We start from the raw sequence: 115,343 nt of genomic DNA on the forward strand, positions 1-115,343 counted from the left end.
TTTGATCATAATAAAAGCCGCTGCCAGAATCCGTTTGGCATTGGACAATTCTTCGCGCAGCGTCACCGTATTCATGCCCGTGACTAGTTCCCTGACCTGCTTGAGCGCCGCGCGCGAAGTGAGCTGGACATCCCGGATTTCCTGCTTGGCCCGTTCGGGATGATGAACGATCAGCTTTTCGGCGAGCTCGCTCTTGAGCGTAATCATGGTGAGGGTATGGCCCAGCGTATCGTGAAGCTCGCGGGATATCCGCTGGCGCTCTTCCTGCTTGGATAACCTCGAGATCTCATCATTGGCTAACTCCAGCTGAGTTCGAAGCACCTTCGACCGGCGTCCGATAAACATGACGAATGGCACCAATAATAACGCCACCATAACCGGCAACAAATCAAGCAAGCTACCTAGACGGTCCGTCGTTTCGGAATGCCAAAGCTCAAATCCGAACATCAGCAGTACGCCTGACACCGCAATGCCAATCTGCCGCAGATTGGGCAACATCCCGATCAGCGAAGCCGTAAAAAAGCCCATATAAATAAAATCTTGATCATAACGCCAGCTGAAATAAGCAATGATGAACAAATGGACGAGAACCGCCCAAATGCGCCATTTCTTGCTCATATGACCCGCGATATAGCTAACAATAAACAAGGCGATCAGCGGAAAGCCAACCCATTGTTCATCAGGCGGACGTTCTGCGAGCGCGGTAATCGGAAACAAGATATAGATCAGCCATAACAGCATAAAGAAAATGGGCGGCCCCCCCTCCGGAGGCCGCTTCATAATTAATCGACGCCATTCATGCAAGTTAGTTTGCATTACACCGCTTCCTGTTTTTTCATAATGTAAGACGAAATGGCGATGAACACCACCACATAACCGAGCAGTATGGCTACGCCGCCCCAATCCATCGACACGCCGGCAACCGCATCCCAAGCCCCTTGGCCAAGACGGTAGGTCGGCGTCAGATGGGCAATGGTCTTCATTGTGCTCGACATCGTATCGGTCGGGAACCACAAACCGCCCAATATGGACAGCCCCATATAGCATATCATGGAAAGAACTTGCACGAAGTCCGCGTTCTTAATCGATCCGATCAATGTGCCAAGGCCCATAAACGAGAAGCCGCCAATAAAGATAAACAACCCGCAGGTAATCCATGTCGAAGCGCTTAGGCTTACGTCCTTGAATACTCCGCCTACAACGAACATCACAATGATAATGGCAAGATTAATCACGGCTTGCGACAACACTTTGGACAAGACATACGACCAGGATGGCAATGGGGTTATTTTTAATAAAGACAACCAGCCTTGGCTCCGCTCTCTCGACAACCTCTGTGCGTAAGAAGTAAGACTCGCTCCCACAACACCGTATACGGTCATGGACATCAAATAATAGGCTTTCCAATCGACATTGCCAACTTGCACATTATCACCCACGGAATTGGTGAAGATAAAGTAGAACACAACCGGCATAATAAACGAGAAAATAACGAATCGGCGGTTGCGTACGGTACGCAGCAGCTCCGCTTTGCATTGGGCAAGCGTTGCTCTCATGCTTGTAGATTGATTCATGGTCAAATATCCCCCTTTAGTTGGTTGACTGGACAATGGCCTGGAACGCATCTTCAAGCCCGCCGCTCTGAATTTCAATATCTTTCATCTCGATACGCTGCTCAATAAGCGTTACGATCAGCCGGTCCGTGTCGCGGCTATGCAGCTTAACTCGCCGTCCGTTCCATTCCGCGTCGATCACGCCCGGCAGCGCCAGGAGCTGATCCGATGTTACTCCCGCGCCTGCCGTGAACGTAATTACCCGGCCCGTTGTCTCGGCTTTGATCTGGCTTGGCGAACCGTCTGCAACCACTTTGCCTTGATTAATAACAACGATGCGGTCTGCGAGGCTATCGGCCTCTTCCAAGTAGTGCGTCGTCAGAACGACGGTACGGCCTTTATCGGCCATCGAACGAATAGTATCCCAGAACATTTGACGGGATGTAACGTCCATGCCAACCGTTGGTTCGTCTAGGAAAATAATTTCCGGATCGCCAGCCGCGGCAAGCGCGAAGCCAAGGCGGCGTTGTTGTCCGCCGGACAAGGAGGCTGCCATTTTGTCCTTTTCCTTCTCGAGGCCGGAGATGCGGAGCAGCTCCTGCAAGGAAAGCGAATGGCTGTAATAGCTGCGGAACAAATCAATGGTTTCCGCTACCTTCAAATTATCGATGACGCTCACATCTTGCAGCATCGCGCCAATCCGGTCCCGAACCTTAATATCTTTCGGATCTCCGCCGAGCAGCTTGATCGTCCCCGACGTTGGAAGCTTCAGTCCCAGGATCATGGAGATGGTTGTTGTCTTGCCCGCTCCGTTAGGCCCGAGCAGCGCAATAACCGTGCCTTTCTCCACCTTCAGCGATAAGTTGTCTACCGCCTTTTTGCCCTGATAAACTTTCGAGACCTTATCCAGTTCAATGGCATAACTCATTGTCAACTTCACTCCCATTATCTATGATTGGATGATGTCTTACTCATCTGCCGCCCTGCCTCTTGCTTACCTACTTATCTTACCTTTTGCAAAACCGCGTTCCCACGCATGAACGTAATGTCTTTCAGATGACAAATGTCATATGTTCAACCTGATAAGTTACAATAGACAAACATACCTTGATTAAGGAGCTTACCGCCATGATAGATTTCATCTTTGAAACCCATCTTCAAGTAACGGATCTGGACCGTTCCATTGCCTTTTACAAGAAGCTGGGACTGACTTTAGCTTTACATAAACCCGAGCGAAGATCGGCTTTTTTCTATGTAGGAGAGCGTAGAGATCTGCTAGCGCTGAAGGAGTTGCCAAATGGCCACAAGCTGCAGCCTCGCCACTTTGCGTTTGGCGTGCAGCTTGACCAGTTGCTCGAAGCTTCGGATTGGCTGATCGAACGGGGAATCTACCCGCTTCCGGGCTTTGGCAGACAAGAGGCTCCTTCGGAGCCGTACGTCCATGCATGGATGCCGGCAGCAAGCGTCTATTTCAATGACCATGACGGCAATGAACTTGAGTTCATGGCCTGGCTGGACGATGCGCCGCAAATCCTCGACCACGTCCCAACCTTAAGCGAGTGGAATAAAATCAAAGGGCAGCAATAAATATCCTGCACTCTGTGCAACGTAGCGGTCAGCGAGGAGTGGCGAGGTTCCAGGGTACTGAGTTTTCCCTACCGGTTTCCTTCCCACTCTTCGTAAAACCGCTCTACGTATTGCTCCATATAAAGGTGGCGATCTTCGGCGATCCGTTTAGCCGCTTCCGTGTTGACCAAATCTTTAAGCTTCAGCAGCTTCTCGTGAAAATGGTTAATGGCCGTGCTTTTCCCGTTCCGGTATTCCTCGGCCGTCATCTCGCCACGCGGTGGGATAGCCGGGTCGTGGATCGGCGTGCCTTTCCAGCCCGCGTATACGAATGCCCTTGCTATTGAGATCGCGCCAATCGCATCAAGCCGGTCGGCATCCTGCACAACCTTCCCTTCCAGCGTGCGCATCGGCGGATTTGTCCCCGCGTTATAAGACATATTCGAGATAATATCCATCACATGGGCACGCGCGTCGTCATCTGCCAGATGCGTATCCAGCCAGGATTGGACCTTGTGCAATCCCGCTTCCTTGGACGGATTCAGCTTCTCGTCCGCCACGTCATGCAGCAATGCGGCAATCGTGCAAATAAACGCGTCTGCGCCTTCCTCCCGCGCTATTCTTCTCGCCATTTGGACTACCCTATGGATATGCCACCAATCATGGCCGCTGGCATCCTTCTCCATCTCGGATCGGCTGAACTGCTCAGCCGCATGGATGATGTTCTCTTTTTCAGCATCTGCTATTCTCATCATTACACCTCATAGTTAGTTAGATCGACTTTGTCTCTGCTTTCTCTGTTTCCGCCGCGTACTTGCGCAGCTTCACCATGCATACACCGATAACGGAAAAAAGCACCGTGACCCAAAAAGTAAACGCGCTTGGATGCTCGGTAGCCAATACCCACACCGGCCTCGAATTCGGATTCCACTCATTGCTTGCAAATTGCTCAAACCCGCCCGTTATGAAGAGCATCGCCCAAATCAAATAGACTTTTGCAATAACATAACCGGTGATGCAGCCAATAATTCCGCCGAAATAATAATAAGGCTTCACTTTGTCCGCCGCGTTGCCAATGAGACCGCCGTTATCCATCCTTTATTGTTCCTCCCCAAACGATGACGTTTTGCGCCCTGTCATTTTCTACCTATAATGTTATGCCACGTCCAACTCTAATCGCAAGACAAAAAAACTCCGCCCATTAAGACGGAGTTTCCCGCTTCCTTCTCTTCCAAACATGCATCATGCGAAGATCCCTATTTCTATAACACCTTTTCATAACAAAGGCTAGATTCGCTATCCGCGTATTCCCCAAAACGTTCAATCTCGTAATACCCTTTACTTGCGTAAAAATGCAGCGCCTCCGGCTGCGGAGCTCCCGCTTCAAGGCGCATAACCCGGCGGTTCATGGCGATTGCCTTATTTTCCAATGAGGCTAGCACCATGCCCGCAATACCCTGCCTCCGGTAATCCGGGTCTACATAAAACCGTTTCAATTCAACGGTTGTCTCATCCAGCGGGCGAATAGCGCCGCAACCGACAGCTACACCATCTATATAGGCAACCATAAATACCATTTCCCGTACTTTCGGATCTGTAAAATCAACCGTAAACACATCGTCCGGATTGGGATAACGCTCTGCCAAATCCTCATCCAGCTTCCGAATTAATCGATGTAAATCTTCATTGTCGTGGTCAATTTGAACAATCGTCCGTTCCATAAAAGTCTCCTCTTTTCCAGTCATTCCGTTATGCATCCTATTCTACCAAAAAAACAGGAGCCCATTCGGCCCCTGTTCCCTCTTATTTGCCGTTCAAATTCAGCGTTGGCGTCTGATCGAAGAAGTTCCACGGCTTAAGCATCGTGTATACCCACTCCGTTGGCATGATCGGCCATTCCTCGGCGCGCGCCACATGCGTTGTCCCCGTTGTCATCCAGACGACGTTGTCCGTGTTAACGATTGGTTCATTGTCCGAAGTGAATAATCCAAGCCCAGTGTCCGTCATCGCGCGGTTCGGATATTTGCCTTCCGGATAACGCTCGTTCTCGTAGTAACGGGTCACCCACAGCTGCTTGTCCATAAAGCTAACGCGGTTGAACAGCCACTCGTCTTCGCTGAAGTTCGCCCCTTTGGCGATTGGATGGGTTCCGCCTGCATAAGGGATGATCTGATAGGAGACCGGATTGCCCACTTTGTTTTCTTTATTGGTATTGGTAACGAGACGGATCGTGGAAGCATCGAACTTCTGAGCCGCTTCCTGCTCGGTTGGAACAATACGCGTCTCGGTCTGCATCGTGCTCTCGCGCGGGCCGCCTGCCGTGTTGTCCGCAACAACCGGATCAATCTCCATCAGGGAGTTTTGCTCGCCGTCCACGTCCATATCAAGACGGAAGTTATAAATATGCTGATGGGTTGTTCCGACGATGTTATGGTCAATCAGCGTACCGTATTTCGTATCGTCGGCAGCCGTATCATCATGCATCGTGCTGGACTCTACCCCTTTAACGGCTTCGATGCCGGTTGCGCCGGCGTTAATGCCGATGGTACCGTTTTGCGCAAATACCCAGTCGAAAATATAGTCATAGTTGCCAACCGTGCTGATCCAGCGTACAACAAGTTCGCGTCTTTCCGCGCTGACATTGTCCTGTCCCATTTCTTGATGTTTATATTCCGGACCTGCGTAACGCTCGAAGATCGCCATCGCATTCGGAATGTGATACGCCGCGCCCGTATAATCCGCAATTGTCGCATCCAGTAGCACCGAATTGTCCGGCACATCCTTGCCGCGGGCAAGAGAAGAGGTTAACGTTCCCATGCCGTATTCGCCCGAATCCAAATAAGCTTTGAAATACCAGCCTACATCGGGATCGCCATAAGGCACAATCATGCCGCCAAGCGAGCCTTCGTACATAATTTTGCGTTTCTTGCCTTGATCGTTATAGGTAACCGTCGACAGTATTGGACCTACGCGGGAGTCGAGACGCAGATGGAAGTCCCAGTTCTGCCAATGAATCGTGTTGCCGGTAATCGTATAGTTCTTGCCTTCCGGCTCCGTAATCTCAAGCGGCTTCGAAGGCGTAGCGGCCGTCATATTGCTGCCGTCATACGGCGTTGGCTTCATCGGCACCGGCACTACGCCGGCGTCCTCGATCTTGATAACCTTCTTCTGCTCCAGATCAACGACCGCAACCAGATTCTCGATCGGATGCGCCCAATAGTTGCCGTCTCCCGTGTTCAGGTAGGATACGACTTTCAGCAGACGTTTGTCCTGTTGCAACCCGTCTTTGCCATCGAAATAACCGACGGTCAGCGGAGTAGACACGACTTGCTTCACATCGTTAATGCCGCGTTTCTTCAAGACAGCCGCGTATTCCGGGCTTTCTTCAATCGCCTTCTGTACCGTGCCGAAATCATCGATCAGCAACATGCCATGCGCGCCTTCAATCGGCTGCCATGCGGTTACTTTTTTGGTTACAAGATCAACCGTTCCTTCAATGACCTGTTTGCCGTCGAGGATAACGACTGCCGCCGAGCGGTTCGCGGTTACCGATGTCCCGTCAAGCGCAAACTTCCATACTTGGTCCTTCGGCGGTGCCTTTAACGTAATTTCCGTAAAGCGGTAGTTATCTCCGAATTTCCCTGCCGCCTTCAGAATCGTAACCGTCTCCGCGATCTCCTCGGAAGTGAGCGGATTAAGCGGGTTTGGCTTTTTCTCCACTTGGAACGTCTGGTCGAGTCCAGATTGGAACACTTCGCTCACGAAATGATGAGATACATAAGCGAGGTTTTTCTTCATAATAACCGGCGCTTCCATCTCCAGACGTTTGCCGTTGATTAAGGCAATATTAGAATTCTGCTTTACTTTCACTATCGTACTATTCTTCGTAATCGTGATCGTTCCCGAGAAGTTGTCCCATTTGACGGTTGCTCCAAATTCCTCGAGTGTCGTGCGCAGCGGCACAAAATCCTCCGAGCCGCCATGCGCTTCAGCTGTAGGAGCTGATAACGGCGCTACACCCCCGCTTCCGAAAGCGACCGTTAATGCCGTGCCGATTGCTGCCGTTTTTTTGACAAGCGATGTTTTTTGTCTCTTCATCTGTTCGTCCTCCCCATTCTCTTGCGTCTTTCCTTAATGTTAGTTTAACTGACATAAATGACGGGGGTATTGTAAAAAACGGAACACACTCATATATGATGTTAGAAAATATAACTTAAGTGGATTGACGGAAGCGTAATCCCTTTGCTATTGTTGTACGCATATCAGGCTTCACAAGAGGAGCGGACTACGATTATGGAAGAGTTCATCAGCGGCATCCAATACGGCTTCGAATGGGAAACCTCCCGCTACACGGAACGGAAAGTGCATTATGGCGGACAACCTGTCGTCTACTATCAGTTCACTACGGATGCTGCCGAGCGGCTTGTACGCGTCGTGCCGGATGGCTGCGTTGACCTTCTGTTCTGCTGCGACCCCGTTTATCCCTCCGCTAGTGTGTGCGGCACCGTGTTGCAGGGCAAAGAACACTACTTCCTCCCTCACACCACTTACTTCGGAGTACGTCTGTCCGCGAGACTCAGCCTGCTGCTGCCTAATCTTCCTCTAAAAGAAGTGATAGACGTTCAAATTCCGTTTGAGGATTCTCTGGCCAATTACAAAGATATGGGCGCGATCATTGCGGAACGCCCCGGTTTTATCGAGCGAATAACCTGCTTCGAGAAATATGCGATGCCGATTCTGGCTGGCGATGCTAGATCCATCCCCATGATCGATTATTGCGTAACAGCGATGCAGCGTTCGAACGGAGGCGTGACCATCCGCGATCTGGCGCAGGACACCGGTTATTCCGATCGTTATATCCGCACGAAATTCGAACAATCTCTAGGCATATCCCCCAAGCTATACAATCGCATCATCCGGTTTCAGCGCGCGCTGGGCGGCATTACGCGGGGCGAATCTTCGCTGTCCGATGTCGCCATGGAAGGCGGTTATTTCGACCAGTCCCATTTCATGAAGGAATTCAAATCTTTCAGCCAACTTACGCCTATTCAGCTCCGCAACCATCGGAAGTCCTCCTCTTAACCTACCGGCTTGTTCACCGCGCTTCAACTCGTCCTGCCCCCTTCTACTCAACTATCTGCCGCATGATTTCCGCTTTACATCAATACGATTAGAGGTAAGATGGTTAAGACAACACATTACATCTTGAAAGGACCTCTGTTCCATGTCATCTACGCATACCCTTCATACACCGGCAACTCCGGCAGCCCAAAATTCGCTATCCAAAGGGTTGCTGCTTCTGATGGCGTTCACCGCGGGAATGACGGTTGCCAATCTTTATTACAACCAGCCTTTGCTTGCGGATATCGGCCGCACTTTCGGCGTTGCTCCCGATAAAGTCGGGATTGTCTCTACCTGTACGCAGGTCGGCTACGCGCTTGGCATGTTCCTGTTCGTGCCGCTGGGCGACATTAAGGAGCGCAAAGGACTTATCACCGTCCTCTTGTCCCTTGTTTGTCTTTCTCTTATCGGGACGGCTGCCGCTCAGAATCTCGCATGGATGTATATCGCAAGCTTTGCGGTTGGCATCACAACGGTGGTGCCTCAAATTCTGATCCCGCTTGCCGCTACGCTAGCCTCCCCAAGCGAACAAGGGAAAGCGGTAGGCACCGTCACAAGCGGCCTGCTGCTTGGCATCCTTCTTACGCGCACCGTCTCCGGCTTAATCGGCGGGACCTGGGGTTGGCGGTTCATGTACGCTCTTGCCGCTGCCGCGATGCTTGCGCTGCTCATCCTGCTGCGCGCCAAACTTCCCGTAACCCGTCCCTCCGCGGAGCTGCGTTACGGCGAGCTGCTCGCTTCCATGGGCAAGCTAGTCAACAAATACGCCACGCTTCGCGAGTCTGCTTTAATTGGCGCGGCCAATTTTGCGGCCTTCAGCATTTTCTGGACGGCATTATCGTTCTATGTGGAAGGTAAGCCGTATCATTACAGCAGCCAAATTGCAGGCTTGTTCGGACTCATCGGGGCCGCAGGCGCATTAGGCGCTCCGTTCGTTGGCAGGCTAGCCGACCGAATCCCCACCAAATGGATGATTGGCGCCATGGTGTCCTTGAACATCATCGCTTATCTGCTGTTTGGACTGCTTGGCAGCATGTTATGGGCGCTGATCCTTGGCGTCATCCTTCTGGACCTCGGCGTACAAGGCACGCAAGTGGCCAATCAGACGCGCATCTACGCGCTTGAACCTCCTGCCCGAAGCAGGCTTAACACCGTCCAAATGGTGACGACTTTTCTCGGCGGGGCAATCGGTTCCTCCGTCGGAAGTTACGCTTGGCATGAATGGGGCTGGACGGGCGTTTGCTTCGCAGGCGGCATCGTTGGCTTGTTCAGCTTCTCCGTGTGGCTTGTTCATCGTCTGAAAGCCTAAAAAAAAGCGCTGTAAAACCGTCATCAACGGCTTTACAGCGCTTGTTTATTTCATAACTTAGGAACGCATCCGTTCCACCGCATTTTTCCTGGCTCGCTTATACCTGACAGCCGGCCTTGCGCAAATGCGCCCCGCATACTGATCAAACACGCCAGCAAGCACATCGTGCTGGAACTGTTGCTTGGCTCGCTTGTAACCTTCGCGCACCAGTCGTTCGCGCAGCGGCGTATCGCTCGCGAGACGCACCACGGCATCCGTAATCTCCATAAGCGATTCTGGCTCTACAAGCAGTCCCGTCACTCCGTCAAGCACCGCTTCCGAGGCTCCTCCCGAACGTCCCGCAATGACCGGCACCCGGGCAGAAGCGGCTTCGAGGTATACGATCCCGAACCCTTCCGCATCGCCTTTCTCCAATTGCCGGCTTACCATAATGAACTGATTCGCCACGTTGTAATAATCATTCAGCTTCTCCGAGCCGCTAACACCGCCAACGAAGCGCACTCTCCCCGCAACGCCAACCGTCTCCGCCAACTTCTCCAGCCTGCCGCGGTCCGGTCCATCCCCAACAATCACATATACCGCATTCGGGATATGGCGGATAATAGCCGGCATAGCTTCAATGACGCGGTCATGCCCTTTGCGCGTAACGAGCCGTCCGACGGACATCAGCACATATTTCCCTTCCAGATCATGTTGCCTCAATAATGCTTCATCAGCCGGCTTTGATCGGAACAAGCTTTCGACTCCCGGATGAACAATGCCGATCCTGCTTGCTTGCACGCCATATTCTTCGACCAACCGACGCGTGAATTCACTGTTCGCGAGCACCCCGTCCGCCTGGCGCAAAATCAGCTTTACGATCTGGTTCAGACCGATAAAACGCCGAAACATCAGCATATCCATGCCATGGACCGAAATGATATAACGACGGCCACCGAATAATTTAAACAATAGTCCTATAAAGCCAATCAACACATAGCCGTAAACCGTCACTTCAGGCTCCTCCTTGCGAAGCGTCCGTCTTACCTGCCTGAACAAACGGCCCCAGCTCGTGACATCCGCGCGCTCTCCGCGCATGAATGATCCTCTTATCGTCCGATAAGACTGTTCTTTATCAAATGCCGCGTAATCCGAATCAGGATATACCGGTGCGATGACCGTCATCTCGTGTTTCGTATGTTTGGACAAATTGTAATAATAATTTTGCATGCCCCCGACACCCGGTGGAAAAACCCCTGCAACCAGCACGATCTTCCTACGTTTCATAAACCTTCTCCCCTCGCGTCAGATAATAGACGGCCCGAATAATCATCCAGAACAGCACCTCCGCCATGATGTTCCACAACCGGGCAATAACGGATATTTGGAGCGCCGTTTCCGTTCCCAGTTTCATAGCGAGGAAATAGACGAGGAAACCTTCCCTGACGCCAAGTCCGCCGGGCAAGGGGCTAACTAGACCAAGAAGCCACGATGTCGCAAACGTCCCCGCGGCATAAAACAAGCCGATATGTCCTTTGTCGAAGCTGTTCGTCAACAACCAGAAGGCGATTCCCATAATAAAATGGCTGCCGATAAAACAAGCGAGACAAATAAAAAACTGATTTCGCGTCAAGCTGACCTCAGAGCCGCCCATCTCTACGCCGCCAAACGACTTGGTCATCTTGCCGATCATCCGCTGCAGAAATTTCCACCGCGAAGCCCGCACAAACAGACCCTTAACCAGAGCAGTCAACGGAGTATAGAAGAAATAAATGAGCACAAATATGGCCACGAGAAGTAGTCCAATCCAGGCCGGAACAATATGCAGGCTAATAATCAGCATCAAAGCGTACACAAGCGCCGCCGCAACAAGCAAAATGTTCTCGTACACGATAGCCGCGAATTGGGCATCCAGCGGAACTCCCGCCTTTGTCGCCATGACAATCCGTCCGGCAACGTTCCAAATCCCTCCTGGAATATATTTACCAAATTGCGTTTCAATAAAGATTCGAAGTCCATTCAGCATCGGCAATCTCGTTCTGCTGCTGAATCGTTCGTCATCGGACATGGAGGCATTTACAATCAGCACCCAGATTCCCGCTTGAAGCATTAGAAAGATCGCAAATAAGAGCAAAGACAAATAAAACCGGCCGTTCGCGTGCACCAGAAAGGACGTAATATCCTCCAGCTTCAGCGGAATGTTGCGCACGATAAAGATCACAACAACGGCTAATACGGCAATCTTCAGTACCGTAGGCACCCACTTGCGGTACTCAGGCAACCATCAACACCTCCTGGGGGCAGTTAGCCATCTCCTTATTATAGGAAAGTTCTGTTAAGCGCACTTCATCTAGAATGCCGAGTTTGGTAAAATTTAATACCCCAATTCAGGCAAAAAGAAAAGGACCGGCTGCTCATGCATCCGGCCCTTCCATTCGATTTCAATAATTAACCCAAGTCCCGCAGCTGTTTCTTGAAGCCTTGATTATCGCTCGAGTAACCAAGCGAGCGGTAGAACTGATGCGCCTTCTCCCGATAACCGCTGGATACGAAAATAATGTAACTGCAGCCGCGTTCCTCCGCGAATTGCTCCAGACGTTGCATCAGCAATTTGCCAATACCTTGTCCCCGGTAATTCGGACTCACGACCACATTCTCCACGAGCAGAAACGGATGACACTGACCAACAAGATCATAACATTCGATTCCCATCGCCGTGCCGATGACCTGATCCCCGTCACAAGCTGCCGCCAGAAAATAATGAGGATCCGCCGTTATTTTTGCCAATGTCCTTTCCATCGCCTCTATATTGGAAGGAACCTCCATAAGTTCCTCAAACAACTTCGATAGATCTTGAAGATCCTGCGTATTTGCTTCTCTCAGCTTGATTGTTGTCAACGCATCCACTCTCCTGTTTGGTACTGCATTCCATTGTACCATTTTGAACGCGACAAAATCCGGCTAGCCGTTTTCGAAAAATTCGAGATTTTTTTCGCAATAAAATTTCACTCTCAGGATATGTAAACTACCATAAATACCCGTTATACAACCTTTAAGTTTATATGCGATGCATAGAAATGATTCTATTACGATCATTCCAATTCCCTATTAATCCCACCTTAGATTGAGATATTCCTGTTTAACATTTCAATCAGCCCCATAATCCAAATTAAGGCATTGCAGACCTTGTCGAAAAACTGGATATAATTAGCATTTTTACTGTTGACGCTATCATCCCATGTCATTTATAGTTATTTAGTACTAGTTTGGTGTCGAAATATAAGGGACTATTCTCCCAATCTTTCGACACAACGAGACAACTATATTATAGAAAGGAAGTGGGTCTATGTTGACCCGAACATCCGTCATTACAAGGATTGCTCTGCTGCTTCTTATATTAGGAATTATGTTTGCCGTTACTCATCCAACGGCCACCAAAGCAGCCGTAAATGTCGTGGACATTAAGAGCAATGCGATGAATCTGGGTACACCTACCTTAGTTTCCGGAGAAGCCGGAAAAGTAGGTACTATCTACAAGTACACCAACGTGATTACCAGTGACGGAATCACGGTTGATGCATTGGTGACTATTCAAGAAGCAACAAATGGGGCATCATTGTCAGGCAATAAGCTGGACAATGCCGTTACCGGTCTAAATGATCGCTTTAATCCATGGGTAACAACTAATAATGGCGATGGTTCCATGACATTGCACTTTGAATTCATTGACCAATCAACTGAGAAATCTGTTTCCATTAAAAACTTCTTCGTGACAGTTATTGATATTGATGGCGACAGTGAATCCAAGAGAGAGTTTGTTGAACTATCAGGTTTTGCTAGTTACTCTATCAACAAAAACTCAGGTCTCTCGATAAGCACTAATTCTAATGGAAAAACTCAGTTTGCTGGTGTATATCCTTCACTACCAAATACAACTTTTGAGTACACAGCCTCTATGATCGCCAACTATACAGCTCCAATAAACTCTATGGATTTAGTAATTGGGAATAAGGGCAAATTAACTGACAGACAGTTCTCCATCAACTTTGGAGCACCGGGCGGTACCTTCTCTAACCCAGTCCAGGTGGACAACCCATCCTCCCCTACCATCAACGTCGCCATTGACGACGGCGGTGACGGCAAACTAACCGCAGGCGTAGATAACATTGGCACGGTTAAAGTGTCAGGCACAACGACCGCAGGCGCTGGACAGCCTGTCACCCTTACGGTGAAGGACTCTTCCGGCACAGAGCGGAATTATGCAACAACCGTTGCGCAAGGCGGATCTTATTCAATCAATCTTGATTTCTCCGCCCTGAAGTACGGAACCATTACCGTGTCAGCGGATACGGTTAATGCGCAGGGCAATCCGGCTAAGACCGCAACGGATACAACGGACAAAGTAAATACGGCGCCTACGGCGGCGAATGCAGATTTTACGGGCAATGAAGATCAAAGTATTAACCAATCCTTGAATGGTTACGGCAGCGACATTAATGGTGACCCTCTCATCTATGTTTTGCAAACGGGACCAACGCACGGAACTTTGACTTTGAATGCAAACGGATCATTCTACTATTCGCCAAGCGCGAATTACAATGGATCAGACAGCTTTACATACCAAGTAAACGATGGTTCTCTTAATTCTGCTACAGCTACGGTAACGCTTCATGTAACCCCGGTTAATGATGCTCCTGTAGCTTACGACTCGAAAAAGAGCACTGTAGAAAACACGCCGGTAACGGGAATAGTCACCGGTCAAGACTACGATAGTCCGTCTTTGACGTTCGAGAAAGCGCAAGGTCCCGCCAACGGTCAATTGGACCTTCAAGCAAACGGTTCGTACACCTATACGCCAAATACCGGTTATGTGGGCACGGACAGCTTTACTTTCACGGCAAATGATGGCGATTTGAGTTCCAATACGGCTACCGTCACGATCACCGTAACGGCGGCGCCAAACGCGGCGCCTGTCGCACAAGACGGCAATAACAGCACAAATGAAGATACGCCGGTCGACGGCTTGGTATCGGCAACGGACAGCGACGGCAATGCTCTGATTTACTCCGTAGTTGCTCAACCAACTAACGGTTCGGTCACGCTCAAACAAGACGGCACTTATACCTATACGCCAAACGCCGATTATAACGGATTAGACAGCTTCACTTATAAAGTGAATGACGGCAAAGCCGATTCGAATACAGCAACGGTCGAGCTGACCATTCATGCTGTTAACGACAAACCGGTTGCGAATAATTCCACTAATAGTACCAACGAGAATACTCCGGTGGGCGGAACGGTAACCGGGTCGGATGTTGAGCCAGGTACACTGACTTATGCCATCGACCAACCGCCTTCCCACGGAACTCTCGTATTAAATAACAACGGAACCTACACGTATACGCCTAATCCGAACTACTTCGGTTCCGATAGCTTTACGTTTACATCGAGCGACGGAGAGCTTGATTCCGATCCGGCTACCGTAACCATCACGATTAATGAAGTTAATGAAGCGCCTGTCGCCCAGAACGGCACGGAGCAAACCGAAGAAGATGAACCTCTCACGGGTATAGTTACCGCAACGGACAGTGATGGCGATTCCCTGCAATATTCGATCGTTGGGCAACCTTCCCACGGCAGCGTAACCTTAAATCCAAACGGTACTTACACGTACACGCCCGCTTCGAATTACAGCGGAACGGACAGCTTCACCTTTAAAGCAAACGACGGCTCCGTGGACTCCAATAACGCAATGATCACGATTACGGTCACGCCCGTGAATGATGCGCCAACGGCTGATGCTTCCAGCAATACAACTACCGAGGATACATCGGTTAACGGCAGCGTAACAGGCGATGACGTGGAACAAAGCGAGCTCACCTATACGGTCGCGACACCGCCGGCACACGGCACGTTGACATTGGACCCTGACGGCCATTATACGTATACGCCTGAGCCAAACTTTAACGGCACCGACAGCTTTACGTTTAAAGCTAACGACGGTTCCGCGGATTCTACTCCTGCTGTCGTGACCATTACCGTTACTCCGGTCAATGACGCGCCAAGCTCGGAGAACAGTACGATTAGCACGCCGGAAGACCAACCGGTTAACGGCAAAGCAAAAGCAAGCGATATTGACGGCGATACTCTGACTTATACGCTTGTACATGAACCTGAGCACGGCACGGTTCTTCTCAACCCGGACGGTACGTTTACGTATACGCCAAACCCGGATTACAACGGTCCGGACAGCTTCGACTTTAAAGTAAGCGACGGCAAGCTAGATTCTTCCGAAGCTACCGTCGGCATTACGGTTACGCCTGTGAACGACGCCCCAACGGCAAGCAGCGGAAGCAATACAACCGCTGAGGACCAGCCTGTGACGGGAACCGTTACCGGCAGCGATGTGGATGGCACAACGCCAACTTATGTTATCGTAGATGAACCGGCGCATGGCACCGTTATTTTGAACCCGGACGGCACTTACACCTATACGCCGGATCCAAATTATAACGGCTCGGACAGTTTCACTTTCAAGGCAACTGACGGCTCTGCAGACTCTGCACCGGCCAAAGTGGACATTACCGTTAACCCTGTGAACGATGCGCCTACGGCATCGGGCGATTCCATCGTTGTGGAATCCGGCTCCAGCAAGACAGATTCTTTCAAGATCAAAGACGTAGACGGCGATGCCCTCACGATCTCGGTTGAGACTCAACCGGCGCATGGGACCGTTGTGATCCATAACGACGGCACTTATACGTACACGCCAAATGCGGGTTATGGCGGCCCGGACAGCTTTACTTTCAAAGCTAAGGATGCAACTACGGAGTCCGACCTTGCTGAAATCTCCATTACCGTTCGTTTGCTCGACGGATGGGTTGGCAACCGCGTCATCACGGATACAACCGAATGGACCGTAGCTCCCAACAAGCCGCTCAAACTCTCTGCTGTAACAGAAGTGACGGCCACAGCCGTTACAGCAACCTTTGACTTTGACGGTCCGGACAATGGAACCGAGAATGACACGGCAACTCTTACGCTGGCGAATAGCACGACATACCAGACAGATGGTTATAAAAAGTGGGAGAACCTGCAATATCGTCTTCCTGCGGATGCAGCTAGCGGTGCTCATACGGTAACCTTCGCGTCCTTCAAGAATGAAGATGCCTTGCCGGCAGAGCCAGCCTCCAAGCTGCTCAACAATACCTATACCGTCATCCGCAACGTATCCATTGACGGAACGGTTACAGACCGCAATACCCGCGCCCCTATTGAAGGAGCAACGGTTACGCTATACGATCCTACGGGAACGAATAAAGTCGCGGACGTTACTACAGACGCTTCGGGCTTCTACAACTTCCCGAATGTCCGCACCGAGCATTATTTGATCGTCGTGGAGAAACAAGGATATGCAACTCGCAACCATGTCATTAATGCCTTGCCGGGACAAGCAGCCGAGACAACGATTCATCAGGACTTTGAACTGGTGAAATACGTCTTGAAGCTAAGCGCGAATCCTAGCTCCATCGTTGGTGACGGGCAGACGATTTCGAAGCTGACAGCTGTTCTGACCGACATCGACGGCAAACCGCTTAATGACGTAAATATTAATTTCTCAGCCTCGCTCGGAACCTTTATCGGTTCTCCGAATGTAGTAACGGATGCAGCAGGCAAAGCGACGATTGACTATCGATCGTCCAAAATCGAAGGCATTTTATCGCAAAGCGTTCCCGTAACCGCTACGGCCAATGACGTTGAACGCAGCATTTACGCCGAGGAGCAGATCATTATTACGTTTGAACCTGCTTCTGTAACGGGTGTCGTAGCGACAACAGACAACGGCAAGCGCACCATCCTTGCAGGCGCTGTTGTCAAAATCACCAAAGACTTTGACGGCGACGGCATTATTGATTTTGCGGCTGAAGCGATTACCGATGCAGACGGCAAATACAATATCGCCGTGCCTCGCGGCGACGAGAGCTACAATATTGAAGTAATCAAGACGGTTCAAGTAGGCGGCCAGACGAAAGAGGTTTCCTTCAAGCAAACCGTTCAGGTTGGCGCGGTAAGCGGCAATGCGGGCGAAGTGTTCCCTTCGACCAAGACCGTTACGGGCTTTTTATCTCAAAAGCTCCCAACCGGCCAAAACGATATGTTGGATCGCGACTTTATGAATCAAGTCATCGTGAAGCTGATTGGTCCGGCACCAAGCCGCACCGAATACACAGCTCCTTTGACTGCTGACGGCGTATTTAATATTCCGGGCCTCGAGCTGAATACGGAATATGAAATGGCTATCCTATTCAAGATTCCGGATGCCGATCATCCGGGAAGCTTCAAAGAAATTATTATCAATGCAACAGACAACAAAGGCACGTTACCGAAGATTAAGCTAGCAGCCAACGGCGAAATGAACATTTTGAACGAGTTGATTGACCCGTATGGCGATATTACGGACATCTCTACCCATGCCGCCATTAACGGCGCAACCGTAAAATTGTATTACGCAAATACGCCGCGCAATATCTCAAACGGCGTTACGCCTGATACGGAAGTCAACCTTCCTTCTATCGCCGGTTTTGCGCCTAACGACAACGCGAACCCGCAGACAAGCAAAGACGGCGGCAAATACGCGTATATGGTATATCCAACAACGGATTACTACATCGTAACTACGGCTCCGGGTTATATCCCTTATACGAGCCCAACGATCCAGGTTGAATACGCCATTGTCCGTCACGATATCGAGATGACTAAGGCAAGCGTATCCTCCGGCAAACCTAATGTGGTTGTTAACGTATCGGTAGACAAGGACCGTCAAGAAGAAGGCACCGAGGGCAAGATTAAGGTTGAATACCTGAACAACGGCACCAAACAAGCAAACGGCACCAGCGTTACGCTTACCTTACCGGAAGGCACGACGGTAACGAATGCTGACGGCGGCAAGGTCGAAGGGAATAAAGTGACCTGGACGATCGGCGACTTGAACGTCGGAGATAAAGGCGCTCGCAATGTCGTAGTGAAGTATCCGTCCATTAACGAGACTGAGCTTCTCGTGACGATCGCGGCGGAGGGCAAAGCAAGCCAAACCTTGCTTAATCCCGAAGCGGCAAAAGCTTCCGTGAAAGTACTGCTCTTTGCAACTGGCGATGAAACCGTGAAGCATCAACGATACATTCTCGGCTTCCCTGACGGCAAATTCAAGCCTAGCCAGAAGTTGACCCGCGGCGAGCTTGCGGCCATTATCGCGCGCTTGCTTAACGGTGGCTCAACCACGCTTAAAGCGGATTATAAAGATGTACCATCCAAGCATTGGGCAAGCGGTTATATCCGAATTGTAACGGATAGCGGCATATTCAAAGGTTTCGCGGACGGCACCTTCCGTCCAAATCAACCGGTAACGCGCGAGGAATTGGCTACCGTAATGGTACGTTACTTGAAGCTTGATACTTCGATCCCTATTACGCCGCAATTCGGCGACAGCGAAGACCGCTGGTCTTCCTCCGCGATTGAAGCGTTGTTCCGCAACGGCCTGACAACAGGTTATCCGGACGGCACTTTCCAGCCGGGCAAAGACATCATCCGTCTCGAAGCGGTAACGTTAATTAACCGTCTTCTGTACAGAGGACCGCTGACCGACGTTGAACCGTCGTTCCCGGATGTGGCGAAGTCCAACTGGGCGTTTGGCCAAGTCGAAGAAGCAACGAGAAGCCACGAAGCTACGCGTACTTCGGACGGCAACGAACATTTCGTCAAAGCATTGGACGATAACGTGAAATAAGACCTAATAGGCATAAAGGCCGGCAATCCATTCACTCAAGGACTGCCGGCCTTTATTTTGTGAATATTTATTTACGAAATTAGGTATTTAGACTAAACTTACTGATGGTTTATACCGAGATGGAAGTTATACAAATAAATAGGAGAGTGTTTTACAGCAATGAACGTTACGTATTCAGAACTACGCACAAGAGCAAGGCATAGTCTGCAGGGCAATTGGGGCAAATCGGTTTTGGCCCTTATCGTGTATGGGTTGGTTGGCTTCTTAATCGGACTGCTCGACCTCATTCCGGTTGTAGGCTACATCATTCAGTTATTGACTAGCGGCGCCTTGTCGCTTGGATTAATTATTTTCTTTGTTGGCATCGCCAGACAAGAAGGACCGCCAATCAGCGAAATCTTCGGCGGATTCTCTCATTTCATTAAAGCTTTTTGCGTCTATTTCTTCATGACCCTATTTACGGTTTTGTGGTCGCTTTTGCTCATTATTCCCGGTATTATCGCGTATCTTTCTTATTCTCAAGCCTATTACATTCTGCAAGACAATCCGGACATTGGCGCGCTTGAAGCCATCCGCCGCAGCAAACAATTAATGAAGGGCCGTAAATGGAAATTTTTCGTTCTTAACCTTACTTTTATCGGCTGGGCACTGCTTGCTCTTCTCACGTTTGGCATCGGTTTCCTATGGCTCTCGCCCTATATTTTCGTCACGCAAGCGCATTTCTACGACGAGATTACGGGCCGGACAACGCCTCCTCCTCATCCAGACTCTTTCTAAACGTTAAAGGGCAGTTCCAAAAACCATTCGGTTGAAGGAACTGCCCTTTTCTTTTCACCCTACTTCTGAAGTGCCTCAAGCACCGCTTTAACTCCGTAGCTGTTGCCGATTGGTCCATAACCCAGCGCCAGCTCGCCGTTGATGCTATACACATGGTTGTTCGCCACGGCCTTCAGCTTCTTGTAAACCTCGCTGTCTTTCCACTGATCGGTCGCCGCAGGAAGCGTCTTGTCGCTGTAATTGAAGTAACCGAGGAACAGATAATCCGGATCCAAAGCGCTAAGTCCCTCGAGACTAATCTTCTCTCCATCGGCCATGTTATCCGAGGTTGGGGCTTTCAAACCCATTCCTTCATAATATTGCTTCGTATAGTTGGTGCCTTGCAGCCAAACTTCATTCTCGCGAACTTGAACGAAAGCTACGTTCCCACCCAGAGTAGCCAGCTTCTCTTTCGCTGCCGCCAATTCTGCTTGGTACTGGGACACATATTGCTCCGCGACATCCTCTTGACCTAGAATTTCTCCGAATTTCGTAACGAGCGAAGGCCAGTCCGACCATACATCCGTTTGCTGCTCGTCAATCATAACCGTTGGCGCAATCTTCGCCAGATCCGCGGCGATATCCTTATTAACCGCATTGCCGGCAATAATGAGATCCGGCGCATAAGCAAGCAGCTTCTCCAAATTCACTTGCGTGTTCTCGCCAACAATTTGAATATCTTTTATTTTATCGACATAAGGCTTGTACTCATCGGAATGAATCACGGATTGCTTCTCGGTGAAAGGCAAAGCCAGACCTACCGAATCCAAGTTGAACAGAAGCAGGGAATCCGCATAACCCCAATGCACGACCGCGACTTTTTTCGGCTCCGCTTTGATGGTCACCTCGCCATTCGCATCTTTGATCGTACGCGGGTATTTAGCCGCTTCCGGCGTATCCGGCGTACTTGTCGCTTCGCTTGTCTGACTGGCGTTATTGCTATTGCCTCCGTTGTTGTTGCCGCAGGCGCCAAGCAGCAAAATAAGGCTTAAAGCCATTAATAAAGTAGGAATCCATTTCGCTTTCATTGTTCAATCCCTTTCCCGAATCTGATAGATAACAATTATCATTATCAATGAAATCGTATCATTCTCCTTTGCGAAAGCAAATAGATAAATTCCCGTTTCTATGATGGACGATTTCGCTTTTCCTGAAAACCAAAGTGAAAACTAATACATTGTTAGAATTGAAAAAAGCCCGGCGACGATCCCTTATGCTTCTTGAACAACCGGCTGAAATAATACGCATCCTGATAACCCACGCTTATCGCCACGGCCGCTACCGTGAACTGACCCGTCATGAGCAGCTCGTGCGCCCTGTTGAGGCGGTATTGAATAAGATAATCGATAGGTCCAATCCCGGTGTAACGCTGGAACAAGGAGGAGAAATATTTCGGTTTCAGGCCAAAACGCTCCGCGAGTTGATGCAACGTAATCGGTTCGTCGAAATGATCATGGATGTAGGCGGTAGCTTCTTCAACGAGCGAATAACTCGATTTGTTCAGCTGCATCCGTTCGGATTGCAGGATCCGGTTAATCAACTGGTAGAACAACGTTTTTTTCTCCAGCAGCATCATCGTATCCGGCGATGAAGAAGCTTTTTGCAGCTTCTCGAGCAGTTGTACCAGCTCCGGACTTTGCGGCGGAGTTTGCAGCATCTGCACTTCCATTAACCGCTGGGCGTTCTCCGTTCCGATGCGCACGGGAATATAATGCAAGAGCCCGTATTCAAACCCTTGACTACCGGTATGAATTTCGAGCTTCTTCTGCATGCCGCCAAGCAATACCTTCCCCGGCTCAAGCTTGAAGCGCTCCGTGTCGTTAAAAATAAACTCGGCCTGCCCGCGCAGACTTATAATAACGGCGCATTTCGTTGTCGGGCGGTCCACGTGGCCATCATAAATTGTGCTGGCTTCCATCTCCGTCCGGTACACGCCAAATACTTCTACAGGCTGCTTCACGAAAGCCTGGGCTAATTCTTCATGCGGATAAGCCATCCCGTCACGCTCCTTCATTAAGTGCAAAAAGCCGGCCAGCCTCGGATGAGGTCTAACCGGCTTTGATCATCTACCGCTTATCCTTTTGTCCGGAACATCAAGTAGAGGAAATAGGGAGCCCCGATAACCGCAACAACAATGCCTGTCGGTATTTCCGACGGCTGCAGGATCCATCTGCCGAGCGTATCGGCTACTAACACCAAGAGCCCGCCCACTAGCGCGGTTGTCGGAAGCAACGTTTGATACCGTTGCCCCACCAGACGCCTTGCCAAATGAGGCGCGATGAGCCCAACAAAACCGATGCTGCCGCTTACGGCTACGCAAGAGCTTGCTAGACCAACAGCTGCGGCTAGCAGCCAAATCTGCTGTTTGGCAACGGCCGCGCCAAGACCTGTAGCGAGCGGTGCGCCAAGGTTAAGGACATTAATCGTCTGCGACTTGAAATAAACAAACGGAAGCAACACAACAATAAATGGAAGTAAAGCACTCACGTAATTCCAGTCTTTGCTCCAAATACTGCCCGCCAGCCACGTCTGCACAAATTGGAACTGCTCCGGATTGATCCGCAGGGACACTAGGATGGTTACCGCAGAGAAACCCGAGCTGATCGCTACGCCGTTCAACACCAGCCGGTTAGACGATAATCCCTTATGCCTGCGGTAGGAGATCATGAAGACTAGCAATGCGGCAACGCCTCCGCCAAGCCAAGCAAGGATCGGAAGCAAATACACGGGCGCTGAAGTCGGAGCCGAATAAAACGCCACGTAGAGCAAAATGACCATGCCCGCGCCGGAGTTAATCCCGATAATCCCCGGATCGGCAAGCGCGTTGCGCGTTAATGCCTGAAGAACGGCACCGGATACGGCAAGGCCCATGCCGATTAGAATGGCGATCAGAATACGCGGCAGCCGGAAGTCAAACAACACGAGATGCTGCTGGTCCGTTCCGTAGCCAACCAGCGTTTTGATCACGTCAAGCGGGGACATTCGGATGACCCCGGTATTCATACTAATAAGAAAAGCAACGATAATACCGATAAACAATACGGAGATCACAAAGATGCTGCGGCGTGTTCTGCGTACTTCTGCTAATGACATGAATGTTCCTTTCATCGGTTACAGCTCCCTCCTTTCCTTGTTGGCAAGGTACAGGAAGAACGGAACGCCGATTACCGCAATCATGGAACCGATCGGCGTCTCAAACGGAGGATTGACCGTTCTTGCCGCCAGATCCGCGAGCACAACAACAAGCGCGCCTAGTACCGCTGAAGTAGGAATAATCCACTTATAATCTACGCCAACCAGCTTGCGCGCCACATGCGGTACCAAAAGACCGATAAACGATACCGCCCCCGCTACCGAGACGGCCGAACCTGCCAGCATAATGACAATAATGACGCCGGCCAGCTTCACCGGACCTGTCCGAAGACCAAGACCTTTGGATACTTCTTCACCGAGGCTGAGCATGGTAATGGATCTGGACAATGCTATCGCCGCAGCAAGCGCCACAAGCACCCACGGGAACATAATCTTAAGCTGCTCCCAGCGGATGCCGGCCACGCCTCCCGCATACCAGAACGCAAGCTCTTGCCCAATCTTGAAGTACAACGCTATTCCTTCGCTTAATGCCGTTAACAGCGCAGACAACGTTACGCCGGCAAGCACCATCCGCATGGGCGTCAGTCCCCCGCGCACGGATGCGCCAAGCGCAACGACGATAACGGTGCTCACAGCCGCGCCTAGAAACGAGAACATAATAATATACGGATAAGAAAGACCGGGTGCAAACGCGAAGCACAAAGCAAGGGCAAACCCTGCTCCCGAGTTCAAACCAAGCAGACCCGAGTCGGCCAGCGGATTGCGCGTCATGCCTTGCATAAGCGCGCCCGCTACGGCAAACGCGCTGCCTACCAGCATGCAGCCGAGTACCCGTGGCAAACGAAGCTCTTGAATAACTTGATGTTCCTTCAGGTCGGGATTGAAATGGAATATAGCTTCCCATACGGTCAAGAATTTAATATCCATCGCGCCAAACGAAACGGATAATCCTAACGCAAGCACCAGCGCAATAAGGCCGCCGAAAATAATCAATATTGCCGTCAGCGGACGGGAATACAGCCGCTCCATCTCATCCCCAGCCGATGGTGCTTCCGGTTCAACTTGCGGTTTATGTAGCCTAGCGTTATCAGCCATAACGTCTTATCTCCACTCCACATGAAATAATTGCAACAAGCTTGAAACTTATAAATTATTAGAACTGAAAAAAAGGGAGCAGCAGCTCCCCTCTTTCTCTACTACTCATTATTTCATTATTTCACAATGTCTTTCAAGATATTATCGATCATTTGCGAGCTTGCAACCGGTCCATAGTAGAGCCAGCTGGAAGAACCTTGACCGTCATATTCATAGACATGGCCGTTCTTAACTGCCGGGATGGATTGCCAGATCGGATCTTTCAGCGCTTCGGAACCCGTGCCCTTGTCGCTGTTGATCAGAATCAGTTGGTCAGCGTCCAGGTCGGCAAGCTTCTCAAGCGAGATCGCGTTCCAGTTGCCAGTTCCGGCTGCGGAGATTTCTTTCACGACTGCCGGTACTTTCAGGCCAAGATCGTTGTACAATACAGCGCCGCTCGACAGCTTGTCGCTTACAACGTAGAAGTTGTTTTGCACGAGCCAGATTGCCGCAACGGATTGGTCGGGAATAGCGGCTTGCAGTTTTGTTTTTGCGTCAGCTGCTTTGGCTTCGTAATCGTCAAGCACCTTCTGCGCTTGGTCTTTCTTCTGCAGCACCTCGCCGATCTTCAGAAGAGCTTTGCGCCAGTCGCTGTTCACTTCATCGCCAAGAACAAAGGTAGGCGCGATTTTCGAGTACTGCTCGTATTTGCCGCCTTCAACCGTGCTGTTTGGTCCCATGATCAGCAGGTCGGGCGTAAAGCTGGTTACCGCTTCGAAAGGAAGATCGTATGCAATTGTCGGGATGTCTTTCAGATCGTTTTGCAAGTAGTCCTGAATGCCGTTTGTAACGCTCCATTGCGCAACCGGCTTCACGCCAAGCGCAACCAGATAATCTTCCAGGTAGGAAGCAATAATTCTTTGCGGATTAGCCGGGATTGTTACTTCGTTGCCCATGCCGTCAGTCAGCTTTTGCTCGGTTTGCGCAGCAGCCGTTTCCGTTGCTTCCGGAGATGGAGACGCGCTTTCCGTCGCCGCCGCGTTATTTGTTCCTTCGTTATTCTCTTTATTTCCTCCGCATGCCGCAAGCACAAGCGAAAGAATCATTACGCTCATAAGTACAACTACTAGTTTTTTACTCTTTCCAAGCACAAATACATCCCCCTAAAAGCTGTTATGTTATTTTCTCGTTTTCTCGTTTCGACTAAAGTGATGATAACAATTCTCATTATCAAAGTCAATCCTTAATTATAGGATCTTATATAAGAAAACCTCCAAGCGAGGCAGCCTAAGATGAACGGCCACGCTTGGAGGTTTATTTTTGCCTAATTGGTTCCCAAATTATTCCTTAACTGCGCCAATTACGACGCCTTTCACGAAGAAGCGCTGAAGGAACGGATAGATGATCAGAATCGGCAAGGCACCGATGAAGATCTGGGAAGCGCGGAGCGTCCGCTGCGACATGTTCGCGATCGCCGTCGCATCGAAGGACGTCATGTCCGACTGCACGATCAGCGTCTGCATGAAGCTGGCGAGCGGCAGCTTGGCCGCGTCCTTCATATAGATCAAGCCGTCGAAGTAAGCATTCCAGTGGCCAACCATCGTGAACAGTCCCACCGTCGCAAGCGAAGGCAGCGAAATCGGCAGATAGATCGAGAAGAAGCTCCGGAGATGGCCAGCTCCGTCCATAAACGCCGCCTCCTCCAGCTCCTTCGGCACCGTGCGGAAGAAGTTCAGGAGCAGAATCATATTGTAGGCAGCCACGAGACCCGGCAGAATAAGCGCCATGATGTTATTGATGAGATGCAGCTTCAATATAAGAATGTAGCTCGGAATTAGACCGCCGCTGAACAGCATCGTAATGACGAAATACCATAGGTATATATTTCTCGCGCGGAATATCCTTGTATCCTTGGACAGCGCGTAAGCCGCAATTGCGTTTACGAATAGTCCGAGAGCCGTGCCGAGCAGCGTACGCTCGACGGCTACCCCTAGCGAAGTTAGAAAGTTTTTGTTCTCAAACGTCTTGCCGTAAGCTTCGAAGGTAAAGCCCTTCGGCCAGAACGTTACCAAGCCGCCGTTGGCAGCGGCGCTGGAGCTGAGCGACACCATGAGCAAATGGAACATGGGCAGCAGGCACAAGATGCCGATGGCCAGCAGGAGTCCATTATTAAATACGCTGAATACGCGGTAAGATATCGTTTTATGATACATGAGGCTTCTCCCTCCCCTTTCCTAGAAAATCCGGTAACCGGCGAATTTATAGGCGATCCGGTACGAGATTACGATCAGGATCAGACTGATGACCGATTTGAACAAGCCAACCGCCGTCGCAAAGCTGAACTGGCCGCTTAACAAACCTTCGCGGTAGACAAACGTGTCGATAATGTCGCCTTGCTGATAGATCATCGGACTGTACAGGTTGAACACCTGGTCGAAGTTCGCGTTAAGCACGTTGCCCATTGCAAGCGTTGCGACTACGATCAGCATCGGCAGAAGCGAAGGAATCGTAATGTACATCGTCTGCTTCCAGCGGGTCGCTCCGTCCACCTCAGCCGCTTCGTACAGAGAAGGATTAATTCCCGAGAGTGCCGCTAAGAAAACGATGGTGTTAAAGCCAAATTCCTTCCAAACGTCGCTGACGACGATGGTCATCCGGAACCACGTACCGTCCCCAAGGAAGAAAATCGGCTGGATGCCAAACACGTTCGTCAACAATTGGTTAACGATCCCGGTCTGGCCAAGCACGTCGATCAGAATGCCGCTCAGCGTAACCCACGACAGGAAATGCGGCAAATAGACAAGCGTTTGAACGGAACGCTTCAGTCCCATGTTCCGTACCTCGTTAAGAAGAAGCGCGAAGGCAAACGGAATGATGAGATTAAGCACGATTTTGGAACAGGCGAACAGCAAGGTATTCCCGATGATCTTCATAAAATAATCGTTCGAGAACATGTAGTTGAAGTGTTTGAAACCTACCCATGGCGAATGGAGGAAGCCAAGCCTGGCCTTATAATCCTGGAAAGCCATTACGATGCCCGACATCGGGATGTAGGAGAAAACAAACGACAGCAGAACGGCCGGCAGTACCATGAAATGGAGAATCCATGGCTGCTTGTAGCGGCGTCTTTTGCCAATTGGCGGCGGCGTTGATAATTCAAGATTTTGAGTTGTATGGTCCATAGCGCTCTCCCCTATCTATTTTCTAAAAATCTTTAGCTGGTATAATGGAGCAAATCCTTGCTTAGCTATCGTAGCAATGAAGAGCGTCGTCCCACTATAAGACATTGTTAGGATCGATAGGGTTTTGTTAGGCATATCACCGGGGGGAACGGTACCTATGAAAAAAACAAGACAACCATTCCAGATCAGTCTGTTCAACAAGTACTTGGGCCTTATCGTCCTGCTGTTCATTCCGATTGGACTTCTGTTCGCTTACTCCAATAATGTCGCCACGAGCGTAATCGGCAAGGAGATTCGCAACTCGAACATCAAGCAGTTAAGCTTCCTGTCCAGCCAGATCGAATCCCGGATTAACCAGACGATGGACTTCGTGTTCACTTTCTCGAAGGATCCCAACGTGCAGAAATACAACGGGCTTAACATCTGGGACGACAATTACGACTGGATGCAAACCCGCTATATGATATTGGAGAAAATGGCGCTGCAATCCGGCGTCGTTAACATCTGGCCGGTCGAATTCACGGTCTATTCGCAGCAACATAAGGAAGCGCTCTCAAATACGAGTACAAGCGTCGCGTACGACGAGGATTATCTAAATCTTCATATCTCGAAGAACTGGACTTATAGCGAAGGAACGCAAGATTCGGACGGCATGGCGTTCCGCTGGTTTTATGCCGATTCGCTTGGCCAGCAGAAACTTACGGGCAGCAGCTTGGTCGTTGGGGCCAGCTTTGGCGCCTCCAACATTCAGAACCTGCTGGATACGTACAAGGAAGGCGGACAAGGCGATCCTCTGTTCTACGCCCCCGGCCAGAAGCCGATTCTGAACCGAAGCGCTTCCCCGGAGCTGGCGGAAGAGCTGACCCGCTATTTGGACGGCCAGACGCTGCAGGATTCCATGCAAAAAACCGTCGAGCTGAACGAGCAAAGGTATCTCGTCAGCCTGGTGAAATCGCCGCAGCTCGATTGGTATCTTGTTGATCCGGTGCCGCTGGACCAGATTCTCGGCCCGATCTCGTCTAGCAGAAATCTATTTTACCTATCGCTTGGCCTCTTGCTCGTTATCGGGGCTTTCTTCTCCATCGTGCTATACCGCGACGTGCAGCGTCCGATCCTGAAGCTGATTCGCGGGCTCAAGAAGGTGCAGCTTGGCGACTTCTCGGCACGTATCCATGCCAAAGCGAACAGCGAATTCACGTTCCTCTTCTATCGGTTCAACGATATGTCCGCGCAGATCGAAGCGCTGATTGACAACGTCCTGAAGGAGAGGTTAATCGCGCAGGAAGCAACGATGAAGCAGCTGCAGGCACAGATCAACCCTCATTTTTTATACAATTGTCTCGGGTACATGATCAACATGGCGCAAATGAAAGACGAAGAAGCCGTCGTTAAGATGGGATACAGCTTAAGCTCGTATTATCGCTACATCACTAGAATGGAAAAGCCGACATCAAGCCTTCACGACGAAATTCAGCTGATTGCCAACTATTTGGACATACAAACGATGCGGAACGGCCGGATCCATTATTCCATCGATATTCCGGAAGAGATGCGCAAGCATCAGGTGCCTAGACTTATGCTGCAGCCTTTCGTGGAGAATGCCGTCATTCACGGGGTGAGCAAATCGTATTCCTCCGGCAAAATTCGGATTGTCGGACATATCGCTGGCGGCTTCTGCCGGATTTGGGTCGACGACGACGGGCCTGGCTTGAACGACGAGAAGCTGGACATGTTGAATTCGACAATGAAAGGACCTATGCAGGAAGACATGGGGTATGGCCTGTGGAACACCAACCAGCGAATAATAAATAGCTTTGGCTCCCGCTCCTCCCTCACCTTCTCGGCTTCGGAGCTTGGAGGTTTCCGCAGCGAAATTGTTTGGGAGATTCCCAAGGACGTTAAGGACGTTAAGGACACTAAGGACGCTTCATAATATCATTCCCATTTTCCCCATTGCTCTCATACAAGGAGGACCTTCTCATGCAATTGTTAATCGTAGACGACGAAGCCCACTGGGTTGAAAATTTGTCCATGCATAAACCTTGGCACACGCTTGGTATCGAACAGGTTCACCGGGCTTACTCCGCCCGCGAGGCGCTGCAATTGATCGGAACCAATCCCATCGATATCGTCATTTCGGATGTGCTTATGCCGGAGATGAATGGAATCGAGCTGATTGAACGGATCCGGGAACAGGACAAGCAGATCAAATGCATCATCCTATCCGGCCATGCCGACTTCGAATACGCCAAGGAAGCGCTTCGGCACCACGCCGTGGACTATCTGCTCAAGCCGCCAACGAACGAGGAGTTGTTCGGCGCCGTGCAAACCGCCATCGATCAGTTAAAGACGGAATGGGAAAACGTCAGCTCCCTCGAGCGAACGCAATTCGCCCTGCGGGAGAATTTGCCGCTCTTGCGGGGACAGCTGCTCCTTGGCACCCTCCGGGGGGAGCGGATCCCGGAGGAGGAATGGACGAGGAAGCTGGATATGTACGGATTGCCGTTTCGAAACCAATCTTGCGCGCTTGCGCTTGTGCGTCTGGAGGACGAATTCGGCCAATACCAGGGTAACGGGCAGCATCTGATGGAATATGCCATTATGAATATTGCCGAGGAAATCGTTCAAGAATCCATGGAAGTATGGAGCGTGAGAGAGGAGCACGGTTACCTCGCCTTTCTGCTGCAATTCAAGGAACAACCGGAGGCGGAACGGCCTGACATTCTCCTTGAGAAGCTTGCTATGCAAATTCAGGCCAAGGTGAAGCAGTTTCTGAAGGGGGCCGTCTCCATTGTCGTGACGGATCCGTTCCTCTTCCCTGGTGAGCTTCCGGAGCAGTACCGGCAGGCAGTCTCGTATTTCCGGCAAATCGTCGGAGACGAGCAGGAATTTGTCATGAAGGTAGACAGCGAGAAACGGACTTCCGCTTCCGGCACGCTTGACGTCATTCACGGCCATCCCGGCCTTCTTAATTTGGCGGAGGCCGGCCGCTGGGATGCGGCAGAGGACAAGCTTGCGGCGGCATTCGCCGAGCTGGAGGACAAAGGCTCGGAATCGTGGGAGCATTGCCTGGAGGTTGGCTTTACGATCAGCTCCGCCTTCATGCATCTTGCCCATCGCAGCGGCCACACCTTAGCCGATTTGATCGGCCCGGACATGGAGCTGCTCCAGAGCGGAGAGGCTTTCTCCTCGATCGGCAAGCTGCGGAAATGGTCGCTGAACGTGCTGGCGAAGCTTCGCGAAGGAACTACCCACGACGCGAAGAACGCCCGATCTTTGTACGTTCAGAAGATTAAGGATTACGTGGACAAACATCTTCATCTGGATGTCTCGCTGCGCGCCTTGGCCGACCACGTGAACCTTCACCCTACGCATCTGTCGAAAATTTACAAGCTCGAGACCGGCGAAGGAATTAGCGACTACGTCTCCTCCGTCCGGATGGAACGGGCTTGCCACTTGCTGAAGGCGACCGACAAAAAAATTTACGAAATCAGCGCGGACATTGGTTATCTCGATCCCGCTTATTTCATCAAAGTGTTCAAGCGGCAGTTCGATGTCACTCCGCAGGAATACCGGGATGGACGATGATCTAAACCATCAATAGCCTAAGAGAGTCCTATGGAAACTAATATCGCCATATAGATGCCATCCCCGAACTCTTGATAGAGTTACACATGAAGACACCAAACAATGTTGGGGGATAGATAAATGAGCAAACTTAAGAAGAAATGGCTCGTACCTGCAGCTATGTCGCTTGTCGTCCTGGCTGGCTGCTCGAATAACAACGGCGGCAATAACGCGGCCCCTTCCGCGAACGCAGGCACCAGCCCTTCCGCTACGGCAGAAGCGGAGCAATCCGTTGCCGACAAGGCTTTCGCGGCAGGCAAATACGATCCTCCGATCGAGATCAGCACGATCCTTATGCCGAAGAAATACAAAGACGGCGAAACGAAGGAGAACAACGTCCATACTCGCTTCATGGAAGAGAAGCTTGGTCTTAAGCTGAGCAAAGATACTTGGTTCCCTGCCGGCAGCGACCAATATAAACAGCAGCTCCAACTAGCCCTTACTTCCGGCGAGAAGCTGCCCGACTTCCTGATGGTGCCAACCGACCCGGTGTTGACGAACCAACTGATCGACTCCGGAGAATTTATGCCGATCGACGAATTGTTCGACAAATACGCGAACCAAACTTGGAAAGACCACGCCGCCAAACATCCGGAGCTGTGGTATCCGTTCACGAAAGACGGCAAGAAGTGGAACCTGCCGATTATGGAATACACCGATAACGACGATACGTTGCTCTGGCTGCGCGAGGACTGGATGGAGAAGCTTCACCTCGAAGCTCCAAAAACAATCGCGGATCTCGAGAACATTATGGATAAGTTCAAGAACGAGAACCCGGACGGATTGGCCGCGAAGGACGTTTATCCGCTCGCCGTTTCGCTCAAGAACAACACGAACACTTGGATGGGCGGCCTCGATTGGCTGTTTGGCGCTTACGGTACGATTGAGGAACAATGGAACAAGGATGCGAGCGGCAACCTGGAATACGGCTCCGTGAACCCTGGCGCGAAGCAAGCACTGGCGAAGCTGCAGGAATGGATGCAGAAAGGGTACATTCACCCGGATGCAGCCTTGTGGGATGAAGGCAAATCCGCCGAAATCTGGACCAAAGGCAACGCGGGCGTCTTGCCTGGCGCGAACTGGGTTCCGGATTGGCCGGCTCCCGATCTGCTCAAGAACGTGAACGGCGCCAAATACAAAGCGTATCCCGTTCCGGCCGGCCCAGACGGCAAGATCGGCACGAAGTGGCAAAACTCCGGCGTCAACAGCAGCTTTATGATTAATAAAAACGCCGAGCACCCGGAAGCCATCATTCTCTACTACAACTACTTGCTGGATAATCTCGCGGACCCTGCCGTTGGCAGCGAATACGAATACGGCTTTGCCAAAGGCTACGACTGGGATGACGTCGACGGGCAGCCAACAAGCGACAGCACGAAGATTAAAGACTTCTTCAACGACTTCCAGTTCATCACCGGTCCTGCCCGTATTCCGGACTTGTACATGAAGACGCTGGTGAAACTGGCTGAAGGCAACAAACCGGAGACGCCTTATGAGAAACAGCTGTCCGAATTCCGCAAGCCGGAGAACTGGTACGCGGCGAAGGTCGTCATGTCGCAAATCGATATCCGCAAACAGAACTATTTCACGGGCGCCGCAACGCCTGCGATGATCTCGAAGTGGAATCTCCTCCGCCAGTCCGAGCTGGAGACGTTCAACAAGATCATTTACAACAAACTTCCGATCGACGCGTTTGATACCTTCATCACCAGCTGGAAAGCAAACGGCGGCGATCAGATCACGCAAGAAGTCAACGATTGGTTCAAGTCGGTATCGCAAGCGCAATAATGCATAATGAAGCAGCCCCCAAAGTCGTTTGAAAACGACTTTGGGGGCTGCTTTGTTTTTATGAAGAAGCGTCCTCATGGAACTGTTGTAACGCCGCCACCGAAGCCCGGAAATCCGGTCTACCGTCTTCCGTCCACTTCAGCTCCGTCACGAACGTATGGCGATTCGGGTCGTACAGCGGATCTCCCACTATCTCTTTGTACGTTCTGGCATGGAAAACAAACAAGGCGGTCATGCCGTCTTCCGCTACCGTAAAATGATTATGGCCCGGGCCATAGAGACCAAGCTGCTCGTCCGTAGTCAGAACCGGTACCGGCGATTTGTCCCACGATGCCGCATCCAGCAAATCCGCATCCGCGGATGCCTCGAGAAGCCCCATGCAATAGTTGAAGTCCGTCGCGCTGGCGGAGTAGGACAGGAAAACCCGGTCCCCTTTGCGGATAAAGGCAGCTCCTTCGTTCACCTTGAAGCCGATTCTCTCCCAATCCAGATCCGGCAACGAAATCATCGTCTGCTTGCCGGTTAACGTCCATGGATTGCTCATTTTGGAAATATAGAGGTTGGAGTTCCCTTCAATGCCGGGATCCTTCTGCGCCCAGACATAATAACGTTCTCCGTTATGCTCGAAGGTGGTCGCATCTAGCGAGAAGCTTTCCCACGCCGCGCGGACCTGCCCCTTCTCCTCCCATTTCCCTTCCAGCGGATTCGCGTCGGCGCATTCGAGCACAAACATCCGGTGGTCGAACAGACCTTCGTTCGTCTCCGACGTATGCGCCGCCGCAAAGTAGACGTACCATTTGCCATCGATGAAATGAAGCTCTGGCGCCCAAATATTCGCGCTTAACAAACCCGTCTCATGTTTGGTCCATATAACCGACGGCATGGCTTCCGCAAGCTCTTGAACCGAGTCCGCCTTGCGGATTTCGATCCGGTCATATTCCGGTACAGAAGCGACAAAGTAGTAGCATCCGTCCGTATGTCTATAAATGAAAGGATCTGCTCTTTGTTCAATTAAAGGTTTAACTCCGTTACGTTCCGATTGGTGGACGCCCATCCTGTCACCTGCTTTTCTATAGTTTAGTCATTAGCCCTTAACGCCACCTACGGTTAAGCCGGAGACGAAATAGCGTTGGAAAAAGATAAAGACGATCATGATCGGTACAATCGCGAGCACCGAGCCGGCAATAAGAATATCGTAGTTGTTGCCGTATGGCGTCACGAGAGAAGACAAACCGATTGGCAGCGTCAGCTTCTCGCCAGCGTTGAGTACAATAAGCGGCCAGACGAAGCTGTTCCAGCTGGCAAGCGCTTGGACGATAATCATCGCGCCAAAAGCCGGCGTCATGAGCGGTACGAAAATTTTGAAGAAAATGCCGTATTCCGAACAGCCGTCAATTCTTCCCGCATCCATGAAATCTTTCGGCAGCCCCGACGCATATTGGCGGAAGAAGAAAATCGGCAGCGGCGACACCACAAACGGCAGGATGACACCGCTAAACGTATTGATCAGGTTCATCGCGATCATCTGTTTGTACAGCGGCAGCATGATGATCTCAACCGGCACCATCATGACAAGCAAGACAAACAGGAAGACGATATTGCGGCCTCTGAACCGGTACATCGCAAGGCCGTATCCAACCATGGAGGAGAGCAGCATGCACAGCACGGTATACACAACCGTAATAATCAGGCTGTTTTTGTACCAGATCATGTATTTCTCTGCCCCGCTCGAGAAGATAAAGGAATAGTTATGAAACGTTAATAGTTCCGGCTGCAGACCGATGTTAAGACCGAACCGAAGCAGCTCCTTCGACGGTTTGAACGAGGCCAGCAGCAAGCTGTAGAACGGGAAGACCGACAAAGCGGCAAACAAAACAAGCACGAGCAGCAGAAGCCACGTCTGAGGACGATTCCATTTGGCGCTCATGTTCAATCCTCCTTCTTAAACAAGCCGAACAAGCGAAGCTGCACGACGTTGAGAATCATAGTAAGCATCAGCAAAATCATGCCGATCGCCGAGCCAAGTCCAAGATTGTTTTTCTCGATACCGCTGCGGTACAAGAGTCCAATCATCGTCAGGCCGATGTCATTTGGCGAACGGTTGCCGCTCCACAGGATAAAGCTTTCCGTAAACATCGAATAACCGCCGTAAATGCTGATCGTAATAACGTAGATGGCAATCGGTTTGAGCAGCGGGAGCGTAATGCGCCAAAACTTGTTCCAGGTATTCGCTCCGTCAATGCTAGCCGATTCGTATAGCTCGCTAGGAATGGACTGCAAAGCGGACATAAAGTAAACGATGTTAATGCCCGCATAGCGCCATGTGGCGAGGATGACCAACACGAACATGCCCGTTGTGCCGTTGCCAAGCCAGTTAATCGTCTCAAAGCCAAAGACATGGCGGATCGTATTCATGACCGAATCATCCAACGAACCAAATACGAGACGGAACACGATTCCCGCTACAACGACCGAGGTAAGCGCCGGCAGAAATAGCGTAGAGCGGAAAAACGCGCTCCATTTCATAAACTTGGAGTTAAGGAAGACAGCAAGAATAAGCGGCAGCGGAATTAGAACCAGTATGGTCCAAAACGTATATTTCGAGCTGTTCCAAAGCGCTGTATAAAAGGAATCATCCCATAGATTCCTGTAGTTTTCTAAGCCGATGAAATGGGTCTGGCCCGGAAGTACTTCCTGAAAGCTCATAATGAACGTCGATATTACCGGGTATACGAAAAAGATCGCTAACGAAAGGACAAAAGGCAGCACGAATACATAAGGGGCGATTTGCTGGTTGTATAGTAGCTTTTTCATTTGACGCTCACTCGCTCCTCTCTGATCGGGATCACTCCGCTGAAGGACGGCATGTTCCGTCCTCCAGCGAAGCGGCATTGCTAGATGGATAGTTACGCGTTACTTGATGCTTGCGGCTGCATCCTCCAGCGCTTGCTTCGGATCCTTCATATCGTTTAATGCCTGGAACATCGCTTTTGTCTTGATCACATCGGATACGGCCGGTGTTTTTTCTTTAATGTTGGTAGGCGCAATCTCATCCTTCAAGCTGCTGAGGAAGGTAAAGATGTCTTTGCCGAAATAATCGGTGTATTTGTTCGATTCGTTCATGGCCGGATCCGTCCATGCGTCCGTGCGGATCGGGTCAAAGCCAAGCTGCTTCCAGATCTCGATATTGCCTTCTTTCGATACTTTCGCGAACTCCAGGAATTTCTTCACAAGCTCTTGGTTTTTGGATTGGTTCGTAATCACCGTGCCCGTGCCGCCCATGCCGGAGGAACGCAATTCGCCTTGTTTGAAGACAGGCATTGGCTTGATGATGATTTTGCCTTTCAGGTCAGGCATGTAATCCGTGAAGCGGCCCATGTACCACATTGGCATCCAGACCGAAGCCGCGCCGCCGCCGTTCATAAAGCCGTAGTACTCTTCCGAGTGATGGAAGCCGCCTGGCGCTGCAACAGCTACTTTTTCTTTCACGAGCTTTTGCAGGTAAGTCAGCACATCCACGTTTACTTGATCGTTAAGCGTTACGTTGCCGTCTTTATCGAGGAAGTCCGAACCATGTTCTACAACAAGCGGCCAATAAGACCATTGGTCGGTTGTTTCAACGGTAGCCATTGGTTTGCCTGTTTTCTCAAGCACTTGTTTGCCTGCCGCTTCGTAATCATCCCAAGTGATGATTTTGTCCGCGTCTACCCCTGCTTGATCAAGAATTTCTTTGTTGTAGTAAATGACTTGAGCGCCTACGTGATAGTCGATGCCGTAGTACTGGCCGTCTTTGGCGTAGTTGTCTAGGCGGGACATAACCAGATTGTCTTTGTTAGGTTCTACGATGTCGTTCAGCGATACAAACTGCGGTTCGCCTTTCAGGAAGTTGCCGATTTTGCTAATTTCGATGTCGACCATGTCCGGCGCGCCTTTCCCGGATTGCAGCGCAACCTGCAGCTTGTTGTGGTTATCGTCGTAAGGGAATGTCGTTGCTACCAGCTTGATTTTTTCGTCCGGATGCGCTTCATTCCATTTGTCTGCCATACCCTCGAAGAACTGCTGGTGAAGCTCGTTAAATGTCCAGAAAACAACCTTTGTCGCTTTGCCCGAAGAACCCTCGGAGCTGCAAGCGGATAAGACCAACATGAGTGCCAATGCTAAGGTTGATGTTAATGTAATCCCTTTTTTCATTTGACGTTTCCCCCTCCATATTGGTTAAGCTTTTTATTACTTGAACCATTGTAAGCGCTTTACAACTAGATTATAATAGCGGTAAAGTATTATTTATATACCCAATTGGTTATAAAAACATATTTATTTATTGAGAGTAGGTGCCTTCATGAAAAAGACAGCTCTGTACAAGCAAATCCAACTTGAGATCAAAGACAGGATTGCATCCGGGCAGCTTCGTCCCCTCGACCGCATTCCTTCCGAGCAGGAATTAATGGATGAATTCAAGGTCAGCAAGATCACCGTCAAGAACGCATTGACCGAGCTAGCGGATGAAGGACTCGTCACGCGTATTCAAGGCAAAGGAACGTTTGTTGCAGCAGACCTTACGCCCGTAGAAGTGAAGGCGCCTGCTTCCGAGCCCGAACCGGTTAAGGTTCCTTTGATCGGCTTCATTATTCCGACGATGAAAACAACGGTCATCCAAAAGCTCGTTGATTATATGGAAATGTATTTGAAGGAAGCCGGCTTTCAGATGATTCTGAGCATCACCCGCGAGCATGCGGCGGAAGAATCCCGGGCAATTACCGCTTTGGTCGACGCCGGCGTTCAAGGGCTGATCGTATTCCCGACCGAAGACGAGAAATATAACGAGTCTCTCCTGCGGCTATCACTGGACAAGTTCCCGTTTGTGTTTATTGACCGCTTCCTCCGCAATATCGAAACCTATACGATTACTTCCGATAATGACGGCGGCGCTTACCGGACCGTCACGCATCTCCTCTCCAAAGGGCATCGGCAAATCGCGCTGATCTCTCCCGAGAATGCGAATACCGCGATTGAAGACCGGACCATCGGATTTGAGAAAGCCTATATCGATCAAGCCGAGTCCATTGACAAAAGCCTCTGGTGTCACGTGCCGCTTGAGGTGCTTCGCAGCGAAGCGGCTTTGAATTATGTAACGGATTTCCTGAAGGCGCATCCTACGATTACCGCCGCCTTCACGCTGACCGAAGAGATTGCCGGCCTAACCTGGCAGGCTCTGCAGCGGATTAAGCGCCGGACCGAAGTCGAACTGTTCTCCTTCGACAATCCGGACATTCCGCATGTCCCGTACGTCCAGCAGGATGAGCAGGCTCTCGCCCGCTCCGCGGTGATGCTGCTGCGGGATCAGATTGAGCACACCTACGATCCGCAGCATATCGTGGTGCCGGTGCAGCTGGTGTTCCCATGAGAAAAGGGGTGTCCCATAAGTCATGAAAATGACGATGGGATACCCCTTTAGTTATTGCATGGGTTAAACAGCAACTGCGCATTTAATGTCCAGAAAACAACAATTTGCTCCTACAGCTTGAATCTACTTGCCACTCCTATCGAAAACCGCGTCACAAACGAACGCAAAAATTTCGAAAATACGCTTCCCTATTTAGAAAAAGCATGGTGTATGATGGTAAAGTAGCATGTAACCACAAAGGAGGATGTATATGTCTGATCAGCTTATCATTGGAAGCGCTTCACATCTTTACGCTGTGCAAGAGGGCTGGGGCCAACTACCGGCGAACATCCAATTAGGTTATACACACGGCATTTGTGTAGACGATGAAGATCGTATTTATGTACATCACACAGGTAAAGAATCTGTCGTTGTTTTCGACAAAGAGGGCAATTTTCTCACTTCCTGGGGAAGCGAGTTCGAGGGCGGCGCGCACGGTTTTTATTTGCACCGCAACTCGGACGGCCTGCAGCATCTCTATTTCGCAGACACCAAGCGCGCAAGTATCGTGAAGACGACGCTGTCGGGAGAAGTACTGCTTCGAATTTCTCCGCCGGATCGGCCTGATTTGTACGATGTGGATCGAAAGTATGTGCCGACCGACGTATGCGTGGCGCCAAATGGCGACATCTATGTGTCTGACGGCTACGGTCAATCCTACGTGCATCACTATAATGCGGAAGGTCTCTACATTCGCTCTTGGGGCGGTCCCGGCTCCGAGCCTGGCAAGCTTAATTCGCCGCATGGCATTTCCGTCAATCTACGCGGAGAGACACCGGAATTATACATAGCTGACCGCAGTAACAATCGAATCCAGGTCTTCTCCTTAGAAGGCGAGCATCTTCGTTTCGTCGAGCATAATATGGATCTTCCTTGTTCTTTCTACTTCTATGGCGATGAAGTGTACTTGCCGGATTTGCACAGCAGGGTTACGATTCTGGACAAAAACGACCGCTTGATCACTCACTTGGGCGAGGATCAGCAAGCCTATAAGCAGCAAGACTGGCCGAATCTGCCCAAAAGCTACTTCCGACCGGACCGTTTCAGCTCTCCACATGGCGTCTGCGTTGATTCCCAAGGCAACGTATATGTCTCCGAATGGATTTCCGACGGCCGCGTAACGAAGCTGGTGCGGCAGCGGTAGTAAAAGCGTTGATACATAAAGATACCAAAAGATACATCCGATGAAAAATGGCTTTTGAATCCCTGCCAATAAGAAAAGAGCAGCTGATCGCTGCTCTTTTCTTATTGCTATTTTATTAATGCCATTGCTATTAAATAGCGGCAAATACTTTGTCGAAGCCGGCTTTGGAACGCTCAAGCGCTTCTTCGGAAGAGATTGGTGCGCCGCCCGGCGTAAGAATTTCTTGGGCAACCGCGCCCGTGTAGCCGATTTTCTTCAAGCTGCGCAAGAAACCGGGAAGATCGATAACGCCTTCGCCCGGATACAGACGGTCATTATCCAGTACTTGCTCGACCGGAATGTCCTTCGCATCATTAATATGAACGTGAACGATTTGTTCAGGGGACAGCTTTTCGATATCCGCTGTGCCAAGCCCGTTCGTGTACCAGTGGTACGCGTCAAGCAGCAAACCAACGTTCGGAGCACCGATCGCATCCGCGAATGCCAGCGTATCTTCCATCGAATAAATAAACGGATATTTCCATGCCGTGCGCAAATGATGCGGACCAACAAACTCAAGCCCAAGCTTAACGCCATAACTATTTAATATGTTTGCGGATTCTCTCAGACGGCGAACGGCCTGAATGGTGAAAATCCCGGGCGATACGTCCGTAGCCGGCAAAATATACGTGCAGCTTGCCGTACAACCCAATTGCGCTGCGGCTTTCGCCTGCTCTTCAAGCTGAGCCAGCCCGTCCCGGAACGCTTCGTCCGTTGTCCGCCACTCAATCGGGAACCCGCACGAGCCAACGGAAATGCCGTTTGTCGACAACAATTCCCGCGCTCCGTCCAAGCCATATGTATGAATAAGACCCGCAGCATCCAGATCTACCGATTGAAATCCGTATCTAGCAGCTTGCTCAATAAATGCTTTGTCATCACCAATTGGTCCAAGTCCTGCCCGTGTTAACCCTTTCAGCATCTGATCAGCTCCATCCGAATTGTAAATACGTACAAGTCCCATTATACAAGAGAGCTACTCCCGCAACTATTATAAAAAGGCGCCATAGAAGTTGTTAAATGGCGCCTTTTTATTCTGGTTTATTGCAGCAGTCTGTCGAGCAGACGCGCTAGCCCAACCGCCGCTTCCGCGCGGGTAACTTCCTTGTCTGGAGCGAAGTTTCCGTTACTGAGACCAATCATTAACCCGGAGGAAAAAGCCTTGTTAATCGCTTCGATCGCCCAATCGGAGATCGCGTTAATGTCGCCATATTGGTGTCTATCCTCTGTATTCACTTTCCCTGTTTTGAGCTCGTAAGCTCTAACCATGAGTGCAGCCATCTCTTCGCGGCTAATCTCGTCATTCGGCGCAAACGTATCCGCGTCCCGGCCGTGAATCAAACCGGCTTGCACGGCTGCGGCAATCGCATCCGCGTAGAAAGCGTCCGCATTCACATCCGTGAATGGCAAGCCCTCTGCTGCTGGCAACTCCAATACTTTCGCCAGAATTACCGCAAATTCTCCGCGCGTAATGGATCGGTTAGGAGCAAAATGCTCGGCGTCCGTCCCTTTAATAATGTGCAGAGCCGCCAGTTGCCGGATCGCTTCGCTTGCCCAAGCATCGTCGGCAACATCGGAAAAATGCTTCTCTCTCGACAGCACGGCGTAGCTGCCGGATGACGCAATAAAGGTCCGAATTACGGTACCTTCCTTATCCGTTCGACCGCCTGCGTATGTCCAAGCACCTTCAGAGCTGCCGAAGTAAATACCGGCCAACTTCGGATTTAATCCTCCCGATACCGGAAGCTCAAGCAGTACCGGATAACCCCATTGCGGCAAAGCTTGCTTATTGCCGGAGGCCGTCCAAATACCCACCTGAATCGTGTAAATGGTACCCGCTGCCTTCCACTCTTCGCTTGCGGCAGACGGTGTAGTTGCCGGTCCGCTTGCTCTAGTTAGCGAGATATACAAACTTGCTCCCGTCGTATTTATGCCGCTGACAGCGAGCAATTGTGCCGCGGCCTTCAGCGCATCCGAGCCAATCGTTAGCGATACTTCGCCAAACTTGATTTGAAGAGCGTTTTGGCCGAGCAACTGTGCCGCCTGCAAAGGAAGCTTCAGCGTTGTTACGCCGGTTGGAGCGTTTAATTGAACCGGCCCTTGACCGCTTGGTTTAAGCTGGTCAGCTGGCACGTCTAGAACAGTCTTATCCTGCGGCGTGCCAGGGGTAGACGGCCCGCTTGGCCCCGGATCCGTTGGATCTGTTGGATCCGTTGGTTCGCTATCTCCTTGATACAGTCCGATAGAGTCAAAATACAAGGTACCGCTGCCAAGCGTACCGTCTCCCTGATTCACGTAGAGGGAGAATTCCGTAATGGCGTTAAGATCAAGCTTGCCGTTGCCCGCCGTATTCCATGGAGCATGCACGAACTGGTCAAACGGCAGCTTCAGCACTTTGGCGTCCGTGCCGGACAGAGTCACGTAATACTCCCATGTCTCGCCGTCAGATTCCTTGAACTGCACAACCAGCTTCCGGCCTGAGCCATCCGGGGTGTACCAGAACGTTATGCCATCCTCGCCGGTCCAATCGGACTGGCCAAGCAACTTGGTAGCCCCCGCAAAATTGGTAGCCGCGGACGGATAAGAGTAGTCGTATTTCACGCCAAAACGTCCGCTTTCTTTGTGATCCGCATCCGGAGTCAAAGTCAGATCTCCTCCCCACGGATTGCGGGCGTAGGCGTTCAGCGCAACCAATTCACGACCGTCATAATAATCAAAGTTGTCGATGACCGGAATAGTCGTCAGCCCAATATCGTCCAAACTTACCGAGTATGTGCCCACAGAACCGCTGCCTTTATTCACGTAAATGGAATACTCGGCTACGCTAGATACGTCCAGAACGCCATCCCCGGTAGACCATTTGGCATTGCGGGTTAAGCCGGCAAGCGGAATCGTAACAAGCTGTTCTTCCGTTCCTGCCATACTGACTTGCGCTTCCCAAATATCGTCGTCCGTCTCTTTGAACTGGAAGGTGAGAGCATGAGCCGCGCCGTCAGGCAGCAACCAGAACTGTACGGCGTTGCCGCCTTCCGACCAGTTCATCGCGTTAAGCGCCTTGTTCACGCCGGCATAACCAAGCGCATCGGTTAACGTATAGTCCAGCTTCAAGGCGTAGCTGCCGTTCTTTTTCCAGGACGAATCCAGGGATGCCGCGATCGGATCGCCGCCGGTATTACGCGTATAAGCCGCGCCTACAAGCGATGAACTGCCTTGGTAATATTCAAACGTATCGATATCCTTCAGCTTCGCGGCCTTGATATCGTCCACATAAATCGCGCCGGTTCCGGCATCTCCCGCTCCGCGGTCTACATAAACCGAGAACTCGGCAATGGAGTTGATGTCAAGCTTCGAGTTATCCTTGCCGCTCCAGCTTGGCATTGCAAACAGGTGGAAAGGTACGCTAAAGACCTGCGGAGTTGTACCGGATGTTGCGATTTTCGCTTCCCAATACTCGCCGCTCGTTTCCTTCACTTGCACCGTAACGCCTCTTTGCTTGCCGTCCGGCTCCAGCCACAGCTGCAGGCCGTTATTGCCGGTCCAGTCAATGCCGCCAAGCTGCTTCGTTACACCCCCAAAGCTTTTGCCCGTCAAGTCGTAAGCGAGCTTCATTCCTAGACCGCCTTCGCTCTTATGGTTGGCATCGAGCGTAACGGTGACCGGTCCGCCATCCGAATTAGCCTTGTAGTTGCTATTCAGCTTGGCATTATCGCCGTCATAGCCTTCAAACGTATCGATTGTTGGTACGCGATAAAGCTTAATATCGTCAATAATTAAGGTCGTATCGGCCGCCGGTCCGTCAAAATACAGGCCAAACGATCCAGTGTCGCTGAGATCTACCGCACCGTTCCCCTGTCCGGCATGACTGTCTTTCCACCAGCCCGGAATATAGAAGTTGCGGAACGGAAGCTGTACCAGCACCGGCTTATCGCCGCTGATACGCGTATCCGATTTCCACACTTCGCTTTGCGTACCCATTCCTTCGGTCAACTGCAGCGTGAGTCCTACTTCCTTGCCGCCCGGATTCACCCATAGCTGAATGCCGCTGTTGCCGGACCAATCGGCGCCTGCAAGATCCTTCTCCATGCCGCCCCAACCTTTGCTGAGGTCGGTCGACAGCTTCATTGCATAAGTGCCGTTCACTTTGCCGGCCGTATCAAGCGTCAGCGTAACCGGCGAGCCGCTGTCATTGGCTTTATACGCCGCGCGCAAAGCATTGTTTGAACCGGTATATCCTTCAAAATCATCAATAACAGCCGACTTCTTGATCTCCGCCGGAGGGTCCAGCTTGGCATTGCCTACCCCAATCTGCAGGCTGCTTACTTCCGGATTCCAGTTCTGGTCTTTAATGTTCTCAGGAACAACCGGGAATTCAAACTTCACGTAACGCGTGCCCGCCGGAAGCTGGTAAGCAATATAATCGGTCTTCGCCCAGTAGCCTTCGCCCATCTTGCTCGTCTTCACGACATTCGTAAATTCGGTATAGTCCGTACCGTTTACCGAAGTGTAGAACTTGAAGTCCGGCAGAACATATTCAGCCGGGTTCTGTCTTGCATACTCGAAGAACTTAAAGTAATTCATATCGCCGTCCGCCTTGTAGACGAACCATTCATGCTCATTGGAGGTACGCACCAGACGTTTCGTATCGCCGCCATAAAATTGGGTTGAATCCGACGCGAAACCAAGGTTCGCCGAATGTGAATCCATCTTGACGAAGTTGTTCAAATCGTCGGTCAGAATCCCGTTTTTAATGCCGCCCTGCTGCACGGCATCCGGGAACGTCAGCGCTGAGCCGTCATGCTCATATTCAATAACAACCTTGCCCAGCTGGCCGGAAGTGGCTGTCGCCGGATAATCAATCTGCAACAGCTTCACGCCGTCCGCCAATTCGCCAGCGGTGTATGTCCGCTTTTTCCAGCTGCTTCCGGACTCTGTGACATCCGTAGTAACCGGCGTAAACGCCGATCCGTCGCTTGATGCCGACAGACCAAAGTTCTGCTCGCCGTTTGCGCCTGCGACATAACCTTCCACCTTCACCGACAGCACCTTCACCGGCGTACCATCCGCAAGAAGCGGAATCGCATATTGCACGTTTTGCGGATTATCGTTGGCCAATGCTTTCATCCGGGACACGTCCCCGCCAAAAGCATTCGGATCGCGGCTTTCATATTCCAAATCCGAAGTATTGCTGTACAGCTTGCTGAAGTTGCGCATTTCATCTTGCATGACATGTTTGGCCACAACTGGCCCTACTGCCGCCGATGGCGCGGATTCACCTGCGCTGTTCTTCGCCGTCACCCGGTAATAATAGGTCTGGCCCGTCACAGCCGTCGTATCATCAAACAATTGGGATTCCGTTGGCACCGCGTCATACACGTTATTGCCAACTACCGTCCAAGCGCCGTCCGGCTGCTCGGAGCGTTCCACCTTATAAGAAGAAGCCCCAACCGAACCTAGCCAGCTTATTGTGGAGACCGAATCAACCGGCAGCATAACCGCCGAATCCGGCTTCTCAATGGCTGGAGCTTCATCGAAGCCGCGAATTTCAAACGCCTTCTCCCTAAGCGTGTTCAGCATATTCGTCTCGTCAAATCCGTCGCCGGAAGGGAATCCCGGCCAGCGGTACGCGCCGTAAAAGACGCCGTCAAACGTTGATTCCGTATGCGGATAAAATCCGCCTTCGCTGCTATGGTAACGAAGGCTCCAGATCATCGCGCCGGAGGTACCGTTTTCGATCGCATTGTCCAGGAAGGAAGTTACTTGGCTCGTTGGTTTGAAACCAAATTCGCCCACGATAAACGGCTTATGGCCCTTCGCTTTATTCTTGTCTACATTCACCTGCTCCGCATAACTTGCATAATGATCGGGGTAGTAGTGATTGGAGACGATATCGATTGCGTCATCGGTCAAGGAAGCATCGTCAATGCCGTACTTGCCGTCGGTGACCAGATGGTTGCCGTCGATGCTTTTGATATAAGTCGCGATATCATGCGTCCAGGCGGACGATGCCGGCACGAGCTCATTTCCCGTCTCCCAAGCAAGAATCGTCGGGTCGTCCTTGTAAGCAACACCGGTGAACGTATTCACGCGGTTAAGCGTATACGAGATCACCGACTTGAAGTCCGCGATGAGCTGCGGATCGGTCCAGAACGCGTCTTTGCTTTTGCCGCGGAAGGCCGCATATTCGTTAATTCCGCCTTGCCATTGATACTGGTCCACAAAAGGCAGCAGAAGCTTGATGCCGTACTCGCCGGCCAGCTGGATCATTTTATCGTAAGCAACAAACGCGTCTTCGTTAAAAATCAGCTTATTGTCTGATCCAACGCCCATAATATGGCGTACCATTCCGGCGGAATCATCCGCTTTGCGCACGGACAGGACATACGGTCTCGTTACCGTTCCGCCCATCTGAACGAGCGTCTTGAACGCATCTTCCTGCTCCCATTCGGTTGGCGTCCGCCAGTAAATATCCTCCACCATCGACAACGTTGGCACGTTCGCCGAGATAAATCTGAACTCTTGATCGCCGTCCATCAGCTTGTCGCCGCTGCGCGTAATAAATGGCGAAACGGCGGATGAGGTGACGATTGGTTCACCCGTTTCCTCCGCATACGCCCTCGAACTCTGGATTCCGGGCATAACAATAGAAGCCGCTACAAGCACCGCGAGGCTGAGCGATAGCATTCTCTTGCTTAACATAAGACCACTCCTAAAATGAATTGCCAAACTAGGTTGTTTACCAACCGTTTGGGTGATTCATACTTCGTAAGCATAAGCCAAAGGTAATTGAGACTTTAGTTATTTGACCGAACCGCTGACGATCCCCGAGAAAATGAAACGCTGCATGAAGAGATAGAGGATGGTCGTCGGAATAAGGATAATGAGCAGCGCCGCGCATACCACGTTCCACTGCGCGCTGTTGACGCCAACGAAGTTCATAAGCCCGGTCGAGACGACCCGCAGTTTCTGGGACGGCATGTACAGATACGGGATATACATATCGTTGTAGATGGAGATGCTCTTCAGAATCACCGCGGTTGCCGTAGCCGGCGCCAGCAATGGGAATATAATCGAACGGTAGATCCGGAACAGCGACGCGCCTTCGATCATCGCATTTTCGTCGAGATCGTAAGGAATGTGACGGATAAACTGCAAATACAAGTAAATCTGCACGACGTCTGTCCCGATGTAGAGCAGCACCGGACCGTACAAGGAATTAAACAAGCCAAGCTCTTTGATAATGCCAAAGGTAGCCACCTGCGTAGTGACGGACGGAATAAGCGTTGCTGCCACATAAGCGCCAAGAATCCAGGATTTCAGCTTGAAATTAAACCGTCCGAGCGCAAACGCCACCATTGTACCCATGAGCACGTTGCCGAGAACCGACAAGACAAGAATCGTCCCCGTATTCGTAAAAGCGTTCAGCATGTCGCCGCGGTGAAACACGGTACTGAAATTATCGAGATAAGCAAAAGAATTCGGGAAATCAAACACGCCGGATTTGGCGTATTCCTCGTTGCCCTTAAACGCGTTCAAGATAACCACGTACGGGGGAAATAAAATAACGAAAACAGCCGCGAGCAAAATGACGTATTTGAGCAGATTCACAAGTGCCTTAGCCTTCATTCGTTAGTCCTCCCCCCGCAAAATCAACTTCCGTTGTACAAAGATAACCAGCACCACGATAATGAGCAGCACCATCCCCATCGCCGAAGCGAGACCGTAATTGCTGAAGTTAAATGCCGTCTCGACGGTTTGCGTCACAAAGGTCTGGCTCGCGCCGGCCGGTCCGCCTTTCGTCATGACAAACGGCAGATCAAACACCTCAAGCGCTCCGCTGACGGTAAGAAGCATGCTGAGCTCCACAATCTTAATGATGCTCGGCCAAGTGATGTACAGGAAAGATTTGAACGGACCTGCTCCGTCGATTTTGGCAGCTTCGTACAGATCGCCCGGAATGGATTGTAAAGCGCCTAAATATATAACCATGTTAAAGCCCATGAACTTCCACGCGGATATAAAAGCAAGCGAGTAGTTCACGATCCCCGCATCCCCCATCCAGCTCCGAATCCACGATTCCAGCCCGACGGACGTGAGAAGCGCATTCAGCGATCCGTTCTGCGCGTCGTAAACGTAGGTGAACATATAAGCAATTGCCACGCTGTTCATAATGTAGGGCAGGAAGAGCAACACCCGGAAGGTGTTTCGCCCTCTCAGCCTTGAATTCAGCAGCACCGCGAAGAACAAAGCGACTATGTTCTGAACGATCCCGCCTATGAAGTATACGAAGTTATGGGAGAGCACCTTGAATATATCCGCATTCGTGAATATATCCTTGTAGTTGTTAAAGCCAACCCACGCTTTATTCGGGCTGTAGCCGTCCCATGAAGTAAAGCTAAGCCAAGCCAGATAAAGCGCGGGATAAAAGGAAAATACAGCAAGCAAGAGCAGCGGAAGCGTGAGGAACGAAATCAGAATGACATAACGTTGTACCTTGTAACTCATTGCAAACATCGGCAACCCTTCTTTACTCCTTGATAAGGAGGAAGAGAAAACGTTATCGATTCCGCCGATAAACATCTTCTCTTCCCTTAAGTCCAGCTATTAACCTTATTTGCCTACGGATGCCTTCGCATCTTTCCACTTCTTGTTGTAGGAATCAAATACGGCTTTCATGTCTTTGCCCATAATCGCATCTTGCGCGAAAGCACTTGTATCGAATTGCATTTTGTTCGCGATAGCGAGGTAATCGTCGTTCTCGGCAGACATCTCGATGACTTTCGGATTCGTTGCCATGAACTCGTTCAGCTGAGCCAGCTTAGGTTGTTTGTCCTTGAGTACAGGGATGAAACCTGCATAATCGTCATAACCGGATTCTTCAATGAGGAATTTGAGGAAAGCTTTTGCCGTCTCCGGATTGTCGCTGTTCTTATCGATACCGTAGTAGTAGTCGGAAGCAAGTATAACTTTCGCTTCTCCGCTGTTATCCAGTGGCAGCGGGAAGAATCCTACGTCTTCAGCGGCAGCGCCGTTGTCGACGACTTGCGGCACAACCCAGTTGCCCAGCAGGAACATCGCGATTTTGCCGGAAGCTACATCTTTCTTCGAGCCTTCCCAGTTCGTCGACATCAGGTCCTTCTCGACATAACCGCTGTCCACCATTTTCTTCAGAATGGAGAACGCTTGCCAGTGAGGGCCGTCAACCGCAAATGGTTCGTCCTGCGTGGCCATCGTATTGTGAAGGGCAGGGTCATTGCCGAAAATAAACGCTTCTTGATCCCAGCCGTACAGCGGCCATTTGTCTTTGAAGTTGGTTGCGAGCGGGATAATGCCGGCAGCTTTCAGCTTATCGGCTGCAGCGTACAGCTCGTCTAATGTCTTCGGAACCGCGGTAATGCCCGCTTGCGCAAAAGCTTTTTTGTTATACGTCACGCCCATCGCGGCGCTGCCGGAGGAAATCCCGTACAGCTTGCCGTCTTGGCTGCGGTTGTCTTTGAAGTAAATGCGGTCATTCAAGCCCAGGTCGTCAAGCGGCAAATAGAAGTTCGGCAGATCGGAATTTTTCACTGTGCCCGGAATCAAGCTGATGTCGGCGAGTTCGTTCGATGCCATGCGGATTTTGGTCGTTTGGTCGTAATCCTTGATCGCTTCAATCTCGACCGTCGCATCCGGATATTTCTCATGGAATTTGGTAGCGTAGTTCTTGAGCTCTGTATCTACCAGGTCCGTCCGGTTTGTTGTAAATACAACCTTGCCGGAGATTGCTGGAGCAGCGGGCTCTTCGCTTGCCGCCGCGTTTGATGCTGCCGCGTTATCCGCCTCCGTTGTAGCTGCGGCATTATTCCCTTTGTTGTTGCTTGGCGCTGCTGCCCCTTCGTTATTTCCGTTATTTGAGCCGCATCCTGCTGCCATTGTCATTGCAAGGCCCAAGACGGCCATTGTGGAAATTAACTGCTTCTTGTTCAAACCCGACTCCCCCTCAAATATGTTGAATGCGCTTACTTACAAAACCGATTATAGAGAAAGCGCCTTCATAATTTAATGTCGCTTTTTTTTGTTTATGGTCTTTTTTTTGGGAGTTAAAAATTTTCTTCGAAACGCATTTTTCCTCTTATTCGTTCTTTCCGCGGCTGCCCGTGCTCACAAATTCCGATACTCCTTCGGCGTAATGCCTACCATCTTCTTAAACACTTTATTGAAGTAGATCGAGTCCGGGTAGCCTACTTGCTCACCCACCTCATAAACCTTGAGGTCCAGACGTTTCTTCAATAGCTCCTTCGCCTTCATCATCCGCAGCTGCAGCACGTATTGCGTAATCGTCTGTCCCATCTCCTGCTTAAACAACGTGCTGAGATAACTCGGGTTCAGGAATACTTTCTCCGACAACTCCGTCAGCTCAAGATCTTTATCATAATCCTGCTGGATCAGCTGCTTGACCGTCTCAATGACCCGGTTGCCTTCTTTGCGCAGCGAAGCCAGCCGGTAGAGCGACAGCTCGAGCAAATGCAAGATTCGTTCTTTCAGCTCCGTTAAGTTGAAAAAGTCCGCAACCGACTGGTACACCCCTACCCCGGGGGGAGTCAGCTTAACGAGCTCATCCAGCAGACCGTCAACCTTTTGCACGGCGGTATAGAGCAGGTTCGCCATAAATTGCACAAGTTCCGCATATGGCGGCCGAACCCGTTCAATCTCTACGAACATCCGCTGAACGGCTGCGCCGATCCCCTCCGCATCAAGCCTCTCCAGCGCGTGCGTGAAGTCCCCTTCCATCAGTGCCGTGAAAAAAGCCGGTTCAACCGAAACATTAGCCCCTTCTTTCGCCGTTACGAAACCAAAAGCCTCGCGTTTATAAATGCCGGCATACGATAATGCCAGCGCCTCTTGATAAGCGGAAGCAGCCGTCCCGCTTCCTATGTAGCCTCCGCTAATGCCCGCAACAAACTTGCCTTTAGCGGCAAACTGAAGATCGTTCATAAGTCGAAGCGCCGTTCCATGCGCCCGCTTCCCAAGCTCTTCCTCTTTCTCCGAGGGAACAATCAAAGCGACAATCTGCGCTTCCATAGCGACACTATCGATCCCTTGCGACGCCATCGTTCTACCCCAATCAAGAATCTGCTCTTTCATCGCTTGATTTGACGCCCGGACAGTCAGCACCGCATAAGACTGTTCAAAAGCAGCAGGCGTAGCCCCTTCAGCGGACATTCCGGCGTTGCCTTCCTTAGCTTCCCTGCCTTCCCCGCCAAGCAGCTTGCGCAGCAGCTGTTCTCTTAGCAGCAAATCGCTCATTTGCGCTTTTTTGCTCAGCAGCTGCTCCTTTTCTTTTTCCTGCTTCGCCGCTTTCAGGTCCTCATGAATCTGGGACAAGTTCGCGATGAGCTCTTCCTTATCCACCGGCTTGATCAAATAATCCTTAACGCCATACTGCATCGCCGTGCGGGCATAATCGAAATCATTGTAGCCGCTTAGAATCAGACAACGCGTGTCCGGCAATCGGTGGCGGAGTTCTTCTATGAATTGCAGCCCGTCCATGTAGGGCATCTTGATATCGGTAATAACAACGTCAGGCGTCAGACGGTTCAGCTCCTGGGAAGCCTCAAAGCCGTTCGAGAAGCTGCCGACGACCACATATTCCTCGCTTAGCTTGGATACAATCTTCTCCAGCCCGCGGCGGATCAAATCTTCATCATCGATAATCATAATGCTCAACATGTCAGTCACCATGCTTTCTCGGAAGTTTCAAATAAACCGTAGTGCCTTCTCCCCACTTGCTCTCGATTTCCAGACCGTAGGTCTCCCCGTAATGCAGCTTGATCCGCTCGTTCACATTGCGCAGTCCAACCCCGGTCTTGGAGCTTCCCGCCTCGCGGGTACCGTTCATCGATTGGCGGATCAAATCGAGCGTCATGCCGTCCATGCCGGAACCTTCGTCTTTAATCGCAATAATAATAAGCTGCTCCTTCAGCTCTGCCGACAAGCGGATCGTAACCTCGTTGGGCTTGCCTTCCATTCCGTGAAGAATCGCGTTTTCCACAATCGGCTGGAAAGTCAGCTTCATGACGGGGAACGCCATCAGCTCCTGCGGGACGTCAAAGATGACGACAAACCGGTTGCTGAACCGGTAACGGAGCAATTGAAGGTAACGCTCCAGATGCTGCAGTTCCTCCCTTAGCTCCACCGTCTCGCGTCCCCGGTTAATGCTGTACCTGAGCAGCTTCCCGAGCGTAAAAGTCATCTCGGCCACTTCTTCATCGTCGTTAATCTCGGCGGTCATCCGGATCGTCTCCAGCGTGTTGTATATAAAATGAGGGTTGATCTGGCTTTGCAGCGCCTCCAGATCCGCTTCTTTCTTGCGGGACTGAATAACATAAATCTCGGAGATCAACTCCTTCATCCTTCGGAGCATGCGGTTGAATTCCGTGCCGAGAATGCCCACCTCGTCCTTCTGCTTCACGTCAAAGCTGACATCCATATTGCCGCCGCGCACCGAACGCATCAGATCCGTCATCTGCCGCAGCGACCTAGTCATCATAAAAGCCAGTACAACCGAAACCAACAACGCAAAGCTGATGATCCCAATCGTTGTAGTCAGCGTTACGTTCCTTGTTATTTCGGCATCGTGATGCAAATAGTTAACGGGAATAAAAGCAAATATTTTCCACCCCGTATCCTTCGATACGGAGTAGCTGCAAATATACGAAACGCCGTCCACCACAACGTTATAGCTGCCTTGGTCGCCAACCGCTTTCTTAATGACTTCATTGCCCGTTATATTGGTTGCCGTAAGCAGATGATCGCTGTCGTAAGCTACGTTGTTCTGTCCGTCAATAATAAGCGTCTTCCCGTTCGTTACCGTATTCAGCTCTTGGACAACGCCCTCGATAACCCGAATATCCGCGTCCACCGCTACGTAACCGATCGTCTCCAGCGTGCCGATATCCCGGATGCTCCGCAGCACCGTAAACAAATATTGCGGCGATCCGTTCGCGCGCATCACCCTCTGGGTTGGAATAATGACAGGATCGCCGTTGCCCTCTATCGCAAGCTGCTTCCATTCCTCGTATTGGCTCATCATATCCTCGCGGATGGCATCCGTCCTGATCCGGTAGAACACGTTGCCGTAATTATCGTACAGATACGCGGAGTAGAGATCTTTTCTCATGCTGTCGAGAAGGCCGATATAGAAGTCCATCTGCCGCTGCTTCTCCAACGTTAACTCCCTGTGACTCATGTACTGCTGCATATCCACCGAATAGAGCGGAATTTTGCTGACGGTCATCATATCCTCCAGATGGCTGTCCAGATTCGTCTGCATGTTGCTGATCAGTTCGGTTACATAGTTTTTCGTGTTTTTATTAATAGATTGGATATAGTTCTGGTAGGAAATAAACCCCGTCGCCGAGATGGGGATAATGATGAGAACGACAAATACGATGATCAGCTTCTTCTGCATCGTCATGCCGCTAAAGCCGTTAAAACGGAAAAAGTCACGTCCTATATTCATTTGCGCCGGCTCCTGTTCACCAAAAATGTAAGCGTTCACTTGTGATTCTGACACAGAGTCCCCCTACCGGCAACTCTTTCTTCTTGTCCCGTCGCAACCCCCTAAAGAGAATGCAATAAACCTAAAAATTAGCCAATAGCCAGGGCACCATAGTTGGCGTTAGATTAGTAGCACGCGGCATGCGTATTTGTTGCGGAAAGGAGGTTAAGCGCTTACATTTTCTGGGATCGAGGTATGCCGCATAAATAGTTAGTCCAAATTTTAAGGAGGTTATGAAGTGATCCAATCCAGATTTCGCATGCTCTCCTACGCCTTGGCTCTGCTTATCGCTTTTATGTCTTTGTTATCCTTTGTTGGTCCCCCGGCGAACAAAGCATCCGCGGCCGTATCCGGCTTTGTTACCCGCTCGGGCAGCCAACTGATGCTGAACGGCCAGCCCTTCCGCTACAGCGGCCCCAACCTGTATTGGATTGGCCTCGACGAGAATCCGACCGATTTCCCGACCGAATTCCGCGTGAACAACGCTATGCAGACGGCCAAAGAAATGGGTGCCACCGTCATCCGCTCCCATGCCGCCAACTCCTTTGGCTGCGCCAAATGTATTATGCCAACGCTCAATACATACAACGAAGAAGCCTTCAAGAAGCTCGACTATGCCATTAAGGCAGCCGGCGATCAGGGACTTCGCCTCGTCCTTCCTCTCATTGACCAATACGACTACTACCATGGCGGCAAAAAATCATGGACGCGCTGGTTCGGCTATCCCGATGACGGAATCAGCTACACCGGCTACGAGTTCTATTACAAACCGGAAATTATCAGCGCCTTCAAGCAGCATTTGAACGTCCTTCTTAACCGCACCAATACGTACACCGGCGTTAAATACAAAGACGACCCAACCATTATGGCGTGGGAAACCGGCAATGAGCTGGGCTGGTATGACAATCCGACGGCCATGAAGAACTGGACGCAGGAAATCGCCGATTATTTAAAAAGCATCGATAGCAACCATCTCGTTGTTGACGGTACTTACGGCGTGAAGGATGCCCATCTCTCCATCGCAAGCGTCGATATTTATAGCGACCACTTCTATCAGTGGCCTGCCGTAGGCGCCTGCTGCAAAGGCTTGTCGGTAACCGACCTGAACACGCAAGCCAACAAGGTTCAAGCGGCCGGCAAAGCAATGGTTGTAGGCGAGTTTGCCTGGAACCTTGAAACTTACGGATCGCTCGCCAACTTCCTTGCTGCCATCGAAGCCCATCCGGCTATTGCAGGCAGCGCGTATTGGGCGTTATTCGGACAAAACGACGATTACGGCTACAAAGTGCATAACGACGGATTTACGATCTATTATCCGGGCACCACAACCGACATGCGCGCGAAAGCCCAGCAGCTGCGCAACCATGCTTATGCCATGCGAGGAATCGCCGTGCCTGCGGCAGGCATTCCGGACGCGCCGCTTGTTACGGGACATCAAGCAAGCGGCGGCAAAGTTCAGCTGAAGTGGAGAGGCGCTGCAGCGGCGGATAAATACTCGGTCGAGCGCTCGACCGCGGGAGCAAGCGGTCCGTTTACCGTTGTTTGCAACCAATGCGCAACCGATATGGATACGCCTTGGACCGATTCAACCTCCGTATCGGGTACGGCTTATTGGTACAGAGTGAAAGCCCATAACCTCGCAGGGGTTGCCGGCGCTTATTCGCCTGTCTATGCGACCGGCGGAACCGCTCTGCCGGCTCCGGGCGCTTTTGCATTAAGCTCGCCTGCAAGCGGGGCAACGGGTCAAAACGTACTGCCGACTTTCACCTGGAATGCTTCCAGCAACGCGGCAAGTTATACGCTTGTCGTTGCCGACAACAGCTCGTACACGAGCCCGGCCATTAACGCCAGCGGACTGACTTCTACTTCGTATACGCCGGGAACCGCGCTTGCCTACAACAAAACGTATTATTGGAAGGTAACCGCGGTTAACGGCACCGGATCAACAAACGCCTCGAATGCCGGGTTAACCTTTACAACCGCTGCTCAAGTAACGTCGCTATCGGTTGATGCGTTTGACTCGTATGCGTCAGACAGCGCTTTGCAAAGCGCTTATGTCCGCAACACGGATGGCGGAGCTTTGACGGTTACACGCGATACCGCTAACAAAAACGACGGTACCTACGGCATGAAGTTCGCCTATACGATCGCGGCTTCTCCCGCCAACTTCGCGGGTGCAACGAAGCAATTAGGCACTGCCGACTGGTCCGGCACAACCGGCCTGTCGCTATGGCTCAAGCCGGACGGCTCCAACCGTACCTTGACCATTCAATTCAAGGAAACAAACGGCGAGTTATGGGAAACTTATTACACCTTGTCCGGTACAACGGCCGGCGTCATTAACCTGCCGTTCAGCTCCTTCAATCATCCGGGCTGGTATAGCGGCGGCAACGGCGCGAAAGATTTGAACAGCATTAAGGAATACAGCATCTACGTCAATCAAGGCTCCGGGTCGACCGGCAGCAGCTCCATCTATTTCGACTCCGTTACGGCAGGGCAAGTAGGCGGAGGTACGCAGCCTCCAAGCGATGCCATCGACAGCTTTGACGGCTACGCTTCGAATAGCGCGCTGCAGGCCGTCTATACGATGAACTCTTCCGGCAGCGCAATTACGCCAACGCTGGACACAGCGATGAAGAGCGACGGAACAAACAGCATGAAGCTGAGCTACAGCATTACAACTGCAGCCAACTACGCTGGCGTCATTCATCCGGTCTCCGCCAACTGGACCGGCAAGACCGGCATCACGTTATGGGTGAAGCCGGACGGCTCGAACCGTACGCTCACCGTGCAGTTCAAAGAATCGGGCGGCGAACCGTGGGAGACGACCTATGTACTGTCGGGCACAACGGCAACTACGCTAACCTTGCCGTTCTCAAGCTTTGCGCGTCCGAGCTGGTACAGCGGCGGCAACAGTACCCGCGACCTTGGCTCCATTGCCGAAATCAACTTCTATATTAATCAAGGCTCTGGCAGCACCGGCAGCAGCAGCATTAATATCGATGCGGTGAAGACGTATTAATAGCGGGTAACATGCAAAAGCCCCCTCATGGTCCGGCCTGTGCCGGGTTGAGGGGGCTTTTTTGTCATCCTATGATAATGTCGCGTAGAGAAGCAGCGTTCCGATGCTGCCTACCCATAACATGGGTACGCAGTTCGTAATAATCGCCGCTTGCTTATGGCGACGGTGAAGGGTCCAGGCTACGATGGAACTGGTAATCATAAAGAGCGGATAGACGGCAATGCCGATTACAAATAAGATATTCCACGCACTGAAGCCGTTATCGAACGCAAAAAAAGACATCCCGAACGTAAACAGCCACGGAATCAAAAACAATAAATAGATGATTTGACTGATAACCAAATACTTCTTCAACGATTTTCCCCCTATTGTCTATATGACCTTTATTATTCGCCGGACGGATTTGTTCTCCTTTGCCTGTATACAGGAATGTTACACCGGTTGCTCCCGTATATATGGCTATTGATCTCTAAGCATATGCTTATCATTCTTATTTCAGAAAGGTAGGTACATTCCATGAACGCATCGTACTCGGAACTGCGGGCAAGAGCGCGCGACAGCTTGAGAGGCAACTGGGGAAAAGCAGTCGGGGGCTTTGTATTGTCCCTGCTGATGGGGGCCGTCATTGGTCTAATCAACTATTTGCTCCCGTTTCTCGGCAATCTGGTCAGCATATTGGTCAGCGGATCCATCTCGCTAGGGCTTATCAGCTTTTACCTTGGCATCGCCAGAAAAGAAAACCCGCCCGTATCGGAAGTGTTCAGCGGCTTCTCGCTTTTTATCAAAGCGTTCTGCCTGTACTTTATGGTTGGCCTGTTCACCTTCTTGTGGACGCTGCTGCTTGTGATCCCGGGCATTATCGCCGCGCTTCGTTACTCCCAGGCTTATTTCATCCTTCGCGACAACCCGGATATCGGCATCATGGCCGCCATCGACGAGAGCAAACAAATAATGAAGGGCAACAAATGGCGCTACTTCGTGCTGCAGCTCACCTTCATCGGCTGGGCTATTCTCGCCGCGATCCCTTGCGGCCTTGGCTTCTTGTGGCTGGCTCCGTACGTCAGCGTAACGCATGCCCACTTCTACGATAACGTGACGGGCAGATTCCCGGCCCCGGCTCCCGATTCGTTCTGACCAGTTTACCGCCGCACAACTTCTAACGAAACATGGTAACGCTATTGGAACTGAATTTAGTGATTAAAGTTTCTAACGAAGCACGGTATAGCTATTTGATGCAAATGCCCAATAAAATACCGAAAACCAGTCAAATAACACTATGAGGTTTCGTTAGATCAATAAAACAACTGTTTTCCCACCAATAAGCATTTGACGTTTCGTTAGCAGAAGTAACAAGGCCAGACTCCCTCTTATCGGGAATCTGGCCTTCATTTATTTATTAGCCGACCATTGGAGCCGTCTCCACATGCGTGCCTTCTACCGGATTGCCTTCTTTGCGCCAGTACTCGATGCCGCCAATCATCTCTTTTACTTGGAAGCCAAGGCCGGACAAGCGCGCCGCGCCTTTTGTGCCGCCGTTGCAAGCCGGGCTCCAGCAATAGACGACGATAAGCTGATCTTTCGAGAAAGCCGCCGTTGTCTCCTCCGTCATCTCTCTCGCCGTTAAGTTGATGGCGCCTGGAATATGGCATTCCGCATAAGCTTTCGGACTGCGAACGTCGATCAGCAGGAAGTCGTTCAGACCATGCTGCATATCGTAATAAACATCCGCCACGTCGGTCTCAACCGATAGTTTGTTCATGTAGTGGCGATGTATTGCTTCCGGGGATGCTGCAGGTGTTTCAAGCACGAGAGAAAATGTTGTTGTCATGGTTATGGCCTCCAGTTAGGGGATTTGCCAAATGCCTTGGCTTGTTGAATTCAATATATCATGCTCCCTAACAACGGAGTTATCGATGGTTATCGATGGCATACTTCAATAATTCTGATGATTGCTTCATTCCGCTTCGAACAAATCCATGAATCCGACGAACGCTTTCGATTGCCACTTCTTCTTGGAGTAAATAAGCTGGGTATAGAACCGGAATTCAGGATGGACGAACGGAAGCCCGATAATCTTCTTCTTGTCTATATCATCCGCCACCGCAATGCGCGGCAGCAACGCGATGCCAAGGCCGTACATGACGCATTGCTTGATGGCTTCAAGATTGCCGAATTCATAGGAAGGCTTGCAGTCGATCTGACTGCTTCGAAGCGCTTTGAGCAGCATCGCCCGGTACGTGCAGCCGTCTTCGGTAAGGATCAGCGTTTCCCCGTTCATATCCCCTGCCTTAACCTTGCTTAGCTGGTTGAACCGATGCTCCGGACTTGCAATAATGACGAGTTCTTCTTCCCTCAGCACTTGCGTGTGCAGCTCCGGATCGGCAAACGGCGGATCCAGAATAATACCGACATCCAGCGTGCCATCTTTGACCGATTCAATAATAAACGGCTCATTTGCCGGCTGAATCATAATGCTGACATCCGGGAACCGCTCCCGGTACTTTTGCAAATACGGCGGCAAATAATAAGCGGTGAGCGTCTCAATCGTGCCGATCGTGAGCGTTCCCTTGGTCTGTCTGGAGACGACCTCCTTGGATTCCTCATGGAGACGGATCATTTCCTTCGCATAAGGCAGCAGAGACTCGCCGGCCAGGGTCAATCTCATGCTTCTGCCGAATCGTTCAAACAGCACCGCCCCATACGATTCCTCCAGCCGCTGAATCTGAGTCGTAATGCTGGACTGGGCATAGCCGAGATTCTCGGCTGCTCGGGTGAAGCTCCCACTCTTGGCTACCTCATGGAATGTTCTCAAATACGTAAGCTCCAACCTGATCACCCTCTCTTGCCAACAGCATATCACAAAAGCCGCTTGACTCCACTACCTCCTTCTATGCAAACTAAGTTTATCCCTACAATAGTCCTCAACCCTAGGAGATCACTTACTATGTTCCTGAAAAAACAGCTTGTCCGCAAGCATGGCAAAACGTATACCTATTACCGCATTGTCAGTTCCTATGTCGACGAGCAAGGACGCCGAAGGCATCGGACCGAGAAATATTTAGGCGCATTAAGCGAAGAGGAATTGATCCGCATCCGCGGTGAGTTGCAGGGCCGCAAGGCTTACAGGCCAGCTATGCCCGAAGTTCAAGCGGCTTCCAGCGAAATAACCTATCTCTTCCAATCCCTGCACAGATTAAATTATGCGCCGCGTTCGCCCAAAGAATGGAACGTAACCGCATCGGACATGGTCCTGCTCGTCCGGGAAGGAAGCGCGGATATTCATACCCATGCGCAAAAATATAGCCTTCAAGCCGGCATGGCGATGTATGCTCCGGCAGGCTGCGGCATGTACATCATGAACAATGCCGATCGACCGCTTAGGATGGACCGGATTACTTTCTTCCCGCATACTCCGCATCTGCCCGGCAACAGCTCCTATCCGCCTGGCCAATCACCGCTTCATCAAGAAGGGATTATTCCTCTTGCTGCGCCTGGCCGCCTGTTAGGATTAGCGGACGAATTGGCTGAAGCAGCGACTTCATCCGGACCCCACAAGTCGATTCGGACCACGCTTGCTTTCTATCAATGGCTTGCTGCTCTAGTGAAGCTGGAACCTGCGGCTTTGCAACAGGAGTCCGGCGACTGGATGGAATCCGCCTTGCCTTACATAAGAGATCACTACTGGGAGGATCTTACGCGGGATCAACTTGCTTTCTTGTACGGCGTTAGTCCCGAGCATTTCTCCCGCTTATTCAAGCGGGATACCGGTTGCAGCTTTACCGATTATGTGTGCCGAATCCGAATACGCAAAGCGCAGGAACTGCTCCAGCTCCACCCTCACAAGATGATGAACGAGATTGCGTCTCTAACCGGCTTTCATAGCGAGCATTATTTCAGCCGCAAGTTCAAGCAGATGATTGGAACCGCGCCGTCGGTCTACCGTTCCCTGCCAAAGAGTTATGCCGCGTTATCTTCTTACATCACTCCAGCTATGCTGAAGCTTGGCGTGAAGCCAAACATAGGCGTATTGGAGCCATGGATGAAGGAGCAGCTAAGCGAGGCCAAAAACATGCTCATTGTGGACGCTCCCATTACGGATGATCCGGCTACGCTGGACAAGTTGACCTCCGCGGAACCCGATCTCCTATTAATAGAGCAATATCAGAAGCAGGAAGATTTGCTGCGAGAATACGGACCGGTATGCGTGATTCCCGATGCCGACGATGATTGGCGTCCCCCGTTGTTATTCCTTGCGAATGCAATCGGCAGGAATAATGAAGCCTTCACCTGGATGAACCGCTTCGAACAACGACTCGCTGAAGCAAGACAATTGCTGGCTCCGCTTATCAAGCGGCAGGAGACGGTTACTCTATTCAAGATCGTATCCGACAAGCTGTACGCCTACGGGAATTCCACCAGTATGGGTGGCCTCCTCCTCTATAAAGAGTTAGGGTTGACGCCATCTCCCGGCGTTCGCGAGCAACTTACCGAAGCCGGGTTGCCGAACAAAGAAGTACCCGCCGATGCGCTTGCTAGCTATGATGCCGACCATATCTTTCTGTTCGATTACCGTTCCATCTGGTATCCCGACAAGCCTGCCTCTCTTCAATCAGCGGCATGGCAGCAGCTTAAGGCTGTCCGGCATGGACGGGTATATACGCCAAATCCCGATCTTTATTATGGCTATGACCCGTTATCCCTGGAGCTTCAACTAGAAGAAACGTTACGGCTTCTAACATCACCATAAGCCTAATTATTAGTCATCAGCGTGCATGGACGATCCTAATCGAGAATTGTTATCATTCAATTGATAATTACTATCAGAGAGGGAGTTTGTTACATGTTTCAATTGAAAAAAGGGTATTTTTCTGCTGTTATGCTGATCTGTATATTGGCTTTGCTTAGCGCATGCGGCAACAATTCAGCCAACAATTCGAATACTGCGCAAGCAGAAGCGACACCTGCCGCCGAAAGCTCGCCTGCAGCTAGCGATAACGCCGCCGGAACGGAGGAACAATCGGCTACCCGCATGGTCAAAACCGTCAAAGGCGATATTGAAGTTCCTGCAAATCCGCAGCGCATTGTCGCGGGTTATTATCATGGTACCCTGCTCTCCCTCGGCATTCAGCCGATTGGCGCGAGCAAGGAATGGTGGATGGGCAGTCCGTTCCTGAAGGAGCAGGAAGCGAAAATTTCCGACATCGGATCCCCGGCATCGGCCGAGAAGGTACTCGCTCTGAAGCCGGATCTCATTCTAATTAATGATACGCTCGCGGAAGGCTACGACGACTTGTCCAAAATCGCGCCAACGCTGTTTATTCCTTATGATTCGATCAAAAACGTTCATGATGAAGTAAAGCAATTCGGCGTCTTGCTGAACCGCGAGAAAGAAGCCGCTGCCTGGGAGGCCGATTACCAAGCGAAAGCCGCGGCTGCAAGAGAACAACTTGCCGGCAAACTTAAGCCGGGCATGACGGCAGTATTGATGGAGATTGACGGCGGCACGATTGCGGTGATGGGCGACAACTACGGCCGCGGCGGCGAAGTCATCTACAATGCCTTGCAATTCAAAGCACCGGAATGGATTCAGAAGAACGTCATCGACAACGGCGTACAATATCAGGAAATCTCCATGGAGAAGCTGCCGGATATCGCCAATGCGGATTACATCTTCCTCTCCACTTATACCGAAACATCCCAGGAACAGCTGAAGGCTCTGACGGAGAGCAAAATCTGGCAAGGTCTGCCTGCCGTTAAGAACGGCAACGTCATTCCGCTTGATTACAAAACCTATTTCTACTTTGACGCGAAGTCCATCCTTGGACAAATCGATACGCTGACGCAAACGATGCTCGAACAAACGAGTAAATAACTAATAAGACTGCCCCGAAGTCATAACGCATGACTTCGGGGCAGTCTTTATTATTAAACAGGATTCATTCGCTTCTGCGGCAAGATTTAGAGTATAGTAGACTCAATCAAATAAAATAAATGCAGGAGGCTGTAATCATGCCGCAAGAGATATGGATTAACCTGCCGGTCAAGGATGTTGAAAAGTCGACTGCCTTTTTCAAACAGCTTGGTTTTCAAGCAAATAATGTAGGCAGCGTGAGAGCTAAACTTAGCATCGGACAAACAACCATCTTGCTGTTCCCTGATGCTGAGATTGAGAAGTTTGCGAAAGCAAAGATTGCGGACACCTCCCACAGTGCGGAAGTATTATTTTCCCTTGGCGCTGAAAGCAGAGAAGCCGTGGATGATATGATTCGTCAAGTCGAGCTGGCCGGAGGTACCATCTTTGGCAAGCCAAGCGAACAAGACGGCTGGATGTACGGCGCGGGATTTGCCGATTTGGACGGTCACCGCTGGAATTTGCTGTACATGGATGAAAGCCGCATGCCGAAAGGCTAAACCTAAAAAACGCCGGAAACCTTACTACAGGTCGCCTGCGTTTTTTGCATATTACACTCCGTACAATCTTCTATACGCCGTTGGCGTCATTCCTTCATGCTCCATAAACCGCTTATTGAAATAACTCACGCTTGGATAACCCGCTTCTTCGGCGATTTGACCGATGTTGTCATCCTTCCGCTCAAGCAGCCATTGCTTTGCCGCCTGCAGGCGGCAGCGGGTAATAAAGTCCATCGGCGTCATCCGCGTGGCGTTCTTGAACAACTTGCAGAAATAATACGGCGTTACGCCAACCTTATCTGCCCATTCTTCCAGGATAAAAGGTTTTACCGCCTCCTGCTGCATCAGCGGAAGCAGCTCCATAATGCGCTCGCTCGACGTACCCGTCTTCCCCCCTTGCAGCGCAACGGCATGCTCGACAAAGACAGTCAGCAGCCGGTAAGTCAGCATCGACAGATGCGCGGGCCGCAGCATCCGGTACGTCTCCGCTTCGCTTAACAAGTCCTCGTGGGCTTGTTCCCACGCCTGCGGCTGGCGCAGCTTCCACAGCGGGCTTTTGTGAAACCCCTGCTCGATCAAATAATCCCTCAGCCCCGTTCCTCCGTAAAAGTGAAACCACCGTACGTCCCACGGTTCATCTTGGCTGGTGTAATAATGCTGTTTCTGCAAGGGGAAATAGAGTACCGCTTCTCCAGCCCGAAGCTCATGGACCACGCCGTCAATCTCGGCATAACCCTTGCCGGAAACACAGTAATGTATGTTGAAATTGTTAAGCGCCCCCGCCTCCCGCGTGGTGCTGTGATCGGGATCAAATCGGTAATTGCCCACCGATTCCGGCAGGCAAAAGTAAGGCATATTCGGCAGCGTAAGGAGCAAGCTTTGACGTTTCATAACCGACACCTCTTATGACAATATTGTTGTAATGGTATACAAAATAATATCATTTTAATTTTAATTATCTTCTCCTATAATCGCAATATAGTCATAAATCAAATATAACGAAGTGAGGGTGAAGCATGAGCAAGAAGCTGAAATGGGGCATTCTGGGATGTGCCAGCATAGCCAAACGTGCGGTTATTCCAGGACTTCATTTATCTGAATTAAACGAGGTGGCCGCGATTGCGAGCCGCAACGGAGACAAAGCCAAACAAACGGCTGAAGAGCTGAATATCCCTACCGCTTATGACAGCTACGAGGCATTGCTTGCGGACAGCTCGATTGACGTTATTTATATTCCGCTTCCGAATCATCTTCATAAGGAATGGGCTATTCGCGCAGCCGAAGCCGGCAAACATATTTTGTGCGAGAAACCTCTTGCGCTGAATGCGCATGAAGCCGCGGAGATGGTTGAAGCGGCCGACCAAGCCGGCGTACTTCTGTCCGAAGCCTTTATGTACCGTTATCATCCGCGCTACGAGCAGATCAAAGAGTTAATCGCATCCGGTGCGATTGGGCAGCTTCGCGGAATCCGCAGCGCGTTTACGTTCAATAACCCGGGCGACTCCGCAAATGTCCGCTTCCGCAAAGAGTGGGGCGGCGGCTCGATCTATGATGTTGGCTGCTACCCGATCAGCGTGGCAAGATTATTGCTCGGCAAAGAACCGGAAGCGGTTACAGTTAACGCCTTCTTCTCTCCCGAGCATGACGATGTAGATATGATGGCCTCCGGCCTCATTGAATTCGAAGGCAACGTAGCGCTTACCTTCGACTGCGGCATGTGGGCAGCTTTCCGCAACCCGCTTGAGATTCTTGGCACCGACGGCATTATTGAGGTCCCTTCCGCCTTTGTAACCAACTCGCCGGAGAGCGGCCACTACTACGTGACAACCGAAGGCGAACGCCGCCTGGTTGAAGTGTCTAGCGTAAATACGTATACGGAGCAAGCGGATTCGATCGCCCGTTCCATTACGGGCGGCACATCGTTGCAATTCCCTACTTCGGATGCTATCCGCAATATGAAAGTTATCGATGCTTGTCTGTTGTCTGCCCGCGAACATGCAAGAGTAAAAATTTAGGTCTAATTTAATCATTCATTTTAGGAGGCTTATACATTATGGAATACTTAAAATTGCAAGGATTAGACAAACCGGTATCCCGCATGATGAAAGGCACGGACTACTTCTACCATGATTCTTACGAGAAAGCCGCTGCCAATATGGACGCTTACTTCGCGATTGGCGGCAACTGTTTTGACTCTGCTCATATTTATTGCGGCGGACAAAGCGAAGAAGTGATCGGTCGTTATTTGAAGGAACGCGGCACACGCGATCAATGGGTGATCTTGACCAAAGGCGCGCACCATGACCACAACGGTCCGCGCGTGAGTCGCGAAGCGATCCGCAGCGACCTGAATACAAGCCTCGAGCGTCTGCAGGTCGACACGATCGATATGTATGGCTTGCACCGCGATGATCCAAACGTACCTGCCGGCGAAGTCATTGAAATCTTGAATGAGCACATCAAATCCGGTGCGGTGCAAACGATTGGCGTATCCAACTGGACATGGCAGCGAATCCAGGAAGCGAATGACTATGCCGCGGCAAAAGGTCTCGTAGGCTTCTCCTTCAGCAGCCCGAACCTAAGCCTTGCCAAAGCCAACGAGCCGTTCTGGTCCGGCTGCGTATCCGCCGACGAAGAGACGATCGCTTGGCATGAGAAGAAGCAGCTCCCGCTGTTCTCTTGGTCCTCCCAGGCTCGCGGCTTCTTCACAGGCCGCTTCACGCCGGAAGACCGCAGCAACGCCGATCTGGTCCGCGTATTCTACAGCGACGACAACTGGGAGCGTTATGCGCGCGCCAAGCAGCTGGCTGAAGAAAAGAACGTCACTCAAATCCAGATTGCTCTCGCTTACGTGCTGAACCAAGCTTTCCCGACTTGCGCGCTGATTGGCGCCCAATCTCTCGAGGAGCTCCGCTCCTGCGACGAAGGTTCGCGCATTAAGCTTACGCGCGACGAGATGAACTGGCTCGATCTGAGCTCGGATAAGAAATAAATTTGTGAAATGAGAAAAGCACGCCCTGGGGCGTGCTTTTCTCATTTCACGTTTTCGCACTTCGTTAAATTATCCAACTAGCTACATTTCAACACATTGTTGCCTGTTCTTACGCTCCTTAGCGATTTGGCACATCGTTAAGCTCTCTACTTCTTCCCTTTTCTATCTCCTTAACGATGTCGCACATCGTTAAGATCAATAGAAAAGCTGATATCGGCCAGAAACCAATATCAGCTGTTACTACTTTAACGATGAACCTTATACACGCCCGCTTTGCTTATGTTTCTAATCATTTCCGCTTCTTCCGCAGTAAGCGGCGGCATGTCCGCTGCCGCAATGTTCTGCAGAAGCTGCTCGCGGGAGCTCGCTCCGGGAATGGCAACGGCCACGGACGGATGCGCAAGAGAGTAACGAATCGCAAGCTGCGAGAGGCTCCGTCCCTCATGCGTCAGCTGTTCCAGTTGACCGCGAAGAGCAAGAAGTTCTTCGAGCTCATAGTCCAGCACGCCTTTGGACGGCTGGCGGTTTGCCGCAAGCGCGCCGCTTGCAACCGGTCCGCGCGCGATCATGCTGATTCCCTTGTCCGCAAGCAGCGGCAGTACCGTCTCCTCGGCGCGGCGGTCCACGATGCTATATTGGTTCATCACGCTAACGATAGAGGATCGGGACGCATATTCCCGAATGACGTTCGGACGGATCGACGAAATTCCGTATTCCCTAATGAGGCCTTCCCGCTTCAATTGTTCGAATGCTTCGATCGTCTCTTCGATTGGATCTTCGATTGTTCCGCCATGTAGCTGATACAGGTCGATGTAGTCTGTTCCGAATCTGCGCAAACTCTCCTTCACCGCAGATAAAATATACGCTTTCGACGGATCCCATGCCCAGCCGTCCTGGCCTGGAATTCTCCGGTTGCCGACTTTCGTTGCCAGAACCACCTGTTCGCGGCGTCCTTGAATGGCCTTGCCAACTAGCTCTTCATTCCGGCCGCCATCATACAAATCCGCCGTATCCAGCAATGTGACTCCCCGCTCCAGCGCTTCATGAATAAGGGCAATCGCCTTGTCCTCATCCGTACCAAGCGACATGCAGCCAAGTCCAATCTCCCCTACAACCAGCTCCGAGTTACCTAACCGATTTTGCTTCATAGCCATACACTCCCTTCTACAATTAAAGTTTAAGCCCTTTTACTTTCTTCTGCATCCTCCATAAGCCATAACCAAGCACGGCAAACAGACACAAGTATAGGACGATCAGCGGAACGCCCACCGCCCACAGCCGGTCGGTGAAGAAGCTCCTTAAGTTAATCATGTTCGTCAGCATGAGGACCAGGTTAGCAAGCAGCATAATGCCCATGACCCTTTGCAATCTTTTATAAAATTGAATAAGGGACTCCCGGTCCGTATACAACTGAGGCTCCTCTCCAGGTTGCCATTCCCTCCTGAAATAATGCCATAACGAGCCGTAAGAACTTACGTATTCCCAGCCCGCACCCTGATACAAATCCACATATTCTTGAAACTTGGCGCTTCCTCGCGCCTGGCCTGTCTGATAATCCAATCTGTACGTATATCTAACCGACTCATCCCGCGCAAAGAAGCTGCTGGAGAATTTGCCTGCTTTCTTAAAGTGCAGTCCTTCACGGGATAAATCGTTAAGCCACTGCTCTTCCTTCTCATAGTTCCAGCTCATTATCAACCGGCGACGCTTAATCAGCTTGTCATCCATGTGCCTCACCCTTTCATCTGAGTCAGGGCTTGCCGCCCAACTTGCAGAAGTTCCTCCAGCCGTGTTACCTCCGCTTCCACTACCTGTTTGCCGTTCTCCGTAATGGCATACATTTTACGCCGTTGGTCTGTTCCTTCCGGGACGGGATAATGATCAATAAGCCCCTTGCCCAGCAAAGTGTTAAGCGCCGTGTATAACGTTCCGGCTCCGATCTTCACTCTGCCCCCGCTCTTTTTCTCCGTTTCCTGCATAATCCCGTAACCATGCGAAGGCTCCGTGTACAACACGATTAAGATATAATAAAAAGCCTCCGTCAGCGGCAGCATCTCTTTCACATCATTTCATCCTTCCATTCCGATCAATATATCGCCTGTCGATATATCTTATAGTTATATATTAAGACTCGATATATCGCATGTCAATATAGTTTTGGGAAATTAAAGAAATTTAGGCTTGTCTGAATATACGAGGATTAGCAGAGGAACAAATTAGGAAGACGATTCGTCTATTAGCATGGAGCATTCTGAATAAAAGGATGGTTATCTATGAAGCTGAACAAACGGCCTGCAATCGTTACGGGTCTGCTTCTTTTGTTTATCATCGCCGGCATTCTCGAATACAAGGGGATGATCTGGCATAACAGCTTGTTTGCGGCCAAATACAAGGTTAGAGGAATTGATGTTTCCCATTATCAGGGCAAGATCGATTGGGACAAGGTTGCCGGCAGCGGCAAGTGGAATTTCGTCTATATCAAAGCAACGGAAGGAAAAGATCTTACGGACGAGTATTTCAAGTCGAACTGGGAACAGGCTCGAAGCAATGGCATGCGAACGGGCGCTTATCATTTCTTTACGACGCAAAGCTCCGGAACTGAACAAGCGGCTCATTTTATGGAGGAGGTTCCTTACGAGAAAGCAAGTCTCCCGCCTGTTATCGATATCGAGATTAGCCCCGACAAGGATGTCGCGCACATTCAGAACGAACTGACTGTCTTGGCAAACGGGCTCGAGCAGCACTACAAGCAACGCCCCATTCTTTACGTGACTTACGATACCTATAACGCTTATATTGCGGGCAGCTTCGAGGATTATGACATTTGGGTCAGAGATGTCTTAAAGCCCCCTGCTCTGCGCGATGACCGCGCTTGGATCTTCTGGCAATATAAGAACCGGGGGCATGTCTCCGGTATTGACGCTTATGTCGACATTAACGTGTTTCACGGTAACAAGGCCGATTTCGAGGCTAGGTTCAAAAGCTCAAAATAAAAAAGCGATACTTCTTATTTACACAGAAGCACCGCTTTTATAATTATTTTTGAATCTTATAAGTAAATTTCCACTCGGCCGTATTTCCTGAATACCTGCCGCGGTTTTCCGTAACGACTACTTGCAGTGCTTTATTAACGCTTTTTGTAATCGAAGAGACCTTTACCGCAACATTAGCTGAACCGCTTTCCGGAATTTTATCCTGCTCTTCCGCGTACGCCTTCAACTTAATGCTGTCCGATGCTTTCAGATTCAGGGTTACGCTTTTCCCTTCCTGAACTTCTTTGCCGTTCACATAAGCAGTGGTCTCCCACTCGTTGCCCACATGATTGTTTTCTACTAACTCTACGCTAACAAGCGTCACTTTCAATTTGGTCGTTTTGTCTGCTGCGGCAACAGGTTGCATGAACAATGTGGACACCGCCATAACTGCCAATGCCAACTTCAGATGCTTATACAAGGCAAGAACCCCCTCAAGTTTTTTCCACCCAAGGATACAAAGTTCTCTGAAGCAGCCGAAAATCCTTCTTTCAACCTGTTTTACCATATTATTGAAGTTATAAATCTTAGAACAAACCTTATATCCCTATATCCCTATAACTCAGGTTATTATCTTAATTCGAGGACAAAGCTTCCTCAATCGCGAGTTCCAGATCTGCTGGCTGCGTAGTTGGCTCAAACCTTGCGATCACTTGCCCCTCTTTATCGATAAGAAATTTCGAGAAGTTCCATTTCACGCCGTTGCCTTCATGCAAGTCCTGGTGATTCTGCTGTAGAAAATGTTTCATCCACATCTCGTCGGAATTGTCCGGATGATAGCCTTGGAAAGGCGCTTGCTCCGTAAGGTGTTGGAATAACGGATGAACCTGCTCTCCGCGCAACTCGATCTTCTCGAACAAAGAGAAAGTAACCCCTACTTCGCGGCGGCAATGTTCCTCCACTTCGGAATTGCTGCCGGGCTCTTTCCCGTTAAACTGATTGCACGGAAAACCTAATAATTCAAAGCCATGCATCCAATATTTCTCGTACAAGTGTTGGAGCCCTTCGAACTGCTTGGAATAACTGCAGGCACTTGCGGTGTTCACGATCAGAAGAACCCTGCCACGATACGCAGACAGATGAATGGGCTCCCCATTTATCTCATTAACTTGAAAGTCATAGATGGACTTCTTCATCTTTTATTCCTCTCCCCTATATTTATATTTCATCCATCATATATCCGATTAACTTATCTGAATAATATATAGATTCAATAAATTCAATAGGCAAAACCTATAATAGGAGTTAGCTGGGAAATCACCTTAATTTCCCCACTACGTTAACCGCTTAACTGCCTCCTTCAGGATCGCATAGTCGCGAAGCAGCATAAACCTGTCCGAATATTCAACATCAACGTTATCCAATGAACGATCCATGATCGAGACCGCTTGTCCGATATTCATCCATTGAACCGCCATACCCAGTTCTTGCTCGCTTGCGGTTAGAGTTATCGAATTCGTATTTATTCCCGCTTGTGCCAAATAACAATGCGAATACTGGAAGAACCGATTCCGGTGCTTATGTTCTTCCACGAAACCAAGCGTTCCCGTCACTTCAGCCTCATAGCCTGTCTCCTCCAGAATCTCTCTCACAAAAGCCGCCTCCGCCAACTCCCCTTCGTCTATTCCGCCCCCCGGCAGTTTGTACATGCCCTCACTAGCCATATACATCATGGCAACCTGATTGTCATTGTTGATCAATACCCCTCTTGCCGCATAGCGGGATACGGTATCCATATATACAGGCAACGTATCGCCGCCAATAACATCACTATCGGTTATTTTTAATTTCAGCATCTTTAATAATCTCCTTTGTTTCGTTCATTCTGAACGTCTTTTCTTGATTACATATTGCGTCCCCACCACCAATATTGCCATACATAAGGAGGGGACAATGCTTGCGATTAATCGATCGGGATTAAAGTGGCGAACCGAATAATACAACCCGTCACACACGTAGACCAGCAGTATGCCGTATACGAATCTTCCTATCCATTTGGTCAATTGTTTAAGTCTTTTAAAGCTTAACAACGTGAAATAGATGGACGCCATCACAATCGTTAAGATCATAAACATCTCTTCGTTCCCTCCGCCTTCCCGCATCGTCTTCTAAATATGTTTATTTAAAAAATCCATAGCCTGCGGACATGAAATCGATTAATCTATTATCATTGTAATTGTCATATTTTACATGCTGAGTAACATTAAGGGGGTTCCTATGCTTCAGGCCTATTGGTACATTACAAAGATGAAGCTGCTCGTTAATTTGACTTACCGATTTGAAGTGTTTACTTCCGTGGCAACCAATCTCATTCTTATGCTCGCATCCGTCTTCTTATGGCAAACCGCTTATAAAGGCGGATCCGGATCGGTCGAGGCGCTTAGCCTGCAGGATCTTACTACATACACGATTCTCTCCATCACCATCTCCACCATCTTTGTATGCGACGTGCAGAACACCATTTATTCGAAAATAAGAGAGGGTCAGATCGTCACCGACTTCTACCGCCCGATTCCGCTTCTTGCCTGCTACCTGGCTGAAGATATCGGGGAAATGTTCAGTTCCTTACTGAACCGAGCTCTTCCGCTTATCGTGTTTGCTTCCCTCTTTTTCGGCATTCCATGGCCTTCATCCTTCCAGAACTTTCTGCTTTTTCTCCCCAGCTGCGTGTTAAGCTACGCGATCCTCTGGCTGCTCAGCGCGCTTATTGGACTTGTTGCTTTCTGGGTGATGGAACTGGGCAACATGGGGAACGTCAAAGACGCCATAGTCCGCGTATTGTCGGGCAGTATCGTACCGCTCTGGTTTTTCCCGGAATCCGTTCAGACCGTCTCGAAATTTCTTCCTTTCCAATATACCTATCAGACTCCGCTTGGGATCTACATAGGCAATACCAATGTTATTGATGCATTATCCTCAATGGCTGTACAAGCGGTATGGGTTGGGATTCTGTATCTCATCCTCACAGCCGGATGGGCGCGCACGAAGAAAAAAACGCTAATCCAAGGAGGTTGAATCGCGCCATGGTATCCACGATCAAGCATTATGTATCTGTCGCTTCCTGCTGGGCGCGGCTTGCCGTTCAGCGGCAGCTGGAGTATCCGTTATTCCTCGTCAGCTGGCTGCTCATGATTCCCATTCAATACTTTTCCGGCATCTGGATGCTCAAGATTATCGTCGACCGCTTTCAGGCGCTTAACGGGTGGGACTTTCCCCAACTCACTTTCCTATATGGACTTGGCCTGATTAGCCACGGCATCTTTGTCGTTTTCTTTATTAATACATGGAGCATGGATTACATGGTCATCAATGGCGGCTACGACCGCCTACTGCTTCGCCCGATGAACGTCTTCTTCCAGTTGGTCGCAAGTTACGTTAATTTTATCGGGTTAATCGACTGTATTCCGGGGATCATTATCTTCCTCTATGGCGCGGAGATTGCGGGCTTCCACTGGTCCATCGCCAACATCGGCAAGCTTGTTCTCGTGCTGATCGGCGGGATCCTGATTCGGGCCGCGTTATTTACTAGCCTTGGCACGATTGCCTTCTGGACCAAACGCAACGGCTCCATGGTGGGCTTCGCCCTGACTATGCTGGAGAGGGCAACCATGTATCCCCTCAGCATATATCCTTATTTCTTGCAAGCCATATTCACCTTCATCATCCCAATCGGGTTCATCAGCTTCTATCCGGCTGCGGAATTTCTGAACATCGACAGCGGACAATTTGATCTCCCGTTAAGTTTTGCCTTATGGACACCGCTCGTAGGCGTCATATGCTTCCTGATCGCCGGCGGCATCTTCAAATTCGGTATGAAAAATTACGAGAGCGCAGGCTCTTAAGAAGAGGGGATTGGGCAAAATGGATGCGGTTATTGAGGTTAAAGATCTCGTGAAGGAATATATCATCGTGAAGAAAGAAAGCGGACTGCGCGGTTCCGTGAAAAGTCTGCTATTTCCCAAGAAAACAAAATTTAACGGGGTAAACGGAATAAGTTTCTCGATTGCCCCCGGCGAAATTGTAGGCTACATTGGCCCTAACGGCGCCGGCAAAAGCACAACGATTAAGATGCTGACCGGGATTCTGCATCCTACCGCAGGTTCGATTCAAGTATGCGGCATCTCCCCGCAGGCGGACCGGAAAGCCGTCGTCCGGAAATTAGGCGTCGTATTCGGTCAGCGTACGCAGCTTTACTGGGATTTGAGACTTGGGGAATCTTTCGAGCTGCTCCGCAGAATTTATCAGATTGACCAGCAATCTTACGATAATAATCTTGCTATACTGACCGAAGTATTAAAGCTGCAGGATTTCATCAACACGCCGGTGCGCCAGCTATCGCTTGGCCAGCGGATGCGCGGCGATATCGCGGCGGCGATGCTTCATTCTCCGTCTATATTGTTCCTCGATGAACCGACCATCGGGCTTGATGCAGACGCGAAACACGCCATCCGCAATTTCATTAAGGAGATTAATCGCACGCGTAGCGTAACCGTTATTCTAACTACGCATGATCTCGACGATGTTGAGCAATTATGCAGCCGGATTATCGTCGTGAACAACGGCAAGATCGTCGAGGACGGCCCCATCGACTCCATCATCCACAAGCTGACGCCTCACCGCATGTTAGTTGTGGAGCTCCAGGAGCCTTGCGACGATCTAACCACTCCCCATGCCGAGATCATCAAGCAGGAGGGACTCCGAATCTGGTATCAGTTCGAGAAGGAACGTATCTCCGCCTCCGAATTAATTGCCGCTTTATCGCAGAAGCTTCCGATCCAAGATATTAGCGTCAAAGAGCCTAACGTTGAAGATGCCATCCGTGTGGTGTATAAAACAACGGCAACGGTGTAAAAAAAAGGGCTCTTGCTGCTTTCTTCAGCAAATTGTGTACGCATAGATAACAACTTTCATGAGCATTTTAGGAGGTAGCTGTCCCGGCTACCTCCGGGATAGGCTTTCGTAAAGAGGTTCATATCTAAGCGATTTGACTGCGTCGTTAATGACGCGAACGAGATGATTTTCGGGGATATCTTCTTGCAAGTCCATTGGCAAGGACAGTTGATCCATGTTATATTCTTTGTACATAAAGAAGCCTCTCTTTACTTAGAATGGTTGGGTGGTACCTCCATTTTAACAAGGGTTGGCTTCTTTTTGTTTGAGCATTTCATGAACAGGTTAAAGGCAGACGGAGCATTAAATGATTCTGGAGAAGCGAAGTTTATGCTTACGAAGTAGCTTTCTTTCAGAAAGCTTTGAAGCGGTTGCTTTTGCTCAGGGATTCCTACCTTACCTCGTTGATTAAAGGGAATCCCAGAGCAATGGCGATTGGAAGAACATTTAATGCGCAGGCAGCTGGTTTACCTAAAACAAAAAACAGGGGTGTCCCATCGTCATTTTCATGACTTATGGGACACCCCCTTCCTTTTATTCCGATAAAGCGATATCGCTAGGATTACCGGGCAATTTAATCGTACCTATGAGTTCGTTAGACTCTCCGTCCAATACCGCAATACCGCCCATAACCAACACATAAATCCGGTTCGTTGTTGTATTTACGGCGACGGTCTTCGGACAGTGCCCAACAGGGACTGAATGAATGACCTTATGGCTTGACGCATCAATTACCGAGACATTATCGCTGCCGGAATTGGTAACATACACAAGATTGGTACCCGGATGAACGGCCGCGCAATAAGGATTGCTGCCTATTCCATCGGTGATTGTCGTTACCGGCGTATTCGTTGCCCCGTATATAACCGTTACGCTATCGCTCTTGAAGTTAGGCACATAAATCAAATTGGCTTCCGTGTGAACACCGGCCACCCCGGGTTCATGCTGGAGCGGAATATCCGGGAATAGCCTGGTATTCGTAACGCCGTCTATAACGGAAAGATCATGATCCGGGCTGCCGTTAGCCACGTAAATCCGGTTCGTGACCTTGTTGACCGCGATACCTGCGGGGATATTGCCAACCCCAACCGTCTCGATCAATTGATTCGTTGCCCCATTAAGGACGTCAACCGCATTCATCAGCGAGCTTGTAATGTAGACGCGGTTTGTCTTCTCGTTCACGGCTGCCAACGATGGGAACGGGCTGACCGGAACCACGGCAATCACTTCGCGGCTGCTCCCGTCAATTACCGAAATCTGATGTTTATTGCTATGAATCGCATAAATCCGGTTCGCCGCCGCATTCACCGCTATACTCCGCGCTGAACTTCCCGAAGGCAATTCAATTGCATCCACAACTGCCTCTGTCGCCCCATCCATAACCATGATCCGATTCTCGCCCTGCAAAGCCGCGTAAATCCGGTTGGCGGGCATCGAAGTTGGAGTTGCTTCCTGGACAGGGACTTGCACGGGATCTTGTACAGGATCCTGTACGGGAACCTGTTCAATTACCCGTTCTGCTGCTGGAGAAGGCACGACTACGCGTTCAGGTGCAGGAGCAGCTTTCCTCACCGCTTCCAACTCAGGTATATCCATTTCCTCTAGCCGATCCAGCCCTTCCGGCACTTCCCGGCCTTTAAATTTCCGTTGCGTATATTTATTGCGGTTCTGATGCGAAGCGTTCGCGCTAGGCTTCACCGATGTTGCTCTAGAAGGTTTCTGCTTGTTCTTCAAGGCGGGGGTTGTTCCCCCCACACGGTCAGGCGGACATAGAAAACCCGTCTGCTTCTGCGGCAAATACAGCAATAACGGCGCGGACTCTTTTTTACCCCGGCTGTACAATTTCATTTCCGCTTCCCTCCCCATGTATACCTAAACAGCTTATTTATTATAAGGAGATCGGCATGGAATGGCTTGGGCATCGGTTTATAACTTCATCTGGTTTCTTACCATTAAGGCTGCACCCGTCACAACCGCGTCTTCTTTCAGAACCCCCATCGAAAATCGCGGCACGTACGCTTCGCTGTAATACGTCCGTTTGACCGCAACCTCTGTAGCTACCCGGTAGTAGATCGGATTGGCGTTAATTAAAGCCCCGCCCAGAATAATCAGCTCCGGATGGAACATGTTAATCAAATTGGCCAGCCCCACCCCGAAATAAGACGCGGATTGCCGAAACACCTCATGGATAAAAGGATCACCTGCATGGAGGCCGGCCGTAATCGTATCCAAGTTGACCTGTTCAGGCGTAACGGGAGCGTTGTTCAGCTCTAGAGCTCCGTCTATCTTCAGCCGGGTCCTGATCTGCCGTTCCAATGCCTGAATAGAAGCGTATGTCTCAAGCGAACCGTAATTGCCGGATTCCCCAAGCCTTGGCCCGTCCACATCGATAATCATTTGGCCGATCGAACCTTCCATATCGACTTTCCCGTACACGATTCGCCCATAGGACATCATCGCGGAACGCAAGCTGACTCCGGCATGAACATATAGAGCATGTTGTACGTTTTCCGTGCGAATGGACCAATGTTCCCCAACAAGCGCCGTGTTGGCGCCGTTCTCGAGCAACGTAGGCAGTTGGATCGCTTCCTCGAACATTGCGCGAATCTTAACCTGTTCCCAACCTTTAGCCGGAAAATATTGCGGATTAATCATAATGCCGCCGCTAGCATCAAGCGGCCCTACTGCGCCAATTCCAAGTCCCAATAGTTGATGCCGCCCGATCTGATGATCTTTCATAAAAGCCGCCATCAGCTTAGTGGCATGCGCAACCAGCCGCTCCGGCGTCATCGTCTCGTCCATCCGCCAGCGAACGACCGATTTCTGGTTCATATTCAAATCAAAGAGACCCAGCGTAGAAGTTAACCGGGATATTTCAAGCCCAAATATATATTTGTAATCCGGATTAACCTGATACAGAAGCGGTTTGCGTCCGCCATTTGACGGACCTAGTCCGGTAACAAGGATTAAGCCTTCCTTAGCCATTTCATCCAATAGACGGGTCATCGTACTGCTGGTAATGTCATGCGCCTCCAGCAGTTCCGCTTTGGTAACTGGCCCAAAATTCGCGACTGTTTCGTATATCAGCTGTTTATGAGAAGGAACCGTACGCGGAGAATAACTCATCGCTGCCAACCTTTCTAATCCGTAATCTTTCTACCTGCCATTATACCCCACAAGCTTAATAGGGGCTATGACCAACTATTCCACCCACTTTATTCAAATTTGAAATTAAGAACCCCTTCAATATCGTTTATCCCACCCTTAATAATCGGTATAAATAATATTTATAAAAAAATATGCTCTAGTTTAATCCAAAATGAAATAAAGTTGCTATAATAACCTTGTAACGTAAAGGAGACTACTTATGAATACCAATTGGAAAAAACCACTCTATATATGGGTACAGTTGTTTTGGGTGTTTGCCCGGATCGGCCCCTCAACCTTTGGAGGCGGTTATGCGATGATGCCTGCGATTGAACGCGAGGTTGTCGACAAGCGCAAATGGATGTCCCAAAAGGAACTGGCCGATGTCGTATCCATAGCCGGATCGGCGCCGGGCGGCGTTGGCGTAAACGCGGCTGCTTTTATCGGTTACAAGAAAGCCCGCATACCGGGAGCAGCGATGGCCGTAATAGGCGTCACCTCCCCTACATTTATTATTGTGATCGCCTTTAGTTTGATCTATCTGATCTTTCAAGACAGCCCCAAGCTCGAGGCTGCTCTCAAAGGCATACATGGCGCGGTGGTTGCCCTCATCATCATGGCCGCCTATCGGATGGCGAAAGCCGCGATCTTCGATACAACAACTGCCGTCTTGGCCATCTGTGCTTTATTCGCCTTGCTCGCATTACCCGTTACGCCGCTGTATATCGTTGCGGCAGGGATCTTGACCGGCATCTGCTTCATCCGGATCAAGGAGATCGCCGGCAAGAAAACGATGACGGAAAAACCTTCAAAGAGCCGGTCCGGCGCGGAGCCGATTTACCCGGAGTATTACATCTGATGGGTACAAAGGGGAGTTGTTTATGATCTGGGAATTATTCTTTACTTTCTTCAAAATTGGATTTATCTCGTTTGGCGGCGGGTATACCGTTATTCCAACCATTCAAAATAAAGTCGTTGCTTACGGGTGGATGACCGGCGCCGAATTCCAGAAAGCCGTGTCCGTCGCGGGCATGGCGCCGGGCCCGATCGCCACCAATGCCGTGACGCTTATCGGTTACGATACAGCGGGCATTCCCGGCGCCATTGCGGCGTGCGCCGGCATTGTTTTGCCTTCGCTTATTGTGGTTATTGCGCTGGCCGCTTTTTTCTTCCCGTACCAGTCCAACAAAACTAGCAAATCCATCTTTTACGGCTTGCGCCCTGTCGTTACGGGGCTTATTGCATACGCCGCGATTCACTTCGCCAACTTCGACAAGCTAAGCGGATATACGTGGATGAACGGATTTACTTTGCTGATCTGCGCAGGATGCCTCGTGCTTCTGGCGAAATATAAACTGCACCCCTTGACCGTTATTGCGGCAGCGGGAGCGGCAGGCATTGTTTTTTTGTAGTACAGTTAAGGTCAAACCTATTCGAAGGCGGGGGATTTCGTTAATATGCTTGCAACTATTAAACCCGATGGCACAGGTTATACGGTAACATTCGAACGCAAACTTCATCATTCGAAAAAAGAAGTATGGTCTTATTTCACCGATAACGACAAGCTCCCGTTGTGGTTCTCCGAGCTTCGCATGGCGGACTTGCGGGAAGGCGGACATCTTAGCTTCAACATGGGAGACGGTACGTTTGAGACGTTGACCATTACGGCCTGCGAACCTCAATCCGTTCTCGCCTTTACATGGGGAGAGGATATGGCCGTACGATTCGAATTCCATGAAGACCGCGGAATCTGCACCCTACGATTAATCGAGAGTATTAGCAAACCGTCAGCCCATACGCCTAAAGACCTTGCGGGCTGGCATGTGTGCCTGGATGTCATTCAGTCTTTGCTCGATTATGGACAACCTCTTGCGGATCGCCGTGAGCATTGGGAATCATGGTACCCGAAATACGCCGATGCCCTGCGGCAGCATGAGTCCTATATCGTTGAAGTTTCAATATCCGTTGAACAGCCGATTGCAGCGGTATGGAAAGCGGTCACGGAAGCCGAAGCTTTGTCGAAGTGGTATTCCCCGGGTTCGCCTTGGGAGATTGCCGAATGCAAAGAAGGGGCAACCGTCCTTTTCCACCATTCGCCCAACCCCTACCATTCGGGAACGGAAGTGACCACATTGCCCGCTATAATCACGGCTTGCGAACCGCCTTATCGGTTTGCTTTGCAGTGGGATTATGCCGGAGCTAACGATATTCCGGTCACGACCACTTTCCGGCTTGAAGCGTGCGAAGGCGGAACGAATATAACGATGTCAGAATCGGGTTACGAGAATGCCGAGCAGGCCGAACCGGTCAGCAAAGGATATTCCATGTCGCTCGCGAATTTAAAGGCTTATTTGGCAGGCAAGCCTCTGCCTTATTAAATAGGCTATGTTAAGCATAAATGTTGATATTTGACTCTCAATCAAAATCGCGAGGCCGATCTCTTACCTAACGTTGCACGAAATGCAGCATATTTAGGCATTTGAGCCCACTAACTAGAGATATCCTGCACAAAATGCAGGATACAAGTCAATAAATGCCCAAAAGGGTTCCAAACCAACTCATATCCTGCATTCCGTGCAGTATAATTTACGCTTTGGCCTAATTAAGGAAAATATACTGCACTTCGTGCAACATAGCCATTAAATAAAAGCGGCCGTGAAGAATTATGATTCCTCACGGCTGCTTGTTGCGTTTACCCTATAGTTCAAGTCTCTTGAAATTCGGAAACGGGTGGCCCGCTTCCTTCAGCGAACCTAACCCCGTCATCTCCGCTACTTCCATCATTCGTTCCCAGATCGGCCAAATGACAGGCGACTTATGTGCCTGATGCATCGATTCCTCCGACTTCCACTCAAAAATCTCGATGACCGTTCCATCCTCCGCTTCAAGCTTGAGAACGGGCAACTCCGTAATGAGGCCTTCCTGTATAAGCGCCGGCCCATGCTCCTTCACAATGGCATGAAGCTCCTTCTCTTTTCCGGCATGGGGCCGATACAACGCAAACGCGATATTCTTATCAGACATCCTTATGTTCACCCTTCAGGACTGGAATCAGTTCATATAATTCATTAACGGCGCAACCTACCGTATCCGCGATGGAAATCGCCGTCTTTAACGGCATTAAACGCTTGTTCTCCATGTAATCCGCAAGCCGTTCAGGCTTATAAAGCAAAGCCCCGGCCAATGCTTCCCGGCTCATTCCACGCTCCATTAATCTCTCCTGCAACAAGCAGCGCCCCAATTCAAACTTCATGCCGTTAATCTCCCTTGGATCAAGTTCCGCAAAATGTCCGGTATGGACGAGGCGACTCCTCCGGCAGCAAAGCGTAAGCCTCCTGCTCCTCGGAGTAAGCATAAGGATTCTCCAGTACGGCAAGCAAACTATCCATGACGCATAGATTCCCTTGCTCTGCGGCCTCCAACGCTTCCTCTACCCGGTGATTACGCGGGATGACAGCGGGGTTGCTGCGCCGCATAAGCAGTTGGGATTGTTCCTTCGACTCCTCTTGCCGGCCAAGCCTTGCCTGCCACTTATCGTGCCATTCGTCGAATTCCGGCATCCCGTGCAGCACCGTAGCCTCCGGCTTCCCTAAAGTCAAAGCCCGGAACGTATTCGTGTAATCAGCTTTGCTATTTTGCATCAGCAGCAGCAGAGATTCGATCAACGCTTCATCCTCTTGCTCTTCGCCCGAAATCCCCAGCTTAGCCCGCATTCCACTCTGCCAATGCAGGTGAAAATGCTCGCTGAAATCAGACAACGCGTCTTGGGCCAGCTCGATCGCCCCCTCTTCATCCTCATCGAATAAAGGCAATAAAGCTTCTGCGAGGCGTGCCAGATTCCAAGAGCCGATATACGGCTGGTTGCCGTAAGCGTAACGCCCTTCCCGGTCGATCGAACTGAAGACGGTAGCCGGATCATAGCTATCCATAAACGCGCAAGGCCCGTAATCGATACTTTCCCCGCTGATCGCCATATTGTCCGTATTCATGACCCCATGGATGAATCCAACCAGCTGCCACTTGGCAATAAGAGCGGCCTGGCGTTTGATGACCTCCTTCAGGAAGCTGACATAACGGTTATCGCCGTCTTCCATCTCGGGATAATGCCGCTCAATGGTATAATCCGCCAAGGCGCGAACATCTTCCGGCGTCCCCCACTGCGCGGCGAATTGGAAGGTCCCTACTCGAATATGGCTCGCGGCGACCCGTGTCAGGATCGCGCCGGTAAGCAAGCTTTCCCGCACAATCTCCTCACCCGTCGCCACGACCGCCAAACTGCGGGTTGTCGGTATGCCAAGCCCATGCATCGCTTCGCTGATGATATACTCCCGCAGCATGGGACCAAGCGCCGCACGTCCGTCTCCTCCTCTGGAATACGACGTACGCCCCGAGCCTTTGAGCTGAATATCGAATCGCTCGCCGCCTGGCGTGATCTGCTCGCCGAGCAGGACCGCACGTCCGTCTCCCAGCCGGTTGAAATAGCTGAATTGATGCCCGGCATAGGCTTGAGCCAGCGGCTCGGCCCCTTCCGGAAGCTGATTGCCCGCAAATACATCCACCCCATCGCTGCCGCGCAACACCTCTGCATGCAAGCCAAGCGACGCGGCAAGAGATTCATTTAACTTCATTAACCTCGGTGCTCGTACGGGGACGGGATTTTGCTTCGTAAATAATAAGTCCGGCAAGCCAGCGTAACTGTTCTCTAGGTTCCATCCGCTTTGATTATCCGTCATCTCGTTCTCCATTTTCTTTTTTTCCTTATTATACCCAAAAAAGCCCGCCGGCTCATAGGGCGCCGGCGGGCTTTGCTGTTACGACTTATTCGGTGTACATAGCTTTCAGCTTGGCGCGTTCTGCTTTCGTAATGCCAAGGCCTTTTTCAAGGAAGTTGTCGATCGAGCCGTATTTCGCTTTCATTTCGTCGATGGCAGCTTGCAGGAATTCCTTCTGAACGCCCATCATCGCCGTAATGGCAGCTACGACATTCTCGTCCTTCACTTGAGCTTTAACGGCTTCAACCGCTTTTTTGTTTGCTTCTTCGCGGTATACGTTGCTCAGGAGGTAGTCTTCCATTACCGTCTTCTCATCTACGCCAAGCGCGAAGAGGATGATCGCGGAACCAAGGCCCGTACGGTCTTTACCTGCTGTACAGTGTTGAAGCAGACCGATGTTGTTCGGATCGTTAAGCAGTTCCATCAGTTGAACGTAGAACTTCGGCGCGTCGACCATTTGCTTGTTGAAGCCGGCCATCATAGCAACCGCGCTTGCTTCGTCCTTCATCATGCCGGAAGCGATCATGGAGTTCAGATCGGCAGTCGAACCTGCGTTGCCTTCATCCGTACGGATGTTTTTAATACCTGGGATGACCGGATCCGGCATTGCTTTTACTTCTGCATCGGTACGGTAGTCCACGTTTGTTTTGATACCCATTTCTTGAATCGTCTTAATATCTGAATCCGTCAAATGGCCAAGCTCTTCGCCGCGGAACAGCTTGCCCCATTTCACCGTTTTGCCGTCAGTTGTTTTGTAGCCGCCAAGATCGCGAATGTTGAAAGCGCCTTGCAGGTCTACTTTGCGTTCAGCAACGGTAATGGTTGCGCCATTGCTTGTCTTAATGTAGAAGTATACGCGCGAACCCGGCTTAGGATCTGCCGATACGTAACCGTTATAGCTCGACATCGTTCTTTTCAGCTGTTTGCCGGTTTTAGCGATATTGTCCGGGGAAGTGCTCCACATGATCTTTACGGCACCGAGGTCCGCATTCGAGTTCCAGTGGATTTTCAGTTTGCCGTCAGCCGTACGCTCAACGCTTGCTTGCGTGAATTCGCCTTGTACTTTGTGCTGCGATACCGCTGCAGGCGTTGCCGCGAAGCTTGCTGCAGGAGCTGCTACTGCGCCAAAAGCAAGAGATGCTGCCAATACGGTTGCTGCGTAAACTTTGTTGAGTTTCATTGAAAAAGTTCCCCCTAAAATAAGTTGTGTAATTATTGTGTTCCAGTTGTGTTCCGGTTGTATTTAAGTTGCATGTTTGTCCTTATTGTAGGGAGGAATTATTTTGACAATTTTAAAATTTGATAAAGGTTTTGTAAAAGCAGCAACCCGCATATTTCCAGTTAAACTCATCCATATTAGGGGTAAGTCTGATGAACAGCGGAGAGGATTAATTAGCGGATGTTTAAACAACCAAAGAACTGGGTGAGCCGGCGATCGCCTGCCCAAGTCATTACCGGCTACTATATATTTGCCGTGTTATTATCCATTCTTCTGCTAAGCATGCCAGCGGCTCATAAGCCCGGAGTGGAAGTCTCGATCTTTGACACGATATTCACGGCAGTCAGCGTGGTTAGCGATACGGGGCTGTCCGTCCTAAACGTATCTGAAACGTACAGCGTATTTGGCTATTTCATTATTATGATCGCCTTGCAATTTGGGGGGATTGGCATTATGGCAATGAGCACCTTCTTCTGGCTGCTGATCGGACGCAAAATCGGCCTGAAAGAGCGCCGCCTGATTATGGTCGATAATAATCAGTTTGCGTTATCCGGCCTTGTTCATTTGGTCAAGGAAATTTTGCAGATTACGCTGCTCACCGAGCTTGTTGGAGCCGTCATCTTTGGACTGAGGTTTCTGCAGTACTATCCGACCTGGCAGGAAGCATTCCTGCAGGGCTTGTTCGCCTCCGTCAGCGCAACAACCAATGCGGGCATGGATATTACGGGACAATCGCTCATGCCGTTCAAAGACGATTACTTCGTCCAGCTCGTCACGATTGTCCTCATTATTTTCGGGGCGATCGGGTTCCCGGTGCTGCTCGAGCTGAAAGCGTTCCTCTCCCGCAACAAGCTGGATTTGAACCAGCCGTTCCGTTTTTCGTTATTTGCCAAAATCACGAGTCTTACTTATTTCGGCCTGCTCGCATTAGGCACGATTCTTATTCTGTTGTTCGAGTCGCATCATTATTTCAAGGGCTTAACCTGGCATGAAAGCTTCTTCTATGCTTTTTTCCAGGCCACGACTACCCGAAGCGCCGGATTAACTACAATGGACATTACGCATCTGACGATGCCAACTCTTCTGCTCATGTGCGTCTATATGTTTATCGGCGGCTCTCCCAACTCGGTAGGAGGCGGCATACGGACAACAACCTTCGCCTTGAATATGCTGTTTATCTATCATTTTGCAAGAGGACGGCGGAATTACAACGTGTTCAAACGGGAGCTGCATCCTGACGATATTATGAAATCGCTGGCTATTACGATGCTTGCGGTCGTGATGTGCGCTTTATCCGTCATCGCCATCAGCGTCTCGGACCAGGAGCATCAGCTGGCCGCCATTATATTGGAGGTGTGCTCCGCCTTTGGCACGGTTGGCCTGTCGACGGGCATTACGCCCGACTTGAGCATCTTCGCCAAATGCATTCTGATGCTGCTAATGTTCATAGGAAGAATCGGACTTACCTCCTTCCTCTATATCATTGGCGGCAAACAAGCGAAAGCGAAGTTCCGCTATTCCATGGAACGAGTCATGACGGGATAGTCAGGGGGCAAAATAATCCGTACGTAGTCTTGCCGTATCGTCTGGATCGCGTTATGCTGGGTGTAATCTATACGATAGGAACGTTCGACTATGACGATCGGTATTTTCGACTCCGGACTCGGAGGACTTACAGTACTGGCAGAAGCGCTGAAGCGCCTTCCCGCCGAAAACTATATTTATATGGCCGACACCAAACATGTCCCTTACGGTACCAAGTCCGAAGAGGAAGTGCGCTCCTTCGTGCTTCAGACCGTTGAGCAAATGGTGGCCGAAGGCATCGACGCTTTGGTTGTGGCCTGCAATACGGCAACCAGCATTGCGATTAACGAGCTGCGGGAGCGGTATTCTTTTCCCATTATCGGGATGGAACCTGCCGTTAAGCCCGCCGTGGAGATGAATCGCGCAACGGGCAAAAAAGTACTCGTCTGGGCGACTCCCCTAACGCTGCGCATGCCGAAGTATTACGCTCTGGTGTCGCGCGTAGACGGAGACGGAATCGTAGATTCCCTTCCAATGCCCGAGCTGGTGCAATATTGCGAATCGCTTCAATTCGATCCGGGCGTGCTTCGGGACTATTTCCTAACCAAGCTTGCTCCTTACGATCTGATGGATTACGGCATATTGGTGCTTGGCTGCACGCATTTCCCGTTCTATACGAGAATACTGGAAGAGGTATTGCCTCCGCATATTCAGATTGTGAACGGCAATCTCGGCACGATCCGGCGCCTGACCGCCATGCTGAGCCGTTACGGCATCGGAACCGGACGCGGAAGCGGACAAGTCCAGTTCATGTGTACCGGCGGGGAAGCTGCTTACGTCGAGAAGATGCGCTCCGCGCTTTCTTTCCTGAAGGAACAGGATCTATAGTAAATCCAACGCAGAAGCCGCCCCATCCGTCACTAACGTGAGGAATGGGACGGCTTCTTTATTTTTGTCCGCGGATTCATAGAATTGCACATGTTCATCGTAGGATTACGTCTTCAGCCAGACAGGCAAGTGGATTATGCTAAGCATGCCAGACTCTGAATGGATGCGAAAATAGTTGCCAAGGAGGTGAATGGATGTAACTACGCGTTAAATTGTAAGCGCATTAATTATTGCCCGCAACATAATTGATCAGCTGCTTTCGAAGTAAGAATCATCACGAACAGCGAAGCTGTTTGTGTGATCATTCTTTTTAGGAGGTAATTTATGTTCTTAATAACTAAAAAATTAAAGCACAATCCGTTTGTCATGTTCTCGCTGGCGCTTGCTGTCCTGCTCTCGCAGCTTACGCTTTATCCGTCCGCTTCATCCGCTGCAGGCGGGACCAACCTTGCCATCGGCAAAACCGTAACAGCCAGCGGTTATGCCGACGTATACGTAGCCGGCAACGTCGCCGACGGCAATCAGGCTACATACTGGGAAAGCACGAACAATGCTTTTCCGCAATGGATTCAAGTCGATCTTGGCGCAAGCACGAGCGTTGACCAAGTCGTTCTGAAGATCCCTGCAGGCTGGGGCACGCGCACGCAAACCCTCGCCGTGCAAGGGAGCACCAACGGCTCAACCTTCACAGACTTTGTTGGTTCCGCCAATTATGCATTTAATCCTTCGGTTAACAATAACTCCGTCACCATCAATTTCACGGCAGCAAGCACGCGTTACGTCCGTCTGAATATTACAGCGAATACGGGCTGGCAAGCCGGTCAAATTTCCGAGTTCGAAATCTATGGCGCAGCCGTTACTCCGCCGCCATCCGGTACTTATCAGGCTGAAAGCGCGGCATTGTCAGGCGGTGCCAAAGTCAACACGGATCATACCGGCTACTCCGGTACGGGCTTTGTTGACGGCTATTGGACGCAAGGCGCTTCCACCGCTTTTACCGTTAACGTGGCATCGGCCGGCAGCTATGATGTCGCGCTGAAATACGCAAACGCCCAAGGCGCTGCTCGTACTCTGAGCATTTACGTCAACGGCACCAAGATCCGTCAAACCTCGCTGGGCAGCTTGGCGAACTGGGATACCTGGGGAACCAAGACCGAGACGTTAACCCTTAATGCAGGCAACAACACCATCGCCTACAAATATGACGCAACCGATTCCGGCAACATGAACCTGGATCAGATTTCCGTGGCGGCTTCGGCTACACCTACACCTACACCTACACCTACACCGACTCCTACGCCGACACCAACTCCTACACCTACACCTACACCAACGCCTACACCTACACCAACGCCTACACCGACTCCTACACCTACGCCTACACCTACTGCAACGCCGACTCCAACTCCTACACCAACGCCTCCTACAAGCTCGAACGTAGCATTAGGCAAGACGATTACCGCTTCTTCTTCAACCTTCACGTATGTGGCAGCTAACGGCAACGACGGCAGCACCTCTACTTACTGGGAAGGCGGCGGCAATCCGAGCCAATTGACTGTTGATCTAGGCGCCAACCATGATATTACTTCCGTAGTCGTGAAGCTGAACCCAGCCACGGATTGGAGCACGCGCACGCAAACGATTCAAGTATTGGGCGCTAATCAGACGACTTCAACATTCAGCAACCTCGTAAGCGCTCAGTCCTATACGTTTAACCCGGCTTCGGGCAACTCGGTCACTATTCCCGTCACCGCAACGGCTAGCAAAGTTCAATTGAACATTACAGCCAACTCCGGAGCGCCAGGCGGTCAAGTAGCCGAATTCGAAATTTACGGCACGCCTGCTCCGAACCCGGACCTGACGATTACAGGCATGACCTGGACGCCAGCCAATCCGGTAGAGACAGACGCCATTACCCTTAACGCTACCGTGAAAAATATCGGCAACGCCAACTCTCCCGCTTCCTCGGTAAACTTCTACTTGGGCAGCGAGCTTGTAGGCACAGCGCCTGTAGCTGCACTCGCCGCTAATGCTACAGCTACGGTATCCGTTAATGCCGGAGCCAAAAACGCAGGTAACTACCCGGTTAGCGCGAAGGTCGACGAGAGCAATACGGTTATTGAGCAGAACAATAACAACAACAGCTACAGCAACACGGCAGGCATTACCGTTGCGGCCGTGCAAAGCTCCGACCTGATCGTTTCGACGACCTGGAATCCTAGCAATCCAAGCGCGGGCAACACGGTTGCATTTACAACAAACCTGAAAAACCAAGGCAATATCGCTTCTGCCAGCGGCGCTCACCCGATTACTGTCACCTTGAAGAACGCATCCGGCGCAACCGTTCAAACCTGGAACGGCTCTTACTCCGGATCTCTTGCGGCAGGCCAATCGGTTAACGTGACGATGGGCACATGGACAGCTGTGAACGGAAGCTACTCGGTAACAACGACAGTCGCCGCTGACGGCAGCGAAGTAAGCACGAAACAAACGAACAACAGCAATGCCATTAGCCTCTATTCGGGCCGCGGAGCGAATATGCCGTTTACCATCATTGAGGCAGAGTCCTCCTCCAATGCAACAAACGGCACAAAGCTGGCCCCTAACTTCAAACCTGGCGACTATGCCGGCGAAGCTTCCGGCCGATCATCCGTCTACCTGGACGCAACAGGAGAATATGTGGAGTTTACGCTGACTTCGCCAGCGAACGCCTTTGTTCTTCGCAATGCAGTTGCGGAGAACATAACCGGTACTGTCAGCATCTATGCGGACGGGGTAAACAAAGGCAAATTTAATGTTTCATCCAAATTCTCTTACCTGTACGCAACGCCAAGCACGCTTGGGCGCCTAGGTTATGACAATGCGCCGGGAGCCGGCTTAACGGCTTACTGGCTCTACGAAGACGCGCAACTGATGCTTGATCAGGTGTACCCTGCGGGAACCAAGATCAAAATCCAGAAGGATGCCGGCGATGTGTCTTGGATCTACGTCGACTTGCTCGAGACCGAGAATGTCGCGCCTCCGCAAGCGAATCCGGATCCAACGAAATACGTGGCCGTGTCTTCTTCCAAATCGATTGAACAGGCGCTGAACGAATTCAGACAAGACACAACGAAGAAAGGCATCTACATCCCTGCCGGCAACTGGGCGATTTCCAGCAAAATCTATCTCTACGGACGGGCGACTGAAATTATCGGAGCCGGCCCTTGGTATACGAAGCTGGTTGCTCCTCAAGATCAATCCAATACGGATGTTGGCTTCAACATCAGCTCGGCCGCAAACGGCTCCACCATTCGGGACCTGTCCGCATGGGGCAACTACATTTACCGGACAGACGGGCCAGGCAAATTTATTGACGGCAACGGCATGCAGAACGTAACCGTTCAGAACATTTGGGTTGAACATTTCATCTGCTTGTACTGGGGCGTTAACTCCTCCTACAACACGTTCAAGAACAACCGGATCAAGAACACGTTCGCTGACGGCATCAACATGACCAACGGTTCTTCGTACAACGTCATCGACAACAACTATGCGCGCGGTACGGGCGACGACTCGTTTGCCTTGTTCAGTGCTACGGATTCCGGCGGTTCTTACAACGTGGGCAACAAATATACGAACCTGACCGCGACCAACGTACGCCGCGCCGCTGCATTTGCCGTATACGGCGGTTCGGATAACCTGTTCCAGAACTTATACGGAGCAGATACGCTGACGTATCCGGGCATTACAATCAGCAGCTACAGCTTTGGTTATAACACGCTTGGTTTCGGCGATATGGATACCGTTATTGACGGAGCTACGCTTGACCGTACGGGCGGCGACTTCTGGACCAGCGTTGGCGCTGACGACAAGATTAACGATTACCAGAACTTTGGCGCGATTTGGGTCTACGGCGGCGACCGTGCGATCAAGAATATTCTGATTAAGAACGTCGACATCAATAATCCGGTCTACTTCGGTCTCATGTTCCAATCCATGTCACCAAACAACATGGTCATGCAAAATATCCGCGTCGAGAACGTCAACATCAACAACCCGACTCGTTATGGCATTAAGCTTGTCCTCCGCGCCGAGCAAGGCCAAGGCCCGGCTTACGGCGGAGCAAGCTTCACCAACGTGAAGGTCAACAACCCGGGCATTGCCGCGGTTTACGGCGAAGCCGCAAGTCCTAACTTCACCGTTACGCGAGTATCGGGGAATAACTGGTAGACAGCAATGGGAAATGCCCTCTCGGTCAATTGACCGGGAGGGCATTTTCGCATCGTTCAACGGATTCATCCGCATAAATTCTGTATACTAACATAGTATCAACATAAACAAGGACAGGAGTTGATGACATGAATAGACTAGATATCGCCATTGAGTTTGCCGCAAGCGCGCATCAATCGCAATACCGCAAAGGGTCCCGTACGCCTTATATCTCCCATCCTTACGGCGTGGCCATGATTTTATCCTCCTACCATTGCAGCGAAAATGCGATTATAGCTGCCTTATTGCATGATGTACTGGAAGATACCGAGGTAACCGAGCAGCAGCTTTTTGAGGCGTTTGGCCCCGAAATCACGGCAATCGTGAAAGCCTGCTCCGAACCGGACAAAACGTTAAGCTGGGAAGAGAGAAAAACCCATACGATCGCAAACCTCCCTGCCGAGCCCCTTGAAGTTCGCCTCGTAGCTTGCGCGGACAAATTACATAATCTTCGGAGCATGAAACGGGATTCCTTAACGCTTGGACCCGAGCTTTGGACTAGATTCAAGCGGGGCAAAACCAAGCAAGCCTGGTACTATACGAGTCTGGCCTCCGCATTCGAGAATGCCCACGACAACCAGCAGCATCCGCTGTTCACCGAATTCATTAACGAAGTCAATGATTTCTTTCAATAAAAAAAGAGTGCGCCGCTTCACGCACTCTTTTTCTTTTTCCCGCTGGAAATGACGACTCTCCGTTTCACCGGGGGAAGCTGCGGCACGATCATGCCAACCAGCATAAACAAACAACCGATCCCGGCACGAACGCCAAGCACTTCGTCCAGCAGCAGATAACCGCCGATCGCGGCAAACACCGTCTCCAGGCTTAGAATAATGGCCGCTTGGGTCGGATGGGCGTTTTTCTGCCCCACAATCTGTAGCGTATACGCGATGCCTACCGAACAAATCCCGCCGTACAACAGCGGAATAATAGCGTCGGATAAGCCCGACAACTCAACCTTCTCGGTAGCAAAAGCAACGATAAAGCTTAACGCCGAGCAGGTCACGATCTGCACGAGCGACAACTTCAGCCCATCCGTCTTGCGGGAGAAACGATCGATCAGCAGAATGTGCACCGACCAGAAAAAGGCGCCCACGAGCTCGTATAAGTCCCCTTTTCCTAGCGTCAGATCATCCGTCATGCATAATAAATAAAGTCCGATAACGGCCAGCACGGCCCCAATTGCGCTATTCACGCCTAGCCGCTGCTTCAGAAACAAGCCGAAGAACGGCACGATCACGATATATAATCCCGTAACAAAAGCGGCTTTGCCGGCGGTCGTATACATCAGCCCGACTTGTTGCAGAGATGCGCCGATAAATAACACAAGTCCCGTACACAGCCCGTAACGCGAAGCGCTTCTGTAAGAAGTACGAACCTGTTCCTTGGTTTGGCCTGAACGCCGGTCCATAATCCAGATCAGCGGCAGCAAGGAAACCGCGCCAAGAATAAATCTAACGGCATTAAAAGTAAACGGCCCCGTATGCTCCATCCCCTGCCGCTGCGCGACAAAGGCGAATCCCCAAATAAAAGCGGCCAGTAATAGTAGTAAGCTTGATTTCAATTGCGCTTGTTGTCTCATGATTGGTCTCTCCCAGCTGTATTCTCGCTACATCATCTAATCACAAGACTTCCTAAAAGTAAATCTCGGATTTACTCATAAAATCCATGCTCTTTTTTTAGCGCTTTCGCTTCCTCAAATGGGATGTCTATAAATAATTTCGTACCATGGACAACCCCGTTCTGGGGAGCCGTGTTGGGCCTCACTGCAAAATGCCAGTCATAAACGCCGCCTCTTACCGGCTTGCACAAGTATTTCATCATGATCCGGCTCTGGCCGTTCCTCTCCATTAGCTGACTCATCTCAACTGGAGTAGCGGCTTCTCTGAGAAGCGTAACTCCTCCCGGAAGCATCGCCTCGTCGAAGCGAAGTATTTTTCCCGGAAAATGATGTTCCGGCTGGTCCGGGTAATGCAATTGAATATCCTCCAGCTGACCGATTAGCCTCGTGCCATCCTGCATAATAACGGTTGCCTCCATGCTGCCCAAGCAATCATCGCTTATAGCGCTTCCCCACATGGTAATGGTCAAACCCGCCGCAGCTTGCCCCGTGTTTACATAGTAGAAGTATACCGATGCTTCCGACTTCGTAGTGCAGTCCACATACGGCTGATAGGAGCTTAGCTCCAATTGAGTCAGACTACTGCTCTCTTCAAATAGCTCATCCGCGGGATTATTATCCTTAAAGTGCAAGACGATATCCCCTTCTAACCAGCCGTCACTCTGCTTGTATCTGAAGCCCGTACAGGACCGGTCTGTGTTCCAGCCGTACAGCGCGGACAATTCCCAGAGCGTATCTTCCGCAAATACGGGCTCCCCTTGCCAGATTCCGGTTATCTCTTCTTTTGTAGTGCCTTCCCGTAGAGAAGCCCATTTCGACGGTACCCCTTGTCTCTTGCGCTTCTGATTAGAATATTCGTTATACATATCGATATCGTTCACAAAGAGGTCTACGGCTTTTCCTTGGTCGAATAGCCTCATCAATAATAGATCGCTGTCAAACACGGCATTGCTAACGGCGCAAGTACGGAGTTTTTCAGCCAACGAGCCTGCCATGGCATCCAGCATCTCCTGATCGCCTTCATCGCTGAACTGATCATAAATGGCGACCCACGGGCTAGTCCCGTCCCAAGAAATGACAATACTCCGATCTCCCGGCTCTTCTACTCTCTCAAACAAGCTTCTTCCCATCAACTCCGTGATAGCTTGGCATATTTGCTGATGGGTATACGTCTCAACTGCTTTTAATTGGATGTTTGTGAAGGAGGATCCCACTCTCTTCGCCCCTCGTCTATAATAGTAAAATATTACCTTTTATAGTAATCGATCAAATACTCTCTTTCAATCTATTGGCTCAAAAAAAACAAGGCATAGCGGTCATCCGCCATGCCTTGTTCTTCATATGCTACTATTCTGCTCCGATATCCGATACCCGGCAGGCGACCTGATCTACTTCCATCCCCATCATGGACGAAAGTTCCTGCAAGCTGCGAACAGCTACGTCCATTTCGTTATCGGGTTCGTCAAGCGAATAGATGCGGGCCGTTTCAGTCGCCTCATCCACGTGTTGAATATACACCCGGGCACCGTTTAATCGGACATCCTCCATAATAGGGGAGGCTGCAATTTCTTTAGCCCGATTCAAATCCATGCACATTCCTCCTCTGCTTCAAACTCATTAAAGTATGAGCGGAGAAGGATTGGAATATGCATCCAGACTACTCAGCCGATTATCGGTTAATCACCTGATCGCGTCTTGGGCCAACGGATACCGTCTTAATCGGTACGCCAATCTCCGATTCCATCCATTCGATGTATTGTCTAGCCGCATCAGGCAGTTCATCGTAATCGGTAACATCCGAGATCTCGCACTTCCAGCCCGGCAAAGTCTTAAAGACAGGCGTTGCGCCTTCCAGCTTGGACGTTATAGGGAACTCTTCCATGACTCCGCCTGTTGTTTCGTAGCCGACGCATACCTTAATCTCATCCAAGTAGCCTAAGACATCGAGGTTCGTTAACACAACGGATGTCGCCCCTTGCATCCGGCAGCCATAACGCGTAGCCACGGCGTCGAACCAACCGACACGTCTAGGTCTTCCGGTTGTTACGCCATATTCTCCTGCATCTCCGCCGCGTTTTCTTAGTTCCTCTGCCTGCTCTCCATATAGCTCCGATACAAATGGACCAGCACCTACACAGCTGGAATAAGCTTTTGTCACCGCTATGATTTCCTCAATGGCATAAGGCGGCAGCCCAGCGCCTACCGTCGCATAACCCGCAAGCGTTGAGGAAGAAGTCGTAAACGGATAAACTCCATGATCCGGATCGCGAAGCGCCCCCAATTGTCCCTCCAGCAAAATGTTCTCGCCGCGCCGATAAGCCTTATGAAGCAATGAGGTGGTATCTCCTATATAGGGAGCAAGACGCTTAGCTTGCTCTTGCAGCTCCGGCATCCAAGCTTCCGCCTGAATCGGCGGCTGGCCGTAGAAATGCTGAAGCAGCACGTTTTTGCTTTGAAGCACATGTTCCAGCCGATTTTTTAACCGGAGAGGATCCAGCAAATCTGCAGCCTGAATGCCTACCTTCAAATATTTATCCGCGTAAAAAGGAGCAATCCCACGTTTCGTTGAGCCAAAGCTGTTGCTTCCCAGCCTTTGCTCTTCCAGCTCATCAAGCAGCCGGTGTATTGGAAGGACAATCTGCGCCCGATCGGAAATCATTAACTTGGGGGCCGGAACTCCTCTTGCCGACAACTCCTCCAATTCACTCAGCAACACCCCAATGTCTAGCGCCGTCCCCGGCCCAATGATATTCGTCACGTCCGGGTAAAATACGCCGGAAGGAAGCATGTGCAGCGCGAATTTGCCAAAATCATTGATAATCGTATGGCCCGCATTGCTCCCTCCCTGGTAACGAACGACATACGATGACTTTACTGCCAATACATCGGTCACTTTCCCTTTTCCTTCATCGCCCCAATTGGCGCCTACGATTGCCGTTACTGTCATAAACATAACCTCCGCTCTATCGTTTGTCTTACAAACCTAATGATAAAACAACGGAAGTGTATTAGAATAATTCATATTACTAATATCCGATATAAATGTGAGGAATACCTATGGAAGTGAATCTGGAGTGGTACCGCGTCTTTTATTGGATTGCGAGGACCGGCAGTTTATCGAAAGCCGCCGAGCAATTGCATATTACGCAACCTGCCGTCAGCCACACGGTCAAACAGCTTGAAAGCACGCTTGGCGGACAACTCTTCTTCCGAACGCCTAGGGGAGTTACCTTAACCAAGGAAGGATCCGTGCTGCTGGCCTATATCGAGCAGGCTTTCCAATCCGTGCAGATCGGAGAGAAAGCGATTGCCGAGATGAATAACCTGAACACCGGAGAGATAGCGATTGGCGCAAGCGATACGTTATGCAAACATTTTTTGCTGCCTTATCTCGAGCAATTCCATGAGCAGTACCCCGGCGTCCGCGTCCGCGTTACGAACCGTACCACCCCCGAAACCATTGCATTGCTTAAAGAAGGCGCAATCGACTTCGGCATCGTCAGCTTGCCCGTATCCGACAAACAAATTGCCATTCGCGAAAGCTCGCCTCTGCAAGATTGTTTTGTAGGAGGAAAAAGCTATCGGGCAATAGCGGAAGGTCCTCCGCTTTCGTTGGAACAGCTAAGTCAATTTCCGCTTCTATTGCTCGAACAAGGAAGCCTTACGAGAAGTTATTTGGATGATTATGCGGCATCGCAAGGCATAACCTTCGCCCCGGAGTTCGAGCTTGGCAGCGTGGACCTGCTCGTCCAATTTGCCAGGAGCGGCTTTGGCCTCGCCTTTGTTATCCGCGATTATGTCGAAGAAGAGTTAGCTAGAGGCGACTTGGTTGAAATCCCTCTGACAGAGCCGTTCCCTCAGCGTAAGATCGGAATCGCAACGTTGCGGGGAATTCCGCAGTCTGCGGCGACCCGCTCCTTCCTTGCCCTTTTGCCGTGATCTGCTTCGCCGATAAAAGAACTAAAAGGCCGGAACCCTCCCGCAGGAGTCCCGGCCTATCCTATCCACAGATGCTCAGCTAATTCTGCTTGCCCAGGACTGCTGCATCCGAAAATTTTTTATAGTTTTCCTTTCAAGTCCATCAGATACTTCAAAAGCACAGCGAGCGCGCCCAAGTAATAACCGACCAGAACAACCCAGCCCGTTACGTCCATCATGGAAAGTCCGGCAAGAAGCAGCAGCGGAAGCACATAGTAGAGCAAGTCTTTCAAGTATCCTAATACAAAGTCTGTCGAGAACTTTCCTCCTGTTACCATCTTGAACAGATCTACCAATAAGTTAGCACCCATGGAACCAAGCACAACCCACATAGCAACTTCCATCCAAAGCGTTAATGATCCTAGCACTATTCGTCACCTCCAAAATTCGAGGAATGTGATACGCTTACATTTTATGCAGGAGGTTCCGAAGTTGTCTCCTTCAATAGCCTGTATACTCGCATATTATCGAAAAATGCCATAAAAAAAGACCCCGCAGGGTCTATTCCAATACGCGTCAGCGCTGTACTTATTCAACGTTGTCAAGCGCTGCCGGCTTAACCCTGCGATCGGGCAGCCGCATGTTGCGGGGAGTTTCCTGCTTCCCTTTCCCCTTGGTAACCGTCCAAATCCGGTACGCCGTGAGCGCGGCGATAATGGCTCCGGTCGCCCCGTACATCCCTATAGCCCATGGATATTGAGAATCCGAACCGATGAACAGGCCGTGGAAGAGAGCCATGAAATAACCGGGGAAAGCCAGCATATGAGTCATTTTCCATAGCTTTTTGCCGAGCTTTTTCATGAGATCGCTGGATAGAATAACTAGGAAAGTCATATAGAAGGACAAGGTTCCGATTCCGGTCAGAATAGGATGCGAATGCGCCGTGAACGGAATGAGCAGCTCCCCCGGCGAGTAACCGACATATTCGTCAAACACGAGCACCGAACCGTGAATCATCCCGAACAAAAAGCCAAACCAGCCGGTCGATTGATGAATGGCGAGAACGATTGGCTTGGCTTTGTTTTTGACGATCCTTAAGCCCATCGTTATACCGGCCACCGTCGACAGGAACAGGAACAAATACGAGGTAATACCCGACGCGCGCGTCGTCGTCCATACGTTTAATGCCTCAACAGCCGCATTCATACCGGATTCCTCCCTCCTCTACATACTGGCCGATTGCGCCAACCTTCCGGATGGAGCCGTCATGAAGAATGCCTATGGCCGCGCATGCGGGATATCGCCCGGTCAGCCATTCAAACCCTTGCCGCGAGCCGAGGATCAGCACGCATTTCGCATAGACCTCCGCATCTGCCAGATCGGGCGCAAACAGAGTAACCTGTGCCAGATCGGATACGGCCGGCAAGCCGGTACGGGGATGAAGAATATGATGGCGCGACTGCCCGTAACGATCGGTCCACTTCCTTTTAACCGTGCTGCTGGTAGCAATTCCTCCAGGGTATCTCACCCGCAGCGTCATTACATCGCGGCTTTCGTCCCACGGATCTCCAATACTGACCGTCCAGCCCGCATCCGGTACTCCCCATAACGAAATATCTCCTCCCGCTCCTATGGCACCGGAACGGATTCCGGCCTGTTGGAGCATAAGCGATAGCTGATGGGCGCTCCACCCTTTGCCAAATCCGCCAAGGTCAAGCGACACCTTCGGGTGTAAGGCGATGGAACTTGCATCCGCATGCAGCGTAACGGGAACCGCGCAATCATATGGCAAGGCTGGAGCGACCGGTCCGTCCTCTGCCGGCTGCGCAAGCTTCTCAAAAGATTTCGAATAACCAAGCTGACGGATCACATGACCCAAATAGGGGTTAAACAATCCTTCCGTTGAATCGTAGTAACGATTCGCCTCTGCGATTGCTTCATAGAGCAGGCTGGAAGCGATGAAAGGTTGTCCCGCGGAGCAGTTCAGCAAAGATAACTCGCTGCCCGGATTGAACCGGCTAAGCTTCCCTTCAACGGCAGCGAACCAGCTTTCCGCCATCTCCTGCGCGCCAGGAGGAAGTCCGTTGGTGAAAAACGGCGTATTCATTGCAAAAAATTTATGCAAAGCCATGACCATGCCCCTTCCTACGAGGCATGCGTCCGCATACCTTCATCCGATGAACCCGAACCCGCGCCCGACTCCGAGCCAAAACCGCGGCCGCGGCCTCCGCCAAACGATCTTTGCTGGAAGGAGTCCGCGCTGTCGTCTCCCTGCATATTCTCATCCGATGGACCGCTGTTAAGCACATCGCTGCTCGCCGGAGCTGTTGTTGATGGCGCGGAAGAATGATTAATGACGCCAACCATGCCCGTAAATAACGCCACGCTGGAGATGCCAACAACCCATTTCACCCATTTGGGATTCGCCATGTAATCTAACCTCCTACCTTGCATCTATTTTCCTATTTTTATTAGTGTATCTGCTATTCCTTAAATCTAACTGAAATAAAATATACGAAATTAGACCTATTTTTTTACAGTTCTAGCCTTTCAACCGTTTCCCTCCTCCTGCTATAATCGGATTTAATGGATATTATTCACAGCAGGCTGGTGACGATCATTAACATAACGCTTGATTCTACTATGATTACTATTTTTCTTGGAGCAGGTTATTTATTTACGTTTATTCTGATCGGCGCTTATTGGCATGACGCGCTGAAGGAATTGCCGGTCCGAACGTTTTTTATGGCCAAATGCCTGCAGTCCGCCGCTTGGTTCCTGGCCGTTGTGCGCGGAGAGATTCCCGACTTTCTCTCGATTGCCGTTGCGAACTCCTTCATGTTTATCGGGGCTGCGCTGGAGAGTATCGCTTTATTGAGGTTAAGGAACGAGTGGCAACGCAAATTCCGAACGCCTTACCTGCTGGCTGCCCTCTTCAGCATTGCAGGGTTCCAGCTTGTCATTCTCGTCCATAACAGCGAGGAATGGCGGATCATCTGCGGCTCTCTCTTTCTTGCCATTTTGCTAGCACCCTCTTACCGCATGGTCAAAGGTCCATCCAGCTTAATGAAAGTAATGGGTTACGCTTATTTGCTTGTTGTTGCGGCCAATCTGATCCGGGCAGCAACCGCGTCGTTTACCGATACCTCCGTCAGCCTCTTTACGCCAGGCTTTTACCAGCTAATTTATCTAGTGAGCGTGTTTATTCTTACGATTCTGGGGATTATGGGATTTCTGCTGTTATGGAAGGAGAAGTCGAATCAGGAATTGCTTCAATACGCCAGCTACGACGATCTGACCGGCGCTTTGAACCGGAGAATGTTTACCTCGGGCGCCAAGCCTTTACTGGAACAGTGCGCCAAAAAAAGGCAGCACCTATCCTATCTTCTGTTTGATATCGATTCCTTTAAGGACATTAACGATAACTACGGCCATCACACCGGCGATCTTGTGCTTCAGGACGTCGTTAGGCGTATCCGGCCGCTATTGGGGAACAACGATTTGTTCGTCCGTTATGGAGGAGACGAATTTGGCATATTGCTGCCCGGCCGGAACGAACCGGAGTCAAGCCATCTGGCCGAGCAGATCAAGCTTACGCTGGAAACCGCTCCAAGCCATCTTCCCGTTCCGTATAGCCTCAGCATAGGCGTACTCACTCTCGTACCGGATCCGCATACGCGCATGGAAACCTTGTACACGAGATGCGACCAAGCCCTATATGCCGCCAAAAGAAACGGACGCAACCGCATAGCCAGAAGTCAGATCAGCTAAAGAGCTTGCCTAATCCGGCAGGCTCTTTATTTCTTGTCCGGCCCGGTAACACTCTCTTTTATTTTTGAGGTAAAATAATAAGGATTGTATATTCGGCAGCAAGCAGGTGAACTGAGCATGTTAGTTATTGACCGTCATGAAGTATCCGAATTGTTAACGATGGACAGCTGCATCCCTCTTATGGAGGATGTGTTAAAAGATCTCTCGGCCGGACAAGCCGAGCAGCAGCTTCGGTCGGTAGTTCCCGTCCGCGAAGGCGGCTTAATGGGCTTAATGCCCGCTTATCTTCTCCGGCAGGAGATCGTCGGAGCGAAGCTGATCAGCGTATTCCCGCATAATCACGACCGCGGCTTGCCTTCGCATCAAGGGGTTATCTCCTTGTTTGACGCGACAAGCGGCGCGATAAACGCGATTGTTGACGGCCGTCAAGTAACGGCGATTCGCACGGCCGCCGTCAGCGCCGCCGCAACCAAGCTGCTCGCCAGAGCAGACTCGCGTTCTCTTGCGTTAATTGGCACAGGCGAGCAAGCCCGGAGCCATCTGGAAGCTTTGCTGCTTGTCCGCCCGATTGAGCAGGTGCGCGTATGGAGCCCCAATAAGGAGCATGCGCATAAATTCCGGACGTCCATGAGCGATCGGTATCCGAGTTTGACTATCGAAGTTGCGAATACTGCGCGGGAAGCCGTTGCAGAGGCCGATATTATTTGCACCCTCACTTCTTCTACAATTCCGGTGCTCGAAGGCGAATGGATTCCGGAAGGCGCGCATATCAACGCCGTTGGCGCATGCCGCGCGCCGGACCGGGAACTAGCCACAAGCGTGGTTCAGCAGGCCCGGCTTTATGTTGACCGCCGCGAATCCGCCGTGAACGAAGCCGGCGATTATCTCATCCCCCTTCGGGAGGGTGCCATCGGTCCGGCGCATATTGTAGGCGAGATTGGCGAGGTTCTACTCGGGCAAGCGCAAGGCCGTACGTCGGACAAGCAAATTACTCTGTTCAAATCTCTAGGGCTGGCCGTAGAAGATTTGGCCGCAGCCGCTTATTTGTACGAGCAAGCCTATCGGCAAGGCAAAGGTACTACAATCGACATCTAGGAGCGTGTCATCATGGGAGAACAGCAAAGACTGTACGATTTCAACCTGACGCCTGAGCAAGAACAGCGGGCTCAGGACATTCATGAACGCAGCATCGTCATTGACCTGCTGTTCCAGGGTCCTTTATCCCCTGGCGTTGTTCCGCCGGAAGTATCGGCGCAAATTAAAGAAGAGTGCGAATCGTTGAAGGACGATCCGATGGCCTACAGCGCCCTTCCGGCCAAACGTCTGAGGCAAATGTCCGTTCGCGGCGAGCTGCCTGCCTTCAAGGAGGAGTGGTACCGCTCCGGCATTACGGCCGGCAACCGCGAAGTGGACTTGTCCAGCACGGAAGCCATTATGACAAGCATGGGCGAAGTGCAGGAGCAATTCGACCGCTTCGACTGGCTGGTCAAGGCGCTCACGGCAGAAGATATTCGCGAAGCTAAGCGCAAAGGGCTGAAGGCCGGCATCGTCACGTCGCAAGACCCGACCGGGCTCGGCAAAAACCTCGACCTTCTTGAAGCGCTGCACGGTTTTGGCTTGCGGGTCCTTCAATTAACTTATAATAACCAGAACGCCATTGCCTCCGGCTGCATGGAGCTGGCAAACGGCGGCGTCTCCAACTTCGGCATGACGTTCATCCGCAAGATGAACGAGCTTGGCATCGTTGTGGATACAAGCCATTGCGGCGAGCAAACAACGCTCGACGCCTGCCGCCTGTCGACCAAACCGGTCATCGCGTCCCATACGGGCGTAGAAGCCGTCTATCCTCACCGCCGTTGCAAAAGCGATGCCGAGCTTCTCGCGATTGCCGCTACGGGCGGCGTCATTGGCGTATTCGCCATGCCATGGTTCGTTCACGGCGATCCGAAGGCTACCACGCTGGACCATGTGCTGGATCATATCGACTATATCGTGCGTCTCGTAGGCGTTGACCATGTGGGAATTGGCACCGATTGGCCGATGAGCGACGTCGACTGGTCTCTTGTATATTTCAAGGAGCATATTGCGCCGAAGCTTGGTTTTGCCAAAGGGGACGGTCCTTCCACCGAGCTAGTGGCAGGTCTTGAACAATACGGCATGTTTATCAACTTCACCCGCGGCCTTGTTGGCAGAGGGTATTCCGATGAAGAAGTAAGCAAGATCATCGGCGGCAACTGGATGCGTATTTTCGAACAGGTGTGGGGATAGGAGGAGCTGCAAATGACGATCTATAACTTTTATGTCGCTGGCGTTTATGAAGGCAAAGTTCGTTTTACCGAAGATAAAGTGATGCATGCGAGAGTCGATCGCAGAAGGCAAACGCAGATGCAGGAGCATGTACTGGATCCTCAGGCAAAATACAATCTACCTCTGCAAAAGATCCGCGAAAAGCTCTCGGTCTACCGTCAGACGGAATGGTCCGGAGAACGCGTAGTTACCGCTAACGGCGAAACGTATCACCGTCACCTCGCCTATACGGATGAGCAAGGCCGCACCTCGCAGGTATGGGCCAAACGCGGCGATACGGCGGTTGATATCGTCACGCTCGGCGGCGACATTATCGCTTTTCTCTGTCCGAACCGCTATGGGATGGAAATCATCGTGCAGGAAGGAATGGAGAAGCTCACTCCCCTTGTCGTGTACGATGATCCTCACCTGTCGAAGTCCAAATACGGGGTTAATGATCTAGGCACCTTCCTCATTCCGATGAGAGACGGCTTGAAGCTGGCAACGGATGTTTATTTGCCGGAGGGCATTCAGCCGGGCACGCGTCTGCCGACGATTCTCGTGCGCACCTGCTACGACCGCAACCTGCGCAAGGAAAGCTTCCTTCATTGGGCTAACAAAGGGTATGCCGTCGTGAACCAGGACGTTCGTGGACGGGCGGATTCCGAAGGCGAACTTGTCCCGTTCTACTATGAGCGGGAAGACGGAAGCGATACGATCGACTGGATTATTTCCCAGGAATGGTCGAATGGCGATGTTGGCATGTGGGGAGCATCCTACCTCGGTTACGTGGTCATGGCCGCATCCACAAGCGGTCATCCCAATCTGAAAGCCGTCGTGAACGAAGTAAATGTCGGCTCGCCGTTTGTCGATACCGTTCGCCGCGGCGGCACGGTCTGCTCTTGGCCGTTGCTATCCTGGACGCTTGCCCAATCGGTAGGCACCCGGACGGACTTCCAAATCTTCGGCGGCATTACGGTAGATCCTGCCAAAGCCGTTGAAGCGCGGCCGATCCGCGAAATTCCGCAGCAGATGATCGGGAAAGCTTCCGGCCCGTGGGACTTCTGGAGCGAGCATCCGGAATACGATGAGTATTGGAAAAATTGCACCCATTCGGAGCGCGCGCATCAAATCAAGGCGCCGATGTTCGTTATCTCCGGCTGGTACGACGGCGACAGTCCCGGCGTCTCCGAGACATGGCGTCTGCTCACCGAGCATGATGTCCCTAACCGCAAGATCTGGCTTGGCCCTTGGGAACACGGTCCTAACCGCGCGCGCGACCTGGAAGGCACGGCTTTCGGAGAAGATGCCGTCGTTTACGACTATGACGTAAATATCCTTCGCTGGTTCGATCATTATTTGAAAGGCGTCGCTAACGGCATTAACGAAGAGCCTCGCGCCAGCTATTATGTGGTTGGCGAGAATAAGTGGCGCACCTCCGAAGATTGGACGCCTGCCGAAGCTACGGTTACTCCGTTCTATCTTGGCAGCGGCGGACGGGCCAATTCGGCCTTTGGCGACGGCAAGCTGACTCTCCGGAGTCCGCAGCAAGAAGGCCCGCCGGATGCGTACGTCTACAACCCGGCCGATCCGGTTGTCGATTCCGGGGAGCGTATTCCGGAGAACCGCCGCACCATCGAGTTGCGCCAGGATGTGCTTTGCTATACAAGCGAGAAGCTGGAGCAGCCCGTTACGATTGCCGGCGAACTGTCGGCCGTGCTTTATGCGGCAAGCTCAGCGGTAGATACCGATTGGGTAGTGGCGCTGAGCGACGTGGATGAAGCAGACAATTCGATCCTGCTGTCCAGCTACATTGTCCGCGCGAAATACCGCCGCGGCTACGACAAGCCGGAGCTTCTGACGCCGGGCCAAGTGGAGCCGTTCGATATTTTCATGCCGAATATCGCGCACCAGTTCCCCGCCGGTCACCAGATTCGCTTCTCGGTTACGTCGTCCAGCAAGTTCGTGGCGTTCCCGAATTCGAATACGGGCCTGAATCCGTACGACGATCCGGAGCCAATCCCTGCTACGCAGACGATTTATCACTCCGAGCAATATCCAAGCCACGTTCTGCTTCCCGTGCTGGAAGCTTAACAGCAAGAAGAGGCTGCCCCCGCGGGCAGCCTCTTCTTCTGTTAAGTCGCTCCATCCTCCCCATTTTCGCTTGGTTCTCGGCCGCGTAAGACCACTAAGCATCAAGTTCTTGTGACATTAGCCTATATTCCGAATAGTCTATGGAAGAGAGCAATTCCTATTCCCGTCACGAGGTGAATATGCCATGACCGCTTATTATCCCTATTGCCCATCCGGCCCCTTTAACGCCTTCACCCGGTTTATAGGCCCCAACCCGGTGACATCGGTTAATCCCGTGCAACGTTTTCCCCGCATCGATCCATCGGCCTTCCTTAGCCCTTTCACATGCGTAATCGGGGATGTCTATATCAGCGATAACGTGTTTGTCGCTCCGAGCGCAACCCTGCGTGCCGACGAAGGAACGCCTTTTTTCATCGGCTCCAATACGAACATTCAAGACGGCGTTATTCTGCATGGGTTAGCCAACCAAACAATCCAAGCAGGCCATATTCCGTGCTCCATCTACATCGGCAACCGCGTTTCCATCGCCCACGGGGCTATCGTTCACGGTCCATGCCTTATCGAAGACGACGTGTTCGTGAGCTTCAAAGCTATTGTGTTTAACGCCTACGTTGGACGCGGTTGCTATATTTCCATGGATGCTATTGTCACGAACGGCGTACGGGTCGCGCCGAATCGTTTTGTTCCGCCGGGAGCTCATATCGATACGCAGGAAAAAGCCGATTCCCTTGGCGCGGTACCTAAGGATTCCGTCGATTTTGCCGAGCAGGTCATCCGGGTTAACAAGGAATTCCCTCCCTCCTATCATGCCATGTTTGGCAGCCACCGCTGCTCTTGCGGAATTTCCTATAACCACGCAAACCTGCTGAAATAAAAAAACCGGGAGCACTCCTAAAAGGAGATTCCCGGTCCTTGCAGCAAGCCGCCGTGATAACAGATGACAGCTTCTATGTCGAGGTCCTTCAGCTTATCGGCCGAACGGAGCGCCTGCTCCATATCCACCGTCGAATAAGGGGATGACGGCAGCAGCTTGCCCTCGTGAATGACAAGCGCGTCTCCCGCAATTAGCGTTTTGCTTGCCTGATGATACAAGCTGACATGTCCCGGCGTATGGCCGGGCGTATGAATAACGGTTAGTCCGCCGCCAATCGGCAGCGTCTCCCCGTCCGCCATCAAACGGGTAACGTTTGGTTTGGCAGGCCGGCTGAATACTCTTTTATACTGCTCGCTCACCTCGCCTAGTCTAGCGCCAAGTTCGGCTTCCAACCGGTCTGCCGGGAACTTTAGGAGCGGCGCCTCTCCGTCAATGACAGCCCGATCCGCTTCATGGGCATATACCTCGAAAGGCAACTTAGCTCCCTCCTCCTCGAGAAAAGAAGGCAACCCGCCGATATGGTCAATGTCCTGATGAGTAAGAATAAGTTGCCGCAGCGGCCGATCCGATATGCCCGCTTCTTCCGCGTATGTACGAATGTCCTCCGCATTACCGAGCATTCCCGCGTCAATGAGCGTCCAACTGTCCTCATCGTGAACAATTACGGGATGAATCATCATCGTGCGTCCCGCCAGCTTCATCTCAATCTCCAGCATCTCTAATCCGTCCGCTACTCGCATGAACATCTCTCCTTTTTTATCAATCTCTCACGGCAGATTTGGAATAGGCATTCATCTCTGCCGTTATCTCTTTAGCAGCCTGAATAACTTTCCCCGTTAAGTTTCTTGCTTCATGCCGCGCGGAAGCCACCGCAATGGAAGCCACCACCTTCTCCCCGTAAAACAAAGGAGCCGCGATACACTGCACTCCCGCATGGAGCTCCTCGTAATCCGTCGCAAACCCTTGTTGCCTAATGGCATCCAGATGGCGAACAAACAAATCAGGATCCGTAAACGCATGGCCGGTGGCCTGCCTCGGATCGATATGTTCGAATATGCGAAGTTGCTCGGAACGATTCAGCTCGGCAAGAAGAGCCTTTCCCGCTGCGGTATGACAAGCCGGCACCACGCCGTTTAACGGCCGGTCGACTAGTTGTCCCATCTCCGCTTCATAGACTTGGCGTACGTGGATGCCCGTCCCTTCATCGTCCAGAGTGCCTACGAAGACATCCTTTTTCACTTCTTCTCCAAGACGGCAAAGGGTCTGCAGCTTGGACCACTTGATGGTTTCTCTGAAAGAAGGCTTTCCGTCAAAAAGCATCGGATGCAACTCGTACTCCTTGCCCATCTTGATGACGTATTTCATCTCTTCCAACGTGTGCAGCAGACGAAACACGGTTGTTTTGTTCACTTCAATCTCTTTCGCGATATCCGTGAGATTAAGGCGACGGTTATCTTTTAGCAAATTAAGAATTTGCAGTCCTTTTTTCAAACTCGAAACTTCGTAATCAGGCATTAGGCTCACCTCATTATCAGCATAAAATATTCGCTACTCTAATTCAAAGAAATAGCCCCATGTTTCAGTATGTGAAAAAAACCAGGTGTCGCCCCATGTTCACTGGAACTCACCAAGTTTTTTTTACATTTTTCGACTTTCTATATTTATGAAACCGCATTAATTTCCGATAAATAAAAAAGAACCAATTTATGGTCTTTTTCTTTTTTTTGCAAGATTGGCGAGGGTTAAATTCCAAGGGGAAAGGAATGAACGTAATGAAAAAGAAAATTGCAGGCATCGCTTTGGCTATACTTCTCTGCTCTTACGCGTCACTCAGCTTTGCCGCTAGCAAGACGTCTTCTGATTTCACGGATTTGAAGGATCTGGATGCGGCAACAAAAGCCAAATTCGATGCGATGATCAGCGCGGGAATCTTCGACGGCGTATCCGACACGACCTTTGGTCTGAAGGAGGAAATGAACCGCGCCCAGTTCGCGAAGGTTGCTGCCCTTGTGCTAAATCTCAAGGCTGATGCAACAACATCGAGCTTTAAAGATGTGAAGGGGGATGATCCTGCAAACGGTTATGCGCTTCCTTACATTGAGGCTATTAAGGCAGCCGGAGTAACCGATGGTATCGGTGCAGGCAATTACGATCCAGCCGGCAAAGTGACCAAAGAACAACTGGCGACGTTTCTAGTCCGTACTCTCGGCAAAAACGACGAGGCAAAAACAAAAACCGGTACGGATTCTACCGTTTCCGATTGGGCGCAAGGTTACGTCGCTATGGCGCTCGAATTAAAGATTTTGGCAAATGGCGCTGACGGAAAGTTCGGCGGACAAGCCAATGCTACACGAGACTTGCTTCTTACCGGTGCCTATGAGGCTAAACAGCAAGTCGCACCGGCGGCAACACCAACGCCTACGCCAACTCCGGTGCATACTTCTACACCGACATATACACCGTCACCGTCTCCAAGTGAAGAAACCGGCGGTGGTACTGGCGGCGAAACTGGTGGTGGATCCGGCGGTGGTACTGGCGGCGAAACCGGTGGTGGATCCGGCGGCGAAACTGGCGGCGAAACCGGTGGTGGATCTGGTGGCGAAACTGGTGGCGAAACTGGCGGTGAAACCGGTGGTGGATCCGGTGGCGAAACTGGCGGTGAAACCGGCGGTGGACCTGGCGGTGAAACCGGTGGTGGACCTGGCGGCGAAACCGGTGGTGGACCTGGCGGCGAAACCGGTGGTGGACCTGGCGGCCAATTGCCAGACTGCATCTTGTATCCTGAGGATCCTATTTGCCAACCTGTATAACAACATAAACAACGGTACGGGAAGTTCCCGTACCGTTGTTTTATTTCATTTATCATTCCCGATAATAAGACAGCACCCATGATACGCCGTTCCGGTCGCTTACAATCGCCAAATAACCGTTAAACGGAGCCTCGTACATCTCCGTATGAATCGATCCGCTCGCCCCAAACTCTTCATAGATTCGTCTAAACGCTTCTTCTGTGTCGATTCTCAGGAATACCCTGACGTAATCGCCCCTCATTGCCGGTTTAGCCGCCTTTACATCCGAGAACTTAATCGTTGCCCCGTCGAAATTCAAATCGGCATTTAGCACGTCTTCCCCTTGCCTCCGCAAAATAACAACTTCCCCGCCAAGCACCTGTTGATAATACTGGATTTCATCCTTGCAATTGTCCACTGCGATAATAGGCTGTACGATCATGCTTATCATCCTCCCCAGCGTTAATTGGCTTCATCCGTCAAGTTATGAAGCACGGTTTTTAACAACGTTAATAGCAGGCTGTATTCCTCATCGCTAATTCCTTTTTTGGTTTTGCTCTTGATTCGGTTCAAAGCTTCCTGCACCTTCGGAGCCACCTCGCGCCCCTCATCCGTGAGATAGAGCAGATGATACCGGTTATCCGCCGGATCGGGCTCCCTGCGCACGTATCCTTCCGCTTCCAGCTTGGCGATTGCTTTAGCTGTTGTGGTCTTATCGATAAGCAGCTTCTCGCTTAACGCTTTCTGCGTAATCGGTTCCCCGGAAGCGATAGCCATCAGAAAAATATACTGCCCGCTTCCAATCCGGTACGAAGCTAGTTCCGCCGAAATATAAACCTGCATATGGCGATAGATCGCCGAAATCATCTGGCCATGCGACTCTGATGCATGCTCATGCTTGTTAGTCCAATGCTCGCTCAGTTTAGTTCCTCCCAACCAATATAATGTTATTGCAACTAATTTATTTTTTTATTCTATGCCAGATAGAATGTTATTGCAACTAATTTTTCTGATCATTTTGAACTCTCCGCTTATTTGAGAACGATCAGTAAAAAATAATTCTTTACCGATCGTTCTCAATATGGTACGCTGGTTTTCGAAAGGAGGCCGTACGCGAATTGGCTAGGAGTAAAGAATTTGATGAAGACGCCGTCCTGTTGAAGGCGATGAAGCTGTTTTGGGCGCAAGGTTACGAGAAGACTTCCATGCAGGATCTTGTGGAGCACATGGGCATTCACCGAAGAAGCATTTACGATACCTTTGGCGACAAACAAGCTTTATATGTACTCGCTTTGCAGCGATATGGCGATACCGTGTGGAAATCCATTGAACAACGAGTCCATGCCTCCCATTCGGCAAAAGCCGCCATCCGTTCCTTGTTGGAAGCTGCTATCGAACCGGATGAAGGTCGCCCTTCAGGCTGCTTGCTCGTCAATACCGCTGTAGAGTTAGCTCTGCATAAGCCCCAACTTGAAGCTTATGTCAGCGACAGCTGGTCCCATACGGAAGAGCTTATTCGCGATTTGATCATAAAAGGCCAGCAAACGGGCGAACTGTCTGCCGACTTGAACGCTGAGCTATTGGCTGCTTATTTCAATAACGCGCTGACCGGACTTCGGGTTATGGTTAAGACGCAATACCATAGAGAGAAATTACAACTTATTATTGACACAACGCTGTCTATTCTAGACTAAATTTTTTTGAGTATTATAGAACGATCGTTCTCAAATTATAAACAGGAGTAGTGATGATGATGGGTAAATTAAACGGGAAAGTTGCACTCATTACCGGAGGAAATAGCGGCATCGGGTTGGCTACAGCCAAACGATTTGTTCAGGAGGGCGCCAAAGTCGTCATTACCGGCCGGAATCAAGCTTCCTTAACCGATGCGGTGAATGAACTAGGGGCAGAAAATGTTGTTGCCGTTCAAGCGGACGCAACAGATCCTGCCGGGGCTGAACATGCCGCTCGGACAGCCATTGAACGCTACGGCAGATTGGATATCGTATTTGCGAATGCCGGCATTGCCGGAAATACGCCGCTTGGAGGTACAAAGCCGGAAGACTTTGAGCAAATCCTAAAAATTAACGTGAGCGGCGTTTTCTATACGGTGCAAGCCGCAGCCCCCCATCTACAGGCAGGAGCGTCGATCATCCTCGTTGGTTCCGTGCTTGCCACTACCGGAGGAATTGGCCGGGCAGCTTATGCGGCAAGCAAAGGCGCCGTCTCCAGCATGGCCAGAGTATTCGCTACTGAGCTCTCTCCGCGGGGAATCAGGGTCAATACGGTTGTGCCCGGCGCAACCAAAACGCCAATCTGGGGAGCATCTGGACCGGAGCAAACCGCGCAGCTCGAAGCTGCTCTGTCCCGTTCCATTCCGCTTGGCCGTCTTGGTGATCCCGAAGAGATTGCAAATGCCGTCTTATTCCTAGCTTCGGACGAATCCTCTTTCGTTCAGGCAGCAGAACTTCAAGTCGACGGTGGCGCCGACGGAGCGCCATTTGCCGCGCCGATCTACCGCTAAGCCATGATTAACTAAGCCGTGTCATCGAAAGGCCTCCCTTCGATGACACGGCTTTTATGTTGCAACTATCATTTCCGGGGCAATCTCCTCCCTCCGAAAGCATATGGATTAGTAATGGGCGGTTTCCGGCACATCCCGTCAATATGGAGGTGTAATTCGGCGATGGTAACTACTGAGAATCGGAGTTCAGATGTGCAAATTCCCTGCTGCTTCCTGCCTAACGAAGGACAGTTGAGTAATCCGAAGGTTCATTATGTCTCAAGAGGGGCGGAATTCGAGGCTTCTTTTACATCGGGCGAAATTATATTTACGCTATTTGATCAGACCAAACAAGCGATGACAAGGCTGGATTTCCAATTCTTAAACGCCCGTACCGAAGTCATTCCGGAGGGGGATCTTCCGGCAGATTCCACAATCCATAGCTTTAAAGGAACAGATCCGGGCAAGTGGAAAACGGGCATTCCCACTTACCGTCATGTTATCTACCGGGAGTTGTGGACGGGAATCGATCTTGTCTTCCGCAGCGTTGGCAGGAGCATGAAATACGAATTTACCGTGCATCCTGGCGCGGATTTCTCCGACATTTGTTTTACATATGCAGGCGCGGACAACATCAGGCTTGATGACGATGGCAACCTGGTCATTCTTACGGCTTTTGGCGAAATCGTTGACCCCGCTCCGATCTGCTATCAGGAACATGAAGGCTCTCGTATCGATGTCCGCGGCTCCTTTCTTCTGAGTGCAGATGATCAAACCGTTACCTTTCGGATCAATGGACCTTATGACCGTTCCCTTCCGCTCGTAATCGACCCGGGGCTTGTCTATTCCACTTACCTCGGAGGAACGGGCAACGACGAACCGTTTGGCATTGCGGCTGACAACGCGGGGAACGTCTACGTGACGGGCATTACGACTTCGACGGATTTCCCGGTTACGCCAGGCGTTGTGCAGACGGTTTTCACCGGCGACCGGGATGCCTTTATTACGAAGCTGAACCCGACCGGAACCGCTCTAGTATTCTCGACTTATATCGGCGGATCGGCAAGCGACTCCGGGCAAAATGTCGCGGTAGACGCTAGCGGCAACGTCTATGTGACCGGCCGAACCTATTCCGATAACTTTCCGGTTACTCCCGGAGCTGCTCAACCTACCTTTGGCGGCTTAAGCGATGCCTTCGTGCTGAAGCTGAGTCCAGACGGCAGCACCTTGCTCTATTCAACTTATTTAGGGGGAAGCGGCCATGACTACGGGCTTGGAATTGCGCTGGACAGCGAAACCAATGCCTATGTTACCGGATTTACGGCATCCGCTAACTTTCCCGTTACGGCCGGCTCGTTCCAGATGGTATATGGCGGAGCGAATGACGGATTTATTACAAAATTCAGCCCGTCTGGCAGCTTGATATACTCCACCTTTCTTGGCGGAACGGGCGGCGACAACGGAACGGCGATCGCCGTCGACGGCGGAGGCAATGCTTACGTGACCGGGAACACCGCGTCCACGAATTATCCGACGACGCCCGGAGCGTTCCAGACCTCCCGAAGAGGTACCGGCGATACGTTTGTCACTAAATTAAACGCTGCCGGGAATGCTCTCGTCTACTCTACCTATCTTGGGGGTTCAGGCGTCGATTACGGCTACGGGATATCCGTTGATGCGGCAGGAAATGCTTACGTCGCGGGATATACAAGGTCGACGGATTTCCCGGTTACTCCTGGCGCATATCAGACGACTCTTGGCGGCACGGCGGATATCTATGTCACCAAGCTAAACGCAGCAGGCACGGGGCTTGTCTACTCCACCTATTTAGGCAAATCGAATTTCCAGCTGGCTTACGGCAGCGGATTGGATACGGGGGGCAATGTATTTGTTACCGGCTACACCCTTGCAACGGATTACCCCACCACTCCCGATGCGATTCAAACGACATTGAGCGGAACCCGGGATGCCTATGCAACCAAGATCAACGCAGCGGGAAATGCCCTTATATTCTCCTCTTATTTAGGCGGTTCGGGCATAGACAGCGGATCGGCCATAGCCGGCGACGTCCTTGGCAATATGTATGTAACCGGCTATACCTTCTCCACCGACTTTCCGGTAACTCCCGGCGCTTTCCAGACTACGCCCAGCGGCCTGAACGAAATATTCGTCACCAAGTTTGGGCTCGTGCCGAATATGAAAGTGACCAAAGCCGTAGACAGGACCGATGTACAGCCCGGGGAGTCCGTCACGTATTTTATTACGGTTAATAACACGGGAGAAGTTGCGCTGACAAACGTAGCCATTGCGGATGCCCAGCTTGGTATTTTCACTGTCATACCAACGCTTGAGCCTGGAGCATCCCAAACCATTACGCAGCCGTTTACCGTTCCCGTCAGCACGGCTCCCGGCATGCTCACCAACATCGTTGCCGTAACGGCTGATCAGCTTGCGCAAAGCCAAACCGCAGTCGCCAACATCAACGTTGCATCTGCGCCTTCTTTGTCTTTCGCTAAATCCGTTACTCCAACATCCGCCCCTCCAGGCACCACCGTTCAATTTACGATTACGGCAGAAAATGCCGGCAATGTCTCGTTTGCGAATCTAACGCTTACGGATGACTTGCTTGGGCTTCACGAGTCTATTGATCAGATCGGCGTTGGAACGCAAGCCGTCTTTACCGTGCCTTATACCATTCCCGCCGATGCTGATGCCGGTTCTCGCGTCATAAATAATGCTTTTATTCAAGGCGATAACTTGCCTCGGCAGCAAGCGGCCGCCAGCGTGCTTGTACTTGGTTCCCCGCGTATTGAAGTGCTCAAACAATCCGACCGGGCTTCAGTCGTTCCCGGAGATACCATCAACTTCACCATTACGATTAGAAACACCGGCAATGTTACTCTTACCAATGTTATCATCACGGATAATCTCACCGCACAAAGCCAAACGCTGGCCGGCATTGCCATCGGCGAGACGGTACAGCTAGACGTTCCGTTCCTCATTCCGTTAGAGTCGCCACCAGGCGTTTATACGAATACCGTGGAAGTTGTCTCCGATCAGACGACCCGCGTGACCGCAACCGCAACCGTAGAAGTATTAGCCTCCCCGCTGCTTGGGATACGCAAAATCCCTAACGCCAATAACGCCACGCCGGGCCAAACCATCCTTTACCGAATTGCCGTTGCCAATCCCGGCAACGTGCCTTTGACCGGCGTGCATGTGCTTGATCCGCTGCTCGGGATCGATACAGCTATTCCCGACCTTGCCGTAGGAGACCTCCACGAGCTGACATTGCCGTTAACCGTACCGGCAGCCGCTCCCGTTGGATCGAGCATATCTAATTTGCTTAGCGTCACCTCGAATGAAACAGACCCTGCTCAGGTGGAATCCATCGTAGAAGTTACAGGATCGGGACTGCTCCTGAGCAAAAAAGCCAACCCGGTTGCAGCGACTCCGGGAGCAAACGTCAGTTATACGTTGTCCGTGACCAATCTTCTTGGCTCGCCGCAAACAAATGTTACGATTAGTGACCCGCTGCTTGGAATCAATGAGACCCTTGCATCGCTTCCTGCAGGCGGGATCATCATTCGCACGGCTTCGCTTACCGTACCTGGCGATGCCGCAAGCGGAACAATTATCACCAATACATTCAGTGCGGTATCCGATCAATCTCCTTTGCAAACCAAGTCCGCATCCATTGTCGTTCAACAACCTCCGGTTGCGACAACAACAATAACCTTGCGCAAACGGGCCGACCGCAATACGGCGGCGCCAAACGAAACCGTTATATTCACGATCGAGATCATCAATACCGGCAGCAATACCGCGACCAACATCGCCGTCTCCGACTCCCTGACAAGGGAAACCGCTGTGGTTCCCTTATTGGAGTCGGGGCAAACCGCCTATTTGCAGTTTCCGTTCACCGTTCCTGCGGACGCGGTGCAAGGCACCGTCTTTACCAACATCGTTACAGCCGTGTGGCCCGAACGGCCTCTTGGCGATCCGCCTGCGCGAAGTTTCGCTCAAGTGGTTATTGGCCTCCAGCGCTTCCTGCTTGCCCTGACCAATGTAGCTATTCCCGCCGTTGCCGCTCCGGGCGAGAATGCGGCCTTTATCGTTACGGTACGCAACAATAGCAACCAAGCACTGACCAATGTCCGGGTTGTGCAGCCAATTACTTTCTTCAGCACGTTGATCGCTTCGCTTTCACCCGGAGAGAGCCGTTCCTTCCAGCAGCCTTTTACCGTTCCGGAAGATGCCGTTAGCGGAACGATTTTTACAAGCCATGCCTATGCGTTCTCGGATCAGACGCCGCTCCAACAAGCCCCGGCCTCCGTCACGACGGCTTTCCTGCCGAATGCTGCCTTGACCGAGACGGTAGACCGCCCTGAAGGACATCCGGGAGACACGGTGTTTTTTACAATCCGAGTCCGCAATACGGGCAACGTCGTGCTGCTGAACGGAGTTCTTTCCGCCCCGCTGTTCAATCTAAGAATAAGAGGCGCGCGCTTCGAGATTGGTGCGGACTATTCGATCCGGATCCCGTTTGTTCTGCCGGAGGTACCCGATGATACCGTGATTACAAGCCCCGTCAACATCCAATGGGATAACGGCCCATCGCTTGAAGCCACGGCTTCCGTACGGGTTACCGTCGATGAAGAATAACGGGAGAGAGGAGGATTACCATGCTGACAGGCATTAAAACATCCGATGTTCCTGTTGCTTTTGTTGGCGACATTATCACCTACACGTTACAGATCACGAATACGGGCAGTACAACGGCTGAAAATATTATACTCAGCGAATCGGTTCCCGCGGGTACCTCGGTCATTCCAGGGAGTATTTATGCCAATAACGTTCCCCAATTCGGCACCAACCCGCTTGCTATCGATCTGGATCCCATGCCTCCCGGCGCCTCAACGACCGTTACGCTGGAGGTTCATATCAATGTATTGCCCGACCCGCCTCAAGCGGTTAATCAGGCTTTGATTCGTTATGACGCCGCCGCAACACCGTCCGGGCCTTTATTGCCGCAAACGCCGGTTGTCATTCCGCCTCACGTTCTTCCTATCGTGAGTCCCGATCTGAGCGCATCCAAGCTGGCCGACCGCATGGTGACGGCTCCGGGAGATCTTGTCGCCTATACGGTTACGGCTACGAATAGCGGCAATACGAACCTCTCGGGCGTAACGATCGTAGACCCTGTCCCCGCGGGCACCCAATTGGTAGCGGGTACCGTTACGGTTAATGGCGCCTTGCTGCCCGGTGCGGATCCGGCTGCCGGCATCCCTACTGGCAACCTGCTGCCCGGTCAAAGCACGATTGCCCAATACCAAGTCCGCATCGAAGCAAACGCCGCCACTCAATCGGCTACTCAATCAGTTAGCAACCAGGCTCAAATCACCTATGTCCCGGACTTGCCGGGCCGCTCCCTGCAGCCGAGCAGAAGACTAACCAACCAGGTTGTTATTCCCGTATTGTCGCCTAATCTGAGCGTATTCCTGCAAGGTGCTCCTTCCGAAGCTGCCGCTGGGGATACGATTGGCTATTCGCTTCTTGTGACGAATACGGGCAATACTGGCTTAACGGGGTTGATCGCTACCGATACGCTGCCTGCGGGCACTTCGTTTATAGCCGGCTCCGTCACCTTAAACGGTGCGGCGTTGGCCCAGGGCAACCCCGCCTCCGGGATCAGCCTCGGAAGCTTGACGCCTGGCCAAAGCACAAACCTGACTTTTCAAGCAGTACTCGTCTCGACAACGGAATCCACCTTCGCGAACCAAGCGCAGGTGGCTTTTACGCCCGACATCCCCGGGCTCGTATTGCCGTTTCAAACGAGATCCTCAAACCAAGTCGTAACGGCGGTTATAGAGGAGGAAGAGTAAGACAGGAGCAGGAGCAGCAGCGCTCCATGCGCTGCTGCTCTGACCTCGCTTCTCGCCTCTTTGCCTACCACTGTTACAAATACTGGATGAAACCATATTTGCGGCTCTTCCGTAAAACAAGTAAAGCCCTAATCAGGTTTAGCCTGTTCACGGCATCGCAGATACTATTTCTAAGAAGGGAGGCGTCGTTCATGTTCACACCGCGTTCCGCACGTCGGCTGACGATGCTTCTCTTGCTGCTTGGCGCCTTTGTTCTGTTCAGCATGCCCACGATGATGCTAGGCAATAGCCATTTCGATGTCTCGAAATCTAGCCGTGCCCATATCGAGCATAGCCTGCCGAACAGCGTGAAAGCCATTAAGCGCGTATCTGTGTCTCCTGCCAGCAAGCTTATGGCAA

97 protein-coding genes and 1 pseudogene (2 of these 98 cut by a window edge) are annotated in these 115,343 nt (G+C 51.1%); 40 read left to right on the forward strand and 58 right to left on the reverse strand.

Translation table 11 applies throughout. The features are described 5' to 3' along the window. The 3 genes in view from QQK89_RS23085 to QQK89_RS23095 are tightly spaced (at most 16 nt apart) and all read right to left on the reverse strand, a layout consistent with a single transcriptional unit that may run on beyond the window. A protein-coding gene (locus QQK89_RS23085) for a sensor histidine kinase (protein WP_284241040.1) crosses the window boundary here: on the reverse strand, window positions 1–816 show its 5' portion. It extends 348 nt beyond the left edge of the window; 816 of the gene's 1,164 nt are visible here — the first part of the coding sequence; the start codon lies at window positions 814–816; the stop codon falls past the left edge of the window. Beyond that, a complete protein-coding gene (locus tag QQK89_RS23090; protein ID WP_284241041.1) occupies window positions 816–1,574 on the reverse strand; it encodes an ABC transporter permease in 759 nt (252 codons plus the stop codon). The genes QQK89_RS23085 and QQK89_RS23090 overlap by 1 nt, the downstream gene beginning before the upstream one ends. A 16-nt stretch (window positions 1,575–1,590) precedes the next feature. Next, the gene (locus tag QQK89_RS23095) at window positions 1,591–2,481 is read right to left on the reverse strand and encodes an ABC transporter ATP-binding protein (RefSeq protein WP_284241042.1); all 891 of its coding nucleotides are present in this window, start codon (window positions 2,479–2,481) and stop codon (window positions 1,591–1,593) included. A gap of 200 nt (window positions 2,482–2,681) precedes the next feature. On the opposite strand from QQK89_RS23095, the gene QQK89_RS23100 reads away from it, so the two are divergent. Then, a complete protein-coding gene (locus QQK89_RS23100; RefSeq protein WP_284241043.1) occupies window positions 2,682–3,140 on the forward strand; it encodes a VOC family protein in 459 nt (152 codons plus the stop codon). A 68-nt stretch (window positions 3,141–3,208) separates the two neighbouring features. Here the strand turns inward: QQK89_RS23100 and QQK89_RS23105 are convergent, their stop codons facing one another. From QQK89_RS23105 to tynA, 4 genes are all read right to left on the reverse strand, one after another. Next, complete coding sequence (locus QQK89_RS23105) at window positions 3,209–3,874, reverse strand: HD domain-containing protein (protein WP_284241044.1); 666 nt, start codon at window positions 3,872–3,874, stop codon at window positions 3,209–3,211. Window positions 3,875–3,890: 16 nt separating this feature from the next. Next, window positions 3,891–4,214: a hypothetical protein gene (locus QQK89_RS23110; RefSeq protein ID WP_284241045.1), complete on the reverse strand. Its 324-nt coding sequence runs from the start codon at window positions 4,212–4,214 to the stop codon at window positions 3,891–3,893. A 167-nt stretch (window positions 4,215–4,381) separates the two neighbouring features. Continuing rightward, window positions 4,382–4,864, reverse strand: a complete 483-nt coding sequence (locus QQK89_RS23115; protein ID WP_434481748.1) for a GNAT family N-acetyltransferase — start codon at window positions 4,862–4,864, stop codon at window positions 4,382–4,384. A gap of 58 nt (window positions 4,865–4,922) precedes the next feature. Next, window positions 4,923–7,217 carry a primary-amine oxidase gene (gene tynA / locus QQK89_RS23120; RefSeq protein WP_284241046.1) on the reverse strand — a complete coding sequence of 765 codons (2,295 nt, stop codon included), beginning with the start codon at window positions 7,215–7,217 and terminating at the stop codon, window positions 4,923–4,925. Between the two features lie 195 nt (window positions 7,218–7,412). Here tynA and QQK89_RS23125 point away from each other — a divergent pair, with 195 nt between their 5' ends. Continuing rightward, window positions 7,413–8,201: a helix-turn-helix domain-containing protein gene (locus QQK89_RS23125; protein ID WP_284241047.1), complete on the forward strand. Its 789-nt coding sequence runs from the start codon at window positions 7,413–7,415 to the stop codon at window positions 8,199–8,201. 142 nt (window positions 8,202–8,343) lie between these two features. Then, on the forward strand, window positions 8,344–9,549 hold the full coding sequence (locus QQK89_RS23130; protein WP_284241048.1) for an MFS transporter: 1,206 nt from the start codon (window positions 8,344–8,346) through the stop codon (window positions 9,547–9,549). 57 nt (window positions 9,550–9,606) lie between these two features. On the opposite strand, the gene QQK89_RS23135 is transcribed toward QQK89_RS23130, so the two are convergent. From QQK89_RS23135 to QQK89_RS23145, 3 genes are all read right to left on the reverse strand, one after another. After that, window positions 9,607–10,815, reverse strand: coding sequence for a glycosyltransferase family 4 protein (locus QQK89_RS23135; protein ID WP_284241049.1), 1,209 nt, complete (start codon window positions 10,813–10,815; stop codon window positions 9,607–9,609). Continuing rightward, complete coding sequence (locus tag QQK89_RS23140; RefSeq protein ID WP_284241050.1) at window positions 10,805–11,809, reverse strand: lysylphosphatidylglycerol synthase transmembrane domain-containing protein; 1,005 nt, start codon at window positions 11,807–11,809, stop codon at window positions 10,805–10,807. The genes QQK89_RS23135 and QQK89_RS23140 overlap by 11 nt, the downstream gene beginning before the upstream one ends. A gap of 167 nt (window positions 11,810–11,976) precedes the next feature. Further along, the gene (locus tag QQK89_RS23145) at window positions 11,977–12,426 is read right to left on the reverse strand and encodes a GNAT family N-acetyltransferase (RefSeq protein ID WP_284241051.1); all 450 of its coding nucleotides are present in this window, start codon (window positions 12,424–12,426) and stop codon (window positions 11,977–11,979) included. Between the two features lie 448 nt (window positions 12,427–12,874). Here QQK89_RS23145 and QQK89_RS23150 point away from each other — a divergent pair, with 448 nt between their 5' ends. Together QQK89_RS23150 and QQK89_RS23155 are read left to right on the forward strand one after the other, a co-directional pair. Next, the gene (locus tag QQK89_RS23150) at window positions 12,875–19,312 is read left to right on the forward strand and encodes a tandem-95 repeat protein (RefSeq protein WP_284241052.1); all 6,438 of its coding nucleotides are present in this window, start codon (window positions 12,875–12,877) and stop codon (window positions 19,310–19,312) included. Between the two features lie 159 nt (window positions 19,313–19,471). Then, window positions 19,472–20,089: a DUF975 family protein gene (locus tag QQK89_RS23155; RefSeq protein WP_284241053.1), complete on the forward strand. Its 618-nt coding sequence runs from the start codon at window positions 19,472–19,474 to the stop codon at window positions 20,087–20,089. Window positions 20,090–20,148: 59 nt separating this feature from the next. On the opposite strand, the gene QQK89_RS23160 is transcribed toward QQK89_RS23155, so the two are convergent. The 7 genes from QQK89_RS23160 to QQK89_RS23190 form a co-directional block, all read right to left on the reverse strand. Next, window positions 20,149–21,156 (reverse strand): ABC transporter substrate-binding protein, encoded by a 1,008-nt coding sequence (locus QQK89_RS23160; RefSeq protein ID WP_284241054.1) that lies wholly within the window; start codon window positions 21,154–21,156, stop codon window positions 20,149–20,151. Between the two features lie 152 nt (window positions 21,157–21,308). Continuing rightward, the gene (locus tag QQK89_RS23165) at window positions 21,309–22,124 is read right to left on the reverse strand and encodes an AraC family transcriptional regulator (RefSeq protein ID WP_284241055.1); all 816 of its coding nucleotides are present in this window, start codon (window positions 22,122–22,124) and stop codon (window positions 21,309–21,311) included. Window positions 22,125–22,201: 77 nt separating this feature from the next. Next, on the reverse strand, window positions 22,202–23,236 hold the full coding sequence (locus QQK89_RS23170; protein WP_284241056.1) for a FecCD family ABC transporter permease: 1,035 nt from the start codon (window positions 23,234–23,236) through the stop codon (window positions 22,202–22,204). Between the two features lie 3 nt (window positions 23,237–23,239). Next, entirely contained in the window at window positions 23,240–24,250 is a 1,011-nt protein-coding gene (locus tag QQK89_RS23175; protein ID WP_284241205.1) for a FecCD family ABC transporter permease, read from the reverse strand. 182 nt (window positions 24,251–24,432) lie between these two features. After that, window positions 24,433–25,446 (reverse strand): iron-hydroxamate ABC transporter substrate-binding protein, encoded by a 1,014-nt coding sequence (locus QQK89_RS23180; RefSeq protein WP_284241057.1) that lies wholly within the window; start codon window positions 25,444–25,446, stop codon window positions 24,433–24,435. 189 nt (window positions 25,447–25,635) lie between these two features. After that, the gene (locus QQK89_RS23185; protein ID WP_284241058.1) at window positions 25,636–26,508 is read right to left on the reverse strand and encodes a carbohydrate ABC transporter permease; all 873 of its coding nucleotides are present in this window, start codon (window positions 26,506–26,508) and stop codon (window positions 25,636–25,638) included. A 21-nt stretch (window positions 26,509–26,529) separates the two neighbouring features. Beyond that, entirely contained in the window at window positions 26,530–27,477 is a 948-nt protein-coding gene (locus QQK89_RS23190; protein WP_284241059.1) for an ABC transporter permease, read from the reverse strand. A 157-nt stretch (window positions 27,478–27,634) separates the two neighbouring features. Between QQK89_RS23190 and QQK89_RS23195 the strand changes: the two genes are divergently transcribed. From QQK89_RS23195 to QQK89_RS23205, 3 genes are all read left to right on the forward strand, one after another. Further along, on the forward strand, window positions 27,635–29,410 hold the full coding sequence (locus QQK89_RS23195) for a sensor histidine kinase (RefSeq protein WP_284241060.1): 1,776 nt from the start codon (window positions 27,635–27,637) through the stop codon (window positions 29,408–29,410). 47 nt (window positions 29,411–29,457) lie between these two features. Continuing rightward, window positions 29,458–31,065: a response regulator transcription factor gene (locus QQK89_RS23200; RefSeq protein ID WP_284241061.1), complete on the forward strand. Its 1,608-nt coding sequence runs from the start codon at window positions 29,458–29,460 to the stop codon at window positions 31,063–31,065. Between the two features lie 120 nt (window positions 31,066–31,185). Further along, entirely contained in the window at window positions 31,186–32,892 is a 1,707-nt protein-coding gene (locus QQK89_RS23205) for an ABC transporter substrate-binding protein (RefSeq protein ID WP_284241062.1), read from the forward strand. Between the two features lie 58 nt (window positions 32,893–32,950). Here QQK89_RS23205 and QQK89_RS23210 read toward each other — a convergent pair whose 3' ends face one another. The 4 genes from QQK89_RS23210 to QQK89_RS23225 form a co-directional block, all read right to left on the reverse strand. Continuing rightward, on the reverse strand, window positions 32,951–33,946 hold the full coding sequence (locus QQK89_RS23210) for a glycoside hydrolase family 43 protein (protein ID WP_284241063.1): 996 nt from the start codon (window positions 33,944–33,946) through the stop codon (window positions 32,951–32,953). Between the two features lie 30 nt (window positions 33,947–33,976). Continuing rightward, window positions 33,977–34,819 carry a carbohydrate ABC transporter permease gene (locus tag QQK89_RS23215; RefSeq protein ID WP_284241064.1) on the reverse strand — a complete coding sequence of 281 codons (843 nt, stop codon included), beginning with the start codon at window positions 34,817–34,819 and terminating at the stop codon, window positions 33,977–33,979. Between the two features lie 2 nt (window positions 34,820–34,821). Continuing rightward, on the reverse strand, window positions 34,822–35,706 hold the full coding sequence (locus QQK89_RS23220; protein WP_284241065.1) for a carbohydrate ABC transporter permease: 885 nt from the start codon (window positions 35,704–35,706) through the stop codon (window positions 34,822–34,824). 99 nt (window positions 35,707–35,805) lie between these two features. Continuing rightward, window positions 35,806–37,083 (reverse strand): ABC transporter substrate-binding protein, encoded by a 1,278-nt coding sequence (locus QQK89_RS23225; protein ID WP_434481749.1) that lies wholly within the window; start codon window positions 37,081–37,083, stop codon window positions 35,806–35,808. Between the two features lie 148 nt (window positions 37,084–37,231). Between QQK89_RS23225 and QQK89_RS23230 the strand changes: the two genes are divergently transcribed. Together QQK89_RS23230 and QQK89_RS23235 are read left to right on the forward strand one after the other, a co-directional pair. Then, window positions 37,232–38,296: a GntR family transcriptional regulator gene (locus tag QQK89_RS23230; protein WP_284241067.1), complete on the forward strand. Its 1,065-nt coding sequence runs from the start codon at window positions 37,232–37,234 to the stop codon at window positions 38,294–38,296. A gap of 250 nt (window positions 38,297–38,546) precedes the next feature. Then, entirely contained in the window at window positions 38,547–39,479 is a 933-nt protein-coding gene (locus tag QQK89_RS23235; RefSeq protein WP_284241068.1) for a hypothetical protein, read from the forward strand. 130 nt (window positions 39,480–39,609) lie between these two features. On the opposite strand, the gene QQK89_RS23240 is transcribed toward QQK89_RS23235, so the two are convergent. From QQK89_RS23240 to QQK89_RS23270, 7 genes are all read right to left on the reverse strand, one after another. Next, complete coding sequence (locus tag QQK89_RS23240) at window positions 39,610–40,440, reverse strand: sugar phosphate isomerase/epimerase family protein (RefSeq protein ID WP_284241070.1); 831 nt, start codon at window positions 40,438–40,440, stop codon at window positions 39,610–39,612. A 119-nt stretch (window positions 40,441–40,559) separates the two neighbouring features. Then, window positions 40,560–46,214, reverse strand: coding sequence for an S-layer homology domain-containing protein (locus QQK89_RS23245; RefSeq protein WP_284241071.1), 5,655 nt, complete (start codon window positions 46,212–46,214; stop codon window positions 40,560–40,562). Between the two features lie 99 nt (window positions 46,215–46,313). Then, the gene (locus tag QQK89_RS23250) at window positions 46,314–47,141 is read right to left on the reverse strand and encodes a carbohydrate ABC transporter permease (RefSeq protein WP_284241072.1); all 828 of its coding nucleotides are present in this window, start codon (window positions 47,139–47,141) and stop codon (window positions 46,314–46,316) included. A gap of 3 nt (window positions 47,142–47,144) precedes the next feature. Next, the gene (locus QQK89_RS23255) at window positions 47,145–48,029 is read right to left on the reverse strand and encodes a carbohydrate ABC transporter permease (RefSeq protein WP_284241073.1); all 885 of its coding nucleotides are present in this window, start codon (window positions 48,027–48,029) and stop codon (window positions 47,145–47,147) included. Between the two features lie 96 nt (window positions 48,030–48,125). Beyond that, window positions 48,126–49,481, reverse strand: a complete 1,356-nt coding sequence (locus tag QQK89_RS23260; protein ID WP_284241074.1) for an ABC transporter substrate-binding protein — start codon at window positions 49,479–49,481, stop codon at window positions 48,126–48,128. A gap of 174 nt (window positions 49,482–49,655) precedes the next feature. After that, complete coding sequence (locus QQK89_RS23265; protein WP_284241075.1) at window positions 49,656–51,224, reverse strand: response regulator; 1,569 nt, start codon at window positions 51,222–51,224, stop codon at window positions 49,656–49,658. Between the two features lies 1 nt (window position 51,225). Beyond that, complete coding sequence (locus tag QQK89_RS23270) at window positions 51,226–53,016, reverse strand: cache domain-containing sensor histidine kinase (RefSeq protein ID WP_284241076.1); 1,791 nt, start codon at window positions 53,014–53,016, stop codon at window positions 51,226–51,228. Window positions 53,017–53,293: 277 nt separating this feature from the next. Here QQK89_RS23270 and QQK89_RS23275 point away from each other — a divergent pair, with 277 nt between their 5' ends. Continuing rightward, window positions 53,294–56,077, forward strand: a complete 2,784-nt coding sequence (locus QQK89_RS23275) for a carbohydrate binding domain-containing protein (RefSeq protein ID WP_284241077.1) — start codon at window positions 53,294–53,296, stop codon at window positions 56,075–56,077. 69 nt (window positions 56,078–56,146) lie between these two features. Here QQK89_RS23275 and QQK89_RS23280 read toward each other — a convergent pair whose 3' ends face one another. Then, a complete protein-coding gene (locus QQK89_RS23280) occupies window positions 56,147–56,431 on the reverse strand; it encodes a hypothetical protein (RefSeq protein ID WP_284241079.1) in 285 nt (94 codons plus the stop codon). Window positions 56,432–56,593: 162 nt separating this feature from the next. Between QQK89_RS23280 and QQK89_RS23285 the strand changes: the two genes are divergently transcribed. Further along, window positions 56,594–57,211: a DUF975 family protein gene (locus QQK89_RS23285; protein WP_284241080.1), complete on the forward strand. Its 618-nt coding sequence runs from the start codon at window positions 56,594–56,596 to the stop codon at window positions 57,209–57,211. Between the two features lie 262 nt (window positions 57,212–57,473). Here the strand turns inward: QQK89_RS23285 and QQK89_RS23290 are convergent, their stop codons facing one another. After that, window positions 57,474–57,905, reverse strand: coding sequence for a rhodanese-like domain-containing protein (locus QQK89_RS23290; RefSeq protein WP_284241081.1), 432 nt, complete (start codon window positions 57,903–57,905; stop codon window positions 57,474–57,476). A gap of 126 nt (window positions 57,906–58,031) precedes the next feature. Next, window positions 58,032–58,889, reverse strand: a complete 858-nt coding sequence (locus QQK89_RS23295; protein ID WP_434481750.1) for a LysR family transcriptional regulator — start codon at window positions 58,887–58,889, stop codon at window positions 58,032–58,034. Between the two features lie 132 nt (window positions 58,890–59,021). Between QQK89_RS23295 and QQK89_RS23300 the strand changes: the two genes are divergently transcribed. The 3 genes from QQK89_RS23300 to QQK89_RS23310 all read left to right on the forward strand — a co-directional run bounded on the left by QQK89_RS23300 (window position 59,022) and on the right by QQK89_RS23310 (window position 62,488). Beyond that, on the forward strand, window positions 59,022–60,824 hold the full coding sequence (locus QQK89_RS23300) for a helix-turn-helix domain-containing protein (RefSeq protein ID WP_284241083.1): 1,803 nt from the start codon (window positions 59,022–59,024) through the stop codon (window positions 60,822–60,824). 93 nt (window positions 60,825–60,917) lie between these two features. After that, window positions 60,918–61,949 carry an ABC transporter substrate-binding protein gene (locus QQK89_RS23305; RefSeq protein ID WP_284241084.1) on the forward strand — a complete coding sequence of 344 codons (1,032 nt, stop codon included), beginning with the start codon at window positions 60,918–60,920 and terminating at the stop codon, window positions 61,947–61,949. Window positions 61,950–62,086: 137 nt separating this feature from the next. Then, window positions 62,087–62,488 carry a VOC family protein gene (locus tag QQK89_RS23310; RefSeq protein ID WP_284241085.1) on the forward strand — a complete coding sequence of 134 codons (402 nt, stop codon included), beginning with the start codon at window positions 62,087–62,089 and terminating at the stop codon, window positions 62,486–62,488. Between the two features lie 51 nt (window positions 62,489–62,539). On the opposite strand, the gene QQK89_RS23315 is transcribed toward QQK89_RS23310, so the two are convergent. Next, window positions 62,540–63,379 (reverse strand): AraC family transcriptional regulator, encoded by an 840-nt coding sequence (locus tag QQK89_RS23315; RefSeq protein WP_284241086.1) that lies wholly within the window; start codon window positions 63,377–63,379, stop codon window positions 62,540–62,542. A 125-nt stretch (window positions 63,380–63,504) separates the two neighbouring features. Between QQK89_RS23315 and QQK89_RS23320 the strand changes: the two genes are divergently transcribed. Then, the gene (locus QQK89_RS23320) at window positions 63,505–64,503 is read left to right on the forward strand and encodes a Gfo/Idh/MocA family protein (protein WP_284241087.1); all 999 of its coding nucleotides are present in this window, start codon (window positions 63,505–63,507) and stop codon (window positions 64,501–64,503) included. Window positions 64,504–64,541: 38 nt separating this feature from the next. Next, window positions 64,542–65,480 (forward strand): aldo/keto reductase, encoded by a 939-nt coding sequence (locus tag QQK89_RS23325; protein ID WP_284241088.1) that lies wholly within the window; start codon window positions 64,542–64,544, stop codon window positions 65,478–65,480. 245 nt (window positions 65,481–65,725) lie between these two features. On the opposite strand, the gene QQK89_RS23330 is transcribed toward QQK89_RS23325, so the two are convergent. From QQK89_RS23330 to QQK89_RS23340, 3 genes are read right to left on the reverse strand one after another with little or no spacing between them, the layout of a single operon-like run. Beyond that, window positions 65,726–66,628, reverse strand: a complete 903-nt coding sequence (locus QQK89_RS23330) for an aldo/keto reductase (protein ID WP_284241089.1) — start codon at window positions 66,626–66,628, stop codon at window positions 65,726–65,728. A 22-nt stretch (window positions 66,629–66,650) separates the two neighbouring features. Beyond that, window positions 66,651–67,208 carry a DUF2812 domain-containing protein gene (locus QQK89_RS23335; protein WP_284241090.1) on the reverse strand — a complete coding sequence of 186 codons (558 nt, stop codon included), beginning with the start codon at window positions 67,206–67,208 and terminating at the stop codon, window positions 66,651–66,653. A gap of 5 nt (window positions 67,209–67,213) precedes the next feature. After that, complete coding sequence (locus QQK89_RS23340; protein WP_284241207.1) at window positions 67,214–67,534, reverse strand: PadR family transcriptional regulator; 321 nt, start codon at window positions 67,532–67,534, stop codon at window positions 67,214–67,216. A 219-nt stretch (window positions 67,535–67,753) separates the two neighbouring features. Between QQK89_RS23340 and QQK89_RS23345 the strand changes: the two genes are divergently transcribed. After that, window positions 67,754–68,473 (forward strand): glycoside hydrolase family 25 protein, encoded by a 720-nt coding sequence (locus tag QQK89_RS23345; protein WP_284241091.1) that lies wholly within the window; start codon window positions 67,754–67,756, stop codon window positions 68,471–68,473. A 43-nt stretch (window positions 68,474–68,516) separates the two neighbouring features. Here the strand turns inward: QQK89_RS23345 and QQK89_RS23350 are convergent, their stop codons facing one another. From QQK89_RS23350 to QQK89_RS23365, 4 genes are all read right to left on the reverse strand, one after another. Beyond that, window positions 68,517–68,933 carry a hypothetical protein gene (locus tag QQK89_RS23350; RefSeq protein WP_284241092.1) on the reverse strand — a complete coding sequence of 139 codons (417 nt, stop codon included), beginning with the start codon at window positions 68,931–68,933 and terminating at the stop codon, window positions 68,517–68,519. Between the two features lie 154 nt (window positions 68,934–69,087). Then, window positions 69,088–69,648, reverse strand: a complete 561-nt coding sequence (locus QQK89_RS23355; RefSeq protein WP_284241093.1) for a glutathione peroxidase — start codon at window positions 69,646–69,648, stop codon at window positions 69,088–69,090. 138 nt (window positions 69,649–69,786) lie between these two features. Further along, window positions 69,787–70,308 (reverse strand): NUDIX hydrolase, encoded by a 522-nt coding sequence (locus QQK89_RS23360; RefSeq protein ID WP_284241094.1) that lies wholly within the window; start codon window positions 70,306–70,308, stop codon window positions 69,787–69,789. 24 nt (window positions 70,309–70,332) lie between these two features. Then, window positions 70,333–70,587 (reverse strand): hypothetical protein, encoded by a 255-nt coding sequence (locus QQK89_RS23365; protein WP_284241095.1) that lies wholly within the window; start codon window positions 70,585–70,587, stop codon window positions 70,333–70,335. Between the two features lie 142 nt (window positions 70,588–70,729). Here QQK89_RS23365 and QQK89_RS23370 point away from each other — a divergent pair, with 142 nt between their 5' ends. From QQK89_RS23370 to QQK89_RS23380, 3 genes are read left to right on the forward strand one after another with little or no spacing between them, the layout of a single operon-like run. Then, window positions 70,730–71,527 carry an ABC transporter permease gene (locus tag QQK89_RS23370; RefSeq protein WP_284241096.1) on the forward strand — a complete coding sequence of 266 codons (798 nt, stop codon included), beginning with the start codon at window positions 70,730–70,732 and terminating at the stop codon, window positions 71,525–71,527. An 8-nt stretch (window positions 71,528–71,535) separates the two neighbouring features. Continuing rightward, window positions 71,536–72,354 carry an ABC transporter permease gene (locus QQK89_RS23375; protein WP_284241097.1) on the forward strand — a complete coding sequence of 273 codons (819 nt, stop codon included), beginning with the start codon at window positions 71,536–71,538 and terminating at the stop codon, window positions 72,352–72,354. A gap of 19 nt (window positions 72,355–72,373) precedes the next feature. Beyond that, window positions 72,374–73,363: an ABC transporter ATP-binding protein gene (locus QQK89_RS23380; RefSeq protein ID WP_284241098.1), complete on the forward strand. Its 990-nt coding sequence runs from the start codon at window positions 72,374–72,376 to the stop codon at window positions 73,361–73,363. Between the two features lie 33 nt (window positions 73,364–73,396). Here QQK89_RS23380 and QQK89_RS23385 read toward each other — a convergent pair. The 3 genes and pseudogenes from QQK89_RS23385 to QQK89_RS23395 all read right to left on the reverse strand — a co-directional run. After that, window positions 73,397–73,597: pseudogene (locus tag QQK89_RS23385) on the reverse strand (IS1182 family transposase); the annotation flags it as partial. A 339-nt stretch (window positions 73,598–73,936) separates the two neighbouring features. Then, on the reverse strand, window positions 73,937–75,250 hold the full coding sequence (locus QQK89_RS23390; RefSeq protein ID WP_284241100.1) for a YncE family protein: 1,314 nt from the start codon (window positions 75,248–75,250) through the stop codon (window positions 73,937–73,939). A gap of 78 nt (window positions 75,251–75,328) precedes the next feature. Further along, window positions 75,329–76,528, reverse strand: coding sequence for an ROK family transcriptional regulator (locus QQK89_RS23395; RefSeq protein ID WP_284241101.1), 1,200 nt, complete (start codon window positions 76,526–76,528; stop codon window positions 75,329–75,331). 241 nt (window positions 76,529–76,769) lie between these two features. Here QQK89_RS23395 and QQK89_RS23400 point away from each other — a divergent pair, with 241 nt between their 5' ends. From QQK89_RS23400 to QQK89_RS29675, 3 genes are read left to right on the forward strand one after another with little or no spacing between them, the layout of a single operon-like run. Beyond that, complete coding sequence (locus tag QQK89_RS23400) at window positions 76,770–77,408, forward strand: chromate transporter (protein WP_284241102.1); 639 nt, start codon at window positions 76,770–76,772, stop codon at window positions 77,406–77,408. A gap of 22 nt (window positions 77,409–77,430) precedes the next feature. After that, complete coding sequence (locus QQK89_RS23405) at window positions 77,431–77,961, forward strand: chromate transporter (protein WP_284241103.1); 531 nt, start codon at window positions 77,431–77,433, stop codon at window positions 77,959–77,961. A gap of 45 nt (window positions 77,962–78,006) precedes the next feature. Continuing rightward, window positions 78,007–78,927 carry an SRPBCC family protein gene (locus QQK89_RS29675; protein WP_349816741.1) on the forward strand — a complete coding sequence of 307 codons (921 nt, stop codon included), beginning with the start codon at window positions 78,007–78,009 and terminating at the stop codon, window positions 78,925–78,927. A gap of 319 nt (window positions 78,928–79,246) precedes the next feature. Here QQK89_RS29675 and QQK89_RS23420 read toward each other — a convergent pair whose 3' ends face one another. The 4 genes from QQK89_RS23420 to QQK89_RS23435 form a co-directional block, all read right to left on the reverse strand. Then, window positions 79,247–79,573: a hypothetical protein gene (locus QQK89_RS23420; protein WP_284241104.1), complete on the reverse strand. Its 327-nt coding sequence runs from the start codon at window positions 79,571–79,573 to the stop codon at window positions 79,247–79,249. Continuing rightward, a complete protein-coding gene (locus tag QQK89_RS23425) occupies window positions 79,566–79,802 on the reverse strand; it encodes a helix-turn-helix domain-containing protein (RefSeq protein WP_284241105.1) in 237 nt (78 codons plus the stop codon). The genes QQK89_RS23420 and QQK89_RS23425 overlap by 8 nt, the downstream gene beginning before the upstream one ends. Before the next feature lie 19 nt (window positions 79,803–79,821). Then, window positions 79,822–81,294: a protein adenylyltransferase SelO gene (locus QQK89_RS23430; RefSeq protein ID WP_284241106.1), complete on the reverse strand. Its 1,473-nt coding sequence runs from the start codon at window positions 81,292–81,294 to the stop codon at window positions 79,822–79,824. Window positions 81,295–81,367: 73 nt separating this feature from the next. Then, complete coding sequence (locus QQK89_RS23435; RefSeq protein WP_284241107.1) at window positions 81,368–82,501, reverse strand: tyrosine-protein phosphatase; 1,134 nt, start codon at window positions 82,499–82,501, stop codon at window positions 81,368–81,370. Between the two features lie 219 nt (window positions 82,502–82,720). On the opposite strand from QQK89_RS23435, the gene QQK89_RS23440 reads away from it, so the two are divergent. The 4 genes from QQK89_RS23440 (at window position 82,721) to QQK89_RS23455 (ending at window position 89,838) form a co-directional block, all read left to right on the forward strand. Continuing rightward, window positions 82,721–84,085: a TrkH family potassium uptake protein gene (locus tag QQK89_RS23440; protein ID WP_284241108.1), complete on the forward strand. Its 1,365-nt coding sequence runs from the start codon at window positions 82,721–82,723 to the stop codon at window positions 84,083–84,085. A 90-nt stretch (window positions 84,086–84,175) separates the two neighbouring features. Beyond that, window positions 84,176–84,952, forward strand: coding sequence for a glutamate racemase (gene murI, locus QQK89_RS23445; protein WP_284241109.1), 777 nt, complete (start codon window positions 84,176–84,178; stop codon window positions 84,950–84,952). Window positions 84,953–85,276: 324 nt separating this feature from the next. Next, complete coding sequence (locus QQK89_RS23450; protein ID WP_284241110.1) at window positions 85,277–89,164, forward strand: discoidin domain-containing protein; 3,888 nt, start codon at window positions 85,277–85,279, stop codon at window positions 89,162–89,164. A 128-nt stretch (window positions 89,165–89,292) separates the two neighbouring features. Beyond that, the gene (locus QQK89_RS23455) at window positions 89,293–89,838 is read left to right on the forward strand and encodes an HD domain-containing protein (RefSeq protein ID WP_284241111.1); all 546 of its coding nucleotides are present in this window, start codon (window positions 89,293–89,295) and stop codon (window positions 89,836–89,838) included. A 17-nt stretch (window positions 89,839–89,855) separates the two neighbouring features. On the opposite strand, the gene QQK89_RS23460 is transcribed toward QQK89_RS23455, so the two are convergent. The 4 genes from QQK89_RS23460 to QQK89_RS23475 all read right to left on the reverse strand — a co-directional run bounded on the left by QQK89_RS23460 (window position 89,856) and on the right by QQK89_RS23475 (window position 93,771). Further along, window positions 89,856–90,785 (reverse strand): DMT family transporter, encoded by a 930-nt coding sequence (locus QQK89_RS23460; protein WP_284241112.1) that lies wholly within the window; start codon window positions 90,783–90,785, stop codon window positions 89,856–89,858. 71 nt (window positions 90,786–90,856) lie between these two features. Continuing rightward, a complete protein-coding gene (locus tag QQK89_RS23465) occupies window positions 90,857–92,038 on the reverse strand; it encodes a hypothetical protein (RefSeq protein WP_284241113.1) in 1,182 nt (393 codons plus the stop codon). A 133-nt stretch (window positions 92,039–92,171) separates the two neighbouring features. Beyond that, on the reverse strand, window positions 92,172–92,414 hold the full coding sequence (locus QQK89_RS23470; RefSeq protein WP_349816742.1) for an H-type small acid-soluble spore protein: 243 nt from the start codon (window positions 92,412–92,414) through the stop codon (window positions 92,172–92,174). Window positions 92,415–92,493: 79 nt separating this feature from the next. After that, window positions 92,494–93,771: an adenylosuccinate synthase gene (locus tag QQK89_RS23475; RefSeq protein WP_284241114.1), complete on the reverse strand. Its 1,278-nt coding sequence runs from the start codon at window positions 93,769–93,771 to the stop codon at window positions 92,494–92,496. Window positions 93,772–93,881: 110 nt separating this feature from the next. Between QQK89_RS23475 and QQK89_RS23480 the strand changes: the two genes are divergently transcribed. After that, window positions 93,882–94,763 (forward strand): LysR family transcriptional regulator, encoded by an 882-nt coding sequence (locus QQK89_RS23480; protein WP_284241115.1) that lies wholly within the window; start codon window positions 93,882–93,884, stop codon window positions 94,761–94,763. Between the two features lie 119 nt (window positions 94,764–94,882). On the opposite strand, the gene QQK89_RS23485 is transcribed toward QQK89_RS23480, so the two are convergent. The 4 genes from QQK89_RS23485 to QQK89_RS23500 all read right to left on the reverse strand — a co-directional run bounded on the left by QQK89_RS23485 (window position 94,883) and on the right by QQK89_RS23500 (window position 97,172). Continuing rightward, window positions 94,883–95,170 (reverse strand): hypothetical protein, encoded by a 288-nt coding sequence (locus tag QQK89_RS23485; protein WP_284241116.1) that lies wholly within the window; start codon window positions 95,168–95,170, stop codon window positions 94,883–94,885. 160 nt (window positions 95,171–95,330) lie between these two features. Further along, window positions 95,331–95,948, reverse strand: a complete 618-nt coding sequence (locus QQK89_RS23490) for a ferric reductase-like transmembrane domain-containing protein (protein ID WP_284241117.1) — start codon at window positions 95,946–95,948, stop codon at window positions 95,331–95,333. Next, complete coding sequence (locus QQK89_RS23495; protein ID WP_284241118.1) at window positions 95,932–96,873, reverse strand: FAD:protein FMN transferase; 942 nt, start codon at window positions 96,871–96,873, stop codon at window positions 95,932–95,934. Before QQK89_RS23495 ends, QQK89_RS23490 begins: the two co-directional genes overlap by 17 nt. 14 nt (window positions 96,874–96,887) lie before the next feature. Continuing rightward, window positions 96,888–97,172, reverse strand: a complete 285-nt coding sequence (locus tag QQK89_RS23500) for a hypothetical protein (RefSeq protein WP_284241119.1) — start codon at window positions 97,170–97,172, stop codon at window positions 96,888–96,890. A 180-nt stretch (window positions 97,173–97,352) separates the two neighbouring features. Here QQK89_RS23500 and QQK89_RS23505 point away from each other — a divergent pair, with 180 nt between their 5' ends. The 5 genes from QQK89_RS23505 to QQK89_RS23525 all read left to right on the forward strand — a co-directional run bounded on the left by QQK89_RS23505 (window position 97,353) and on the right by QQK89_RS23525 (window position 103,767). Further along, window positions 97,353–98,513 carry a GGDEF domain-containing protein gene (locus QQK89_RS23505; protein ID WP_284241120.1) on the forward strand — a complete coding sequence of 387 codons (1,161 nt, stop codon included), beginning with the start codon at window positions 97,353–97,355 and terminating at the stop codon, window positions 98,511–98,513. Window positions 98,514–98,630: 117 nt separating this feature from the next. Continuing rightward, window positions 98,631–99,608 (forward strand): ornithine cyclodeaminase family protein, encoded by a 978-nt coding sequence (locus QQK89_RS23510; RefSeq protein WP_284241121.1) that lies wholly within the window; start codon window positions 98,631–98,633, stop codon window positions 99,606–99,608. A gap of 12 nt (window positions 99,609–99,620) precedes the next feature. Then, window positions 99,621–100,781, forward strand: coding sequence for a dipeptidase (locus QQK89_RS23515; RefSeq protein ID WP_284241122.1), 1,161 nt, complete (start codon window positions 99,621–99,623; stop codon window positions 100,779–100,781). Between the two features lie 12 nt (window positions 100,782–100,793). Beyond that, on the forward strand, window positions 100,794–102,893 hold the full coding sequence (locus tag QQK89_RS23520) for a CocE/NonD family hydrolase (RefSeq protein WP_284241123.1): 2,100 nt from the start codon (window positions 100,794–100,796) through the stop codon (window positions 102,891–102,893). A 184-nt stretch (window positions 102,894–103,077) separates the two neighbouring features. After that, window positions 103,078–103,767: a carbonate dehydratase gene (locus tag QQK89_RS23525; RefSeq protein WP_284241125.1), complete on the forward strand. Its 690-nt coding sequence runs from the start codon at window positions 103,078–103,080 to the stop codon at window positions 103,765–103,767. Between the two features lie 17 nt (window positions 103,768–103,784). Here the strand turns inward: QQK89_RS23525 and QQK89_RS23530 are convergent, their stop codons facing one another. Together QQK89_RS23530 and QQK89_RS23535 are read right to left on the reverse strand one after the other, a co-directional pair. After that, window positions 103,785–104,507 carry an MBL fold metallo-hydrolase gene (locus QQK89_RS23530; RefSeq protein WP_284241126.1) on the reverse strand — a complete coding sequence of 241 codons (723 nt, stop codon included), beginning with the start codon at window positions 104,505–104,507 and terminating at the stop codon, window positions 103,785–103,787. 19 nt (window positions 104,508–104,526) lie between these two features. Further along, a complete protein-coding gene (locus QQK89_RS23535; protein WP_284241127.1) occupies window positions 104,527–105,282 on the reverse strand; it encodes an IclR family transcriptional regulator in 756 nt (251 codons plus the stop codon). 284 nt (window positions 105,283–105,566) lie between these two features. Here QQK89_RS23535 and QQK89_RS23540 point away from each other — a divergent pair, with 284 nt between their 5' ends. Next, window positions 105,567–106,577, forward strand: coding sequence for an S-layer homology domain-containing protein (locus QQK89_RS23540; protein WP_284241128.1), 1,011 nt, complete (start codon window positions 105,567–105,569; stop codon window positions 106,575–106,577). 52 nt (window positions 106,578–106,629) lie between these two features. Here the strand turns inward: QQK89_RS23540 and QQK89_RS23545 are convergent, their stop codons facing one another. Further along, entirely contained in the window at window positions 106,630–106,998 is a 369-nt protein-coding gene (locus QQK89_RS23545; protein ID WP_284241129.1) for a VOC family protein, read from the reverse strand. Between the two features lie 20 nt (window positions 106,999–107,018). After that, window positions 107,019–107,492: a MarR family winged helix-turn-helix transcriptional regulator gene (locus QQK89_RS23550; RefSeq protein WP_284241130.1), complete on the reverse strand. Its 474-nt coding sequence runs from the start codon at window positions 107,490–107,492 to the stop codon at window positions 107,019–107,021. A gap of 182 nt (window positions 107,493–107,674) precedes the next feature. Here QQK89_RS23550 and QQK89_RS23555 point away from each other — a divergent pair, with 182 nt between their 5' ends. From QQK89_RS23555 to QQK89_RS23575, 5 genes are all read left to right on the forward strand, one after another. Beyond that, entirely contained in the window at window positions 107,675–108,250 is a 576-nt protein-coding gene (locus tag QQK89_RS23555; RefSeq protein ID WP_284241131.1) for a TetR/AcrR family transcriptional regulator, read from the forward strand. Between the two features lie 53 nt (window positions 108,251–108,303). Beyond that, window positions 108,304–109,080 (forward strand): SDR family NAD(P)-dependent oxidoreductase, encoded by a 777-nt coding sequence (locus QQK89_RS23560; RefSeq protein ID WP_284241132.1) that lies wholly within the window; start codon window positions 108,304–108,306, stop codon window positions 109,078–109,080. Window positions 109,081–109,242: 162 nt separating this feature from the next. Continuing rightward, the gene (locus QQK89_RS23565; protein ID WP_284241133.1) at window positions 109,243–113,724 is read left to right on the forward strand and encodes an SBBP repeat-containing protein; all 4,482 of its coding nucleotides are present in this window, start codon (window positions 109,243–109,245) and stop codon (window positions 113,722–113,724) included. Window positions 113,725–113,744: 20 nt separating this feature from the next. After that, window positions 113,745–114,944 carry a DUF7507 domain-containing protein gene (locus QQK89_RS23570; protein ID WP_284241135.1) on the forward strand — a complete coding sequence of 400 codons (1,200 nt, stop codon included), beginning with the start codon at window positions 113,745–113,747 and terminating at the stop codon, window positions 114,942–114,944. 191 nt (window positions 114,945–115,135) lie between these two features. Beyond that, window positions 115,136–115,343 carry the 5' portion of a hypothetical protein gene (locus QQK89_RS23575; protein WP_284241136.1) on the forward strand. Its footprint extends 155 nt past the window's final position, so only the first 208 of its 363 coding nucleotides appear in the window; its start codon is at window positions 115,136–115,138; its stop codon lies beyond the right edge, outside the window.

This window comes from Paenibacillus glycanilyticus (assembly GCF_030161375.1).
Taxonomy (GTDB): Bacteria; Bacillota; Bacilli; order Paenibacillales; family Paenibacillaceae; genus Pristimantibacillus; species Pristimantibacillus glycanilyticus_B.

Excerpts from the sequence above, each read along its gene's own strand:
- QQK89_RS23090 (WP_284241041.1), bottom strand. The coding sequence starts at position 1,574 with ATGAATCAATCTACAAGCATGAGAGCAACGCTTGCCCAATGCAAAGCG.
- QQK89_RS23095 (WP_284241042.1), bottom strand. The coding sequence starts at position 2,481 with ATGAGTTATGCCATTGAACTGGATAAGGTCTCGAAAGTTTATCAGGGC.
- QQK89_RS23100 (WP_284241043.1), top strand. The coding sequence starts at position 2,682 with ATGATAGATTTCATCTTTGAAACCCATCTTCAAGTAACGGATCTGGAC.
- QQK89_RS23105 (WP_284241044.1), bottom strand. The coding sequence starts at position 3,874 with ATGATGAGAATAGCAGATGCTGAAAAAGAGAACATCATCCATGCGGCT.
- QQK89_RS23110 (WP_284241045.1), bottom strand. The coding sequence starts at position 4,214 with ATGGATAACGGCGGTCTCATTGGCAACGCGGCGGACAAAGTGAAGCCT.
- QQK89_RS23115 (WP_434481748.1), bottom strand. The coding sequence starts at position 4,864 with ATGACTGGAAAAGAGGAGACTTTTATGGAACGGACGATTGTTCAAATT.
- tynA (WP_284241046.1), bottom strand. The coding sequence starts at position 7,217 with ATGAAGAGACAAAAAACATCGCTTGTCAAAAAAACGGCAGCAATCGGC.
- QQK89_RS23125 (WP_284241047.1), top strand. The coding sequence starts at position 7,413 with ATGGAAGAGTTCATCAGCGGCATCCAATACGGCTTCGAATGGGAAACC.
- QQK89_RS23130 (WP_284241048.1), top strand. The coding sequence starts at position 8,344 with ATGTCATCTACGCATACCCTTCATACACCGGCAACTCCGGCAGCCCAA.
- QQK89_RS23135 (WP_284241049.1), bottom strand. The coding sequence starts at position 10,815 with ATGAAACGTAGGAAGATCGTGCTGGTTGCAGGGGTTTTTCCACCGGGT.
- QQK89_RS23150 (WP_284241052.1), top strand. The coding sequence starts at position 12,875 with ATGTTGACCCGAACATCCGTCATTACAAGGATTGCTCTGCTGCTTCTT.
- QQK89_RS23155 (WP_284241053.1), top strand. The coding sequence starts at position 19,472 with ATGAACGTTACGTATTCAGAACTACGCACAAGAGCAAGGCATAGTCTG.
- QQK89_RS23160 (WP_284241054.1), bottom strand. The coding sequence starts at position 21,156 with ATGAAAGCGAAATGGATTCCTACTTTATTAATGGCTTTAAGCCTTATT.
- QQK89_RS23165 (WP_284241055.1), bottom strand. The coding sequence starts at position 22,124 with ATGGCTTATCCGCATGAAGAATTAGCCCAGGCTTTCGTGAAGCAGCCT.
- QQK89_RS23170 (WP_284241056.1), bottom strand. The coding sequence starts at position 23,236 with ATGAAAGGAACATTCATGTCATTAGCAGAAGTACGCAGAACACGCCGC.
- QQK89_RS23175 (WP_284241205.1), bottom strand. The coding sequence starts at position 24,250 with ATGGAGCGGCTGTATTCCCGTCCGCTGACGGCAATATTGATTATTTTC.
- QQK89_RS23185 (WP_284241058.1), bottom strand. The coding sequence starts at position 26,508 with ATGTATCATAAAACGATATCTTACCGCGTATTCAGCGTATTTAATAAT.
- QQK89_RS23190 (WP_284241059.1), bottom strand. The coding sequence starts at position 27,477 with ATGGACCATACAACTCAAAATCTTGAATTATCAACGCCGCCGCCAATT.
- QQK89_RS23195 (WP_284241060.1), top strand. The coding sequence starts at position 27,635 with ATGAAAAAAACAAGACAACCATTCCAGATCAGTCTGTTCAACAAGTAC.
- QQK89_RS23200 (WP_284241061.1), top strand. The coding sequence starts at position 29,458 with ATGCAATTGTTAATCGTAGACGACGAAGCCCACTGGGTTGAAAATTTG.
- QQK89_RS23205 (WP_284241062.1), top strand. The coding sequence starts at position 31,186 with ATGAGCAAACTTAAGAAGAAATGGCTCGTACCTGCAGCTATGTCGCTT.
- QQK89_RS23210 (WP_284241063.1), bottom strand. The coding sequence starts at position 33,946 with ATGGGCGTCCACCAATCGGAACGTAACGGAGTTAAACCTTTAATTGAA.
- QQK89_RS23215 (WP_284241064.1), bottom strand. The coding sequence starts at position 34,819 with ATGAGCGCCAAATGGAATCGTCCTCAGACGTGGCTTCTGCTGCTCGTG.
- QQK89_RS23220 (WP_284241065.1), bottom strand. The coding sequence starts at position 35,706 with ATGAAAAAGCTACTATACAACCAGCAAATCGCCCCTTATGTATTCGTG.
- QQK89_RS23225 (WP_434481749.1), bottom strand. The coding sequence starts at position 37,083 with ATGAAAAAAGGGATTACATTAACATCAACCTTAGCATTGGCACTCATG.
- QQK89_RS23230 (WP_284241067.1), top strand. The coding sequence starts at position 37,232 with ATGAAAAAGACAGCTCTGTACAAGCAAATCCAACTTGAGATCAAAGAC.
- QQK89_RS23235 (WP_284241068.1), top strand. The coding sequence starts at position 38,547 with ATGTCTGATCAGCTTATCATTGGAAGCGCTTCACATCTTTACGCTGTG.
- QQK89_RS23240 (WP_284241070.1), bottom strand. The coding sequence starts at position 40,440 with ATGCTGAAAGGGTTAACACGGGCAGGACTTGGACCAATTGGTGATGAC.
- QQK89_RS23245 (WP_284241071.1), bottom strand. The coding sequence starts at position 46,214 with ATGTTAAGCAAGAGAATGCTATCGCTCAGCCTCGCGGTGCTTGTAGCG.
- QQK89_RS23250 (WP_284241072.1), bottom strand. The coding sequence starts at position 47,141 with ATGAAGGCTAAGGCACTTGTGAATCTGCTCAAATACGTCATTTTGCTC.
- QQK89_RS23255 (WP_284241073.1), bottom strand. The coding sequence starts at position 48,029 with ATGTTTGCAATGAGTTACAAGGTACAACGTTATGTCATTCTGATTTCG.
- QQK89_RS23265 (WP_284241075.1), bottom strand. The coding sequence starts at position 51,224 with ATGTTGAGCATTATGATTATCGATGATGAAGATTTGATCCGCCGCGGG.
- QQK89_RS23270 (WP_284241076.1), bottom strand. The coding sequence starts at position 53,016 with ATGAATATAGGACGTGACTTTTTCCGTTTTAACGGCTTTAGCGGCATG.
- QQK89_RS23285 (WP_284241080.1), top strand. The coding sequence starts at position 56,594 with ATGAACGCATCGTACTCGGAACTGCGGGCAAGAGCGCGCGACAGCTTG.
- QQK89_RS23290 (WP_284241081.1), bottom strand. The coding sequence starts at position 57,905 with ATGACAACAACATTTTCTCTCGTGCTTGAAACACCTGCAGCATCCCCG.
- QQK89_RS23300 (WP_284241083.1), top strand. The coding sequence starts at position 59,022 with ATGTTCCTGAAAAAACAGCTTGTCCGCAAGCATGGCAAAACGTATACC.
- QQK89_RS23305 (WP_284241084.1), top strand. The coding sequence starts at position 60,918 with ATGTTTCAATTGAAAAAAGGGTATTTTTCTGCTGTTATGCTGATCTGT.
- QQK89_RS23310 (WP_284241085.1), top strand. The coding sequence starts at position 62,087 with ATGCCGCAAGAGATATGGATTAACCTGCCGGTCAAGGATGTTGAAAAG.
- QQK89_RS23315 (WP_284241086.1), bottom strand. The coding sequence starts at position 63,379 with ATGAAACGTCAAAGCTTGCTCCTTACGCTGCCGAATATGCCTTACTTT.
- QQK89_RS23320 (WP_284241087.1), top strand. The coding sequence starts at position 63,505 with ATGAGCAAGAAGCTGAAATGGGGCATTCTGGGATGTGCCAGCATAGCC.
- QQK89_RS23325 (WP_284241088.1), top strand. The coding sequence starts at position 64,542 with ATGGAATACTTAAAATTGCAAGGATTAGACAAACCGGTATCCCGCATG.
- QQK89_RS23330 (WP_284241089.1), bottom strand. The coding sequence starts at position 66,628 with ATGAAGCAAAATCGGTTAGGTAACTCGGAGCTGGTTGTAGGGGAGATT.
- QQK89_RS23335 (WP_284241090.1), bottom strand. The coding sequence starts at position 67,208 with ATGGATGACAAGCTGATTAAGCGTCGCCGGTTGATAATGAGCTGGAAC.
- QQK89_RS23340 (WP_284241207.1), bottom strand. The coding sequence starts at position 67,534 with ATGCTGCCGCTGACGGAGGCTTTTTATTATATCTTAATCGTGTTGTAC.
- QQK89_RS23345 (WP_284241091.1), top strand. The coding sequence starts at position 67,754 with ATGAAGCTGAACAAACGGCCTGCAATCGTTACGGGTCTGCTTCTTTTG.
- QQK89_RS23355 (WP_284241093.1), bottom strand. The coding sequence starts at position 69,648 with ATGAAGAAGTCCATCTATGACTTTCAAGTTAATGAGATAAATGGGGAG.
- QQK89_RS23360 (WP_284241094.1), bottom strand. The coding sequence starts at position 70,308 with ATGCTGAAATTAAAAATAACCGATAGTGATGTTATTGGCGGCGATACG.
- QQK89_RS23365 (WP_284241095.1), bottom strand. The coding sequence starts at position 70,587 with ATGTTTATGATCTTAACGATTGTGATGGCGTCCATCTATTTCACGTTG.
- QQK89_RS23370 (WP_284241096.1), top strand. The coding sequence starts at position 70,730 with ATGCTTCAGGCCTATTGGTACATTACAAAGATGAAGCTGCTCGTTAAT.
- QQK89_RS23375 (WP_284241097.1), top strand. The coding sequence starts at position 71,536 with ATGGTATCCACGATCAAGCATTATGTATCTGTCGCTTCCTGCTGGGCG.
- QQK89_RS23380 (WP_284241098.1), top strand. The coding sequence starts at position 72,374 with ATGGATGCGGTTATTGAGGTTAAAGATCTCGTGAAGGAATATATCATC.
- QQK89_RS23390 (WP_284241100.1), bottom strand. The coding sequence starts at position 75,250 with ATGAAATTGTACAGCCGGGGTAAAAAAGAGTCCGCGCCGTTATTGCTG.
- QQK89_RS23395 (WP_284241101.1), bottom strand. The coding sequence starts at position 76,528 with ATGAGTTATTCTCCGCGTACGGTTCCTTCTCATAAACAGCTGATATAC.
- QQK89_RS23400 (WP_284241102.1), top strand. The coding sequence starts at position 76,770 with ATGAATACCAATTGGAAAAAACCACTCTATATATGGGTACAGTTGTTT.
- QQK89_RS23405 (WP_284241103.1), top strand. The coding sequence starts at position 77,431 with ATGATCTGGGAATTATTCTTTACTTTCTTCAAAATTGGATTTATCTCG.
- QQK89_RS29675 (WP_349816741.1), top strand. The coding sequence starts at position 78,007 with ATGCTTGCAACTATTAAACCCGATGGCACAGGTTATACGGTAACATTC.
- QQK89_RS23420 (WP_284241104.1), bottom strand. The coding sequence starts at position 79,573 with ATGTCTGATAAGAATATCGCGTTTGCGTTGTATCGGCCCCATGCCGGA.
- QQK89_RS23425 (WP_284241105.1), bottom strand. The coding sequence starts at position 79,802 with ATGAAGTTTGAATTGGGGCGCTGCTTGTTGCAGGAGAGATTAATGGAG.
- QQK89_RS23430 (WP_284241106.1), bottom strand. The coding sequence starts at position 81,294 with ATGGAGAACGAGATGACGGATAATCAAAGCGGATGGAACCTAGAGAAC.
- QQK89_RS23435 (WP_284241107.1), bottom strand. The coding sequence starts at position 82,501 with ATGAAACTCAACAAAGTTTACGCAGCAACCGTATTGGCAGCATCTCTT.
- QQK89_RS23440 (WP_284241108.1), top strand. The coding sequence starts at position 82,721 with ATGTTTAAACAACCAAAGAACTGGGTGAGCCGGCGATCGCCTGCCCAA.
- murI (WP_284241109.1), top strand. The coding sequence starts at position 84,176 with ATGACGATCGGTATTTTCGACTCCGGACTCGGAGGACTTACAGTACTG.
- QQK89_RS23450 (WP_284241110.1), top strand. The coding sequence starts at position 85,277 with ATGTTCTTAATAACTAAAAAATTAAAGCACAATCCGTTTGTCATGTTC.
- QQK89_RS23455 (WP_284241111.1), top strand. The coding sequence starts at position 89,293 with ATGAATAGACTAGATATCGCCATTGAGTTTGCCGCAAGCGCGCATCAA.
- QQK89_RS23460 (WP_284241112.1), bottom strand. The coding sequence starts at position 90,785 with ATGAGACAACAAGCGCAATTGAAATCAAGCTTACTACTATTACTGGCC.
- QQK89_RS23470 (WP_349816742.1), bottom strand. The coding sequence starts at position 92,414 with ATGGATTTGAATCGGGCTAAAGAAATTGCAGCCTCCCCTATTATGGAG.
- QQK89_RS23475 (WP_284241114.1), bottom strand. The coding sequence starts at position 93,771 with ATGACAGTAACGGCAATCGTAGGCGCCAATTGGGGCGATGAAGGAAAA.
- QQK89_RS23480 (WP_284241115.1), top strand. The coding sequence starts at position 93,882 with ATGGAAGTGAATCTGGAGTGGTACCGCGTCTTTTATTGGATTGCGAGG.
- QQK89_RS23490 (WP_284241117.1), bottom strand. The coding sequence starts at position 95,948 with ATGAATGCGGCTGTTGAGGCATTAAACGTATGGACGACGACGCGCGCG.
- QQK89_RS23495 (WP_284241118.1), bottom strand. The coding sequence starts at position 96,873 with ATGGCTTTGCATAAATTTTTTGCAATGAATACGCCGTTTTTCACCAAC.
- QQK89_RS23500 (WP_284241119.1), bottom strand. The coding sequence starts at position 97,172 with ATGGCGAATCCCAAATGGGTGAAATGGGTTGTTGGCATCTCCAGCGTG.
- QQK89_RS23510 (WP_284241121.1), top strand. The coding sequence starts at position 98,631 with ATGTTAGTTATTGACCGTCATGAAGTATCCGAATTGTTAACGATGGAC.
- QQK89_RS23515 (WP_284241122.1), top strand. The coding sequence starts at position 99,621 with ATGGGAGAACAGCAAAGACTGTACGATTTCAACCTGACGCCTGAGCAA.
- QQK89_RS23520 (WP_284241123.1), top strand. The coding sequence starts at position 100,794 with ATGACGATCTATAACTTTTATGTCGCTGGCGTTTATGAAGGCAAAGTT.
- QQK89_RS23525 (WP_284241125.1), top strand. The coding sequence starts at position 103,078 with ATGACCGCTTATTATCCCTATTGCCCATCCGGCCCCTTTAACGCCTTC.
- QQK89_RS23530 (WP_284241126.1), bottom strand. The coding sequence starts at position 104,507 with ATGCGAGTAGCGGACGGATTAGAGATGCTGGAGATTGAGATGAAGCTG.
- QQK89_RS23535 (WP_284241127.1), bottom strand. The coding sequence starts at position 105,282 with ATGCCTGATTACGAAGTTTCGAGTTTGAAAAAAGGACTGCAAATTCTT.
- QQK89_RS23545 (WP_284241129.1), bottom strand. The coding sequence starts at position 106,998 with ATGATCGTACAGCCTATTATCGCAGTGGACAATTGCAAGGATGAAATC.
- QQK89_RS23560 (WP_284241132.1), top strand. The coding sequence starts at position 108,304 with ATGATGATGGGTAAATTAAACGGGAAAGTTGCACTCATTACCGGAGGA.
- QQK89_RS23565 (WP_284241133.1), top strand. The coding sequence starts at position 109,243 with ATGGTAACTACTGAGAATCGGAGTTCAGATGTGCAAATTCCCTGCTGC.
- QQK89_RS23570 (WP_284241135.1), top strand. The coding sequence starts at position 113,745 with ATGCTGACAGGCATTAAAACATCCGATGTTCCTGTTGCTTTTGTTGGC.